Origin of the sequence: Sphingobacterium psychroaquaticum (genome assembly GCF_900177625.1) — a bacterium.
GTDB lineage: Bacteria > Bacteroidota > Bacteroidia > Sphingobacteriales > Sphingobacteriaceae > Sphingobacterium > Sphingobacterium psychroaquaticum.
In genome coordinates, this window is the sequence record NZ_FXAU01000005.1 from 1 (window position 1) to 115,343 (window position 115,343).

Genomic DNA, 115,343 nt, shown 5'->3' on the forward strand with positions numbered 1-115,343 from the left:
CGCCGCCGCGTCGCGCTTTGGCTTCTATATCTTGCCTTTTCAGGCTTGACCTATCTTGTTTGTGTTCCTTGTTTTCGGCTTACCGGAGTCGGTAAGTTTCGGTTGGGATACCCTTCCTATCGGTTGGGACTGCAAAGGTAGAAAAGCTTTTTGGATTACCAAAATAAAAATGATTTTTATTTTGACCTTCCCGCTTTCCAAAAATTCGGTAAAAACATGTTTAACTCACATGCTGACCTCGTTTTTGACCTCTATTTCAATCGTTCCTCCCTTGCGGAGTGGTGCAAAGGTAGAAAACTTTACCTATTCCTTCCAAGACTTTGTTGGGTCTTTTTTTGGGATGCAGCATAATACGCTGTAAACGTGGCGGATATTTTTGTAGTTAGTGGTTCGTAGATTATGGTTTGTAGAAAGTAGTTCGTAGAGTATGGTTCGTAGATCGTAGTTTATGATTGTAGAAAGGGGCATGGGGATATAGGGGGACGTTTATGGATAATAGTTTTAAAGGAAGAGAGAATTCAGAAAAGAGTAAGGACAAAAGGTTGAAGAAATATTAAAAGGATCCTAACAAGGGTTGTCGCGTTGTGCCTCCGCACTGTGACGACGCGGCACTCCTTGGCGTCTTTGCGAACCTGAGGCACGAAGCTGTGGCAATCTTATTCGTAGCAAGCCTAGTCTTTATGCATGATTAATAGATCTAGATATTTCTTATTGATATAGTACTTAGATCCCTCCTAGCGTCGGGATGACGATCACTTGTTATGCGCGCGTTACAAACCTGCTTATCACAGACTGCCTCATGGCAATGACACACCTCGCTAGTTCGAGCCTGCCTACCGGAGGAGCTTGTAGCTCGGCCTTTTGATTGGGACACGAGCTACAAGCTCGCGCCAGCGAATTCGAAAACTCACCCTACAATCTATAAAACGACCAATCCCTATCAACTACCAACTATAATCTCTCTTCTATAAACTACCAATCACAAATTAATCCCTATCAACTACCAACTCTAATCTCCCTCCCCTACCAACTACCAACCACGAACGGATCTCAATCAACGAACAACTATAAACCATCAACAACAAACTCTCCTCTATAAATTACCAATCACAAACTAATCCTTACCAACTACTATCTAAACGCATTCTATCAATGAACCATTCTCTACTCCTTTTTAGAATATCTAAGATGAAATAAAGAAAAAAAGTTAAAAAAATTTTGATATTACGAAAAGCTTCGTAGATTTGAATACGAAAACATTCGTAGATGAATATGAAACCAACAGATAGTGAAATGGAAATCCTACAGGTTCTTTGGAAAAAGGGGCAGTGTAGTGTTAGAGAAGTATATGAGTGCCTGGATAGCAAAGCCGTTGGTTATACCACGATTTTAAAGCTTATGCAGATAATGCTAGACAAAAAAATGGTGGACCGGGATACTAGCGCCAAAACACATATATATAAAGCGCTTATAAACGAAGAACAAACGCAGCATAATTTTTTGGACAAAATGATCGACACCGTATATAATGGATCAACATCTAGATTAGTGATGCAAGCATTAGGAAATAATCGAACAAGCAAAGAGGAGCTAAATGCAATCAAACAGTATTTAGAGAACCTTGAAAATTCGTAAGCTATGGAACAGCTCTTAAACAATTTCACGACGGCCATCGGGTGGTCAATCTTACACTCGCTCTGGCAGGGGGCGGCACTTTATACGATCTTACGTATAACCTTCATGATGACCCCTAACCTATCCGCACGACACAAGTATAATGCTTCATTTCTTGGTCAGGTTATTCTTTTAGGGTTGTTCATAAGCACCTTTTTGTACTACATCAATATCCCGGCCTTATTCATGAAAAAGGAGGATTTAGAAACCTACATCGCTCTTGCTCCATACCTTACAGATAGCCAAAATGTCCGACACACTTTTGAGATCTTGTTTCCTTGGTTTACCTCTTTGTATATAATCGGACTGTTGATCCAGTTAGTTGTTTTTTCGAACGGCTATTCCAGGATGACCTATCTTCGTCGTAAAGGTTTATCGGACACGCCTATCGCTTGGACCATCGCCTTTGAAAAAATCAAAAGTTCGCTTTCTATCCAGAAAGATGTTGGTTTATTTCTCTCTACTAAAATATCTGTTCCACTCACGATCGGGCATTTTAAGCCTATTGTCCTTTTTCCTTTTGCGTTAGCAAATCAAATGGACCTACAACAAGTAGAAGCAATTTTATTACACGAACTGGCACATATTAAAAGAAATGACTACTTATACAACCTGGTAAATGTCGTTATCGAAACCCTTTTGTTTTTCAACCCCTTCGTATGGTTGTTAACGAAACATATACAAACAGAGCGTGAACATGCTTGTGATGATGTTGTTGTTACACACATCTCCTCTCCTATCACGTATGCGCAAGCACTTTTTTCGCTAGAAACGTTAAAAGAACCAATTGCTGCCTCTTATGCTATGGCGGCAACGGGTAAACAGCAACAACATTTATTACACCGTATTAAACGCATTACAAAAATGGAAAAGAAATATACCAATATTAGACAACATCTCGTTGCTCTAGGACTCAGCACCTTAGCTTTCACAACAATCGCTTGGATTGCCCCGGAGAAAAATCCACATACGGATTTATTGAAAGAATGTTGCAATGATAGTACTACCGTAAAAGCGAATGATACTATTCTGTCCGCAGATACCACGACAAATACAACTCGTACGGAGGTTTTCGTGCAAGACACAACTAAAGAAAAAATCAGAAAAAACGACAGCCTTCATATTATCTCGCCCGAACTAGCGGAACGTCTAAATAAACTGACCGATAGCCAGGCACAGAAAATCGAAGCCTACTATAACTCACCCGAGTGGAAAGCAAAAATAACCAAGATAGAAGAAAAAGCACGTGACGCCGAGGCTCGGGGAAGAGAAATTGAAGCGTACTACAACTCTCCGGAATGGAAAGCGAAAATAGCTAAAATAGAAGAAAAAGCACGTGATGCCGAAGCTCGGGGAAAAGAAATTGAAGCATACTACAATTCTCCGGAATGGAAAGCGAAAATAGCCAAAATAGAAGAAAACGCAACGCGTCACGCTGAAGCGGCAGCTAAACACATTTCATTCTACTACAGCAGTCCGGAATGGAAAAGCAAAGTTACCAAGATAGAAGAAAATGCGGTGCGCCAAGCCGAAGCAGCCGCAAAAAAAATAGAAATTTACTATAATTCTCCGGAATGGGAGGCGAAAATAAATGACATTACTGCAAAGAGTATTACAATCGCTACAGATGTGCTAGAATCTTTGGATCTTAAGAACTTTAACATCAATATGGACGGCCTTCCTGTTCCTCCAAAAAAGAAAGATCGCACCAACGAAAAATAACATTAACTAAGATAAAAACAGCATTCAGTAATTCCATGCTATATGCCTGTTTAATTAGAGGGTATCAATACTGATACTCTCTTTTTTTTGTAATATTGTAATGTAGCAACTATACATATGGATATAATCTACTCGATCGACTTATTGGGAACTATGGTATTTGCCATATCTGGAGCGATGGCTGCCAACCGAAAGGGTATTGATGTATTTGGGGCAACTTTCACGGGCTTTGTCACGGCCATTGGGGGTGGTTCCCTACGCGATGTCTTTTTAAACCTACGGCCGATTTGGGTCGATGATGGAAATTATCTTATTGCTATTCTAATTGGTGTTTTTATATCTATTGTTGCGAACAAAAGACTCGATCGTTTAGCACGAACGCTCACATTCTTTGATGCCATCGGTATCGGCTTTTTTTGTATCGTGGGTGTTCAAAAATCCTTATTACACGACAGTTCGGTTCCTGCCGCAGTGATTTTGGGCATGTTCTCTTCTGTAATGGGCGGTGTAATTCGGGACACCTTAATGAATGAGACACCGTTAATATTTCGTAAGGAAATTTATGCTACCGCCTGTCTCTCTGGCGCGATCTTATATGTAGCGTTAGGGTCACTGAATGTAGACCCTGGTGTAAACACATTCCTTTCCGCTTCTGTAATATTTATCATCCGTATACTCGCGGTAAAATATAAGTTTTCACTGCCGGTTGTTGGTGGTTAACAAAAAAGGGAAGTAATCTACTTACCTCCCTTTTTTCTGATTTGGAAACCTCATCTTATATCCCACCCGAACCATTCCTTTAGATATAGAGTCGAGCTTTCCCTTTAGCATAGCTTTCTTCAAAGGACCAAGTTTATCCGTAAACAACTTTCCATCAATATGATCGTATTCGTGTTGTACAATACGCGCGGCCAATCCTGACAAAGATATTTCTTGTTCTTCAAAATTCTCATCCAGATAGTTGATTACGACATTCGATGGGCGCATCACTTCTTCTGAGATATCAGGTATACTCAAACATCCTTCACTGAATCCCCATTTCTCGCCACTTTCTTCTACGATGATCGGATTAATAAACACCTTCTTAAAATCCTTTAATGTAGCATCTCCTTCACCATCCTCATCATCCTCTGCAAAGGGAGAACCATCGATAACAAACAAACGAATCGACAAACCAATCTGCGGTGCAGCTAAACCAACACCATGGGCGCCATACATCGTTTCAAACATATCATCAATCAATTGCTTTAAATTCGGATAATCCTCTTCTATCTCTTCTGCTTTCTTTCTTAAAACAGGATCTCCATACGCTACAATAGGTAACTTCATACGCTTACAATATTATTAAGTATTCTTTCATTTAGACTCTATTAAACAAGAAAAGTTAATCCTTTCTACGTCCTAAATGATGAATTTCCGTGCAAAGGTATTAATAAAAATTTATACCTATTTAGAATGTACTAACTTTGTGGTGGATGGATGAACAAAATCATAACACAGCATTTTCGCAACAACTCGCTCTGCTTCTCGATACGATATTCGTGACACATCAAACCCTGGCGTTTACCATTTTAACCTCAGAAGATTTAGATGTTAGTATCGTGATCTACAGTCCTGCTGCAAAAAATCGTTTAAAAACAGTAACGAGTGCTCGGGTTATCCACCTTGATGAGGAGTATTTAAGGAAAAACGAAGAAAAAGTCCTTCAGCGTATCGCCTCGCTGTACAGTAAGGGACAAACTATTTATGCCCGAGAAACTGTTATTGCCCGGGTGGATAAGCGCATAAGTATGCAGTTTTTAGAAGAGCACCATCTTAACACTGCCTTTCCTGGAAAATATAGATACGGTCTTTTTTACCGCGGAGATCTCGTTTCCCTTGCTGTTTTTAGTGGTGGCCGTAAAATGAAGGATAAACCGACTAACTACCGTTCTTTTGAGCTTATCCGGTTTTGTCACAAATCGGGACTTCGTGTGGTTGGTGGGTTATCGCGATTAATTCGTGCCTTTGCAAAAGATTTTACGCCTGGAGATATTATGACCTATGTGGACAACGACTGGTCCCAAGACTCCAGTTTAAAGACCATCGGCTTTCTTCCTACAGGAACTCTTCCTCCACAGGCATTACACTTTCAGAATATACCCCAGCAAACCGCCACATCTACTTTGCCCATAAAAGGAGAATACAGTAAATACAATAGTGGTAGTACCAAGCTGGTATTAACATTATGAAAATCGGGAACGGTTCCGTATATTTAACCATCAAAAAAAAACCTTAAACTTAACAGATTAACATGAAGCGAAAATTAAGGATGGGCATGGTCGGTGGAGGCAAGGATGCCTTTATTGGTGCCGTACATCGTATTGCTGCCTTTATGGATGGCAAAATAGAATTAGTTTGTGGGGCTTTCAGTATCGATCCCCAAATATCAAAAGAATCGGGCGAAGAACTTTTTGTAGACCCAAGTCGTGTTTACGAATCGTATGGACAAATGATTGAAAAAGAGTCGCAACTTCCAGAAGGAGAGCGTATGGATTTTTTGACCATCGTAACACCTAATTTTTTACATTTTGCTCCTGCAAAAATGGCTTTAGAAAACGGCTTTGACGTTGTCATTGAAAAGCCGATGACGGTAAGCCTTGATGAAGCAAAGGAGCTAAAAGAAATCGTTGAGAAGACTGGACGTACACTGTGCTTGACACACACTTACTCGGGCTATCCGATGATCAAGCAGGCGAAAGCTATGATTAAAGCCGGTCATTTCGGTAAAATCAGAAAAATTGTCGTGGAATATCCGCAAGGGTGGTTAAGTCGTTTATCAGAACGTGAAGGCAATGCTGGAGCAGCATGGCGTGCCGACCCGAAAAAATCAGGATTGTCGTTGGTTATGGGTGATATTGGTACACATGCGGCACACCTAGCAGAATATGTATCGGGACTACGAATTACGGAACTATGTGCTGACCTAACTACTTTTGTCGAGGGACGTCAACTAGATGACGACGGTTCTGTTTTACTTCGTTTTGAGCAAGGTGCTAAAGGGGTGTTAATGGCCTCACAGATTTCCGCCGGAGAGGAAAATGCAGTTCGCATCCGCATCTATGGTGAAGAGGGAGGATTGGAGTGGGCCAATGAAGATCCGAACAATTTGATCATCAAAATGCTCGACCAACCGCGCCAGATATACCGTACTGGAAATGCATATGCTGCACCATTTACATTAAGCTCATTTGCGACGCACAATACACGAGTTCCTGCAGGACATCCTGAAGGTTTACTTGAATCATTTGCCAATATCTATCGCAATTTCGCAGCAACGGTAAGCGCTAAAAAAGAAGGTCGTGTACCTACGCCAGAGCAACTAGACTTCCCTTCTGTCGATGATGGTGTCCGCGGTATGGCATTTGTTCAAAATGTAGTACAGAGTAATGAAAGCAATGAAAAATGGACTAAATTTGTGTTGTGATAACAACGTCAAATAACATATTACCAAATCGGGCGGAGGTTGATCTTCCGCCCGATTTGTTATTAACAATATTGGGGCCTACAGCATCCGGCAAAACAAAACTAGCCGTTGCCCTTGCCGAACATCTCGCCGGGGAGATCATCAGTGTAGACTCTAGGCAAGTGTATAAACAAATGGATATTGGTACGGGTAAGGATCTCCGCGAGTACGGATCCATTCCCTATCACCTTATCGATATCTTAAACCCTGGTGAAAAATACAATGTTTGGCAATTTACGACCGATTTTGAAGGGGCATACACCGACATCATCTCTCGAAAGAAGCAAGTGATTGCCTGTGGTGGCACCGGAATGTATTTTCATGCTCTTTTTCAATCACAACCTTATATTGATGTTCCGATAGATCTTGTTTTACGTGAAACGCTACTAAAACAATCGAAAGAAGAGCTTATAGATTTGCTTCATAACTTTACTATTCCTTCTGATTATACAATTGACAAAAGCTCGCACAAAAGACTAATTCGTGCTATAGAAATTCTTTCCTGGTTGCATCAAAAGCCGGAACCTCTGCAAAAGAGCACAACGCCTCCCTATCCATACCTCGTTTTTGGACTGAATCCAGCATTAGAAAAACGAAGAGAAAATATCTCGATTCGGCTTTCACAGCGCATAGAACAAGGCCTCCTTGATGAAATAGAATCGCTCCTTGAACAAGGCGTCACGCATACAGATCTACAATATTATGGATTAGAGTATAAATACGGTTCATTATTCCTTGCTGGTGAAATCGACGAGATTTATTTTAAAACGAAATTAGAAACAGAAATACATCGTTATGCTAAGAGGCAAATGACATTCTTCCGAAAGATGGAAAAAGATGGTGTCCATATCCATTGGCTGGACAGTATCGACACGAGTGATCAAGTCGCTGAAATTCTTCAACACATAAAATCAAAAAAGGGATAGCCGTCGCTATCCCTTTTCAATTTTATAACTTAATTTCTTCCTCTTTGCTATTAAAGAATCGAAATTGTGTGAGGTAATACGAGGAGACAGTTTTAATCTTAATCCATTTCCCATATTTGAAAAACCATTTAAGTCTTCTCGAGATCAATCCCGACTTAATGTAAGCCGCGATATATGGATGTACACAAAGCGTTACATCTTTTTCATTTTGCTCTTGAAGAATAAAGCTCAAATTGTTTTCAATATCATCTAGCAAAACAATGCTGGATCGTATTTCGCCAGTTCCTTCACATGCGGGACATTTTTCACTTGTCACCACACTCATCTCTGGTCTTACGCGTTGTCTGGTTATCTGTACCAATCCAAATTTACTTGGTGGCAATATGGTATGTTTTGCGCGATCATTCGCCATACATTCCTTTAGATAACCATAAAGCTCTTTCCGATTGGCCGGTTTGTGCATATCGATAAAATCGATTACAACAATACCTCCCATATCACGCAGGCGCAATTGCCTTGCGATTTCTTTTGCTGCTTCTTTGTTTACCAGAAGCGCATTTTCCTCTTGGTTTTCTTTACTAGCAATTCGGTTTCCGCTGTTCACATCCACTACATGGAGTGCTTCGGTATGCTCAATCACAAGATAAGCACCACCTTGCAAATTCACCGTCTTGCCGAAAGACGCCTTAATTTGTTTTTCAATGCCGAAGTGATCAAAAATAGGCTCTTTGTGTTTATAGAGCTTTACAATTTTTTCCAAATCGGGAGAAATTTCCTGTACGTAAGATTTTACTTCTTCATACAAGGCATTATCATTGACATGTATATGCGTGAACTCGTCCGTCAAAATATCGCGTAAAATGGTAGAAGCTCTATCCATTTCGCCCAATACTTTTTGAGGCGGTTCAGCAGTCCTAAGGCGTTTGGTAAACAGTTCCCATTTCGAGATTAAGTCTAGCAAGTCTTTTTGTAATTCTTCGACTCCCTTTCCTTCGGATACCGTACGTATAATCACACCAAAGTTTGCAGGTTTAATACTTTCTACAATCTTCTTGAGGCGTGTACGTTCAGCATTGCCTTTAATTCTCTTGGATATGGAAACCGTACTTGAAAACGGCACCAATACAACAAATCTACCTGCAATAGACAAATCCGAACTTAATCGGGGTCCTTTGGTAGAAATGGGCTCTTTGGCAATTTGTACCGGTAAAAGCAAATTACGGCTTAAGATGTCCGAAATTTTTCCTGCTTTATCAATGTCCTTTTCAAGCTTTAAACTACTGAGCAGCATCTCCTGATAGCTGCCATTCTTTACTATTCGCGTGAGCTTGAGTAATGACTGAACCTGAGGTCCTAAATCCAAATAATGTAAGAACGCATCTTTTTCGTATCCAACGTCTACGAAAGCGGCATTCAGGCCTGGCATAATCTTTTTGATTCTACCCAGATAAATATCACCTACGGCAAAATTATTATCGGCCTGTTCCCTGTTCAGCTCAACAAGCTGTTTGTCCTGTAGTAAAGCAATAGTCACTCCTTTTTCGGGAGTTGAATCGATAATTAGTTCCTTTACCAACAGCTACACATTTAAGATTTGTAAAGCAATTACAAACCTGATACAACATAAAAACTCGTTAATGAAAAAATACAATCTATGATTCTACCGTAGTAAAACCATAGATTGTATGTAGTCTTTAGTGGCTAAAGCCTAAAAGACAAACAAGCTTATTTCTTCTTGTGTCTATTTTTTCTTAAACGTTTTTTACGCTTGTGCGTAGCCATTTTATGTCTTTTTCTTTTTTTTCCGCTTGGCATAGCTTTAATGTTTTTAAATGATTATAAAAAATAAGTTAATTACTTGCTTAGTTCTTCTACACGTCTGTCGATGAACTGTGAAAGCGTCGGGTCAGATGCCAATTCCTTACTTTTCTGAAAAGCAGCAATTGCTTCATTCTTTAACCCCATGTTTTCGTATCCTGTCGCTAAATAAAAATATGATTCAGCATCAGGCTTCAATTCGACAACTGTTTTAAAACGGTCAACAGCTTTATCGAATTGACGAGACTGTAAAGAAAACAATCCCAGTGTTTTGTTTGCCTGAATATTTTTAGGGTCCTTTGCTACAACTTCTCTCAAGATCGCGATTCCCGACATCGGGTTGTTTGTTCCTGTTACCATTGCTGCCCCTAAACCTGTCTTTGCATCCAAGTTGTTTTCGTCTAGCGCTGTAGCCTTTTCATACGATTGAATAGCCAATCGATTCAATTCCTTTGCCATCGCTGTATCCTGCAAATTTGTGTATGCAGAGCGAAAGGCGTCGCCAGACTTCAACCAATATTCAAATTTAGGAGAAATTTTTGCCATTTCCTCATAAATAAATCCCTGAGGAGCATATTTAGCTAAATCATCCCATTTTTGGGCTAATTGCCCTAACAAAGAAATCTTTTCCTCACCATCCGCCTTAGCAACCTTTTCTTCTAAAGCATTGATCTCCTGCGTCAAACCGGCATCTACGCCTTGTTTGGAAACATCAGAAACGCTCTTAAAGTTATAGGTAGACGAAGCTTCCGCGGTTGCTGAAGTCGCGCTTTCTTTATTTTCATTTACCAAGCCTTTGATAGGCCGTGCCAATAATACACCCATAAGAGCCACCACTAACACTACAACGACAATTTGCTTGGTATTTAACATAGTTTTTTAGTTTTATTTGTTCCCTTGTTTTACTTTCTCAACAAAAACTTTTGCTGGTTTGAAGCTTGGTACAAAGTGCGCCGGGATAATTATAGCTGTGTTTTTTGAAATGTTACGAGCTGTTTTCTCTGCTCTTTTCTTAACCACGAAGCTACCAAAACCTCTAACGTACACATTCTCGCCGCTAATCATTGCATTTTTTACAACTTTGAAAAATGCCTCAACTGTTTCTTGAACATCTACCTTCTCTAAGCCTGTTTTGTTAGAGATCTCCGCAATAATTTCTGCTTTAGTCATATCTATTTTTACTGTAATTATTTATTTCTCAACCCTTAACGCATGTGTTGTTTGGGGATGCAAAAGTATCTTTTTTTTATGATGTTTAAAAATTTATTTATGTTTTTTTACCAAAGATGACCAAAGCGAAACTTTTCTGTATCAACATCTTATCCAAGAATAACCAAATGTGTGCTTATGACACTCGCTCGATGTAATTAACTAGATAACTAATTCTCAACATTTTACTAGACGGATAACAAGGCGGTCTTCAGCACATTCATATCATTTTCCGTGTGATGTGCAGCCACTACAATTCGATTCAGCGGTTGATCCGTGGGTAATGGATATGGGAAACTTGAGATCAAAATTTCCTTTGCCAACAGCTTCTCAAATGCCCCTAGCTTGTTTACGGTAAACACAGGAAAACGATCAATATGGTTAATGCCTTCACCCACGTTCTCTTGCATATATGTAACGTTCTTTTGCATCTTTTCGACCTGTGCTTTATATATAGCTTCACCATAAACCAAGGCGTACATTGCTGCTGGGCTCGCCGGCGATGCTCCCATAAAAAACGGAGATTGCTTAAAAAATGAAGCCATCTCCTTCGATGAAAGCAAAATTCCAGCATCTGTTCCCATTCCCTTCGCTAAGGACGCCACCACAATCAATTCTACCGGCATATTTTCTTGTATATCTCGTATATCAACAAAACAACGATTCGCCTCTCGCACGCCGATTCCATGTGAATCATCTAATAAAAGGTATACCTTATTTCTGGAGTCTATTTCCCGAAAAGCAGAAAAATCATATTGTGTTGGCCGCAAATTATCCATGCTATTCGCTATGACAACAAAACTATTCGCTGAAGAACGATTGATATAAGATACCGTATCCTGCGCCCAGTCCTCAAAAGTCTTCTCCTCTGTCGTCGTTGCGCCATTCAACCATAAAGCGGGATGCGTTCCTGGTGCATAAATCATTTCACCTTTAGCCTGCAATTGCCGAACAGCTAGTTGAGCGGCGAGATACCCACTCGATAGTAACGTTGCCTCTTCGAAACCAAATCGTGCAGCCATATTAGCTTCCGCTTCCGCATAAATACCTAATTGTATATTATTACTGCGTGAGGTACCGTTATTCAAACCATACCGATCAATCCCTTCCTTATATATATCAATATAATTGGGTTCTACCAACAAGCTTAAATAAGCTGTTCCCCCAAAAAACAAATATGGCCGATCATTATGGTGTATAAACCGTCCTGTGGGTTGATTCAGCTGTTGTAACGGATTCATGATTTTCATAGCTAAACCCCAAATCTAGCTGAAATAATGGTTTTTACAAAAAAGGGAATTCTTTTCGAGCAATTACTGATATAACCCTTTTTTATCAATAAACTCGATAACCTTGTCCGGCGTAAAGAAATGAATATTTTTTCCTTCTTTAACCGATTGACGAATAAAGGTGGATGACAGCTCCATTAATGGCGTTTCTGTCATAATAATCGATGGATGCTCTTTTAGTATGCCACCATCGTATCCTGGTCTCGGATACACATATATCGGATAATCTCGCAAGATGACTTCGTAATTTTTCCATTTGGGAAGCCCCGCAAGATTATCTTCTCCCATAATAAGAGAAAATGATTTATTCGGGTATTTTTCCGCTAGGTGTATCAGCGTATCGATCGTATACGAAGGTTGAGGTAAGGAAAATTCAATATTGGAGCTGCGCAGCGATTCACTTTCATGAATCGCTAAATTAACCATCTCCAATCGGTCATACATATTGCCCAAGCTCTTTTTCTCCTTAAATGGATTTTGAGGAGATACCACAAACCACACCTCGTCCAATGTTGTATAATTGGCCATGTAGTTTGCAATAATAAGATGACCAATATGTATTGGGTTAAAGGACCCAAAAAAAAGACCGACTTTATTTGCCATTATTTTTCTAAAAATGTCAAAACCATTTCCTCTGCTTCAGCACAGGCCACTTCTAGTTCAAAATTATTGAGGACTACATCAAACTTATCCGCGTAGCTGAGTTCTAGTTCAGCTTTTGCAAAGCGTTCCTGCAGCTTCTCTTCGGAATCTGTACCTCGACCTCGTAAGCGTTCTTTCAACACGTCAAATGATGGTGGATTAACGAAAATCGCCAACGCCTCTTCTGGGAATTTAGACTTCAAGCGTAACCCGCCTACCACATCGATATCAAAGATAACCGATTTGCCCATTGCCCAAATGCGTTCTACCTCTTTACGCAAAGTACCATAGAATGTTCCCGCGTAAACCTCCTCAAACTCAATAAACTCTTGTTTTGCAATCTTGTGTAAGAAATCTTCCTTCGACACAAAATAATAATCCTTTCCATCAACCTCGCCTGTCCGTGGTTCCCGGGTGCTCGCCGAAATAGAAAAGGCCAATTTATCACTGTGCTTTTCTAACAAGCGTTTAACAATAGTCGTTTTTCCTGCGCCAGATGGGGCAGAGAATATAATTAGTTTACCACCCATTAGCTATAAAACGTTTAACAGTTGTTCTTTGATTTTCTCGAGCTCCTCTTTCATCCGTACAACAATCTGTTGTATTCCGGCATCATTCGCTTTTGAACCCAACGTATTAATTTCACGCCCCATCTCCTGCGAGATAAAACCTAATTTCTTTCCGTTAGAATCTGAAGCGCTCAATGCTTTGATAAAATAATTACAATGACTGCGTAAGCGAACTTTTTCTTCCGTTACATCTAGCTTATCAATATAATAGATAATCTCCTGTTCGAATCGATTCATATCCACATTTTCTTTTCCTACAGCTTCATCCAAATAGTGAGATAGTCTTTCACGAATCAACGGTATCCGACTTCCTTCCACACTCTCCACCTCAGTAAGATAAGTCATAATCATATTTACACGACCTTCGACATCGTTTTTTAAGATGTCGCCTTCATCTTCTCTAAACTTATTGAACTTCGCAATTGCAGCATAGAAGGCATCCATTAAAACACGTCCTTCTTCCTCATCCACGGTATCATCTTTTGCTGTTACCACTTCAGGCATATCTAATGCCAAGGCAAATAAAGAAGCATCCGTATCCCCCAATTGTGTTGCTATTTCCTGTAATTGTTTATAATATTTACCAAGAAGTTCCGCATTGATTGTGGAGGCCTTAGCAGTCTGATCAGCATACTCAACCGTAACCATCATATTCACTTTGCCTCGTTCAATCAGCTTACCAGCCTCCGAACGTAGCGCCAATTCTTTATCCGACACAGCTTTGGGAAGCCGTAAACTAAGTTCGAGAAATTTAGAGTTCAGGGATTTTAATTCAACGGTATATTTTACTTTCCCATTTTCCTGAGAACCAATACCATACCCTGTCATTGATTTTATCATATGCAAAGGTAGAAAATTTACAAAAGTAAAACTCGAAATTTAATAAAAACCTTTCATAAAGTGTCTTACCAGTCGTGTTTAGCAATAATTACACATAAATAGCTTTTATAAGGATTGCCTTTTTCCAGCTGTACAAAACCAATTCCAATATCATACAGCGAGCCGTTCCACTTATCCATACCCAATACATGCTTACGATGCATAAAACCAGGCGAGCCTTTACCAATAATAAATGCTTTAATTCCATCTACTGCCGAAGCATGATTTGCCGCTATAGATTCAAAATTATTCGTTGAAATTTTCTTTAACCAATCACCATTTAATGTATATCCGTATTTATTTATATAATAGTTAGGACCAATTCCCTCTGGTGTTACATGGTCAAAATACCCTCTATTAGCCATATCATAGGCCCGAAATTCTGCTGTTTCCGCCAATTGTTCGTTCCAGTTCAATTTCAGTTTGGAAACCTGTTTAGTGTCAAAGCGAACACCCAAACTTTTCATAAATTTAGCCGGGTTCTCCCGAACGCTTTTTAAATATTCAAAGGCAGCCTGTGCTTCGGCCTTATTTACATGAATACCCTTACGTTGCGCCACGCATGTAAGGGGAAGAATAAAAAAAAGAAAAATATAGAGCGGTCGTATCATCATGCTTTAAAAATGGACGTCATGTAAAGATTTTGCATATTTTTCAATAACACAAATTGAACCAAAAAAGAAAAAGGAGAAACCTTTTATCATGGGTTTCTCCTCTAATTTTATATAACACGCTATCGTTTAAAATCTAAGCGTTTTCTTTTTTACTTTTTAGCTTTTCCTTTACGACCTCGAAAACAATCGGCAAAACGGAAATAACGATAATCAATAGGACGACTTTAGAGAAATTGTCTCTTATTAAAGGAATATTTCCCAAGAAATACCCTGCGAATGTAATACCTACGACCCAAAGGAAAGCTCCCACGACATTATAGGTTAAAAAAGTGCCGTAATGCATTTTACCTATTCCACCTACAAAAGGAGCTAACGTTCTTACAATCGGCACAAAACGCGCAATAACAATTGTTTTACTCCCATATTTCTCATAAAAAGCGTGTGTCTTTTCGATCTGCTCCGGTTTAACCACCTGCTTACCAAAAATTTTGAATCGGGTTATCCCCATTCCAAATCGTTTTCCGATAGAATAGTTGAGTGAGTCTCCCGTAATTGCAGCTATAAGCAATAGAAAAACCATTAACCATATATTCAAATCATTCGGTTGCGCCGCAAGCATCCCTGCAGCAAAAAGCAATGAATCACCCGGTAAGAAAGGCATAACCACCACACCTGTTTCTACGAAAATGATCAGAAAAAGAATAAGGTATGTCCACGTCTGATAGTTATTTACTATTTCTACCAAATGCTTATCAATATGCAAAACAAAATCAATAAGGCTATATATCCACTCCAAAACGCGGGCTCTTAAATATTATTTAACATAACAGGCATCACCAACATCAAAACATCCTCGTTTTCTTCCTTAATTGCCGGAATTAAAAGGCCTGCTCTATTTGGTGTACTCATTTCAATCACAACCTCCGAAGAATCTAAATTATTCAGCATCTCTACCAAAAACTTAGCGTTAAATCCAATCTCCATATCCTGACCTTCAAACTGACAACTCAACCGTTCGTGTGCTTCGTTAGAGAAGTCCAGATCTTCCGCCGAAATATGTAATTCACTTCCAGAAATCTTCAACCGCACTTGGTGTGTTGTTTTGTTTGCGAAGATTACCACGCGACGAAGTGTATTTAAAAAAAGAAGTCTATCAACCGTCAATTTATTCGGGTTAACTTGCGGAATAACGGCTTCATAATCGGGATAACGCTCATCGATCAAACGACAGATTAAATGAATATTTCCAAACTTGAAAAAAGCATTTGTGTTGTTGTACTCGATGGAAACGCTGCTATCATCTGATGGCAAGGACGACTTCAACAAGTTAAGCGCTTTTTTAGGTAGGATCAAAGACGTTGGTTTATCCGATCCAATATCCGTTCTGCGGTATCTTACCAATTTATGGGCATCGGTTGCTACAAACGTAACCGACTGTTCTGCCAACTGAACCAATACACCTGACATCGCTGGTCTTAGCTCGTCGTTACTAACGGCAAAAATCGTCTTATTGATTGCTTCCGATAATACAGATGTGCCTATACTAACGGTCGACCCATTATCTACCACCGGTATCTTCGGGAAATCGTCTGCATTTTCGCCACTTAATTTGTATTTACCATCTCCGGCACTAATTTCTATTGCTAAGGTTTTGGTATCAACCGAGAAAGCAACGGGTTGATCAGGAAGAGTTTTTAGTGTCTCGATTAAAATTTTCGAAGGCATGGCCACTCGTCCTTCTTCTTTCGCTTCAATTTGTAAGGAGGTTACCATACTCGTCTGAAGGTCTGTTGCCGAGATGGTCAACAAATTATCTTTGATCTCGAATAAGAAATTCTCTAGAATCGGGAGTACAGTACTGCTGCTTGAAGCGCCGCTAATTGCCTGTAATTGTTTTAATAAAATTGACGTGGATACAATAAATCTCATTTCCTGAATTTTATAGATTTTTATATGCAATATTACAGAAAAGAATCTACATTTTATAAACTGGAGGGCTGTTAATTCTTATCACAACTCAATTAATTCGTATGTTTGTACAAATTAACTATGCACTTTAAAGAAATAATAGGCCATCAACAGGTCAAGGATCATCTTCTACAAACCGTTCAGGATAACCGCGTAAGCCATGCACAGCTTTTCTTGGGTCCGGAGGGGTCGGGAAGCCTCGCCCTTGCCTTAGCCTATGCGCAATATATCAACTGTGAGAATCCTTCGCCAACAGACAGTTGCGGACAGTGTAGCGCTTGCTTAAAGTACCAAAAACTTATCCATCCGGATCTTCATTTTTCTTATCCTTTCTTTGCTAGTGGCGAGAAAGATGTGGCAACAGTTTATGTTGAAGAATGGCGTAAAGCATTTCTGGAAAACCCCTATCTAGGCCTTACAAACTGGCGAAACCAATTAGACGCCGGTAATAAACAAGCAAATATAAATATCGCTGAAGCGCATGACATCATCAAAAAACTAAGCCTCAAATCTTTCGAGGCGGAATACAAAGTTTTGATTATGTGGCTTCCCGAATATCTTGATGTACAAGGAAACGCTTTACTAAAGCTTATCGAAGAACCACCAGCCAAAACACTTTTTTTATTAGTGGCGGAAAATCAGGATAAAATACTCAATACCATTATATCGCGCACACAATTGGTTAAGATCTTTAAACTGGGGCATCAGGATGTCAAAAGCTTCCTCATCGCAGATAAAGGCCTTTCCGAAGAGCGTGCACATGAAATTGCCTTCATCGCAGACGGCAATATTCAAACGGCTATAGATTTACTTGAAGAAGACACGAATCCATACTTCAATTTATTGATTAATTGGCTCCGTTTCGTTGTTACAGATGCGGGCTTACAACTGATTAAAACCAGTGAAGAAGACCTCTCAAAATTAGGCCGTGAAAATCAAAAAAATTTCCTAATTTATGCCATCAATATGTTGCGCCAAATTGTGCTCTTACAACAAGGGCTTCACGATTTGGTCCTCATACAGGGACAAGAATTAGACTTTGTCAAGAAGTTTAGTGACAATTTTCAGCTGGAGCAGCTGGAGGCAGCCATCGAACTCTTGGAAAAGACACATTATAAAGTAGAACGCAACGCTAATCCTAAAATATTATTTTTAGATTTATCTTTGCAATTAGTATTAATATTTAAGTACAAAACGATCCCGCAAGGGACTCAATATATATAACGAAAAAAATATGGGATGTGGCAGTTGCTCGTCCGGAGGAGGTTGTGGTAGCAATACCGTAGGAACAACACCTGCAGGATGCCAGAATAATGGCTCATGCATGACCAGCGGATGTAATAAATTAGATGTATACGATTGGCTTTCCGATATGGATTTGCCTTCAAATTATAAACCATTCAACATTGTAGAGATTCGCTTCAAAGGCTCTCGTAAAGATTTTTATATCAATACAGACAACCTATACTTGGAGATGGGCGAAATGGTGGCTGTTGAACCTTCTACAGGAGGGTATGACATTGGCCACGTATCGCTTACCGGAGAGTTGGTTCGCTTACAACTGAAGAAAAATAATGTAGACCCGGAGAGTGTTCTCAAGAAAGTTTATCGCAAAGCAAGCGAGTCTGATGTTGTCAAATTTAATGCAGCAAAAGATTTAGAATGGGAAACGATGCACCGTGCCAGGAATTTGGCTTTGGAGCTCGGTTTATCCATGAAGATATCGGATGTCGATTATCAAGGTGATAAAACAAAGGCGACTTTCTACTATACTGCTGAAGGGCGTGTAGATTTTCGGGAGTTGATCAAACGGATGGCCGAAGCATTCCGGATTCGTATTGAAATGCGACAGATCGGGATGCGCCAAGAAGCGAGCCGCTTGGGCGGTATTGGTTCATGCGGGCGCGAACTTTGTTGTTCCACGTGGCTGACCGACTTTAAGACGGTTTCTACTTCCGCTGCACGTTATCAAAACTTATCGCTCAATACACTTAAATTAGCTGGACAATGTGGTAAGCTCAAATGTTGTCTCAACTTCGAGTTGGATAGCTATATGGATGCATTGAAAAATATACCAAACAATGTGGATCGTATCGAGACCGAGAGCGGTGTCGCGTATCTACAGAAAACGGATATTTTCAAAAAAATCATGTGGTATTCGTTTCCTGGTGCCGAAAATTGGATTCCTTTGGAAGTAACGACAGTTAAGGAATATTCCGAGATGAATAGAAACGGCAAAAAGCCGGCCCAGCTGTTCACGACCATCGAGATCGAAGAAGTACAAAAGCCTATTTCACACGATTACGAAAATGTGGTAGGACAGGATTCTTTGACCCGCCTAGACGATAAAAACAAGAAGAAGAAACGTAAGAAATCGACAAAAGGACGTAAGGATACTCCTGCCGGAGCAACTGAAAATAAAAAACCGGCACCGGTAAAAGCAGAAACAACTAAGAGCGAAAAAGCTCCTGTAAATACGGGTGGTGCTCCTGTTGCGAAAAATACAGAAGAAAAACAAAACGGCGAAAACAAACCGAAAAAACGCTTCAATCGCAATAAGAATAAAAATAAAGGAAAATCTACGGACAATAATGGTCCCAAAAGTTAGGACATAAAACAAAGCAATTTCCGTATGAGAAAGATCGTATTTACAGCATTTTCTTTTCTTCTACTTTTCGCTACCGCGTGTGAGCAGCAGAACTTTTATGAAGTAAATAAACCCATTCTTAACCGTTCGTGGGCATACAATAGTATGCCCACCTTCGATGTTAAGATTGATGACAACAAAGCCCATTATGATGTTTACATCCATGTGCGTCATACGGGCGATTATAATTACTCCAACCTATTCTTTCTTCTCCATGAGAAAGGTCCAAAAGTACAGGATACCGCCTATCGGTATGAAGTAAAATTTGCGGAACTTGATGGCCGTTGGATGGGTAAGAATGCAGGAAGCCTATATAGTAACGAAGTCTTGGTCAAAAAAGATTTTACCTTCCCGGATACCGGTCTATACCATTTTTCCGTGGAACAGAACATGCGGGAAAATCCATTAAAACATATTGCTGACATAGGTATTAAGCTTATTAAAAAGCCCTAATGCTTATGAAGATCCTACGCTGGTTCTTACTCCCTATTACCCTCTTATATACCGTAATCATTTGGTTCAGAAATCGCTTATATGACTATGGTATACTCAAAAGTACAAGCTACAATCTTCCAGTAATCGTTATTGGCAACCTTGCCGTTGGAGGTACAGGAAAAAGCCCCATGACAGAATATGTTCTTCGTCTCGTAAAGGACAAATATCGTGTTGCTGTCCTCAGTCGCGGCTATGGCCGTCGGACCAAAGGTTTTTACTATGTCGAATCTACATCTGATGCGCGTGATGTTGGGGATGAACCGTTACAAATTAAACGTAAGTTTCCAGATAATACCGTTGCTGTCTCAGAAAATCGATGTATAGGTGTTGAAAAACTAAAGGATAAACATGATGCCATACTTTTAGACGATGCCTTCCAACATCGTAAATTAACCCCAAGCTTCTCCATTCTTCTTTTCGATTATCAATCGCTGCAGGAACCTATTTTAAGCCTTCCTACAGGTAATTTCAGGGATCTCTTACAGGAAAGTCGACGAGCAGACGTTATCGTCGTCACAAAAAGCCCAGAGGTCATACATAGTGAGGAAAGATTTGCTATCGAAACCCGTTTCTTAAAATATACAAAAGCACCTGTTTTTTTCTCACGGATAGCTTATCAATCCATCATCGACAAAAACCAGCAGTTCTTTGATACAAGTCTATTACAAGATACGGCTGTTCTCCTATTAACCGGAATAGCCAACCCTATACCTTTATATGCGTATCTGAAACCACGTTGTCTACAAATGGAGCATATCTCCTTTCCAGATCACCACGCCTTTACGGATACGGATATTAATCGTGTTGTTCGTACTTTTAATAACATCCTGAATTCGAAGAAAATCATATTGACAACAGAGAAAGATATGCAACGACTACCACAGTCCTTCGTCCTCGCATATCCTATTTATTATATCCCCATTACACAAGAAATTGCTTTTAACCAAAGCGATGTATTTAATACGCTTATCCTCCGATCTTTCGTAACAGACTGAAGTGTTAATTAGTATAAATTGATGTTAATATACACTAAATAACACAATGACTATGAAATACTTACGTTTATATAACATAGATTTGTATAAACATAAATAGTATTGATTATGAGAAATTTCAAAATCTTAGCTACGATCTTATTCCTAGGGATTAGCATCAGCTATGCGCAACAAAGACCTGCTGGAGGAATGCGTGATATAACGCCTGCCACGCGCGCCAAGAACACCGTAGAAAGGTTACACAAAGAATTAAACCTGAGTCAGAGCCAGCAAGACTCTATCTACAATTACACATTACGACAAGCCGAACAACAAAAAAATCGATTTGATCGTTCTAAAGAAAATAAAGATCGCGAAGCAATGCGAAAAGAAATGCAGGCTTATCGTGCAGAACATGAAGCGAAAATCAAATCGTTTCTTACTAACGAACAGAAAGAAAAGTATGATAAGCTAGAGAAACCAGGGGAACGTCGTCGTCCAGAAGCTCGCCAGTAAGATCTTTATTGAGCTTATAAAAAAGTAAACACGCTATAGGGAGGTCCTGTCTAACACACAGGACCTCCCTTTCTTGTATCAAGTCTCTTCTAATTGTATCAATAGGCTAAAAAACAGAATAAATAAACAATACAATATTAACAACCTTAAAATCAGTTATTTAACAATAAAAACAAACAGATTTATAGAAAATCATTCTGTTAAGGAATGTTAAAATGTAACATACTTGATACAATAAAAACAATAAACTGATCTATTTCAGAGTTATTAGTGTAAAGAATTTATTACAAAAAGGTTTAACATTTAAAATTCAAAGTCATGAAAAAATTATTTTTAACAGGAATCAGTTTATTATTTGCCGCTACTTTAACATTTGCACAAGAAGTAAAACCTGAAGAAAAAGCAAAACAGGAAACCGTTACGTTGACTGAAAAATTAACATTGACCGAAGATCAACAAAAAACCGTGTTTGATTTGGTACTCCAAGGCGAAACAGCAAAAGCAACATTACGTGCTGATGCAACCCTTTCTCCTGAAGCTTGTGTAGAAGCTTTAACTAAAGTACAAGCTAATGTAGATACACAAGTAGCAGAGAAGCTTTCTGACGAACAAAGAGAGATCTTTGCAAAGATTGTATCTGAAAGACCAAAAGAAGAGGCTCCAGCAGCTCCAGCACAAACTGAAGAACAGGAACAACAACAAGAAGAATCTTCTACATTGTAAATTTGATAAAAATATCATCTACCCGTAGGAACATTTAGTAAGTAAAATCGGCGGAATCAGCATTTGATTCCGCCTTTTTTATGCCTTAGGTTTTCTATGTTAATTCAACCCGGCCTGCGGTAGGCAAGCTTGAAGCTCGTACCTTTTACCTTCCTACGAAAGGACACGAGCCAAAGGCTCGCGCCAGCAAGGAAATCAAGAGGGGCCTCCACGTTAGTTCGAGCTTCAAGCTCGGACTTATCACTATTTACTATCTAAGAGCACACGAGCCGAAGGCTCGCGCGAGCAGGAAGGCAACAGGCAACTAGTGTGACTTTGTTCAAAAGGAAACGAAGAAGATCCTGAATAGCAATAAAAAAGAGCGAAATCAATATGATTTCGCTCTTTACACATTCAAAAATTTAAGCAACAGCTGTTGCTTAAGAAGTCTTAAGTTTCTTTTGTATATCCTGTACGTAGGTTTTAAATTTTTTATCTGTCTCTATTAAGTCTTCTACTGTTTGACACGCATAGATAACTGTGGAGTGATCCCTTCCGCCAAAGAAGTTCCCAATAGATTTTAAAGACGATTTCGTGTGGTTCTTTGCAAGATACATGGATATCTGACGTGCTTGAACGATTTCTCTTTTGCGCACCTTAGATTTAACCATCTCGACAGGAACTTCAAAATATTCACAAACCAATTTCTGTATATATTCCATCGATATCTCTTTGTGTGTATTTTTCACAAAGTTCTTCAGCATGGACTTAGCCAGGTTCAAATCAATATCCTTCTTGTTCAAGGTCGATTGTGCCAATAAAGACACCATTGCCCCCTCTAATTCACGAACGCTATTGTCGATTTGTGTCGCCACATACTCCACCACATTTTCGGGTAGTTCAATACCATCAGAATACATCTTCTTTTTAAGGATAGCCATTCTTGTTTCCAAATCTGGTGCTTGGATATCTGCCGATAAGCCCCATTTAAAACGACTAAGAAGGCGTTCTTCCAATCCTGATAAATCTTTAGGCGCTTTATCCGATGTTAAGATAATTTGTTTTCCAGACTGATGCAGGTGGTTAAAAATATGGAAAAAGATATCCTGTGTCTTTTCTTTTCCAGCGAAGTTGTGCACGTCGTCCATTATGATCACATCCATCGCTTGATAGAAGTTCACAAAATCATTAATGGTGTTGTTCTTCAAAGAATCTACAAACTGCTGACAGAATTTCTCACAAGAAACATAGATCACCAACTTATCCGATAGATTCTTTTTAATTTCATTACCTATTGCCTGCGCAAGGTGTGTCTTTCCCAATCCTACATCACCATAAATCATCAACGGGTTGAACGATGTCCCTCCGGGCTTATTTGCTACAGCAAAACCTGCAGATCGCGCTAACCTGTTACATTCTCCTTCAATAAAGTTTTCAAATGTATAATGATGGTTCAACTGTGGATCTACTTGCAACTTCTTCAACCCAGGAATCACAAATGGATTCTTGATATTTTTATTTAATGCTACAGGTACAGGGATCGACTGTTTTTTTCCTTCTGCACCATTTCCGTTAGATGGAATATTAGTAGTATATGGTGTATTTGCTGATGATTTATCGACAATGATATTATACTCTAAACGCCCTTGTTCACCTAAAAATTTCTTTATCGTTTTACGTAATATTCCAACATAATGTTCTTCAAGCCATTCGTAAAAGAAAACTGAAGGTACCTGAATAGTTAAAACGCTTCCATTAAGACCGACTGCTTTTACTGGCTCAAACCAGGTCTTGAAACTCTGCGCCGGTATATTGTCTTTGATTATCTGCAGACAGCTATTCCAAACACTTGTACACGTTTTTTCCATTCCTAAATTGTTAATAACTTGAAAACCAATATTCGACAAAAAAATTGTTTATAACTTTCTCTCAAGACGAAGATGACAAAAAATTCCGAGTTAAAAAACTAAAAAAACAAAAAAAACAAACAATACTATAAGTCAATTACTTAAGTGATTTTTTCGCTTTTTTTAGTCTCTAAAATTGCTTATTTTATATTTTTTCAACATCCCTGTTTTTACAGGTTTTACAAAGCCTTGTTTTACTCGTTTCGGTCTTATCGGCGTATTGGTGTGGAAAACTATTCTTTATTTCTTGCTTATAAATATACAGATAAAAAACAAAAAAGGGAAGGTTATTTAAACCTTCCCTTAATTTTTTTTCGTCAATAGTTTTTTAAGAGACCATTGAATCCGTTTTTATACCTTGCGTTAATCGCTTTACTTGTAATACAACAGATTCAGCATCATAACCACAAGCTTTCCATAGCTCTTTTTGTTCACCATGCTCTATAACTTCATCCGGAATTCCTAAACGAATTACTTGCCCATTATATCCGTGATCTGACATAAATTCGAGAACAGCAGATCCAACACCTCCGACAATACAACCATCCTCTATGGTCACGACCTTGCTGAACTTCCGAAAGACCTCATGTAACATTTCTTCATCCAAAGGTTTCACAAAACGTAGGTCATAATGTGCAGGATAAATTCCCTCTTCGTTCAATACTTTTATCGCTTTGGTCGCTTCGTTTCCAATTGTTCCAAAACTTAATATGGCAACCTCTTCCCCATCGTTTAATTTACGCCCTTTACCAATGGCTATTTCTTGAAACGGTCGCTTCCAATCAACCATTACACCATTTCCGCGTGGGTATCGTATCGAGAATGGTCCTTGATCTGGAAGCTGAGAGGTATACATTAAATTCCGTAATTCTTCTTCGTTCATTGGTGCAGCAACAATCATATTCGGTACACAACGCATGTAAGCAATATCATAAGCTCCATGATGCGTCGGGCCATCGGCTCCCACTAATCCTGCTCGATCTAAACAGAAAACCACATTTAATTTCTGCAGCGCAACATCATGAATAACCTGATCATAGGCCCGTTGCATAAATGTGGAATAAATCGTACAAAAAGGAACCATTCCTTGCGAGGCTAGCCCCGCACTAAACGTTACAGCATGCTGCTCAGCAATACCAACATCAAAAGATCTGTCAGGCATCGCCTTCATCATAATATTCATTGAAGATCCCGATGGCATCGCTGGGGTAATCCCCATAATCTTATCGTTAGCTTCAGCCAATTCCACCAACGTATGTCCAAAAACATCCTGATATTTGGGTGGCTGTGGTTTATCAACAGGAGATTTTTTTATTTCGCCCGTTATTTTATCAAACAAACCTGGTGCATGCCATGTTGTTTGATCCTTCTCCGCCAAAGCATAGCCTTTACCTTTAACAGTTACCACATGTAACAATTTCGGTCCAGGAATATGTTTCAAATCCTCTATGGTACGCGTCAGTTTATTTACATCATGCCCGTCAACTGGGCCAAAGTATCTAAAGTTTAAAGATTCAAAAAGGTTTGCGTTCTTCAGTAATGTTCCTTTTATGCTTTGTTCCAGCTTTTTGGCCCAACCATAGGCATCCGGTCCATTTTTTGAAATCTTTGCCAAGACAGCAATCAGTTCATCTCTGAATTTGTTATAGCTCTTTGATGTGGTTATGCTGGTTAAATATTCCTTCATCGCTCCTACATTAGGATCAATGGACATACAGTTATCATTCAAGATAACGAGTAAGTTGGATTTTTCTATTCCCGCATGATTTAATGCTTCAAAAGCCATTCCTCCGGTCAAGGCGCCGTCGCCAATGATCGCAACATGTTGGCGATCGCTTTCACCTTTATAGGCCGAAGCAACAGCCATCCCGAGTGCAGCAGAGATGGAGGTCGAAGAGTGACCTACTCCAAATGTATCGTATGGACTCTCACTTCGTTTTGGAAAACCAGAAATACCACCATAAATACGATTGGTATGAAAAAGCTCTCTTCTTCCCGTTAATATTTTATGTCCATAAGCCTGATGTCCAACATCAAAAACAATTTGATCGTAAGGTGTATTTAACGCATAATGTAATGCAACTGTTAATTCTACCACACCTAAACTGGCTGCAAAATGTCCTCCGTTGACCGAGACGATATCAATTATAAATTGTCTAAGCTCGGTGCATACTTCTTCCAGCTGCTTTGCATTTAAATTTCGCAAATCGGATGGATAGTTTATCTGTTGTAATAGCGGACCTGCCTCTACTTGCATATTTTTATTATCTATAAATAAGTTACAAATTAACGACTTATTCGTTAAACTACAGAACAATATAGGTAAATAATAGTTTAACTACTACCCTAAACCTTGTAAAACTCACTGCTTTAAACTGAAAGTTCGGGTACAATTGTTTATTTTTGGATTGAATATGCAAACAACAGCTTACGAAATTAAACTGGAGCAGTTTGAAGGTCCATTCGACCTGTTGCTCTTTTTTATCGAAAGGGATGAATTAAACATCCATGATATTCCTATTTCGAAGATTACAGATGAGTTTCTGGATTATATACAGAAAATGCAGTCTTTAAATATCGAGCTGGCAAGTGAATTCATTTTTGTTGCTTCCACGTTAATGCGTATCAAGGCCAAAATGCTTCTTCCACGGCCCGACCTGGATGATCCTGAAAATGAAATTGATCTAAAAAAGGAACTTACCCAGAAACTTATTTTATACAAGCAGTTTAAGGAAATCTGTGAAGAGATGCGCGTGCTTGAAGAAAATAGAAATAGACTTCATTCACGTGGAAATATAGAAGCAGATAATAAGATAGCTAGAAAAAAAGACCGTACAGATGAAGAATTAGCTTCCTTTGATTTGTATAAACTTATGATGATGTATGAAAAGATGATGTTCAACTTTACGCATCGGATTAAAGAGGTTACACATACCGTCATCAAATATCCCTATACGATTGAACAACAAAAAAGAGCAATCGCTGACCTTATTGAGCTAAACAAAAAATTAGACTTTCATCAGATTGCTAAAAACTCAGAAAATAAGGTGCAATTTGTCTATAATTTTCTGGCTATTCTGGAAATGTTACAGCAACGTCTCTTAGAGATCGAAATTGGTATTGGCTACAACAGCTTCAGCATCGAAAAAAGAGCTTAATATTACTTTTCAATATCCCGTAGTGCAGCAAGCTTTTCCAAAAGGTAGTTATACCTTTTATCTGGTGTGATCATTGGCAATTCCTTTGCTGCGGATAACCCAGCAACCAGGGCCTTCGTCTCTACCGTATTGAATCGATCCACAAAAGTAAGAAAATCAACATCTTCTAAATTACGATCAACCAGTCCATATTCTTTGGCTTTTTCTCGATCAAAGTAATCCGTATTCAAACAAAGCTGAAGCATCATTTTTTCCGGCATAACTTTTAATAATCCTGCCATCACCTGAAAAGGAAATAAGCCAATGCTTAATTCCGGTAATCGAAACCGCACCTTTTCTGCAGCAAATACATAGGTACAATTTGCAATCAGTAAAAAGGCACCAGCAATAACATCTCCTTCCAAAATAGCGACCGAAGGCTTATTCAATTGCTCCATAACTTCACCCAAAGAGATTTCTTTATTTACAATATGAGGATTCTGAATATCCAGACTTGGATCATTAAATGTCTTTAAATCCATTCCTGCACAAAAGACTGGCCCTTCAGCATTTATTAAAACTAACTTTACACGATCATCATAATTTGCAGACACTAAAGCATGACGTATCTCATTCACCATCGTTGGAGTAAATGCATTTCGTTTCTCTGGTCGTGCAAGTGTTAACGTAAATACAAAATTGGTAATATCTGTTTTTATATAATTATAGGTCATTTATTTCTGTATTAATTCCTGAAAACCTTGCATAAGATGCTGTACTTCACCTTCTTTTACCTGTTTAAATCTACGTAACAATATTTCTGTTGGAATGTTTCCTACCAAATCATCTTGTGCAAAGGGACATCCACCGTATCCCATCATTGCTCCCTCAAAAATACGACAGCCTGCCCGATGCGCCGCGTCCACTTTTAGGGATGCATCTTCGACCCTACTGTGTAAGTGCAAACTTAATTCAACATCCGGAAAACGGTGACGCGTGGCTGTAAAAATATCATGTACTACACCTGGCGTAGCTTCAGCCGTGGTATCCGCCAAAGAGAACTTATAAATACCTAATTCACCTAGTTTTTCCATCCATTCCAAAACAAGATCGGCATGCCAAGCATCTTTATATGGATTTCCAAAAGCCATAGATATATACACCATCAATTCTTGTTTACCCGCTTGTGCCATAACATCTTTTGCCTTCTCCACAGACTGATATGCTTCTTCAATCGATTGATTGGCGTTTCGCTTCTGGAAGGTTTCCGAAATAGAAAATGGATACCCTAAATAATCTATATTTTGATAGGGCGCTGCTCGAACGGCACCTTTCACATTCGCTATAATAGCAATCAATTTACTTTCTTTTTTATCTATACTATCAACTAAAATAGCCGTATCCTCCATTTGGGGTACTGCTTTAGGAGAAACAAAACTACCAAAATCAATAAAGTCAATCAGCCGACTGTTCGCCAACTGATTGATATATGCTACTTTTCGTTCCGTTGGAATAAATTTGTCTATTCCCTGAATCGCATCTCGCGGACAATCTACAATCTGTATATGTTCTTTTTTAGACATCTTTCTTAATCTCCCTGGCTATTACCATCTTTTGTATTGCACTTGTTCCTTCTCCTATTGTACAAAGTTTAGCGTCGCGGAAGAATTTTTCCGCTGGAAAATCTTTTGTAAAACCATATCCACCATGAATCTGTACACTTTCGTTGGATACTTCTACAGCCACTTCCGAAGCATAAAGTTTTGCCATAGCGCCTTCTTTAGTGACCTTAAGTCCTTCATTTTTCAGCTGACCGGCTTGTCTTACTAATAACTCCGAAGCCTCTATTTTTGTTGCCATATCCGCTAATTTAAAACCAACATCCTGAAAATTAAATATTGGTTGACCAAATTGTTCCCGTTCGTTAGCATAACGTAACGCACATTCATAAGCACCTCTTGCGATACCCAACGACAAAGCTGCAATAGAAATACGTCCGCCATCTAACAGTTTCAAAGCTTGCACAAAACCATCTCCTTCCTCTCCGATAACCTGATCCTTGTGGACGCGGCAGTTATCAAAAAACAAACTCGCCGTCTCTGAAGCACGCATGCCCAACTTATCGATTTTCTGTCCAGCAGAAAATCCGGGTGTTCCCTTCTCCATAATAAAGGCTGTAACATTTCTCTTATGCCCTTTCTCGCCTGTACGAACCATTACAACAGCTACATCACCACTAATGGCATGTGTGATAAATGTCTTAGAGCCATTAATAATATAATAATCTCCATCTTTCACAGCAGTCGTTGCCAAACCACCGGCATCTGATCCTGAACCGGTTTCCGTTAATCCCCAAGCCCCTATCCATTCAGCGGTTGCTAATTTAGGCAAGTACCTTCTTTTCTGTTCTTCATTTGCAAAGGATAAGATATGATTTGTGCACAAGGAATTATGTGCCGCAACCGATAAACCAATAGATCCACACACTTTCGAAATCTCATCAAGTATCGTTATATACTCTTGATATCCGAGTCCGGATCCATTATATGCTTCGGGAACAAGAATTCCCATAAAGCCCTGCTGTCCCATTTTTTTAAAGAGTTCGACGGGAAAGAATTGCTTCTCATCCCAGTCCATAATATGTGGTTTGATAAAATCTTTGGCAAATTGGCGAGCACTTTCTCGAACCAAAGCTAATTGCTCATTTTCGTATGTATGTAACATAATATTTTGTAAGTTTACACTGGATTTGTGAAAAATATAAAAAACAATTGATAATTTAAAATTTTTATAATTTCATAACATTCTACCATTTATAAATTACAATAATTAAAACCACGTAAGTATGCAAGATTTACTGGACCTTCTAAAGCAAAAAACCGAGAAGCTTCAATTGGGAGGTGGATTATCGAAAATTGAGAAACATAAAGAGAAAGGCAAGCTCACTGCTTGGGAACGAATCACCTATTTATTGGACGACAACCAGCCCTATGTGGAAATAGGCAAGTTTGCTGCCGATGGTATGTATGTCGAACATGGAGGCTGCCCTAATGCTGGTGTAGTTGTGGTTTTAGGTTATGTTAGCGGTCGCTTATGTGTGGTCGTTTCCAACGATGCTACAGTAAAAGCAGGTGCTTGGTTTCCGATGACGGGCAAAAAAAATCTTCGTGCTCAAGAAATCGCTATGGAAAACCATATTCCTATTATCTACTTGGTCGATTCCGCTGGCGTATACCTACCGATGCAAGATGAAATTTTCCCGGACAAAGAACACTTTGGTCGCATTTTTAGAAATAATGCCAAATTATCTTCGATGGGCATTCCACAGATATCCGCCATCATGGGTTCTTGCGTAGCAGGAGGAGCTTATTTGCCCATCATGTCGGATTATGCTTTAATTGTTGAAGGAACAGGGTCTGTCTTTTTAGCGGGTTCCTATTTAGTTCGTTCCTCCATAGGCGAGGTTATTGATAATGAAACACTTGGTGGTGCTACTACACATTGTGAAATTTCGGGCGTAACAGATAACAAATACCCCGATGATAACAGCTGTCTGGACGCTATTCGTAATATAGTTGATAAATTTGGACACCATGAGCATGCCCATTTTTCACGTAAAACGCCAATTGCCCCAGCATACAAACCGAAAGCACTATATGATATTTTACCGCTCGATCGATTAAAATCGTATGATATGCGGGAGTTGCTAAAGACTATTGTCGATGCCGATTCGATGGAAGAATATAAAAAGGATTATGGAAAAACGATCCTTTGTACGCTAGCGCGTATTGATGGCTGGGCGGTCGGTATTGTAGCCAACCAACGGGAAGTCGTTAAGGCTAAAAAGCCAGGAAATACAACAGAGATGCAAATGGGCGGTGTGATATATTCTGACTCAGCCGATAAAGCTGCTCGATTTATTATGAACTGTAATCAGCAAAAAATACCTTTAATATTTTTTCAGGATGTAACAGGATTTATGGTCGGTTCGCGCTCTGAGCAAGGCGGTATTATTAAGGACGGTGCCAAAATGGTGAATGCTATGGCTAATTCAGTCGTTCCTAAATTCACCTTTATCGTAGGTAACAGCTATGGTGCCGGAAACTATGCGATGTGTGGAAAGGCATACGATCCACGTTTAATTTATGCTTGGCCGACGGCAAGCATGGCTGTTATGAGTGGTGCTGCTGCTGGTAAAACGCTGCTCCAAATACAAGAAGCAACCCTAAAAGGAAAAGGCACTACTTTATCGGATGAAGATAAAAAGGAACTACTTGCTAAAATAGAAGCACAATATAATGAACAACTGAGTCCCTATTATGCCGCAGCACGATTATGGGTCGATGGTGTTATCGACCCAGCTGAAACGCGAAACATCATTTCTATGGGTATAGAAGCAGCAAATCATAACCCCACTATTGAAAAATACAATGTAGGGGTTATTCAAACTTAATCGTTGATTTTCTGCTATAAAGAGCGTTTACCAATAGTAAAACCGTAGCCGACACTTATCGTGAGATTGCGACCAATACCCGCACTTTCATAGCGTCTATTAACTGTTGGCTGTTCGTCTATTGTCGTTGACAATTCACCATATGATTTCTCTAAAGGCTGCTGTAAAGTAGCGTTTAGAGAAATAAAACTTTTCCGGCTCACAAAATAGTGACTGCTGATTCCTACATTCAGTAAACTACCCGACGCGCGCTGTGTGTATATATTTCGCTGCTTTGAACCATCTTCGAGTGTTTTACTCTTATCAGAATCGCGATCCATAAGGAACAATCCATAACCAAATCCTACTCGTGGATGAATATCCCAACGTTTTGTTTCTATACGATACAATAATCCCGCATCCACAGTATAAGCCGGAACAAAGCCTCCATAAAATACGCGCAGTAATATTTCACCAACTGGTATAGCGTCATAAAATGCGGAACTTTTCTCATCCAAATAATCAAGTTTAAGACCAGCATACCAACCTATTTTATTGGAAAATAGGTGATTTATTCTAATGGAAGAAGATAGTGCTATATCTTGTCGTGTTCCCATTAGTTCTCGATCCGGATGATTTTTAGAACCTGATAGATCGGCACTCGCGCCAACCGAAAAAATCTCTACTTTAACATAATTTCTCTTGTGGCTTTCTACACGTGAAACACTATCCTGCGCTTGTACCGATAGATTTAATCCACTCATCATCAAGGCACTTAGTCCACTATAAAAAAATATTTTTCTCTTTTTTAAGAATTTTAGGTGTTTTGGATTCATTTATTTATAAAACATTAGTTTTCAAATATATAAAAACTAATGTTTTTCGGGTAATTGGGAACATATATGTTACCAAAACATACCTATCCCTTACCTATCCTTAGCGAGTTCAGCATAGGCCATCAGGCATTCCGGATTACGCATAATATCTTTTGAAACTGCGTTTTCTATCGATGCACCGGAAAATATCTTCTTAATTGGTATCTCTAATTTCTTACCACTTAAGGTATACGGAATATCATCGACTTCATAAAATGTATCCGGCACGTGGCGCGGACTATAAGCTGTCCGTAATCCCTGCTTAATTTGTTGTGTGGTTTCCTCCAGAAGACCATTGGGTACTAATTGTAAGAAAATAATCATGGTGCTGTTTCCATGTTCATCTTCGATACTGATCACTAAACTATCTACTACAGAGTCTAAAGCATTAACAACATTATAAATTTCCGCGGTTCCAATACGAACTCCACCTCTATTTAGTGTAGCATCTGATCGTCCAAACATTTGTATGCCACCGTGCTCATTGATTTTTATCCAATCACCATGGCTCCACAGACCATTTTGCTGTTCAAAATAACTGGATCTATACTTTGTATTTTCCGGATCATTCCAAAATTTCAAAGGCATCGAGGGCATGGGTTGTTTTATAACCAACTCTCCTACCTCATTTATTACCTCGTTCCATTGATCATTAACAGCTACAATATCAGAGCCCAATGTACGACATTGGATCTCTCCAGCATAAACTGGAAGATATGCACATCCCGATAAAAAGGCACTGCATACATCCGTTCCTCCACTCAATGATATAATATGTACATCTGGAAATTTATATTGTAAATTTTCGAATGTTGCAATAGGAAGAGGGGATCCCGTAGAACCAATTACTTTTGGATAATAATCTTTAATTTCTAAATCATGTATCGCAGAGAAATATGCGGCGCCTGCTCCTAAATGATGAACCTCCGATCGCCGAACAAAAGACCAAAACGAGGTATGTTCTTTGTGTTGTATTGCCCCATTAAAAATACATAAAGTTGCGCCACATAATAAGCTTGACAAGGCATAATTCCACATCATCCAGCCTGTGGTTGTATACCATAAATAGTTTTCGCCAGGCAAAACATTCTGGTGCAAGGCCAATGCCTTATAGTGTTCTAGGAGATTTCCACCTGTACGATGTGTGATAGCTTTGGGTTTTCCAGTCGTCCCTGACGAGTATAAAATCCAAATTGGAAAATCAAATTCTACGCGTTCAAATCCTAAATCATGTGCCTGGTATCCACTTAAAAAGGAACGCCACAGTTCATTATCCACCTGTACAACAGTGGATAAAGAAGGAATATTTGCTTTTAGAAAATCTAAAGTATCCGTCTTTATGAATTTCCTACCATTATATTGATATGCCGTTTCGACAAATAAAACTTTTGGTGTTATTTGCTGAAAACGTTCGAGGATACTCGCATCTCCGAAATCAGGCGAACAGCAGGACCAAATAGCCCCCAACGAATTAACGGCTAAAAATATAGCGGTACTATCGATCGTATTATTAAGGACCGCGGCAACACGATCTCCCTTTTGCACGCCTCTATCACGCAGATACTGTTGCATTATAGAAACTTTATCCCGCAATTCCTTCCATGTTACCTCCTTATATTCAACCTCTTCATCGGCATAGCGTAAAGCAATATCGGAATCTAATTTATTCTTAAAAATATGTTCGGCATAGCTCAAAGAGATCCCTGAAAACCAGCGCGCATCGACAAAATCAAGGGCTTGATTATCCCACTCTAACACGGTATTATATGTGCCCGAATAAGATAAATCAAAATACATCAAAGCAGCTTCCCAAAATTTATCAATCTGTTGGACGGACCAGTCGTGCAATGCTGAATAATTTAAAAAAGACCGATTATTATGCAGCTCGACATGTTGCTGAAAACTATATAATGCCGAAGATTTACTATACTGTTCTGAAGGTTCCCAAATAGGTTTTCTCATCTCACTTACAATTGGTTAACAAGCTTTAAAGATAAGAAAAAAGTCCGTGACATACACGGACTTTTAGGGATATTAGGTATTCTAAAATCTATTTTTCTTTACTAAAAGCATTCCATCCTTGTGCTTTTATAGGATGTACATTACCTGATTTTGAAATCATTTCACAGCCCGCATTTTGTTCGGTTATGTAACCTATAATTGTGATATCCAATTGGTTCTTTACCTTATCATATTGATCTTGCGGAATAGTAAAGAGCAGCTCGTAATCCTCACCACCGTTCAATGCACAAACCGTAGGATCCAAACCAAACTCTCGTGCAGTTTCATAGGTCATGGGATCGATCGGAATTTTTTCCTCATACAATTTACACCCAACTCCTGAGGCTTTACAGATATGTAAAATCTCTGATGCTAAGCCATCCGAAACGTCAATCATTGCGTTTGGTTTAATGTCATATGCTTCAAAAAGTTCAACGATATCTTTACGCGCATCCGGTTTCAATTGGCGTTCAACAATATAGTCCTTACCTTCTAGATCGGGTTGAATATTAGGGTTTTCCAGAAAAATCTGTTTCTCACGCTCCAATAATTGTAAGCCTACATAGGCGCCACCAAGATCCCCACTAACACAGAGTAAATCACCTTCTTGAGCCGCAGAACGATAGGCAATTTTTGCTTCTTCCGCATAGCCGATACTCGTAACAGAAATCACCAATCCTTGTGCCGAAGCCGATGTATCTCCACCGATTAAATCGACTCCATACTTCTTGCATGCGATGAGTGCTCCTTCGTAAATTTCTTCCACCGCCTCCAACGGAAACTTAGAAGACAATCCAATGGAAAAAGTAATCTGCGATGCTTTTCCATTCATGGCATAAATATCACTCAGGTTAACCTGAACAGCTTTATAACCAAGATGTTTCAAAGGAACATAACGCAGATCAAAGTGTATACCTTCAAGAAGTAAATCGGTTGATACAAGCATTTTCTGACCTGAAAAGTCCAAAACAGCGGCATCATCACCAATACCTTTTATGGTGGAAGGCTGTGTCAATTCAACAGCTTTTGTTAAATATTCAATCAAGCCAAATTCACCCAATTGCTCAATATCCGTTCTATCTATATTATCAAACATTTTTATTTATTTATACGTGCAATTAGCTATAGTCCAAACCGTTCTGATATTTCTAACATTCTTTCAATCGGCAATCTTGCACGTTCTATAACTGCTGGATCCAAATCAACTTCCGGTAATCCGTAGTACAAACAGTTGTATAATTTCTCGAGCGTATTTAATTTCATGTGTGGACAATCGTTACATGCACATACATTGTTTGGCGGAGCAGGAATAAACAATTTATTCGGGCTAGCTTTTTGCATTTGGTGCAAAATTCCAGATTCTGTTGCGACAATAAACTGTTGTGCAGGATTCTCGATCGTATATTTTAGCATTCCCGATGTCGAACCGATATAATCCGCTGTAGCCAGGATATGTTCCTCACATTCGGGGTGTGCAATAAATTTAGCTTCCGGAAACTGCTTCCTTAAATCGGCTATTTTATCTTGCGAAAAAATTTCATGCACCATACAGGCACCATTCCACAATACTAGATCTCGACCTGTTTTTTTGCGCACATAATCGCCCAGGTTACGATCTGGTCCGAAAATAATCTTTTGATCCTTCGGTAAGCTTTCCACAATTTGAACGGCATTACTAGACGTACAAACAATATCCGATAGAGCTTTCAGTTCTGCCGTACAATTCACATACGTAATGACCAGGTGATCAGGGTATTGCTCTTTGAACTTAGCAAAAAGATGAGGCGGACAACTATCTGATAATGAGCACCCTGCTTTTAAATCAGGTAGCAAAACCTTTTTCTTTGGCGATAATATTTTTGCTGTTTCGGCCATAAAATGCACTCCAGCGAAAACAATAACATCAGCGTCCGTTTTAGCTGCTTGCTGCGATAAACCTAGACTATCTCCTATATAATCTGCAATATCCTGTATTTCAGCATCTTGGTAATAGTGCGCTAGGATAACGGCATTTTTTTCTTTCTTAAGTCGTTGAATTTCAGCGACTATATCTAAACTTGGATCAATCGGTTCGTCAATAAATCCTTTAGATTCTAAATCTGTTTCAAATTGTGTGTTCATTATCATTCTCCCAAATGGTCCATGTATGTTACTCATCAACAATACAAAAGTAAAGAAAGAAATTGAGACGAAATCCACATTCCTTTTTTTCAATAATTAATAATGTTTTTTAAAGAAATAGAACTTGTTGTTTATTAGTCTGTGGAAAATGGGGAAAACAGCGAGAAAAATAAATTGGATTTGTAGTTATACTGAGGTTTTCCACAATTTATAAACAGTTTTAAACAAACTAAAGCTTGAAAATCAAGGTTCTAATTTTTTATGCTTTTTAGTTTCCATATTTTTTTGTGAATTCTTTGTTGTTCATAATTTGTTAATATTCTCTTCATATTTTCCTTATTTATCCCCGAGCATTGTGTGTATAATGTGTGAATTGTGGAAAGTATTAAAGTTTTCATTTTTAGTTCACGGTTTATATACATGTTATCCACATATTTTGTTAATTTGTTCTATAGTTATTCAGTTTTTACACGATTTCTTTACAATGAAGGCAAATAAGAAGGTAGATTTTTTGATTATTGGCTCCGGCATTGCTGGTTTAAGTTTTGCTTTAAAGGCTGCGGAGTTAGGTAAAGTGCTGATTGTCACGAAGTCGAATGAAGATGAATCAAATACGAAATATGCACAAGGTGGCGTAGCAGCTGTTGTGGATAAGTCTGATAGCTTTGACAAGCATATTGCTGATACTGAGGTTGCTGGGGATGGTTTGTGTCATCGTGAAATTGTGGAAAACGTTGTTAGGGAAGCTCCTGAGCGTATAAAGGAGCTTATTGAGTATGGTACTAACTTTGATAAAGTAGATGCTGACCATTATGATTTGGCACGTGAAGGCGGACACTCGAATCACCGTATTTTACATTATAAAGATATTACTGGGTATGAGATAGAACGTGCTTTACTGGAAAAAGTTCACGAACACCCTAATATTGAGATTCTTACGCATTGTTTTGCTATAGATTTGATTACGCAACACCATCAAGGTGTACATGTGGATAAAAGTTCGGAAGATATTCGCTGTTTTGGTATCTATGCTTTGAACACAAAGACGGCCGCTGTCGAGATCTTTTTAAGTAAGGTAACCTTGATGGCGTCTGGTGGTGCGGGTCACGTATATGCAAGTACAACGAATCCTACGATAGCGACAGGCGATGGTATTGCTATGGTTTATCGCGCTAAAGGGAAAATTAGGAACATGGAATTTATGCAGTTTCATCCGACCTCTTTATATAACCCTAAAGATTCCCCTGCTTTTTTAATTTCGGAGGCTGTACGTGGTTTTGGTGGAATTTTGCGTCGAGTAAGTGGCGAAGCTTTTATGGAAGAGTATGACGAGCGGGGGTCTTTGGCTCCGCGTGATATTGTAGCTCGGGCAATTGATAACGAAATGAAAAAATCGGGTATTGATTTTGTATACCTGGACATAACGCATCGTAATAAGGCTGATATCTTAGCGCATTTCCCTAACATCTATGAGAAGTGTTTATCCATTGGTTTGGATATGACGAAAGATTTTATTCCGGTTACTCCTGCTGCGCATTATTTATGTGGAGGTATTTTGGTAGATGAGGTGGGACGAACGAGTATAAATAACCTTTATGCCTGTGGTGAATGTTCATCAACGGGTTTGCACGGAGCTAATCGGTTGGCTTCCAACTCTTTACTAGAGGCGGTTGTTTATGCACATCGTATTTTTGAAGATGCGAAGGCAATTTTTCCGTCTATTCCTTTTGCAAGTGATATTCCAAATTGGGATGAGTCGAAGGTAAAGTTACTTAATGAAGAGATTTTAGTAACGCATAACCTACGTGAAACACAGAAATTGATGAGTGATTATGTCGGTATTGTTCGTTCAGATTTCCGATTAGATCGTGCGATGCGTCGATTGGGCTTTTTGTATGAGGAAACGGAAGAATTTTATAGAAATACTAAGTTGTCGGTCAAACTATGTGAACTTCGCAATGTTATTCAGGTAGCCTATCTGATTGTTAAATCAGCGACGCAACGGAAAGAAAGTCGTGGATTACATTTTACGACCGATTATCCGGAAAAATCTGTAACACCTATTGATACTATCGTTTAAGATGCCGTTAATTTTACCTGTTTTAGATAAGTCGCCTCAAATTGCAGATAATGTGTTTGTTGCCGAAAATGCCACTATTGTGGGAGATGTTTTCATAGGTTCACATTGTTCAGTATGGTTCAATGCGGTAATTAGAGGGGATGTCAATTATATACGTATTGGTAATTACAGCAATATTCAAGATGGTGTTGTTATACATTGTACGTATGAGAAGAATGGTACAGACATTGGTAATTATGTCAATATAGGGCATAAGGCTATTGTTCACGGCTGTGTGGTCCATGACTATGTGTTAATTGGTATGGGAGCTATTGTAATGGATAGAGCAGTAGTAGAATCCAATGTTATTATTGGTGCCGGTGCTGTTGTACTAGAAGATACTGTATGTGAGTCGGGTTATCTCTATGCTGGGATCCCAGCGAAGAAGATCAAACCTCTGACAGCAGATCAATTAGCTCTGTTACAGAAATTACCGCACAATTATGTGCATTATAGCAGTTGGTTTCAAGAAAGGTAATAGTATTTTTTTTGAGAAATGTGAAACGTCATTGCGTACCTGAGAAACGCTGGTGCGGTGATCTTCCTAAGTTGAATTAACAAAGACTGCCACGTCGCTACGCTTCTCGCAGTGACGTGGCAGTCTTTTAATCATCGTCCTTTTTTTATTTATACAATTCTATGGTTTCATTTTGATCCCAATTTGCACGTATAGTGAAGGTTTTGCCAAGATACCATATATTTTCTGCTTGGGTTAGCGTAAATACATTTCCTGGATCCCAACGACCATTTCTGTTCGCATCATAAATAACACGCAAACTATATTTACCACCTGGAAAATCTTTGTAGGAGAAGGTATTTTGTCCCTTTTCCAGTATTTTTCTATCAAAAACTTTTTCTTTCTGCTCGTCAATTAGCTCCACTATGTACTGCATGGTGGAATCTATATTGGTGATGGTAAAATTTACATTTCCATAATTGTCCGATTCATCAAGTGTAAACATCGTTTTATGCTCTTTGTTGTAGTCGTCAAATGGACTAACTATTGCCTTCTCTTTAAGCACAAGTTCATAGTTCCTTTTAGGCTTCCAATTAAAGCGTATATGATACAATTCCCTATTCGTAGTATCTTGTTCTAACTGAAAGTTTCTACGCGACACAGAGTCTTCTAAGAGCTCTATTTTGGACTTATCTACAGACGCTATTGGACTAGAACTTGTCAAAATGATATGCTTGATCTTATCTACCTTATTACTGATATTTAGTATAGGTTTTAGTTCTCTGTCATATTTTACATTCTTATTTGTTCGAATAAGAACAGTATCTATAACCTTCCCCATTTCAGATATTTCTATTTTCATTGAATCTAATTCGACTTTATCGATATAGATTTTTGCAGTATCATTATTCAGGTTGAATTTTTCAATTTTAGAATTATCAAGATCTGCTGGAAATAGAATTTTAGTAGCAGGCTTGTTTAGGTATTGATTGAATGTTAGGAGTACATATCCTGTGTTTTCAATCTTTTTTTCCAAGGTACGAAACTGTTGAGGAACACCTTTTGTAAGCTCTAATTGAATGCCACTCGTGTTTTTATTTAAGACGATACTATCCTTTAAGAAACCTATCCATTCATCGTTTCCGTTAAAAATACGGTCATTGTTTTGTTCTTTCAAGGCATAGATCCGGTAGGTATTTTCACGGAGGTTATTAAATTTGAAATTGCCCGCTGTATCTACATTGGCGAAGATATTTGCTTTTTTCTTACCAAAGATAGAATCTTGACTGGTAGGTATTAGGAGTACCTTTATATTCTCATCCTTTTTTTGATCAAAGCCTTTCGTAAAACCATTTTTAACCGAACCACTAAGCGAGAGCGAATCTAATTCATTGCCCGTCGCAAACACATAATTGTAATGAACGACAGGATTGCCCTCATTATAATCCACTAGACCTTTACCGAAATTAATGGTGTAAGTTGTATTTTCTTCCAGGCTATCGGGAAGTGTAATAATTAGATCTTTCTTCTTTACGCGAAAGATGGGTTGAACATCGACATCAGGACTTATACTGAATTCTTTAAATTGATTGTTTAGTTTAATGTATTCGTCGAATGTGAGTACAATTCTTCGTTCTTTAAAATTTCGTGAGAAATTCGCAGGTAATTCATTTAACAGTTTCGGTGGTAACGAATCTTTTGGTCCACCTGTTGGACGTTGAATATTTGCACAACGTATGAGTGTACTTGTAAAGAGCACCATAAAGCCAAAAAGAACTATATTCTTTAAATTTCGCATTTTAAAGCGATTTGAGATAGTTTTATCTATTTTGGAATCGTGTATCATAAATTTTAAAATATAGCCTTAGAACGCTTTAAAATAAGTTTTGTTTAATTATTTTAATTAATTGATAATCAATTAATTAACTCATATATACCATTAGTACACTAATATCAGACGGCGAAACCCCTGAAATTCGAGATGCCTGCCCTAACGTACGAGGTTTTACTTTTAATAATTTTTCGCGTGCTTCAATAGAAAGGGAAGTTAGTAATTTGTAATCGAAATCAGGATTGATTTCTTTATCTTCCATTTTCTTCATTTTGTTCACGATCTCCATTTCCTTTTCAAAGTAGCTATCGTATTTTACTTTTATCTCCGCTTGTTCGATTGTCTCTTCGTCGTGGTTTTGGAGCAATTCTTGAAAGTCATTTGAAGCACGACCTATGTCATTAATTGTTACTTGAGGTCTACTTAAAAGTGTGAACAATTTTGTTTTCTGCGGAATTGCGCTTGAACCTACCTCTTCGAGTATTGGGTTCATATCCGCTGGTGCTACGCTTGTAGCGCGCATGTAGCTAACCAACTTGTCAGAGTCTTCTATTTTCTTGTTGACTTTTGCTAGTCGCGCATCATCCACTAAACCGAGTTTATGCGCAATTGGTGTCAACCGAATATCTGCATTATCCTGACGTAATAGTAAACGGTGCTCTGCGCGTGATGTAAACATTCGGTATGGTTCTTCCGTTCCTTTGGTTACTAGATCATCGATAAGGACGCCAATGTAGGATTCAGATCTTTTTAAGATTAGCTCATGTTGATCATGTATACGTTGATGTGCATTGACACCTGCGACGAATCCTTGTGCAGCGGCTTCTTCATATCCTGTTGTACCGTTTATCTGACCAGCAAAAAAGAGATTTTTAACCCGCAATGTTTCTAAGGTGAGGTCTAACTGCATTGGCGGAAAATAGTCGTATTCGATGGCATATCCTGGTCTGTACATTTTTGCCTTTTCAAAACCTGGTATTAATTGCAATGCTTTTAATTGTACATCCTCTGGAAGTGATGTCGAAAAACCATTCACATATATTTCCACCGTTTTGAAACCCTCTGGTTCAACAAATATCTGGTGACGATCGCGCTCAGCGAATCTATTTATTTTATCCTCTATAGAAGGACAGTATCGTGGTCCAAGACCTTTGATTCTGCCGGTGAACATTGGTGATTTATCGAAACCTGTGCGAAGAATTTCGTGTACTTTCTCGTTGGTGTATGTGATCCAGCAACAACGTTGTTCTGTTGGTATCTCCACATCGGTATAGGAAAAACGTCCTCTTTTCTCGTCGCCCCATTGTTCTTCCATGAGCGCGTAGTTTAACGAACGGCCATCGATACGCGGTGGAGTTCCTGTTTTCATGCGACCTGATTCGAAACCTAATGAAACTAATTGTTCCGTTAGACCCGTCGCGGCCTTCTCCCCTGTTCGTCCTCCACCGAAGCGTTTTTCACCAATATGTATAGTTCCGTTTAAGAACGTTCCATTAGTAAGTACGACAGCATCGGCATCAATACGTATACCCAGGGAAGTTACGACACCTTTAGCTTGACCATTTTCAACGATTACTTCTTTGACCGTATCTTGCCACATATCGACATTCGATAATGACTCTAATGTTAAACGCCATTCTTCGGCGAAGCGCATACGGTCATTTTGTGTTCTTGGACTCCACATAGCTGGTCCTTTAGATTGGTTGAGCATACGGAATTGTATCGTTGATTTATCTGCAATGATACCTGTGTATCCACCCATAGCATCGATTTCCCGAACGATCTGTCCTTTGGCTACTCCCCCTATTGCGGGGTTACAGCTCATCTGCGCAATAACACCCATATTCATTGTAATCAGCAATACGGATGATCCCATATTTGCTGCAGCGGCAGCGGCTTCACAGCCCGCATGTCCTGCTCCTACTACAATTACATTATATTTATTAAACATTGTTTTTTATTAATGTTCCACGTGAAACTGTTGCTCTTTAATTCTATTTGTTTCACGTGGAACGTTTTGTTTTTAGATATTTTCTGCTAGTTCCATCCATCGTTCTGATTTTTGGTCTAGTGTGATTTTTATGTCTTCGATCTCCTTGGCGATGGTCATTATCTCGGTGTGGTCGCTCAGTGTGTTTAGTTTGTTTGCTTTTGTTTCCAGTGTTTCTTCGAGCTGTTGGATTTCGTTTTCTAAGGCCTCATACTCGATCTGTTCTTTATAGCTTAATGTTTTTTTAGTAGTAACGCTAACTGGAGCTGGGGTATTAATCGTGTTCGTTTTTTCTTGCTCCTTTTTTTCTTTTAGGGCGTTCTCTTGTTCCGATTTGTAATCGGCATAGTTTCCGTTGTATATTCGGATGTTGCCCTCTCCTTCAAAAATGAAAAGCTGATCTGTTAACTTGTCAATTAAGTAACGGTCGTGGGAAACCATAACTAATACACCAGGATAGTTTTCTAAAAACTCTTCCAGTACATTTAATGTGTCGATATCTAAATCGTTGGACGGCTCATCGAGAATTAAGAAATTTGGACTACCCATTAAGACACGCATAAGTTGTAAACGTTTCTTTTCTCCCCCACTCAATTTGCTAACCATAGCATATTGTTTTTCGGGTGGAAACAGGAATAGTGTTAACAACTGCGATGCTGTGATTACATCTTTGTTTGCCATCTCGATATATTCGGCAACATTTTTTACGACATCAATAACACGATCTTCTTCTTTGAACTCGAGACCGCCCTGTTTGTAGTAACCGAATTTTGTGGTCTCCCCTATTTCGATGGTTCCACTATCTGGTTGTATTGAGTTTGTAATTAGATTTAAGAAGGTAGATTTTCCGGTACCATTCTTTCCTGCTAAACCAATGCGATCACCTTTCTTGAATGTGTAACTGAAGTTGGTGATTAAGGTGTTTGATCCAAATGATTTTGATATATTTTCTATTTCGATAATTTTAGAACCTTGACGGCTTACTTTTACCGATAGTTGAACTTGTTCTTTCTTTTGTGGTCCTTTCGCTTTGTCTTCTAAATCGTAGTATGCTTCGATCCTTGATTTGGATTTTGTTCCACGCGCTTGCGGCTGACGGCGCATCCATTCCAATTCCCTACGGAGTAAATTGCGCGCTTTGTCTGCCATCGCAACATCGATGGTTTCACGTTCTGCTTTCTTCTCCAAGAAATAGGTGTAATTTCCTTTGTAGGTATATACATTTCCTTTATCGAGTTCGCGAATTTCATTACAGATGTTATCTAAGAAGTACCTATCGTGGGTAACAAGTAACACCGTTTTGTTGCCGGTCGTTAATAGCTTCTCTAACCATTCAATTGTTTCAATATCCAAATGGTTGGTTGGCTCATCTAGAATATATACATCTGGTTCGTCTATTAAAAGCTTAGCTAGAGATAGACGCTTCTTTTGTCCTCCCGAAAGACTATGGATGTCTTGTGTGAAATCCGAAATTTGTAAGCGGTTCAAGATGGTTTTAATGTTGTGCTCGTATTCCCATGCTTCCAATGCAGTTAGCTTATCCATAAGGTCGGCTAGTTTATCCTGATCAACCACATCGTTATTCAATAAAAGTTCGTATTCTTTTATGACTTGCTGTTGTTCATTGTCTGCGCTGTAGATAAAATCGTTCACTGTTTTCATCCCTGTGAAGTCAGGTTCTTGTGCCAAAACGCCGATACGAATACCTTTTTCTTTGACTACTTTTCCGTCTGTTGGTACAACAATTCCGGCTAAGATTTTCAATAAGGTAGATTTACCTGTTCCATTAATACCCACTAAAGCTACACGATCTCCTTTTTGGAGTGCGAAATGTAGATTTTTAAATAACCACCTGTCGTTGTAGGAATGGCTTACTTGTTCCGTTGCTAAAATACTCAATTTTTAATGTATTTATTATCAGTGTTTTATGTTTTTTTTGTAGACTTTCTTGTTTTTATTTACAAAGCAACCTGCATACAAGTCTTTCTTTTGCAAGCTATTAGGATGTCTGTCGCGTGTTTTTTCTGTGAATTGTTCTACATCAAAGGGCACCTGAATCAATATAGAATACAAGATTATATATCTATTCATTTGTTCTTAAAATCACATTTGGCTGAGCCATACTATCCCAAGTACAAAAATAAATAAATATTACAGGAATTGAGCGTTTTGCGCACGAATGAGGTGAGAAATTACAGAGGGATTAAATAAGCAGCCTTCGAAGCCTGTTGTTTACCTCCTAGTTTTGTTTAATTGAGCTTAAAAGATGCTATGAGATTGAAGCGAGGGATATCGACTAAAAATATGTTTCCATCCACTTCCCGCATCATTTCGTAGTAACCTTCCATATAGCCCATTTCGCTTTTTAAGTTACACCCAGAAACATATCTATGTAATTCGCCTGGTCCTAGTACCGGTTGCTCTCCAACGACCCCTTCCCCATCAACTTGTTTGAAATCACCGATAGAATCGAAGATATCCCAGTGTCGACCGAGTAACTGAATCGTGTTATCGCTCAAGTTTTCAATCGTTATTTGATAGGAAAACATATAGTGAAGTTTTTCCGGATTGGAATATTCGGGTTGATAAATAACGTCAACGGATACCTTCACGCCTGCTGTGATCTGTGTAGTCATTTGATTGCTATGTTATTAATCTCAATCAAACATAAATAATTTTGTGATGATTTGCAAGGGAACTTTTTGTGGAATTGTTTTACATGCTTTGTTGGTTCATATTTTTAGTAGCTTTGGCTATGTCATCAGGAGTGTTATATCTAATACCTGTACCTTTAGCAGAAAGGGCAGAAAAGTCATCATATACCTTGATTCATGCTGATCTGATAAACAGCATCGATACGTATATTGTCGAGAACGAGAAAGTTGCGCGTCGGTTTTTAAAAGAGGCCGGATTAAAAACGCCACAACAGCAGCTTACTATTCATGATTATGGTAAGCATGTTCGAGAAAAAGTCGACTACGCTGTGTTTTTTGCTTCCATACAGGAAGGGAAGGATCTTGGTTTAATGTCAGATGCCGGTTGTCCTGGTGTGGCAGATCCTGGGGCAGAAATTGTTGCAGAAGCACATCGTCGTGGTATTCGTGTTGTTCCCCTAGTGGGGCCAAGTTCTATTTTATTAGCCTTGATGGCATCGGGTTTTAATGGGCAGAAGTTTGCTTTTCAGGGGTATCTTCCGATCGATAAAGGAGAGCGTGGTCGTAAAATTAAGGAGCTTGAACTTCAATCTTTCAAGGAGCGGCAAACACAGATTTTTATCGAAACACCTTTCCGGAATCAAGCACTTTATGACGAGCTATTGCGGACATGTAAAGACCAGACTAAGCTGTGTGTTGCCTGTAATATCACCGGGGAAGATGAGTTTATTTTGACGTTTCCTATTTCACAGTGGAAAAAAAGAAAGGTAGATTTACATAAGAAGCCCACTATTTTTTTGATTTACAGTAACTAAAACAACATGCTCGAATATTTGCAAAAAGGAGTAACAGAAGAATTTGTGCAATACATGGTTGTTGCCGGTATCCTTCGGATTATTATATGGTTGTTTTTTGGCTATACGATTTATAGTACATTAAAGCTTGTAAAAAGGGAAAACCAATGTATTTTACCGAGTCAAGCTTGGTTTGTAGCTCTTCCTTTCTTTAATATTTATTGGAATTTTGAGGTTGTGAGACGGTTATCGGACTCTTTGAACAATGAGTTTTACGATCGTCAGATTGAAGTGGAAGAAAATCCGACGCGTCGCTCAGGTATGCTTTTTGCCTGGACCTTTTTGTTGTCGAATATTCCTTTACCTCCCTTTATCCTAGTTACGATCGGACTGTTACATTTGGTTTATTTTGTGACCTATTGGGTTAAGATTGCCCAGCACCGAAGTTTACTTAAGCTTCATATTGGGCACTACGGATTAGATTATAAAATTGAAGATAAACAAACGCATGAAAATTAGCACCTTGACACAATATTTGGAGCAGCTTGCTCCTCTTTCCTATCAGGAAAGCTATGATAATTCAGGTTTGATTGTGGGCAACCCACAGGATGAAATCCATAAGGCATTAATCGCATTAGACTGTACGGAAGATGTGGTGGATGAGGCGATCCAAAAAGGATGCGATATCATTATTTCCCACCATCCTATTGTGTTTAAAGGGTTGAAGAAATTCAATGGCAAGAATTATGTGGAGCGTGTTGTTATTAAGGCGATCAAGCATAATATCGCTTTGTATGCTATCCACACCAATTTGGATAATGTTTTAGGCGGCGTAAACAGTAAAATTGCGGAAAAACTAGCGCTGGAAAATGTGGCTATTTTAAGTCCGAAGAGTCATCTTTTAAAGCAATTAACCGTGTATGTTCCGCGTACCCACGTGGAGGCCGTTCGGGATGCCTTGTTTGAAGCAGGCGCGGGTGCCGTGGGCAACTATGATCAATGCAGTTATAATACGATTGGTTACGGTACTTTTCGCGGACAAGAGGGCGCTAACCCGACAATTGGTGAGGTGGGTGTACAAGAGCGCGTAGAGGAAACAAAAATAGAGGTTGTCTTTCCGGCGATGAAAGAGCGTGCTATTTTGGTTGCGATGTATGCGGCGCATCCGTATGAGGAAGTTGCACATACTATCCTGACGCTAGAAAATTCGCTACATACCGTCGGTTCAGGGGTGATTGGCAATCTTCCTGCCGGAATGGATGAAATGGAGCTTCTCGCCTATTTGAAAGACAAGCTTAAACTATCCGTGATTCGACATACTAAGCTGTTGGATAAAGCCGTTCATCGGATTGCTATCTGTGGTGGTGCTGGTGGTTTCCTTTTGTCTGAAGCAAAGCGTTCAGGGGCTGATGTGTTTGTTACGGCAGATTATAAGTACCATGAATTTTTTGATGCGGAGGATGACTTGCTGATTGCTGACATTGGACATTTTGAAAGTGAACAATTTACACAAGAATTATTATTAGATATAATACGGAAAAAATTTGTTAACTTTGCTGTCTTATTGACAGAAATAGACACAAATCCTATAAAATACTATAGTTAAATGGAACAAACCGTCGAACAAAAGTTAAAAGCATTATGGGCGCTACAATCCATACATACTAAGATAGATAAAATTCGTCAGGTACGTGGCGAGTTGCCTATTGAGGTTGCTGATCTGGAAGACGAGATTGCGGGCCTTGATACGCGTATCGAAAAAATCAGAACTGATCTAGATGATTTAGAAGATTCTATCGTAAAGCGTAAAAACATGATCAAAGATGCACAATCTGCGATCAAGAAGTACGAGGGGCAATTGAATGAAGTAAAGAACAACCGTGAATACGATGCTATTTCTAAAGAAATCGAAATTCAAGGGTTGGAAATCCAAGTCTGTGAGAAACGTATTCGTGAGGCTGAGTTCGAAATTAAAAATAGAACTGAAGCATACGACAACACACAGAAAAACCTTGAATTTAGCCAAGGTGAGTTGGATGTTAAGAAAAAGGAATTAGAAACCATCACTGGAGAAACAGAGAAAGAAGAAAATGCTTTGTTGGATAAAGCAGCTGGTGCAGAAAAGAAGATTGAAGAGCGATTGTTAAAAGTATATAGCAAGCTTCGTGGATCTTTCAGAAACGGTTTAGCTGTTGTTTCTATTGAGCGTGATAGCTGTTCAGGTTGCTACAATAAGATTCCACCTCAGTTACAGTCTGAGATCCGTCAACGCAAAAAAATTATTATCTGCGAACACTGTGGTCGCGTAATTGTTGATGAAGGTATCGTTTTCGAAGAAGAAAACGGATAATTACGGATTCTAAAGAAGATATAGAAAGCGTTCCAGTTCTGGAGCGCTTTTTTATTTTGTATGATTTGTGCAACATCTCTGATATAAGTATGTGAAAACGAAGGAAACCCTTATTTTTGGGTGATTATCAGTTATTGATCTTACATGAACAAATCTTTTTCACGCATTTTAAAGACAATTGTCTTTTCAGGGGCGCTATTATCTGCAGCCCAAGCCCAACAAGAAACATTGCTACTACGCAGCCCTACAATCAGCGATAAGCATATCTCCTTTGTATATGGTGGGGATGTATGGATTGCCGACAAAAACGGTACGAATCCTCGTCGCTTAACAACAAATCCGGGAGTGGAGTTAAATCCAATCTTTTCTCCGGATGGACAGAGTATTGCTTTTACTGGAAATTATGATGGTAATACCGATGTGTATGTGGTTTCTATTTATGGAGGTGCACCTAAACGTGTAACGTTCCATCCTGCAGCGGATGTGGTACGCGGCTGGTTGAATAATAATGAAGTTTACTTCACGACGACACGTGAGTTTACGTATTCGTTAGGCTCAAGACTTTATAAAACATCTCTGAATGGGGAGTTTGCGGCACCGTTGATGATGCCTGAGGCTTATCAAGGAAGCCCATCCGCCGACGGTCGTTATTGGGCCTATATTAAGAATACAGATCCTACCGAGCGTGATCGTGTTGCTTTCAAACGCTATAGAGGAGGTGGTATGCCTTCCATATGGATTTTTGATACCCAAACGAAAAACACAGAAATTGTACCGGGATCTAATAGCAACGATGTGAAACCCGTATGGTTGGGAAGTAAGGTTTACTTTTTGTCTGATCGGGATAAAATTGTAAATATTTTTGCATACGATACTAAAACACAAAAGGTTGAAAAGATAACTGATTATAAAGATTACGATGTTAGAACATTAAGTGGTCGCAATAATGAATTAACGTTTGAGTACCAAGGTCGCGTACATATTCTAAACACAGATAATAAGAAGGTGAATACCTTGGCTATTTCTGTTCATACGGATGCGATGTATAAGCGTCCGCATTATGCAAATATGACGGAGTCTATCCGCGCCTATAACATCTCTCCTACCGGTCAGCGAGCTTTGTTTGAAGGAAGAGGTGAGATTTTCAGTGTACCGAAAGAAAAAGGTGACGCACGAAATATCTCCAATTCACCAGGTTCGCACGAACGTTATCCTAGTTGGTCTCCAAATGGCAAGTGGATTTCTTATATTTCAGATAAGAACGGAAAGTTTGAGCTTGTTTTGCGCGATCAAGAGGCGAAGGATGCTCCGGTATACATTTCGTTGGGCGAGACCGCTTATTACTTCCAACCAACGTGGTCTCCAGATAGCAAAAAGCTATTTTATAACGATGCTCATTTAAACTTGTATTATGTCGACATCGACAGTAAGAAAGTAACGTTGGTAGACAATGATCGTTTGAGCTCAATGACGGGGCGCACATCGAATCATTTCCAACCAGCCTGGTCTTATGATTCCAACTGGATTGCATACGTTAAAAGCTTGAATAACGGTGTTAGAACGTTGTTTATGTACAATGTAGACACCAAACAAAGCACCCAAGTTACAGATGGCATGAGTGCGGTAAATCAGCCTACATTTAGTAGAGATGGAAAGTACTTATTCTTTAGTGCAAGCACAAATACAGGTTTGACAAACTCTGGATTGCATATGTCGGCTTACGAGAAGAATGTAAGCTATAGCGCATATGCTTTTATTCTTTCCAAGGATACGCCATCGATTTTCAAGAACGAAAGTGATGAAGAGAAAGTTGTAGAGGAAAAAGTAGAGGGTAAGAAAGAGGAACCTAAAAAGGCGGATGATAAGAAAGATGATAAAAAAGAGGAAGGGAAAGTAAAAGATAAGAAACCTGCGGGCATTAAGGTTGATTTGGACGATATCAGCAATCGTATTGTTGCTCTTCCTATTCTACCAGGCTATTTTAAGCTTAGCGGCGCTACAGAAGGGATGTTAACGTACATGCGTGGCCGCTCTATCAGTGTTTATGATTTAAACAAGCTGGAAGATAAAGTTATCGTAGAGATGGCTAATGGTTTTGAAATCAGTGCGGATGGAAAGAAAATGATCTATAATGCTGGCCGAGACTTTTTCATCGTTAATGCTGGACAAAAGCCTGCGCCAGGAAACGGTAAAATCGAGTTTAAGGATATCAAGCAACTGGTTGATCCAGCAGCAGAATGGAATCAGGTTTTCAATGAAGTTTGGGCGATGCAGAAAGAGTTCTTTTATGTAGAGAATATGCACGGTGCAGATTGGAAAGCTATCAAGGCGAAATATGAAAAATTCTTGCCTTATGTGAGTCATCGCTCGGACCTAGGCTACCTATTGAATGAGATGATGGGAGAAATGGTTGTTGGTCATAATTACATTTATCCGGGAGATCAACCCTCTACACCATCAGTGAATACGGGGTCTTTGGGTGCTGATTTTAGTGTGGAGGCGAATGGATATAGCATCAACAAACTCTTTACGCGTTTAGATTGGAATCCTTCTTTCAAGGCACCTCTTTCCGAGCCCGGCTTGAACATTAAAGAAGGTGATTATATCGTTGCTGTGAATGGCGTTCCATTGACGAAAGACGTGAACTTGTACCAATTGCTGGAAAACACTGTTGGAAAGCAGGTTAGCTTAAAGATCAATGGCACAGCTTCATTGAATGGTGCGCGCGATGTTATTGTGCGTCCTGTTTCATTTAGCGATGAGGTTGAATTGCGTCGTATGGCATGGGTAGAGAATAACAGGAAGCGTACGGATGAATTGAGTAATGGACAAATTGCGTATGTCTACATGCCGAATACTGGGCAAGAGGGGTATACCTATTTCAATCGTTATTACTTTTCACAAATGGACAAAAAGGCCTTGTTAATGGATGAACGGAATAATGGTGGTGGTTCTGTTGCGGATTACGTGATTGATCTTTTATCTCGCGATTTGATCGCGGGCTGGAAGGTGCGTGATGGCAAAAGTTTTACGACACCAGGAAATGGTATTTATGGTCCGAAAGCGATGATTATCAATGAAAATGCAGGATCAGGTGGAGATATGATGCCATATATGTTCCGTTTCAAAGGTTTGGGTAAGTTAGTTGGTAGAACGACGATGGGTATCTTGGTTGGTATCTCTGGTTATCCGCCGCTATTGGATGGTGGTAGCATCACCTCTCCAAACTTTGGTGTTTTTGATTTAGATAGCAAATATATTATCGAAAATGAAGGTGTTGCTCCAGATGTATTTGTGGAACAAACACCAAAAGACCTATTGGAAGGTAGAGATCCGCAATTGGAGAGAACAATTCAAATCCTTATGCAGGAAATGAAGACATATCCATACAAGAATCTGAAAGATCCAAAAGACCCTAATCGGGTTAAATAATATAACGCTTAGCTTGCCTCCTTACGGCAAGCCTTTTATAGAGGTGTCTAAAGAGCTTTTTAGACACCTCTATTTTTATGTACGAGACCGACCTTTTGTATATACGTGGTAATTTATCTATGTTTAACCCATGAATATGGTAAATCCTACGAAAAGCAATCCCTGGAAAGACTTTCTTTTTCTCTTACTGTTAGTTTTTGTTTGCAGTATTGTCACACAAGTTCCTGCGGTAATAGTGGGTCTTTTTATAAGTGGTGACATTGAATCGGTATTGAAAAGCGGTGATTTGATGAGCGGAAACCCCGCGATGACCTACCTTTTGCTCGCCAGCAGCAGTATCGGGACCTTTCTCCTTCCGGCTTACTTCTTTCAGCGTATGCGTCGAGAAACAACGATCTTTCCGATGGAGCACCGGACAAACTGGTTATTCTACGTTTTAGCGATCGCCTTCATGCTGTCCTTTAGTCCACTGATGACGGCCATAGGTGCTTGGAACGAAGGAATGAAGCTCCCACAATCTTTGCAGACGATCGAAAGTTGGATGCGCATGCAGGAGGATAGTATGGCGGCATTAACGGAAAGTGTTGTTATGGTTAATTCATGGCCAATGCTATTTACAAATATATTGGTGATGGCCATTATCCCCGGGATTGCGGAAGAGTTGTTCTTTCGGGGTGCCTTGCAGCGGATTTTTGAAGATCTTTTGAAAAACAAGTATGCAGCTATATGGGTGGTCGCTGTTATTTTTAGCGCGATACATGTACAGTTTTATGGTTTCTTTCCGCGATTGCTATTAGGTGTTTTCTTTGGTTATATGTTGGTTTGGACCCAGAATATCTGGGTTCCTGTGCTGGCGCACATTGTTAATAATGCTATAGTAACGGTTGTTGCCTTCCAATACACACGGGAAGGGAAAAGCTATAGCGACCTGATGGAGGCCGAAAATTATCCATTTATTGCGTATATTGGCAGCTTAATTTTAAGTGTAGGGATTGCGTATTTGTATTATCGTTACACTGAAAAAAAACGAAATTATGGAAAAGAATTGGGTTAAGGTCGAAAGTTATATAGATGTCTTTGCAAGTGAGTTTGCTAAGCAATTGCTGGAGCAGAATGGTATAGATGCTGTCCTCTTGAACAAACAAGATTCGTCTTTGAAATTTGGTAAAATAGAGCTTCTTGTTCAAGAGGAAAATGTGGCACTTGCCAAGCAGTTGATTGCCGAGAACCAAGAGAAAGGAACGGATGAAAACTAGGGCCATAACGGGTTTTTTCTTTATTTTGGTTCTTGTTGGAGCTGTTTTATTAGGGCCTTATTCTTTTGTTCCTTTCTTTTCGCTGATTGGTTTATTAAGCGTTTGGGAGTTTTATCGTATTGTTGCCAGAAGTGATGTACAGCCTATGCGAATCCTGGGGGTTGGTTTTGCATTCATTATCTTGGCTGTGGTTGCTACCTATGTTTTAGGTATTGCTCCGGCGCGTGTTTTGTTGGTCAGCATTGTCCCTTTCTTTTCGGTATACATACTTGCGCTGTTCCGGAAGACCGTGAATCCGATAAACGACATCAGCTATACCCTGATGGGGGTTATTTATGCGGGAGTTCCTTTTGCTTTTTTTATTGCCTTAGGCTTCCTTAACGGCACGTTTAACCCGTATATTCCCCTGGGCTTTCTGATTTTACTTTGGACAAACGATACTGGCGCTTATTTATCTGGACGCAGTTTCGGCCGGACCAAGCTTTTTGAACGTATTTCACCCAATAAAACATGGGAAGGTTTCGTTGGCGGCGTTGTATTAGCGGCTGTTGTGGGCTTGAATCTAGCGCAGTATTTTGATGGATTAACGCGCTGGCAATGGGTTGTTATGGCCCTTATTATTGGTGTTTTTGGTACGCTGGGTGATCTCGTAGAGTCCATGTTAAAGAGAAATGTTGGTGTAAAGGATTCGGGAAGCATTCTACCGGGACATGGCGGTTTCCTGGATCGTTTTGATGGATTACTTGTTGCGGCCCCCTTGGTTTATTTGTTTTTAAAAGTATACGGACAATGCATATAGCGAAAGAAACCATGTCGTTCTTGCGTGAGCTGCGTGAGAACAACAATCGTGAGTGGTTTATTGCGAATAAAAACGCGTATGATAAAGCGCAAGCCAATGTAAAAGATTTTATAACGGCGCTTATCGGGGAGTTGACGACCTTTGATCCGCATATAAATAATGAAATTAAGGCTTCTAAATGCCTTTTTAGGATCTATCGGGATATTCGCTTTTCCAAAGATAAAACACCGTATAAGACCTGGTTTGCGGCAGGAATTTCGGTGGATGGCCGTAAATTGGATGGTCCGGAATACTATCTACATATAGGTCCGGAGAACAACTTTATCGCGGCTGGATATTGGCGACCTGAAAAACAACATTTAGAGGCGATTCGACAAGAAATAGATTACAACAGCGCAGAGCTGGTAAAGGTTCTTGCCGAAGGCGACTTTACTATAGCAGATTTATCGGTCGAAGATAAATTAAAACGTCCACCAGCCGGTTACACGGAGGACGATCCCAATATTGAGGTTTTAAAGTTGAAAAGCTTTATTATTCACCGTTCACTATCCGATGCGGAAGTAACGGCGCCGAATGCGTTGCAAAATATGGTTGATATTACGAAACGGATTTATCCGTTTAAGCAGTTTATCCACCAGGCATTGGATCAATAAGGGAAGCTAATTTTGCCCATACAGGCCGCAGGAGAGTCTTTTATTCCCTTTAGGTTGTCTGGGCTGCCGGCTACGGATTCGTTCGCTAAGAGCGCAAATAAACAAGCTTCTTTGGCGTCTGGGTCTATGCCCAGGTCCATAAATGAACTTACTTTTGTTTCCGGGAATCCTTTTTTGATATTTTCGACCAATAGTGGGTTGTGAAGACCTCCCCCACTGATATATATTGCCACATTGGTCAATCCAGCTGTGGCTTTTTTTATGCCATCCACGATTGCTTGTGCCGCAAATTGATTTAAGGTAGCCATCACATCATGTGGAGCAATCCCTGTTGTCTTGGATCGCTGTTGTGCTGCGGCTAAATATTGTAAGTTGAAGAGCTCTGGTCCGGTCGTTTTAGGGAAATCTTCGCTTAAAAAAACTTCTTCAAACAGTGCGGCAAGTAATTCGCCGTGTACTGTTCCTTGCTTGGCCAATATGGCATCTTTATCCATTTCCTCTTGAAAGGTTTGATGCATGTACTGATTCATCATGGTGTTACCGGGGCCAAGATCGGTGGCATAAGCTTCTAAGAGCGATTCTGCGTTTGGCAAGAAGGTGAAGTTCGATATGCCGCCAATATTTAATAGAATCCTATTCTCGATGTCGTCCGTGAACAGCAAGAAGTCTCCGTATGCCGCCAGCGGAGCACCTTCTCCACCTGCGGCGATTTGTTTTTGACGGAAGTCAGAAAGTGTTATGATGCCTGTTTTCACGGCAATATGGTCTCCATCTCCGATTTGCAACGTACTATTTGGGTAGTTTTTGTCCTTCGTAAGACGCTGTGGAGCATGATAAACCGTTTGTCCGTGACTCGCGATCAGGTCGATATCCGCCGCTTTGATGCCCCATGTCGTTAATGCTGTGTTGATAAGATCACCGTGAAAGGTACCGATCAAAGCATTTAAGCCTGAAAACGTTTGCTGGTCGATTTCGCGCTTCGCAAATATGGTACGGACCTGTTCTTGAAAAGGACGCTCGTAGGGTAAGGTGATAAAGCGTTCTAGCGTTGTTTGCGTGTATATACCAGCGCCTTGAACACGACAGAGTGCAATATCGAGTCCGTCCAAAGATGTTCCCGACATCAGTCCAATAATATAACGAGTTTCCTTGTTTGCAATTTCGTAAAGTTTGGCTATCTGTGCGTTCATTTTACTAAAATAAGGCTAATATCATACGATTGCTTGAAAAGTTTAATTTTTTGTTAATGTCAAAGGATAATGATATTTTTGGGCAAAGAAAAATTATATGAATTTTCCAGCAGAATTAAAATACACTAAAGATCACGAATGGGTTCGTGTAGAGGGTGATGAGGCCGTTATCGGTATCACGGATTTCGCACAACGCGAATTAGGCGATATTGTATTCGTTGACATCAACACTGTCGGTGAAGAAGTAGCAGCCAATGAAGTATTTGGTACGGTTGAAGCGGTAAAAACTGTTTCTGACTTATTTATGCCAGTTACATCTACAGTTTTGGCGGTTAATGATGCAATTGATGCATCTCCAGAATTGGTGAACTCGGATCCTTACGGTGACGGATGGGTTATTCGTGTTAAATTAGCGAATGTTGCAGACGTCGATGCTTTGTTATCTGCAGATCAATACAAAGAAGAAGTTAACGCATAAGTGCGTAAAAGTATAAAAAAAGGGAGATTCTATACGAGTCTCCCTTTTTTTGTGTCTTAAAGCCTAAGGTTAGTCTACCTGTAAGGTAATATCACTTTGAATCTTAGCACCTTGTACCTCAATTAATGTTTTTACCACACCGCTTTTGGTAAAATGTGTTTTCTTGTCTAGTGTATAAGTGGAGGTAATAGATCCCGCAGACTCTCCGTTTTGATCGTATAATTTACCTACCACATCGATGACGTAACCGTCGGCAGTTTCTTCGCGAAAGGTGGATGTCGTTTCCGTCTTAGAGAGGATTGGATTCTCTTCGATCTCTACGACATTGGTCCAGCTTTCTCCTGGTGCTACCGGTTTTTCAGGTAAAGAAGTCGTAATATTCGAAAAAGAAGCGCGGTCTAAACCTTCAGCCAGGTTCTCTGGTATTTGTACATCCAATGTCTTTCCCTTTTCTGATATTAACATGGTAATCTTTTGCCCTATAATCTTAGAAAACTGCTCACTCAGCATTTTTGCCATCTCGTCGGTTGGGTCTTCCTGTGAATTATAGCTCATCGTCATCATTCCGGCATCGATATCTACCTTAACAGATTTCGTAACATTCTCGATTGTGAAGTCGTTGTTTTCTTTTTTTATGGTGTTCATTAACATTTTCATGTTCATGTCCATGATGACACTTTGGGGACCATCAATATCGGTTTTCATCATCATATTGATCGTCATAGGTTTGCCAATCTCCGGATTCAGCTTAAAGTCGACAGCTTTTTGGGCAAAGGTCAATAAGCCGAGACAAACAGCTACCCCTGTCAGAACGTATCTTTTCATATTTTTATCGTTATCCCGTGAATATATAAAAAAATGAAATAATTAAAAGCAAAAAGGTCTCCAATACACGTATTGGAGACCTTTTTTTAAATATGGGGTAATTTCTTATTTTTTCAAGTAAGAAACCTCTTTGACAGCTTTAACAACTTTCCCGATACTTGGTAGAGATGCTTCTACTAATGTAGGCGCATAACCCAAAGGGACGTCCGCAGATGTTACACGGATAACTGGTGCATCCAAGTAATCAAACGCATTTTTCTGTACATGGAAAGCAATTTCAGAAGAAATAGAAGCCAAAGGCCACGCTTCTTCTACGACAACAAGTCTGTTCGTTTTCTTAACAGAAGTTAAAATTGCATCGTAATCGATTGGACGAACAGAACGTAAGTCAATTAGTTCAACGTTGATACCTTCTTTTGTAAGTTCTTCAATTGCAGGAAGAACGACACGAGGAATCATTTTACCAAAAGATACAATCGTTACATCCGTACCTTCTTTAACCAAGTTTGCTTTTCCGATAGGTAGGTAATACTCTTCTTCAGGAACAGGGCCTTTATCGCCATACATCACCTCAGACTCCATAAAGATAACTGGATCTGGATCGATGATCGCTGATTTCAATAATCCTTTTGCGTCGTAAGGGTTTGAAGGCACAACAACTTTTAAACCGGGCGTATTTGCATACCAGTTTTCGAAGTTTTGGGAGTGTTGAGCCGCTAATTGTCCCGCATTACCTGTTGGTCCACGGAAAACAATAGGGCAAGAGAATTGACCACCGCTCATTTGGTGTAGTTTGGCCGCCGCATTGATTACCTGATCGATTGCAACCAATGAGAAGTTGAATGTCATAAATTCAATAATCGGTTTAAGACCATTCATTGCCGCACCAACGCCGATACCTGCAAAACCAAGCTCAGCAATAGGCGTATCAATAATACGTTTTGCACCAAATTCATCAAGCATACCTTGACTTACTTTGTATGCACCATTGTATTCAGCGACTTCCTCGCCCATTAAAAATATTGTTTCATCTTTACGCATTTCTTCGTTCATTGCTTCACGAAGTGCTTCTCTGAATTGTATTTCTCTCATCAGTTGAAAAATTGTGTCTTTTTAAAGAATACGGCAAAACTACTATAATTTATTGATATTTCGTAGTGTCTGTCTGTCAAAAGTGCGCTATAATTGTCATTATTTAATAAGAAAAATGTGACAATGAATAACCGAATTAGCGGATATTAATAACGATTTCTTTTATAAAAGTGTTCAGGTTGGAGACTGCGGAGCCAATTTGCCAGGCGGCTCTGTTTCTTGGTTCAATGTAATTTGAAACGGCACGAAATTGCAGGACAGGTATTCCCTCGTTGTTTGAAACATAGAAAACGGCAACACCTTCCATGGACTCAACAACATTTCCTGTCGGGTAATCCGATTGAAGTTGTTGGATACTCTCTCTTCGACCATGTACCTTATTAACGGTAATACCTTCTGCAGCTGGGACAGAGGGCAAGGTTAAGTTTTTACGCGGTAATACCTGTGGGTAAACAGATGTTCCGAAGCCAAGGGTTTCGATAGAAATAAAGGCGTCATTGTCCTCTGCCCCAAATTGAAATATTTTATCGTTTTGTATCTGATAGACCGTGCCTAATGTTGCTTTTGGGTCTAAAATGCCGCCAATCCCAACATTGATAACAAGATCATATTCTTTCTTCTGAAGGTGTTTGGTTAACGCAAAAGTCGTGGCTAACATCCCCACGCCTGTTATGAGATAGTCGATCTCATACGCTTCGAAAAGAGGGATGGATGCAGTAATTTCTGGTTGTGTTGCTGCTACAAACAGTACTTTCATGGTGTTACGTTGGATTGTCGTGGTGAAGGTACTAAATTATACTTTTTAACAGTATCTTTGTTGCATGATTTACATCACTAGACGTGAAAGATTTAGCGCGGCTCACCGCCTCTTTCGTGAAGAATGGTCGCAAGAGCAGAATGAACAAGTGTTTGGCAATTGTTCCAACCCAAACTGGCATGGGCATAATTACGAGCTTTTTGTTACGGTCAAGGGAGACGTTAATCCGGAGACGGGTTTTGTGATCGACTTGAAGGTGATGAAACGTATTATCTTGGAACATGTAGTCGATAAACTAGATCATAAAAACGTCAATCTTGACGTCGATTTTATGGCGGGCAAAAAGGCATCTACCGAGGTAATTGCTATTGCCATATTTGATGTTTTGAAACCATGGTTTGCAAAAGAAAATGTAGTACTTCACTGCGTTAAATTACATGAAACAGAAAACAATTATGTCGAGTATTTCGGCTAATAAAGCATTATAAATAAAACTAAAAATGAGTAATCTAACACCTTTCGACGACGAAGAGCAGAACGGTTATATCAAGATCGATCAATATAACTCGAAACAAGTTGAACATATTGCAGGCCATTATCCTGATATATTGCGGGCCATTGGAGAAGATCCTACCCGTGAGGGCTTGATTAAGACACCAGAGCGCGTAGCAAAGGCTTTGCAATATCTAACACATGGTTACGATGTAAACGCAGCAGAACTGCTTCGTAGTGCTATGTTTGAAGAAGATTACAGCCAAATGGTTGTGGTAAAAGACATCGAAGTATACTCCATGTGTGAGCACCATATGCTTCCATTCTTTGGGAAGGCACATATTGCTTATATCCCGAATGGACATATCGTCGGGTTAAGTAAGATCCCACGGGTGGTGGATGCGTTTGCTCGCCGTTTACAAGTACAAGAGCGTTTAACCAATGAGATTCGTGACTGCATTCAAGAGACGTTGAAACCTGCGGGTGTAGCTGTTGTTATTGAGTGTAAGCACATGTGTATGGCGATGCGTGGTGTGCAGAAGCAAAATTCGGTAACCACCACATCCGCTTTTACGGGCGCATTTCAGAATGATGTTACACGATCTGAGTTTTTACGCTTGATTACAGCATCGTTACATTAAGCTTTTTTTACGCTAAAAAACGCTATGTATTGACCAATACATAGCGTTTTTTATTGTTTATTGATAGGCTTCCATTCATTAATTTATGTTAAAATTCTTTCCTTTTTAGGATTGCTTCGTTACTTTTGTTCTTATGCTTGAAAATGAAGATGCGTTACATGCTTATTTAGAAAAGACTTGTGACCCGGAGAATGAGCTTTTAAAGCGCATAAAAAGAGAGACTTATCTAAAAGAGACAATGCCTCATATGTTATCCGGACATTTTCAAGGAAGAGTTCTTTCTATGTTGTCAAAGCTGGTACGTCCGAAACGTATTTTAGAAATCGGAACGTTCACAGGTTACGCAACATTATGTTTGGCAGAAGGGTTGGAAAAGGGCGGTTTACTGTACACCATTGATATCAATGAGGAACAAGAGGAGCGCGTACAAGGGTATTTCGATTCTTCTATTTATGGTGATCAGATTGATTATCGTATAGGAGATGCCGCAGATATTATCACGCAGATAGATGGAGGTTTTGATCTCGTGTTTATTGATGCCGATAAAAAGCGAAATCTATTCTATTTCGAAGCGCTTGTAGATCGTGTTCCTTCAGGAGGATTAATTTTGATTGATAATGTGTTGTGGAAAGGGAAAGTCTTGGATGAGAACCCCGATAGTCAAACAAAAAAGATAGTAGAGCTAAATGAAACATTGGCGAGAGATGAAAGAGTTGAGAAGCTCATTTTGCCAATTAGAGACGGGCTTTTTGTGTTACGCAAAAAGTAATTGTTGAACTAAAAGTAATATTATGCAAAAAACAGGTATTGGTAAATACATTCTTGTATTACTAATGTTTGTGTTCACTGTCAAGATGACAATTGCACAAAAATTTTCACCCAGCAGCTACATCGCTGAATACAAAGAGATGGCGCAGCAACTTATGACAGAAACAGGTGTTCCCGCATCTGTAATTTTAGCAGTAGCTATTCACGAAAGTGCTTACGGAAACAGTCGCATAGCAAAACACCTCAACAATCATTTTGGCGTTAAAGGAAGAAACAGTAGTAGAGCTATTCGTTCTGCATACAAAGGTTATTCTTCGGTTAGGGACTCCTATTTAGACTTTATTGATTTGTTGCAGCGCAGAAAGTCTACGAGTAGTCTTTTTGACGACCATTCGCAGGAAGATTATAAAAGTTGGGTACGCGGTATTGCACGCTCAGGGTATTCTACGACACGGGATTGGTCTTCTAAGGTATTGGCGACGATCAATCGTTATGATTTAGATGAGTATGATCGCGTTGAAACATTGGGAGAGACATCTGCCTTAGCCCAAACAAATGGTGCACCCAAAGAGGATATTCTCTTGGCGGAGATGAATAAGAACGCCACAGCCAATACATTTGATGTTTTGAATGTACTTGTGGTAAAGAAAGGGGATGATACTTTGACGGCATTGGTGAAGAAGTATAACTCGTCGACCGAGGTATTGAAAAAAAGAAGTAAATTAGCTTCTACAAAGTTATCGGTAGGCCAAAAACTATTGCTATAAGTAAAAAATGAAAAAAATATTCCTGTTGTTCCTGACGGTTTCAGTCTTTTTGGGCGCCTGTTCGTCGTCTAAAAAAGTTGTTTTAAAATCACCATCAGGCGGCAAAGGTGCTATAACAGGAAAGACGGGTTCTACGTCGTCAAAAGGACAAAGCGGGGGAACAACCCAGTCCGGTAAGTCGTATGTGGAGCGTTATAAAACGATCGCGATCGAAGAGATGAATACCTATGGTATTCCAGCGAGTATTAAGCTTGCTCAAGCTATCTTAGAATCTGGGAGCGGAAATAGTTACCTCGCCCAGAATGCCAACAATCATTTTGGAATTAAATGTGGAGGGGTGTGGAACGGTAAATCTGTAACACGTCCTGACGATAATATAAACGACTGTTTTCGCGTGTATGATAATGCGGAGCAGTCGTTTAAAGATCATAGCCAATTCTTGCTCAGGAAGCGCTATGAGCGACTTTTTCTGTTGAATAAGAACGACTATAAAGGATGGGCTCGCGGATTAAAGGAAGCCGGCTATGCAACAAATCCAAGGTATCCTGAACTGCTCATCGATTTAATAGAGCGCTATGAGCTCTATCAGTATGACCGCGGAGAGAAGTCGTATGTCACGAAAGAGAAACGAGAAGAAAAGGTGGAATTACTTATTGCGCAAAAGGCTGTCGATGAACCGAAGGTAAATACGGAAGAAATCAAAAGTGCAGTGGCGATGGTTATCCATGAGGTAAAGAGCAGCGATACCTTATATGCGCTCAGTAAGAGATATAATGTTTCGGTCGATCAGATTAAAGCCTTAAACGGATTGTCTTCAGATAGCATTTCTGTGGGTCAGCTACTTGTTATCTCCAAGTAGTCAATTGTATAAAATTTGTTAAAAACACAAAAGTTATTATTCTTTCGTTTAGTTTTACAATTGTGAAAATTATACGGAATATCATACTGTGTCTTTTCTTGTATAGCTGTCCTGTTTTAGTTTTTGGGCAAGCTTTCACTGTGCAGGGAATTGTGTTTGACAAAGACAGTAATCAACGCGTGGGTAAGGTCTTTGTGAAAAATGAATCCACACGAGAGAACATCTTTAATAATGCACGAGGTGAATTTGAAATTAGCGTTAGTGTCGGTGATAAGATTGTTGCAGAAAAGGAAGGATTTTATGGTGACACGATCCTGTACACCGGGCAAAAGATCTTGCTTATTTATGTAGCGCGAAAAAGCATCTATATACCCGAAGTGCGTGTTGTGGCTCGGCGTTCTCCTGAGGAGATCTTAAAGCAGAGAAGAGAAGATTTTAGTAAGGCATACAAGCTTTCGGATCCGGGGAGTGTTTTTAGTGTTGGGCCCACCGGGGCGGGCGTGAGTATCAATGCTATTTATAGTTTATTTAGTAAAGAGGTAAAGCAGGCGAAACGGTTGACAAAGGTTATTCAACAAGAGTACGAACAGAATGTGATCGACTCTAAATTTACCCCCGATCTGGTTTCCAATTTAACGGGACTTTCGGGAGAGCAGCTGAATAATTTCATGATTAATTATCGTCCGACCTATTATTTTGTCCTAGCTGCCGGCCCGTATGATCTGACGTCTTATATCCAGAGCAAGTATGAAATGTTTAAATTAAATCCTAACTTGCGGCTTTTACCGAAATTACCCGATTTAGATTTAGAAGTTAATAATTAAGTAGACATGTTTAACAAAGTAAAGTTACTTCTTGTCCTGTTTGCCGCTAGTGGCTCAAGCATCGTTTCAGCACAGGTTGATTTAAAAGATCTCCGTGCAAAGCCCGACACCAGCATTGTAAACAGCAAAGATTCGCCAATGTCCAAGTTGAATAAATTGCACGTTCCTATTCCGAAATTAGACATGACAGTTGACTATTGGAAACACTGGACAAAATTTGGACTGAATGCGAACCAGGCTTCTTTTAGTGATAACTGGAGTGCAGGGGGAGTAAACTCGGTAGCATTGGGCGGACTGGCTTGGCATAAATCGGAATACAATAAGAATAATTTTCAGTTTGTGACGGAACTTGATTTGAAATATGGTAAGATCAAGAATAAGGATCAGCTGGCAAAAAAGAATAATGACCGAATTTTTTGGGATAATAAGTTAGCCTATAAACTCTCTAAAACATGGGCTTTATATGTTTCCTTGACCTTTGAATCACAATTTGATCTCGGATACACGTACGATAAGGATAGCGATGGGAAAGAGCGGATTAAGGAGTATTGGTCTAGTTTTATGGGACCAGGATACTTTACGGAGTCTTTCGGTTTGGAGTATAAGCCGGATAATACCTTCTCTTTGCGTTTGGGTACAGGTACTGCCCGTCAGACATTGGTGTTGGATAGCCGGGTTAAACCCTTGACAATCGCTGAGTATGCTGAAAAATATCCTGAAAATAAACCGATCACAAAAGATCAAGAGAAATTTGGACTAAAACCAGGACAGTCTTTCCGGAATGACCTCGCTTTTCAGTTGACGGCGAACCTTGATAGAAACTTGGCAAAGAATTTGAACTTAAAAGCAAGGTACAATATGTTTGCCGATTATAAGGAGCTAACAGATCCAGATCATCGTTTGGATGCAACCTTAACGGCAAAGATAACGAGCTTAATCAATGTGTCCTTGTCGGGCATTATGGTGTACAACTCGGGTGAAGCATCCAAAATACAACATAGCCAGGCGTTGGCGATGGGCTTAATGTATACTTTGCCACGATAAATAATGTAGATGAGAGGAATTATCGGTTTATGTTTAGTGAGTGTGTTTGTTAGTTGTGCAACCAAAAAAAAGGTAACGCCGCAACCCACGAAAGCCCCCATTATTGTAGTCGATAGTGCCAAAATAAAAGCGGAAACGGTTCAAGTTCCGCAAATACAGAATCAAGATCCTGAAGAGACGAGCCTTCCTGTAATTTTAACAACGGAAGATCGTGTTCGCCTGATGATGCGTGAGGGAATAAATAAGCAGGCAGATTGGACCGAAGCGATGCATTATGACCTTCGGAAACCGAATTATGTCATTATTCATCACACGGCACAGACCAGTATAGCGCAAACCATTCGTACATTTCAGGTGCCCCATGCAAAAGTATCTTCCCACTATGTTATTGGTCGCGATGGGCAAGTGGTGCAGATGCTGAATGATTATCTGCGTGCCTGGCATGCCGGACGATCTAAATGGGGGAATATTACCGATATCAACTCGATGTCGATTGGTATTGAGCTAGATAACAGTGGTAAGGAGCCTTTTTCAGAAGCACAGATCAGTGCTCTGTTGACTCTCTTGGACACACTGAAGACCAAATATCAGATTCCTTTTACCAACTTTATTGGGCACGCTGATATTGCTCCTACTCGGAAAGATGACCCCAGTGTTTTTTTTCCATGGAAGCGACTTGCACAAAATGGCTTTGGCGTGTGGTACGATGAGTCAAACCTAGAAATGGTTCCAGAGAACTTTAATTATGTAGATGCGCTTCGTATCATTGGTTATGATGTAACGAACCTCAAGGCGGCTATTACTGCATTTAAGCGTAAATTTATTGTCGTGGATGTTTCGGACACGATGACAGCGTATGATAGGCGGATTCTATATAATGTATACCGACGCTATTTTTAGGTTAAGTAGTGAGCGTGTAAAGAGGTTGTTAGGAAGGACTCAAGCACTTTTTGTTTTATACGGCCACTTTCCTGCGTTCTAATAGATACCCAAAGAGAATCACACAGATACAACCGACAAGGTTTAACCAGAGGTAGGCCAATACATCTGCTTTCCATATGGAGAAGACGACAATTTCTGATAGTATCGCGGCCCAAAACACAGCCTTTCCTCCTATTTTCTTAAAATAGAAAGCAACCAGAAAGATGCCTAGAATGGTACCGTAGAAGAGCGATCCCAATATATTTACCGCCTCCAAAAGGTTTCCTAGTTTACTGGCAAAGAGAGCAACAACTAACGCTGTTATGCCCCAAAAAAGCGTAAACAGACGAGAAGCTATCAGGTACGTTCTGTCGGTTCCCGTTTTATTAATGAATCGTTTATAGATATCGATTACAGAGGTAGATGATAAGGAATTGATCGCACTTGCTGTTGCGCCCATAGAGGCTAAGAAAATTACGGCGATTAGGAGCCCAATAAAGCCTTTAGGGAACGTGCTGGTGACAAACGACAGAAAGACATAGTTATTGTCATTAAGCTCTACATCGGGGTTGTTCTTTTTCATAAGCGCCTCCAAATCTTTGCGGAGCTTCTGTCCTTCTATATTTTTCTGTTGTAAAGCTTCGCGTTTTACTTGAACGGCGGATTGGTCATCCTTTTTTAGTGCAACGGTTAAATCTTCTACAATGGCTGTTTTATGGGCACTTAATAGCTCATGTTGCGCCATAATACGGTTGTACTCCCCACGGTGTGCGCTGTTTTGTATTTTTTCTACCTCCACATTGTTGAAAAACAAAGGTGGTGTATGAAATTGATAATAGGCAAAAACGAGTACGCCGATAAGCAAGATACAGAACTGCATCGGAACCTTTAGCAGGCCATTCATCAGTAAGCCCATTCGTGACTCTCGTATGGATGCGCCAGTAAGGTACCGACCAACTTGACTTTGATCTGTTCCAAAATAAGAGAGCTGCAAGAAGAAACCACCGATTAGTCCAGTCCATACCGTATACTGGTTGTTGAGGTCAAAGCTGAGGTCAATGGCATTTGTTTTGCCCGATTTTCCTGCGATGTGTAAAGCATCTTTGAAACCAACATGTTCTGGAAGGAGCTCAATCACCATAAAACCTGCCGCAAATAAAGCCGTAAAAATAATTCCCATTTGTAATATCTGGGTGTATGATACTGCTTTAGTGCCGCCCCATACGGTATATAAGATGACCACACTGCCAATTATTAACGTGGTATAAGTAACATCTAGGTGCAGGATGCTGGACAGAATGATAGAGGGTGCAAAGATGGTGATACCGGTGGATATACCGCGCTGAATTAAAAAGAGAATGGCGGTAAGAACACGGGTTTTACAGTCAAATCGTTGTTCTAGGAATTCATAAGCGGTGTATACTTTAAGGCGATGGAAGATCGGAACAAAAGTAATACAGAGGACAATCATGGCTAAGGGTAGCCCAAAATAAAACTGTACAAAGCTCATTCCCGAAGAGTAGGCTAAACCAGGGGCTGAAAGGAAGGTAATGGCGCTCGCTTGGGTTGCCATAACGGAGAGGCCGACATTGTACCAAGGAAGCTCTCTGTCGCCAACGATAAATCCGTCGATATTTTTAATGCCACGACTTCTATACATGCCGTATACGACAATAAGTAGGAGCGTAAAAAAGAGTACTATCCAGTCAATAGTACTCATGCAAAATATCTAGTAAACCAGTACATGTATAAAATACAGACAACTAACCATGCGAACACAAGGATATAGAACTGGTTCCAGTTTTTAACAAAAGGAGGTAATCCCTTATCTGTCATGCGATTTGTGTGGAAGAAAAACGCTAACAAAGAAAATAGCGAATACTAAACCAACAATGATACCCGTAATGAAACCTAAAAATGTTCCACACGTAACAATTGAGATCAATCCACCAAAGATTGTTCCTAACAAAAGGATGATTCCTTTAGCATTTACAGTCTCGTTTTTTTCTACTTGATTTTCCATTATAAATATTCGTTATTGTTCTTTTGCTAACAAATTTACAAATAATCTATTAGCTCCGGCAACTCCGGCAGGCAATTGTCTGAAAAAAGATAAGGAAGTATAGACAAATTTGCCTTTTCCTTGGCGTTCTATCAGTAGTGACCCGCTATGTGGCGCTTCGTTACTGTCGTTCATCGATAGTGGTGTGCGATAGCGGGGTGCTATCTTTTCAGCGAAGTACAGCCCGCGCTCTTGTATCCAGTGATCAAAATCCTTTTTTGTAATCTTGTTAGGGAAGTTTAAAGCAGGGTCTTTTGGGTCATTAAATCGTACTTCTGCATCTTCTTCCGTGACACGTGCGCGCGAAATCGTAAACCCTCGTGATGCAAAATCTGCTTCGGCAAGGTTTGAGTTTACGTTGTACTGTATTAGAGTCACCCCACCATTTTTTACGTATTCGTCGATTATGGGCATTTTTTGCGCTATATTTTTGTCGATATTCATGACTCGGACGCCCAATACAATAGCATCATATTTTGAAAGCAAGGTCGGAGTGATATCAGGCGTTTTAATGAGGTCTACCTGTATACCTAGTTCGCGTAAAGCTTCTGGAACGCGGTCTCCTGCCCCCATAATGTATCCTACTGTTTTTACAGGGTTAATGATGTCAATCGGTTGTAAACGAATCATGCCCTCTGGAAACCATGTTTGGGTTGGAATATGTGTATAAGCAATTTCGTGGACGGCCTTCAAAGGTTTGCCATCTATTGAAAAAGATAAGAGTGAGGGTTCTGGTTGCAAGGAGGTGTTGGTCAAATCAAATTCCTGTGTAAGCGTTGGTTGATCTGCTTTAAAGTTTAATTTGATTTGTGCTGGAGAGATGGTCCACCCTGCTCCTTCAATTTGCGGTTCTATGGTTTTTTGACTATCTAGGGTTGCTTGATTCAAAAAGGTAACTGTTATTTTCTTGCGTTCTCCTTTTTGGGCAAGTAGAACAGGTTGATCCAAGCCGACAGCAATTGCAGGTCTTACCTGAACATACTCATGCACGTCGCCACGTACCGGGTCGAGGTATTTATATTGCAGTGGCTCAACAAGTGGAATTTCAATTCCGCCAATCTCTAGCAGGATATTTACAGCCGGCAAATCAGGGTTCATTGGAAAGCCGAAATTAGCGGGAAGAACCTCAAATTTCCCCAGTGTGTGCGGTTTGGCTAACCAATAGGGCTGTGTATAGGTTTGTTGTGCCAGTTGTCCGTTGAACTTAGTTACACTATTTCCGACAAGCGTCTGCTGTATATTTTCGCCGTTGATATAGGAGATGCAAGCTTGTGTGTTGGGGTTACGAACAATAATTTCCGCTCTAAAAGGAATACTTTCCCCTTGTGTGTAATATGGTTTTTCGACGAGGGCTTCGACTTTCATTCCTGCACAAGCAAGCAATAGGCTTTCTACTTCTTTGGTTTTTCTTTCTTTCCAATAGGTGTTGTCCAGTTTTTGGATCAGGTGCCATATTTGCGCGAGTTGGGGTATTGCCCCCGCAGGATTGGTCGGATTATATGTCTCTACCAACCTGTCGATTGCCTGTTGAACAGGTCGGCCACCAGGTATACGTGTCCAGCTGATATCTATTTGATCAAATAGATCTTGTTTGGCTATAGCGCCAGCGACATGTTCAAACGATTCAATAGTTTGTCCGTTCGTTGCTGCCGACCCAAACCCTTGGCTCTTATGCTGAGAGCGGCTTAAGGCCGATAATTCGCCGTAAGAATGGCCTAATAGTGGATTAAACTGACCAATATCAATTTTTAGCTGATTAGGGCTGTCTCCCTGCATACGCATAAAGTTTGCGGTATTCCAAATTAGACGCTTAGCTTGCCAAGGCTGTAACTCTACTAGTTGCTCTGGAAATGCATTTGGATCAGCCGCTGCATCGAAGGCTTTACGTGCTAACATGGCCGAAGCTTGGTGGTGCCCATGGCCGCCACGTTCATCGGGTGGAAAGCGTGTAATGATAACATCGGGTTGAAGTTTACGGATAATCCAAACCGCCTCACGTAATACTTCGTGCTCATTCCAAAAGCGAAAAGTTTCGGCATGCGTCTTGGAGAAACCAAAATCATAGGCCGATGTAAAGTATTGTTCGCCACGATCGATTTTTCGTGCTTGCAGCAGTTCTTGTGTCCGTATAAGTCCCAGCTCTACCCCCTGTTCGGTTCCGATGAGGTTTTGTCCACCATCTCCCCGAGTTAGCGAGAGGTAGGCTGTGCGTACTTTCCGCTCGGAAGCGAGGTAAGCAATCAATTTTGTATTCTCATCATCAGGGTGGGCCGCAAAGTACAGCACAGAACCCAAGGTGTTGAGTTTTTCCATTTGCAGTTGTATGTCGGCGGCATGCATCGGTCGGTTGGTCTGGGCCAAAGATTGCATGATCATTAGACCATAAAAGCACAAGCTGAAATATCGTTTTTTCATCCGTAAATAAATGTTTATAAGCGTTCATCTTCCTGCCTCAGACTTTACGTTCGGCAGTGGCGGTTCCTGAAGATAAACTTACATAAAAAAATAGGCAACAGCTATTTTGTAAAAGCTGTGAAACAATAAGGGGAATCAAAAAACTTTGATTCCCCTTACCAACAATTAAAAATCTTTGTCTAAAACTTCACATACAACCCCTTGAATTTGTGAAAACATGAAGTGATACTCGCTGATAGTTTTAAAAATAGTAACCTTTAGTACTAGTAAAAATAGCGTTAATAAGTTTTAAAAGTTACGATATTGAAAAAAAACTTTTCCACACTCCCTGAGTTTTAAACAGCAGGGTTATAATGGAAAAGTTTTAATGTGCGTTTATCGTCGCGAGAACGCTGAATATTACTGGTCTATCGATCCTAGTACCCTTTTCATAAAGTCATTTAAAGCTTCTTTTTTTGGGGTACCTTCTTTTATTAGTTTGTCCACCTCCACGGCCCCATACAGGTTCGATATAAGTTCACCGATAACATCGAGCTCTTCATCTTTTAATGCGGGTGATTCCGTTAATGCTTCTAATGTTTCAATCGTTTCATGGACAAAATCTACATCATTCTGTTCAATGAAATCAAGCAGGTGTTTAATTACTGGTAGCTTCATTTAATAAGTCGATTAAACCGTCAATTTTATTTGTTTGTACCTGGTTCACAAATTTTCCGTCTTTGAAAGCGGCAAAAGTAGGCAGGTTGTTTACATTCGCCAACTGGCGTGATTCTGGAAATTTCTCTGCGTCCACAATCACAAAGTAGACATTTTCATTTTCTGTCGCCATTTTTTTGAATTTTGGCTTCATAATTCGGCAGTTACCACACCATGATGCGGCATACTGTACCATCACTGTTTTATTGCTGTCAATAACCTCTTGTAGGCTATCAGTCTCTAATTCATGTAACATAAGATTATTTTTCTTTAAAGTGGAACGTACTACTCGCCCCGGAAATGGGCGGATTTCTACAGGCTGTTTGCCTTTTCTCGGAGCTTGTTTAAGTAGGTTGTTACGTGTTTCTAGCGAACACGTAACAACCTCTTTGTGTATTAGAAATTAGTTTGCAGATAGGTATGTAGCAACACCTTCGCGGGTAGCATTCATCGCATCTTTACCTTCTTCCCAGTTAGCAGGACATACTTCACCGTGTGTTTGAACATGTGAGTAAGCATCTACTAAACGGATATATTCTTTTACGTTACGTCCAAGTGGCATATCGTTTACTGACTCGTGGAATACTTTTCCTGTCTCGTCAATTAAGTAAGTCGCACGGTAAGATACCGCTGATCCTTCAACCAAAGTACCGTATTCCGGGTGCTCAACTTCTGTCATTTCTAAAATACCTAACACGCTAGATAGGTTACGGTTTGTATCTGCAATAATTGGGTACTCAACACCTTCGATACCACCATTATCTTTCGCTGTATTTAACCAAGCAAAGTGTACTTCTGCGGAGTCACAAGATGCACCCACAACGATTGTGTTACGTTTTGCAAATTCTGCAGCTGCTTCTTGAAATGCGTGTAATTCTGTAGGGCAAACGAAAGTAAAATCTTTAGGGTACCAGAAAAGTAAAACTTTCTTGCCTTCGCTTTTTGCTTTTTCAAAAATGTTAAGCTTGAAGTTGTCACCTAAATAATCAATAGCATCAACTGTAATGTTTGGAAAATTTTTACCTGTAAAACTCATAATATTATATATTTTTTCTTTTCTTGTGTGTTACAAATTTACGACTTTTATTAGTCGAAAGCCAATCGAAAGGCTCTATGAGTTATTGTTAAAATCTATTACGTGATTAATGTGACTATCGATAATGATTATATAAAAAAAAGAACAAAAAGTTTACATTTGTAATGCTTTCGAAAAGAGTAACGTAGCTTTTGGCCGCGTAGTTCAACGGATACCTGCCTGCCGGCAGGCAGGGAATAGATGTTGACAATGTATTTGAAAAATGGCCCCGTAGTTCAACGGATAGAATAGATGTTTCCTAAACATTTGATAGCAGTTCGATTCTGCTCGGGGCTACAATACTCAAAAACAGTTGTTTAATAAATAATCAATCCCAACACTGCTGCTCCCGAAAGAATCAGCAGCGGATGCAGCTTATATTTAACAGAAAGAACCAGCGCTCCCGCAAAGAGAATGACGCTAACATAATCTATAAAAGATTCTTCAGAGACTAAAGATAATGCAGCAAGGGCAATCAACGATACACTTAGCGGACGTATGCCCAGCATAGCGTGCGAAAAAAACCTGTTCGATCGGAATTTGATAAAGAAATAAGAAATCACCGAAATCATAATAAAGGACGGCAAACACAGTGCAATAGTCGTCATCAAAGCTCCAAGGATACAGACCAATTGCGGGTATCCCAAATTTGCTAAGGCATTGTATCCGGCATAGGTTGACGTATTAATGCCAATTGGACCCGGCGTCATTTGCGAAATAGCGATAAGATCCGTAAATTCTTGGTTGGTCATCCATCCATTACGCGTCACAACCTCTTCCTGTATCATAGAAAGCATAGCATAACCACCCCCAAATCCAAACGTCCCAATTTTGATAAAAGTCCAAAAAAGCTTAATAAAGATCATGATTTCAATTTTTGATTATTTTTTTAGTTCGAAGTAGGCGATTCCTCCGAGGCATCCGGCAATAACAATCCATATTGGTGAAACGCCAAAAAAACACATAAGTATGAGTGCAGCTGCCGGTAAAAGCAACTCTTTCGGCCCCATTTTATTGACCTTAATCGCCATATAACATGGCGCTGCGACCAAGGCAACGACAACAGGGCGCAATGCTTTGAAAGCTTTGATTACATATATATTGTCCTGAAATCGGGAGAGAAACATAGCGATGAAAACGATAATTGCAAAAGGAGCGATAATTGTTCCTAGTGCTGCGACTATTCCTCCTCTGATGCCGCCGATCTTGTATCCCACTAAGGCTGCAATATTGGTTGCGAAAACACCAGGAAGTGATTCCGTGATCGCTAGTAATTCGTAAAACTCATGATGTGTTAGCCAGGCTCTAGATACGATATCTTTTTCAATCAGCGGAATAACAGCATAGCCGCCACCAATAGTAAAAAGGCCTATTTTTGTAAAAAGAAAGAAAAGTTTGAATAGCATTAAAGATGTAGTTTTTGAGCTGTTTTGAGTATTTAAAAATACGGAAAATCAGCTTGTTTAGGCAACAAATAAAGTAACGATTATACCGTCAAAACGATGTTTTTACCCGTAGAAATGCCCCCCTATCGGATGTCTGGAATTAGGTGGTTGATGATGTTTATTTTTCAAAAGCGCTCCGTGTGAACCGCTTCATACAGAGATGTCGTTGGTGGGAGAATCGCTGGGAACGAATCGGTGTCCGGAAGATGTAAATTATTTGAAATGAAATGGTTAAAGACTGTGATTAAACGTATCTTTGTTTAGGCCGATTTTCCTGGTGTTTGCTTAATGCTAGGTGCGGGTGTAAAGGATCAAAGAAGATGAAGTCTGCCATAAAGATTATCAGTAATTACGAATACAAGAAATTATTCTTGCCCGATGTTAGCGATCATACGTTGTTCAACGAGAGTAAGATACAGGTATATAGGATCGAAAACTACCTGCGCAGTATTCTGATGCCCGTAGTTCCTTACCGGACGACCTTTAACTTCTTAATCTTTGTGACCAAGGGGTCACTTACGCAGCATTTAGAAAGTGGGTCTTATACCCTGACCGCGCAACAAGCCATCAATATTAAACAGGGAAATATCACCGCCACCTTATCGCTTTCCGATGATATTGAGGGATTCTTTGTGGTGTATGAGAATGAAATTGTTACAGATATTGCTTTAGGGATAAACGATATCAAGTTTTTCAACTCCAACCCTTTTATAACATTGAAACCGCACGTTGCAGAGTGGGTCAAACGCATTTTGCTGTTGTTGGAAGATGAGCTTTATACAGAAGGGAAGCAGATGGATATCTGTGTGTCGTTATTGCAGAGTGCTTTGCTTAAGATTATACGTACAGATATCGAGACACGTGCACCCATGAGCCGACAGCTGGATATTGCTTTTCGCTTCCGTGAATTGGTACAGCGATTTCATATCGATCATAAAAATGTACTCTTTTACGCAAATCTCCTCCATATTTCGGAGAACTACCTCAATAAATGTGTAAAGGAGGCGACAAATAAACCACCGAAGCAATGGATCAATGAGATTAGTATCCTGCATAGTCAGATTCTACTACAGGATGCTACCCGCGATATTGCAGGCATAGCCTTTGAATTGAAATATCAGTCGCCGTCCTATTTTACACGTCTGTTTAAAAAGATCACAGGCTATTCTCCTAGTGACTACAGGAAACATAAATTTTTAAGCTAGGTTCGCCTATGGTTTATCATGAAATGGTAAATCCCAGACCAGGTCCATTGCCAGGTAATGTATGCCTGCTTTTGCCTGATGGTTGCCGCGAATTAAATTGTTCACATAACCGACATCCATAGAAAGGTCGCTGCGCGGTATTTTGAATTGATAGTATATACCTAGTCGTGTCTCTTTATAAGCATATGGTGTCCATTGCTTCTCTGCTTCGTTCATCGCACTTGTCGCGAGTAAACCTTCCGCGCTCAAAGCCAAAGACTGTTTATTTTTTGATGAGAGGGTATATACAAGCTGACTTTTAATACGCGTGCGCAACTGGAAATTTTCTTCTGCTTTGCCAAAATCCGAGGTGAAAAATTTGCGAAACTCTTGTCGTACGGTATTGGTCCATTTCCAACGGCCTGCGGGTATGATATAGGCGTATCGACCGTAAGCTCGAAACTCCTGCTCTACCCCCTCTCCATCATAGGGAGCGCTGCTCGCGTAAGCATTCTGTCTCCGGTAACTCAAAGCATAACTGTATTGTTGATGCTTCGTAAATCGATGATAGTACTCGTGATTGAGAACAAGGATTGCTTGGTTGGAGAAGGGATTATTTGCTTCCGGCGTGCTTTTACGACCTAACCCAATATAGGTCATGTGTTGCTTTGTGCCGAGAGAGTCGAGTTTTTTGCGTACACCAAAAGCCGCCCAAAATGCAGTCTTGGCTTTACCAAGACCCGGTGGACTTATTTGTGCATTGGTGATGTTCCATGTACCGATAAGCACCATGAATACAAGCCCAACCTTACGTGATATAGATTTTAAATACATAGTAAAAATTAAATTTGTTCACCGCGGAGTATGTTCCATTTGTTAACAACCCAACGGTCTACCCATTTTATTGGACCAAGCATCCACATGGCGACGACGAATGGAAAGGTTAATGTTGTCCAGCCTCCGTGCAGCATAAAACGATCTACATAGGTTGCGATCACGACAGTAACGAGAACATATAAACCGTCGCGTATACGTTGTCCACTCATTGCAATGCCGCATAGCACAGCGTTAAAGCTGAAAGTGCCATTATTGATGAGGCTTTGCGATTCGTTGCCATAATGCGAAAGGTAGATACTGACAATAACGGCTGCAAAGCCATATAAAGCGGCGATTGGTTCGCTGATAAATACCCCGAGGAAAAAAATAAATCCAGCAGTAACACTACCTTGAAAGATAACTTGGCCGAAGGCATGTCCTTCGATTAGGAAGTCATCCATCTGTTTGATATCAACAAAATGCTCGGGAACGGTGCGCATGGCCAGTTCTGGAATACTTAGAACATAAAGTGATATCCATGTTACTGCAATAAAAGGAAATGTGTAAACCGGAAACTTCTTCTGTAGGGCAACGGCCATTAGCATCGCGGATAAAACAGAACCCAAGATAATCGTGACCCAGACCCAGGTGTTTTCTTCGAAATAGAAGACTAATGCAATACCAAACAGGCTGGCATTAAAACCGAATAAGCCATTATTGATATCTTCTTGTTTACATCGCATCAGGTAGGCTGTCGCTATTCCGGTTAAATTGGATAATACGGCCGCTAGCCCCATTAGTGGAGAATCATAAAAGATTGCCCCAATAAATAACAGTCCTGTCCAAGCATTCCCCTGTAGCATAATTTGTCCAAAACCTCTAAAAAAGGCCTTTGTAAAGGCCAGGACTTTATTTTTCATTGTAAAGTTTTTTAATTGTCAGCATCTATTGCAAGAACAGTGCGTCCCATAACTGATTTTGTATATCTTTAAATAAGTCGAACATTGGCTCTGCGCCATGTCCCAGTACGCGTACCATAAAACCTTTTTCTTGCAGTTCGCTGATACCAAAGGCAAGGTCTTCGCGATCACCATATTGTTGGTGAAATTTATCTATCCAAGACAGCACATCTACCCCGGCACTATTTAAATAAAACAGTGTTCCTTGATGTGTGTATCCTTCCAAAATACCCAGACCTTGGATCGGCATCTTATCTGGCTGTAACAATACATTATCTTTCAAGACTAATTTACCTTCGATAAAACATTCTGTTAGGCTTTGAAAGTGATGGTACTGAAAGGATTCTCCAGACATCTTGCGGCCGCAGGTTACAATATCGCTAAGCAACACATGATTGTTCTTCTGTAAATGGATGATATTATGGCTGCGAAAACTGGATGCATTTTGTGGAACTACAGGATGAGGAACAAAAGAAAAGGTTGCGTCTTGTCCTAGGTTGACACGCATGGTTTGCGCAGAGTCACCTTTCATGTGAAACAAACGTTGATATGCTTGCGTTTGTAGCTGAAGTTTGGAACCCTGTGCAATGTCGACCTCTATGTTATGCGTATCGCCATCCAGCAAGCCCGGCGATGAACTCATGATCATCAGGTAGGCCGCTTTATCCTTTTTGTATTGTCCAACAGGTACAATTCGAAAGGGAGGTGTCAGAAAGGCATCCTTTAGAAAGGAATTTCCAGCACGGTGGGCGACTTTAATATTTAACTCGCAAACCATGGCTATCGCAGTAGGTTTGGTTCGTCCACGTCTTGAAGCAGAGCATACTTCTTAATCCAACCCACAATTTCTTCCAACCCTTCCCCTGTTCTCAGGTTTGAAAACAAAAAAGGAGCTCCTTTGCGCATCATTCGGGCATCATGTTCCATTACCTCTAAGCTAGCACCGACATATGGAGCCAAGTCTTTTTTATTGATTAATAGAAGGTCTGATCGGGTGATTGCAGGACCACCTTTTCTTGGCATTTTTTCACCCTCTGCCACATCAATAACAAAGATTGTAATGTCAGCGAGATCAGGGCTATAGGTTGATGATAGGTTGTCTCCTCCGCTTTCGATTAAAATGAGCTCAAGGTTTGGAAAGCGTTCAGCAAGTTCTTCAACCGCTTCGAGATTCATACTGGCATCTTCACGAATAGCTGTGTGTGGGCACCCTCCTGTTTCGACGCCAATAATGCGTTCACGCGGAAGTAAACTATTTTTTGCCATAAACTCCGCATCTTCCTTCGTGTAAACATCATTGGTAATAACAGCGAGATCCAATTCATTTAAGAGTCTTCTGCTGAGACGTTCCAAGAGCGCTGTTTTTCCAGAACCAACAGGCCCCCCGACTCCTATTTTAACGTATTTTCTATTTTCCATTTTTTTGATTTTAAATTGGACAACCAAAAAGGTTAGCCCTGTTTTTTTAACTGTCTTGAGATTGCTGCGCTGTTCCTTCTCGCCATGATGTTTTTAGGTCATCATTCTTGCCGAGATAAAGGATACGCCCCTCTTACGAAATATAAATCCGCGTATAAAGACGTTCATGTTGCATGCAGCGAATATCAAAACCGACATTACATAAACCCACCAGGTGCCGCTCTACCAGTAACGTTTCGGCACACAGTGTTTCGAGGTCATCATGTAGGGCGAAGAGTATATCTTGACCGTCAAGCTGTCCCAATGGAACGAGTTTAACAGCATTGGTAACCATACCGATGGCAGCGTTGTAATAATAAGCATGCATTGCCTCGGCAAGTGGAATTTGTAGCAGACAAGCAAACATGCCATATATAACACAATAGTGACTGTCTACCTTCCTTTGCTTAGCAAGTGTGGCCCAAGCTTCTACCAGGCTATCTTTTTCATAGCGGGTGAATATTTTAAACAACCGTAATCCAAGCTTTTGGCTTGCTTGACGAATTTCCTTGGCACTTTTGAGCGCAGAACACTCCTGATCCAATGCTTGGAGCGAATCGATATCACGAACCATCGTTGCTTCATAGGCGAGCTTCATGATGGCGGCATCGTTATACTTCATGTTGTACCACAGGTTGTGTCGCACGTATTGGTCGGCACTTTCTTTGTCCTGTACTAAACGCATCTGTACATAGGTTTCTAATCCATTTGAGTGTGTATACGCACCAATAGGGAGTGTCGGGTCTGCGAGATGAAGTAGTTTGCCTAAAAATGATTTTTCCATTATTTAATCTTGAATCAGTAGCTTGATTTTTTTTGTTGACTGTTGTACGGTGCGGTGATGTATAGGATCTACATTTGCCGTAAATGGATGCAAGAGTTGCCGTTCAGCTATACTAGGTTGATAGCCTTGTGCTATTAACCATTGGTGCATAGGTTTTTCGTAGGGCAATAGAAGCTCCTCGCCGTTATGAAATAACGGGAGGTGCTTATTGCCAATTTCTGCACTGATGAAGGCCGCTTCTAAAACGTTTTGAGGACGAATGGAGAGCGATTCACAAGCGTCAATCCGAACAACGACAATTTTTTCATCATTCTCGAAAAGTATATCCCCATCGTGTAAAGCCTGCCCGTGACCAAGTAAGCGGATGGCAATCTCCGTGCCCTCTATGGAACGTAGGCGTTGTATACGCTTTGTGGCTTGATACCAAGCAATATGTAGGAAATCTATCTTCTTCGAAGAAGGATTTTTATGAATATTTTGCGTGATCGAAGTGACAATCATCTGTGCGGCATATATAATTAAAACAAGAAGTACAATTGACCCAATGCCACCTCATCTATAGGTTCGCATTTCAAGACTTTGCCATCAATACTTACTTCGTAGTTCTCTGGGTTAACGATAATTTCCGGCGTGGCATCATTATGTATCATATCTTTTTTCGATATGGTTCGACAGCCCGAGACAGGGAGGAGTGTTTTTTGTAAACCATATTCTTCTTTGATACCCTTTTCGATCGAAGCTTTAGAAACAAAATTGAAGCATGTTTCCGTTACCGCTTTACCATAGCCGGCAAACATGGTGCGTACGATGATTGGTTGGGGAGTTGGGATGGAAGCATTGGCATCTCCCATTTTGGAAGCAATAATCATCCCTCCTTTGATAATCATTTCTGGCTTGGCTCCAAATAAGGCTGGTTTCCAGATGACCATGTCCGCAATTTTTCCTGGTTCAATAGAGCCGATGTAATTTGATATTCCATGTGCAATAGCCGGATTAATGCTGTACTTTGCAACATAGCGTTTTGCTCTATAGTTATCATTTCCTTTTCCGGCATCTTCTTCAAGTGGTCCGAGTTGTTTCTTCATCTTGTCGGCGGTTTGCCAAGTGCGTGTAATCACCTCACCAACGCGCCCCATTGCTTGAGAGTCAGAACTCATGATACTAAAGACCCCTGCATCTTGAAGAATATCTTCGGCGGCAATTGTTTCCGGGCGAATACGAGAGTCTGCAAAAGCGACATCCTCTGGAATATCTTTACTTAAGTGATGACAGACCATGAGCATATCGAGATGTTCATCAATGGTATTCTTGGTGAAAGGACGTGTAGGGTTGGTTGATGCAGGAAGAACATTTGGATACATTGCTGATTTAATAATATCTGGTGCATGTCCGCCCCCGGCCCCTTCGGTGTGGAATGTATGGATAACTCGGCCGTTAATTGCTTGCATTGTGTCTTCCAAGAAGCCGGCCTCATTCAATGTATCGGTGTGAATGGCGACTTGCACATCATATTTGTCAGCGACAGATAGTGCACGGTCTATCGTTGCTGGCGTTGCACCCCAATCTTCGTGTATTTTTACGCCTAAGGCACCGGCCTCAATTTGTTCAATAATAGGTTGCTCATTGCCGACGTTTCCTTTTCCAAAGAAACCGAAGTTCATGGGGAAGGCTTCTACCGCTTGAAGCATGCGTTTCATGTTCCATTTTCCTGGTGTAACGGTTGTTGCATTGCTTCCGTCCGCAGGACCTGTTCCGCCTCCAATCATCGTTGTCACACCACTGTATAGGGCGGTCTCAATTTGTGTTGGACTGATATAATGGATATGTGTATCAATGCCGGCAGGTGTAACGATATATCCAGCTCCACCATGAACCTCTGTGGAGGCTCCAATAATCATGTTCGGTGTGATGTTATCCATGGTGTCTGGGTTCCCGGCCCGACCAATACCGACAATCTTGCCGTCTTTGATCCCAATATCTCCTTTTACAATACCCCAGTGATCCAGAATAATTGCCCCTGTTATTACCATGTCAAGGGTGCCTTCTTCGCGCAGGTGTTTGGATGATTGACACATCCCGTCGCGGATTGTTTTTCCGCCACCGAATTTCGCTTCATCCCCATAGCTGGCATAATCTTTTTCAACTTCAATAATTATTTCTGTATTTCCTAGACGAACTTTATCGCCCGTGGTTGGGCCAAATATGGCGGTATAGTTTACTCTACTTACGTTTAAGCTCATGATACTTTGTTTTTAAAGTGGTTTTTCTCCATGCGTTTTAACGCTTCTATCTTGGAGGCGTCTGTTTCGGTATCTCCATTCGCTAGGTCGTTGTGACCGTAAATTTTTCGTTCGCCTGCATATGGGACAAGCTCTATTTCTTTCGCTTCGCCGGGCTCAAAGCGAACGGCCGTGCTGGCAATAATGTTTAGTCGCTTTCCGAACGCCTGCGCACGGTCAAATTCCATCATTTTGTTTACTTCAAAAAAATGGTAATGTGAACCAACTTGGATGGGCCTGTCTCCGGTATTTACCACAGAAAGTTTGGTTATAGTCCTGCCTTCATTGCAGACAATGTCTTCTTCTCTTATAAAATATTCTCCTGGAATCATATTGATAGTATTTGTAATTATCTAACAGGGTTATGCACAGTTACGAGCTTTGTTCCATCCGGAAATGTTGCTTCAATCTGTATATCATGGATCATTTCTGGGACTCCAAGCATCACATCTTCCCGTGTAAGTAATGTGGCGCCATATTGCATAAGTTCAGCAACTGTCCGGCCATCACGAGCGGCTTCTAGCAGCTCACTGCTGATGTAGGCGATCGTTTCTGGGTAATTTAATTTTAGGCCTCTGGCCTTACGTTTTTTTGCAAGCTCACCGGCAAGGTGAAGTAGAAGTTTTTCTGTTTCTCTAGGCAATAAATGCATGATATATACTTTTTAATTAAAAACAAGTGAAAGAGATCTGGAAACGAAGCCATGTTGTATAGCTCAGGTCGCGTTTCCACGAGTGAGGTGTATCTCATTGATTTCCTACGGTTCCCATTCTTTGGAACGAACAAAGGAGATCTTTGATAAAAGAAACGATGAGAAATTTAACCTAACTCAGGAAGGGGATCTTTATGGAATGATAAAGAATGTATTTAGGTTGTAAGACAAGTTGAACAGATCCTTTTTGCGGATCGTCACGTAGTGGTTTCTCCGTTTGCAGAAGAAAGGCAAAGGATAAGAGAAATGTGATGCTTACAAATAGCATCTTTCCCCACTCTTCTTCAGTTGTCGGAAAATTCTGATCGTCAATAATACTGTTCATAAAGGAAGACAATGCATCGGTGAGGAGGTGGTCGGCGGCTGTGCTGATATGCGTTGTGCCAGGGACATCTACATGTGCTGCTGTTCGTACAAAAACCTCCTTTTGGTGGAGGGCAAACCCTAATGCTAGTATGCTTAGCATCCCGATTAGGATTAAAATGTACCGAACATTGGTCTTCATGATATTGACTTCTTATCTTATTTTGATAGCTCAAATTTACGAGCTATTTGGTGTGATCGAATAGCACAAATCTTGACTAGATTAGTCTTAATTCTTCTTAAATCAAGATTTGTGCGTTTTCTAAATGTGTTAAAAACGGTATCCCAAGGATAGCATTAGATGTCGAGGTGCTCCTGGGAAAGCCCGGGTATAATCGAAGGCGCCGACGTAATAATATTTATCAAAGACATTGTTGAGGTTGGCCGCGACTTTTAGTGCGCCTACGTGATAATAGAGTGCGGCATTTACCGTGGTATATTTAGGAAGAAAGCCCCAGGTGTCCAATCCCTGTGCATCTTTACTAATAGGATTGTCCATGCGACGACTGCCGACGTAGTAGACACCAGTTCCAAAGCCAAGTCCTTTTAAGGCATGTGCAGAGAACACGTATTTTACCCATGCTCCGCCCATGTTTTTGGGAGCATTGCCCAGAGGCATGCCGATCTCTGCGGGAATAGAAGATTCTTTGACATCGGTTACATTAAAGCTGTAGTTTCCCATTAGTTGTAACTCTTTTGTAATTTGTCCCCGTAGATCGAGCTCTATACCACGGGAAGTGACCCGGCCAGATTGACGATATATTGGAAAGCCGGTTTCACTCGTTTCGCCTGTTGATACCATCATATTTTCACGCTGAATATGGTATAGGGAAAGGTCCATTTGTAATTGATTTTGGAAGAACCCCGTTTTGAATCCAGTTTCAATCTGATAGCTTCGTTCCGCTGTAAAAGGTTTGTCGGCCCCGTAGTCTTGGTAGTTGGCCACATAATTTGATGCAACAGGGACGTAACCTTGTGCATAACTAGCGAAATAGTTAATTTGATCGTTCAGCGTGTAGGTTAAGCCAAGACGTGGTAGCCAGGCATTTTGTGTGCCGGAGTATGGTGTTTTTACGTCCGGGCTTGATGAATAGTAATGTTCGTGGCGAAGCCCGACGATGAGGTGCAATCTATCGATGGTCAACTGATCTTGAATATAGATTCCTGTACTTCGGTAAGGGCTTAGGAAAGGAAAGGATGCTTGCGGGCGCCAGATATACGAATTCACATCCCGCAAGGCATATGTTGGGTTTTCTAAGTCAAAAGTGAGCGGTACCGCTGTTCCGTTTACCATCATGCTACGAGCCTCCTTTTGCTGGTTATTGGGATCGCCTTTATACTGTGCGTGATCTACGCCAAGAACGATATGTTGGTTGACACGCCCCGTACGCAAATTGTAGTTCAGGTAAGCCACCATATTATCGGTATAATCTTTTAAGCTTTTTTCAAAAAAGCGCATGTTCATCACCGTGTTTTGTGGTGGATTGGCAAACGTGTTGAGTGTACGGTGTTCGTTAAGCTCCTCTTGATAAATAGCTTTGGCATAACTAACATTCAAGGTCAGGTGCGGACCAATTTCCTGTTTCAGACGCGCTGTAAGGGAGATATTTTTTGTACGGTAGAAATCCGATGGTTGGCTCAGTGTAAATGAACGAGATAAAGCATATAGATTATTGCTTTTGATGCCCATTCCACGATCCAGGTAACCGTTGAAATTATCGTATAGCAGATCTACATCCAGCTGTGTGCCTTTAGCAGGTTTAAAGGTAAATGAAGGTGCTATGGCAAAGGTTTTTCGTTGATTTACATCACGAAAAGTCTTGCTGTTTTCGTATCCAACATTAAAACGATATAATACTTTCTTCTCTGCATCAAGGGGACCTCCAATATCGAGGGTACTGCGCATGGTCTGGAAGCCTCCTATGGTGAAATTTACGGCACCATAATGCTCTTCTAACGGTTTTTTAGTAACCATATTGATTGTTCCCCCAGGCGTGATATCTCCAAAGAGGGATGCTCCTGGTCCTTTTAGAACTTCGATACTTTCTAGGTTTATGGTTAAAGGTGGCCGAAAATAGCTTGTTCCATAACCATAGCTGGAACGCAGCCCATTTACTAATCGTAGCCCATTTTCGTAACCACTTTTAAACCCACGGATGGTAAAGTCATCGTATGCTGACGCCTGGTTTACTCCAGCAAGGTCATGTACCATATCCGTAATTAGGAAGGCTTGTTTGTCTTCCATAAACTCCTTGCTAACAACGGATACCGATTGAGGAAGATCTTTGAGTTTTCCGGCAAATTTACCACCAAGTTCTACGCCATTTGTTAGGTACGAGTTGTTGCGCCTGCCAGTCACCAAGACCTCATCGAGCTGTTGATCGTTTTTTACAAGCGTAATAATAAGTCCGCTGGCTGTGTTCCACGTGACACGGTCTAGTGTCGTGGTACTTGGGTAATAACCAACGGCGGTGGCTTTTATCTGAGCCGGTAAATGCATTTCTTTTGAGAACTGGTATGTTCCCATATTGTTGCTCGTTGTTGCTAAATCTTGGTTATCAATGCGTAACGTGACACCGGCAATTGGTTTCCCATCTTCATTGACTGTTTTTCCGAATATTCGAACGGTTCCCTGGGCCTGTACGGTGACAGAAAAGAGAACACTGAGGAGCACTGTAAGTGCTGAAACGTTAAATTTATAGGTCATTTTATTGTTCTGTCGTTTGTAATAAAGAATTTGCGGAAGGGTTCTTTCTACTTATTTTATTGTCGTCTATTTGCAACACCTGTCGTTCCATATGGATGGTTGAGAAGCCCCCTTCTTCGCAGAAGTCAACCAAAGAAAAATCTTGTTTTAACCAAAACTCATAGGCCCCGGTAAGGAAAGGATGTGTATGTAAATAGAGCCGTTCAATGCTGCGTTCTCGTGCACAACGGAGCAACGCTTGGAAGAGCGTGGTGCCAAGACCGGAGCGTCGAACATCAGGTTCGATAAATAAGCGCGCTACTTCGACTGTGGGGCGTTGGTCGAGCGGGAGGTGTGGAAAGCGGAAGTCGTAAGCCATCATACCGATGACACCGACAAGTTTTCCGGATTTTGTTCTTGCCTGTAAAAAAGCCCCATAAGGGTGTGTTATATAGGTCTCCTCAAAAAAACGAAGATCATCAGGAATCTTATCGCTGTCCAACATGGGAAACAGTTTCTTTCGAAATGCAATGACGTACGACAATATTTCGTCTTTATGTCTTTCTTCTACGAGTGTTATGATATGTTGTTCCATGTTCATATTACTGCTGTTTTAGTTGCGGTACAAATAAGGGTTTGCCTTGGTTGTCCAATCCCATAAGGGGTAACTGATAGGTTTCTTCGAGTAGTTTTTTTACAGCAGAGCTGTCTAGGTCTTGCAAGCTAGACAGCTCTTGTCCGCGCATAACATAAAAGGCATCCCCAAACATAAAGGCTAAGTTCGGATCATGCATAACACATAAGATGGTTGTTCCTTCTCGTACAAGTTGTTGTAAGCACTCCAATACAGCGACCTGATAATGCAGATCAAGATGGTTTGTGGGCTCATCAAGCATAAGGATATCCGGTTTTTGTACGAGTACCCTACAAAGCAAGACGAGCTGTCTTTCCCCGCCGGAAAGATCGGTGTATGGTTTATTGCGGAGGTGCCATAATGCAAATCGCTTGAGGACTTCTGTGACCGTATCGTGGTCTTCGTCCCGTGGAGAAAAGCGCGAAAAAGAAGCACGTCCCGTCATGATTACATCATATACTTTAAAGGGAAATGTGGTTTGGTGAAATTGCGTCATAAAACCCAAGCGGGTGGTATCTTGTGCTCCGGTTTTAAGTTTCTTTCTTTCTACATTACCAATCAAAACCTCTCCTGTATATCGTTTTTCAAGTCCCGCAATAATATTGAACAATGTTGATTTGCCACTTCCGTTACGTCCCAGAATGATGGATAGTTTTCCAGCCGGAAAGGATGTTGTTACGCCTTTAAGCACCGTGTCTCTACCATAGGAGAAAGACAAGTTTTTTATGTTTACGTCCTTTATCATGCGTTCCAGTTTATCGCATTTCTACGCATTAAATAAATAAATATCGGAGCACCAATGAGCATGGTAAATACACCGACAGGGATTTCAAACGGCATTACTGTGCGGGAAAAATTGTCAATCAAAAGAAGGAAACTGCCACCAATACTGATGTTAGCCCATACGGCAATACTATTACTTGGTCCAAATATCATCCGGCTAATATGCGGCACGATTAACCCAAAGAGGCTGATGACACCGACAGCGGCGACTGCGGCTGCGGTTATCATCGTTGATACGCCAACAAGAAGAAGTTTCAATAATCTTGGATTCACACCTACTGCCAATGCTTCATGGTCTCCGAGTGCCAAGAGGTTGAGCTTCCATCGAAAGAAAACCAGTATGCTTAAACCGATCCCAATTGGGAGGAATGCTGTTTTTACTTTATCCCAGGAGGCTGTATGTAAGTTTCCCATAGTCCATTGCACGATGGCTTGGAGCTTATACGGATCGCTCAAGTATTGTAAGAGTGTTAAAAGAGCGGTAAATACGCCGGAAATGATCATTCCAGCTAAAACCATACTCACCAGTGAGCTTCGTACTTTGCTGTATGAGACCAGATAGGTGAGTACGACAGCGCAGACGCCAAAAAAGAAGGCAGATAAGTTAATCGATAGTACGGGGATTAACATCGCTAGTGCTGCCCCAAATGCAGCGCCGGAGGAGATTCCCAGTGTAAACGGATCTACAATAGGATTCCGAAAGATGGCTTGCAGCACCCCGCCTGAAGAGGCTAAGGCCGCACCTACGAGGAAAGTAAGTAGTACACGGGGTAGACGAACTTGCCATAAAATTGTTTCTACCATGTTCGGGCTTGTTTGTTCCTGAAAGAGATTCCGTATTCCGTTGTAGATGTGCATAGTCAATGCGGAGGGGCTCAGGCTCCCTGTCGAGCCTAATGCTAGCGAAGCAAGCATCAGGAGGATAGGAAAAAGAACTAGCAGGCTTATTTTTAAAGACGACTTCATTGGATTAGATTTTCTTTACCATAAAGTATTGTAAAAGCGTCGTTTAGATCCGCCTGAAGTTGTTGTGCGGTATATTCCGGGTAACACCAATGGCGGAGTTGTTTTGCAAAAAGCATAAACTTAACGGTGTGTGGGTCAAAATAAAAAGCAGGGCTCATCACAAACACTTGTTTGTTTTTTACGGCAGGTAGAGCGGCGAGCTCTTTCAGATTATAAACATCTGAAAGTTGAGAGTTCCACAGTAAAATAATATCTGGGTTCCATTTATACAATGATTCAGCGCTCACATTTGGTGCTTCCAGTTGGAGTGGGCATGCGTTTTCTGCGCCGGCAGAGGTGATCGAAAGGTCAATTAATGTTCCTCTCCCTGAGGTTGAAAAAACACGGCCTTTGGACCAGGCGTAATAGACCTTTTTAACCTTCGAGCCGGATGGAGCGATCATTTTTTTGGTTTCGGCATCTACATATTGAACAATCTCCTCTGCCCGTTCCTTTTTACCCAAGAGGGTTCCGAGACCGATCAGTTCTTGAAATATTTTCTCTTTATCTCCGCTTGATACCGTAAAGACGGTGATTCCTAAACCTTCCAATTGTTGAGCCGTTTCGCGATCTTGTTCGTAGAGCACGACTAAGTCTGGCATAAGTGCCACAATGGATTCGACATTGCTGGAACGGCCTCCGAAGGTTGGTGTGGAAATACTCCTGTCAGCGATACGAGCGTCCAGTTTGGAAAGAAAGGTATAGGTTTCTTCGTTTTGATAGATTTGTTGCGGTATACCGACTAAGCGGTCTGCCGCTTGCAACATGTATATCTCATCAACGGACGGTTCAAAAAGAACGACGACTCGTTTTGCAGGTTCCTGCAATCGGATATTTTGTCCACGACTGTCTTTCGCGGTAAACGCATTTTCAGCGTCTTCATGCGTTGGTGAAGAACATCCTGTCAGGAAGATAAGTGTCAGGATACCGATCGTTTGTATAAATTTAGTAATCTTCATTTTTGAGAAATCTTAGCCTGTATTTCCGAACCATTTTTTAAGGAGGAATCTATACTTGGATATTGTTTTAGATCCCTCCTATGGCCGGGGCAACGAGGCGTTTGTTACGAAGCTGTTTTCTTTCGCACTACATGTTCGGCAAAAAGCTGTTCCTCGCGCAGTGAAATACGATTGGAATACCGCGCTTGAAGTTGTTCGTACAATTGTCCATCATAGGGAACTAAAAACAAACCGTTCTGCTGTGTTGCATAAATGGGAAGATGCCGATTTCCGATGTAGTAACAAAAGTCTGCGGCATCTACTAGCCCCATTGATTGAAAGGCTATTGTGAGGCAAGGCTTGATATGGATCGTCGCCAGCAGTATTCCTTGAAAATAGAGTCCATCACCATGTTTCCATTCTTGTTTTTCAGGAAGTTCGACGCGTAATGTTTGTCCATTATTTGTGGCTCGAGTTAGCGTACGTTTATGCACTTCGAACCACTCCAGTTCAATAAAATCAGAGCAGAAGTTACCAATTAGCGCGGCAGATTGAATCGTGTCGATTTGTACTATTTGCTTCACGACACCGTTACTTTTCAGTTGTTTGATTTGCAGCCTCTTTTTTTGCTTGTACTTTGGCTTTTAACCAATCGCACCATGCATCCAGACCCTCTCCATTCAATGTGCTTATTGTCATGACTTCTAAGTTTGGATTAACCTCCCAAGCATCTTTGGAAACGGCATCAACAGAGAATGGTACATACGGAAGAAGATCTGCTTTGGATACCAACATCAGTTCACTGGTAAGAAACATCCGAGGGTATTTTTTCGGTTTATCATCGCCTTCTGTTGTAGCAAGTAGGGTTACACGATAATCTTCACCAAGATCGAATGCTGACGGACATAATAGGTTTCCTACATTTTCGATAAAGAGTAAGTCGGTACCTGTCAGATCGATATGGTCAAGCGCTTGTAGAATCATTTGTGCTTCGATATGGCACATGCCTCCTGTAACGATCTGTAAAGCATTGATTCCGACTTCACGCATGCGGACGGCGTCACGTTCTGTTTCTGGGTCTCCTACCAATATAGAGATGTTAAGATCTTTCGCTAGTCGCTTGCCGGTTTCTTGCATCAATGTCGTTTTTCCCGAACCGGGAGATGAACATACGTTGATCACACAAACATCTTTCAATCTCGTACGGATGGCTTGCGCTACATAATCATTTGCTTTCAGAAGATGTAGAGTTGTGTTGTCGCACTGTACCGAGCCCACTCGGTTTCCGGCGCTTTTTGGGTTTGCTGGGTTAACTGACATGTTGTTTAAAGATTACTTTTGAAATAAATAATTCATTGCCCTGCACAATTTGGGTGGAGGGCTGCCCGCAAGGGCATACAAAACGATGGTATTGAACATTGAAGTCTTTTTGACAGTGGTCGCAGTGTGCGATAATGTCGTTTACAATTACTTCTAGCTCCATATCCCTATATTGCCGATTATCAGCAATAAAGGCATCAAATGCGTTTTGTATCAGTACAGGTTGCACATTGGATAATAAACCTGCTGTTACCTGAATTTTTTGAATATCGTCGATCTTGGTGGCATAATGAGCCGACAAGGTGTCGAAAATATCCTTCACTATACTAAGTTCATGCATAGTATAAATACGTAAATATTAAGTGTTTGATTCTGTTCTGGAACGGCCTTTATGACTGTTCCAATACGACTGTGAGAAGGTCTAAATGGCCCTTTATTGCCCTTTCGAGCGACGTAAAAGACTTCTTTTACGCGTTCGCTTTGATACGAAAGAACATATATGGCATGGTGAACCGAGTAATACTTTGATGTACGTTCATCAAAGAATGGTTCTCTTTAGACCGTGTCTACGGATGGGATTTTTAATTGAAGGAATAACAAGTAGCGCGCAAGAGGAAAGACAGGCGGGCTTGCCATAGCATATCGCTCACGAGCAACAAACAAGGAAGAACCATGGAGTGTTTTCCAAGAAAGCGAATGGAGGAGTTTATGTATGGTATAGTCTTGACTTTTAGTTAGTTCGCCGTCATTATCCCAAATAGGGCTTATCCAGCTTGCTTCGGCATGTTCAAAGCGGCGTGTCGTTTCTGCGTACTGTTGTTTGGCAACGGTAAGGTCATCTGTTAATACATGTAATTGACTAGCACATTTCCGTACTGATATCTTTGCGGCCGCTTTATTTGTGGGCGCTAAAAATAAGAAGATTACGAATGTTAATAGTCTTAACATGAGTGTATTCATTAGCCAATAACCCTTTTTTCTAATAAAAGTGTTGACAAAAGTAAGTTGATTTTACGGGGAAAAACTAGCACAAATCTTGAATTTTGTTTCACGAAACAGGAACAATTGGTGATGCTGGTGTAGGTTTCGCTTATTATGAAAGTAGGATGACACAGTATAGACGTAAGTCGGTAAGTATTTTCACCGATTTGTTTCCCTTTTTCACCGAGAATATTCCCAAACTGGTCTAATTGGCGTTTCCTACTGCGTGCTGCTGCCCTACCTTTGAGTCATCAAATAAGAAATATAAACGAAAACATTAAACATATTAAAACCATGAAAAGAACAGTAACAACCATCGCAGCAGCATTCATTATGATCGCATCATTTAGCTCTTTCGCCGCAGAGAAAGCTAACCCGTTAAGAAATCTAGATTCAAAGAACATCGTGTTAAGCTACCTCGAAGCGACTACAGCAGGAAATGTAGTATTGAATAAACACCTCTTTGCAGAAGACTTTACATATAGTAATGTGGCCAATGGCGATAATTTTTCAAAGAAGCAGTACCGTGCCTTTTTGAAAGCGACTAAAGGGTTGAAATATGATTGTACAACAACTTATGAAATATTAGATGAAGCCGGACAAACGTGCATGGCAAAAGCAACTATGAAGTTTGACAATTTTACTCGTGTGGACTACATCACCTTGAGCAAAAGCCAAGAGGGTTGGCAGGTAAGTAAAGTATTAACGACGTACCCATAAAAGAATATTTTGTTTCAATATTAGAGCCTGCAGCAATGTAGGCTCTTTTTTTGTTGGCGCATTTCCAGACAAATAGTACGCTTCTTCCCGCTGTTGTGGTATGTAAAAACAAAGGGAGAATGCCATCTCGATTATCGGTAAAAAAATTCACCGATTTGTTTCCCTTTTTCACCGAGAATATCCCCAAACTGGTCTAATTGACGTTTCCTACACCGTGTTGTTGCCCTACCTTTGAGTTATCAAATAAGAAATATAAACGAAAACATTAAACATATTAAAACCATGAAAAGAACAGTAACAACCATCGCAGCAGCATTCATTATGATCGCATCATTTAGCTCTTTCGCCGCAGAGAAAGCTAATCCGTTGAAAAATTTGGATTCTAAAAACATCGTGTTAAGTTATGTGGCGGCAGCCACCTCTGGAAATACGACCTTGAATAAACACCTCTTTGCAGATGACTTTGCATACAGCAACACCGCGAATGGCGACAACTTTTCAAAGAAGCAGTATAGCGCTTTTTTAAAAGCAACTAAAGGATTAAAGTACGATTGTAAAACAAGCTATGAGATATTAGACGAAGCCGGACAAACGTGCATTGCGAAAACAACGATGAAATTTGACAACTTTACCCGTGTGGATTACATCACCTTGAGCAAAAGCCAGGATGGTTGGCAGGTAAGTAAGGTGTTAACGACCTACCCATAGAAACTGGGTATTTTGTTTCAATGTTAGAGCCCGCAGTAATGTGGGCTCTTTTTGTTGATGTATGACATACTATGGGTTTCGTCTCCCATAGTATGGAAGGCGCTGAAATCGGATAGATCCGTGCCCCGTTCGGAAAGACGTCGCATTTTATAGGATTTGTAACCCTTTAGTGTGTTGCCTTGTTACGACTTAAAAATGGATAACCGACTTGTCATAAAGAACATCAGTAGTCCAAAGAGTGCAAATACACCAAAGGAATAACGTAAGCTAAAGATTTCAGCAATGTACCCGATAAGTGGAGGGCCGATCAAGAAGCCTAAATAGCTGACACTTGAAACCATCGCTAATGCTATTCCTGAAGATACGGTTGGGTGCTTTCCTGCAATAGAATAGACCGTTGGTACGTTACAGGCTACGCCTAGCCCGACGAGCATAAAAGCAAGCACGCAGACCCAAAGGGAAGGAAAGGCTACGGAAAGCATCATGCCAATAAACATCAAGATGCCGCTCCCTTGTAATATACGTTGGCGACCATAGCGCGCGATAATAAAATCTCCTAAAAAGCGTCCTGTCGCCATCATCACCATAAAGGAAGCATAACCGAGGATAACTAAATTTTCTGGAGCCTGTACAATATCGTGGAAGTATACACCGCTCCAGTCGAACATTGCTCCTTCTGTCGCCATGCTGCAAAAACCGACTACGCCTAGACTAATTAGAATTTTGTCCATTTTTAATCCAAATGATTTTTTTTCTGCCTTCGCAGGTTTAGTGGCGATCAAGAATTTACTGTTCACCAGGATATTTATAATCAGCAAGGCGAAAATAAAGATAAAGTGAGGAAGGGTGCTGATTCCAAGATTCATGGTGGCCAGTCCGACGAGCGCTCCGGTGAATCCGGCAATACTCCACGCGCCATGGAAAGAAGACATAATGGATTTTCCAAAGAGCTCTTCGGTCAATACTCCTTGTGTGTTCACCGCAATATTACACATGTTCCCGGTAATGCCAAACAGTAATAGAATAGCACCTAACTGCCAAGCATTAGTTGCAAAAGGGATGCTACAAAGGACAATACCATATAAGATGGCAGCAATAGGCATCACTTTATGGCTACCATATTTACTGACGAGCTTTCCCGAAAGGGCCATGGTCATTAACTGTCCAATAGGCAACATCAATAGGATGGTTCCCAGCTGGGCTTCAGTAAGCCCTAGGGTTGTTTTTATCTGGGGGATGCGGCTTGCCCATGAGGCAAAGGCGATACCTTGACCGAAATAAAAGAGGGAAACGGCGATGCGCACTCTGTTTTTGGATGGCGCTACAGGCGGAGCGTCGTTTAGTGTTGTTGTCGACATGCTGGGGTATTTTCTGGTACAAAACTACGTGATTTTTTTAGGAATCTATAGTCGGCCGGTCGAGATTAATTGAACATTTAATTTAACGTTAACGTAAATTTCTATTAACTCCAAGATGCTATGTTTGCGGCAACATAATTTAAAGGATATGAAAAACTTATATTGGTCATTATTAGCCTGTCTCGTTACAGGAACAGCCGTTGGTCAGGAGGTCGCAAAAGGAACAATTTATGTGGATGAGAATGGGAATGGCCGTCGTGATAAAAAGGAGATCGGTTTAGCAGGCGTTAGTGTCAGTAATGGTCGCGATGTTGTGCAAACGGATAAAAATGGCCGATATGCACTGCAGGTAGAAAAGGACAATATTATTTTTGTCATTAAGCCTTCAGGTTATTCAATTCCCTTGGATGCAGACAATCAATCCAAGTTTTACTATATCCATAAACCGGAAGGCTCTCCTGCATTAAAGTATAAGGGGGTAGATGCGACGGGAAGTTTACCAAAGGAAATTGATTTTGCCGTTGTGCCAACCATGGAGTCAACTAAATTTGATGCTTTTGTTTTTGGAGACCCGCAGGCTTACACGGAAGAGGAGATGGCTTTCTTTAAAAAGGGTGTCGTGGATGAAGCGAAAAATAAAAAGGGGCCTTTGTTTGGCATTAGCTTAGGAGATCTTGTGGGGGATGATTTAACGTTACACCCGAGCTATAGAAAAACAATTGCACATATGGGGTTACCGTGGTACCATGTTATTGGAAATCATGATATGAATTTGGATGCCGTGCATGACTCTTTATCGGATGAAGGTTTTGAACGCGCTTTTGGTCCTGCAAATTATTCCTTTAATGTGGGGGATGCGCATTTTATTGTTTTAGATGATATTATCTATCCACATCCAACGAAGGGAAAGGGATATCAGGGCGGTTTTCGGAAAGATCAATTGGAGTTTGTGGCAAATGATTTGAAATTTGTTCCGACAAATAAACTGGTTGTTTTAGCGTTCCATATTCCCTTGAATCCTGATAACGACGAGTCTTTTCGTAATGAAGATAGACAAGTTTTGTTTGATCTCTTAGCGGCCTATCCCAATACGTTGTCATTATCGGCGCATACGCACTTCCAGCAGCAAAATTTTTATACCGCTGCACATGGTTGGAAAGGGACAACTCCACACCATGAGTTTAATGTGGGTACAACTTCGGGGGATTGGTATTCTGGATTACCTAATGGAGACGGCGTGCCGACTTCGATGATGCGTGATGGAACACCGAAGGGATATGCGATACTTTCTATTGATGGCAATCGTTACACATTTGACTATAAGGTGGTTGGCGAAGATGAAGCTTATACGATCGGCGTTTTCGGCCCGGCGGTTGTAAAAGCAAAATATGCCGGTCGTTATCATGTATACGCTAATTTTTTCTTGGGCTCTGCGGATGATAAGGTAACCTATAGGGTGAATAATGGTGCATGGAAGACAATGGAAAAGGTGGTTGGTGAAGATCCTAATTATGTTCAAGCTTTATTGGCATATGATGGTGCGAAGACATTACAGCCAGGTAGAAGGCCTAGCGATGCCTCTTCTTCGGCACATTTATGGAAGCTTAAACTACCAAAGTTGAAAGCCGGGAAACATATGATTGAAATTGAGGCGATTGATATGTTTGGTAGAAAGCATGAAACGAAGAAGGAGATTGAAGTTGTTGAATAGTGCGGTTTTGATATAAAAGAGGCTGAAAGGACTGTGAGAATAAGAAAAGCAAATAATTCTAAAAATTATTTGCTTTTCTTATGATGGTACGTACATTTGTTTATCAAAAAGACTTCGTAGCTCAGTTGGTAGAGCAACAGACTCTTAATCTGTGGGTCCTGAGTTCGAGCCTCAGCGGGGTCACATCTTGGGACAAATCTAAAAACGATAGATTTGTCCCATTTTTTTCACCCTGTAACTTGCTGTTATTCTGATAAATAAGAGCAATCGCAGAATTTAGTCTCGGAGTTCGATGTCGTGTTCCGTCAAATTCCAAAAAATCGGGAAACATCGAACTCACTATAAGCCTTTTTTCCTCAATATCGCCGTTTTCATACCGTCTATCAATGTTTGCAATCTTTTTTAAGGTGGAAGCTACTAAATCTTTGATTTCCGTTCCTACTACTGCCAAGTCGTTTAATCTTCTCTCCAAAACTTCAATCTTTCCTTTGGTCAATTTCTTTACTTCTTGAAAATCATCGTCTGCCATTTCTCCATCCGCATTCTTTAAAAGTGCATTTTGATAACGTTTGTTCAACGCATCAATCTCACCTATGATATTTGTGCGTTCGGTATTTTGGGCTTTGGTCTTGTTATTGAAGTCTTTAATAAAGGCTTCGATAAAAACATCGACCATACCCTCTTTTGGCGACATATACCGTAATTGTTTTAAGAAAGCCTCATTAGCAGGTTCAGCTTTAAACCTTGTTCCGCAAGCAGAACTACAATGATAGTAGTAATAATAATTGCCCATCTTTCCCTTGGAGGCACTTCCAGTCAGCATACGCTCACATTTAGGGCATTTGAGAAACCCTCTAAGTGGCAAATTGTCCATAGCCACGATTTTAGGCTTTACAATCTTCTTTCTCCCATCGAGAATATCCTGCACATCAGCAAAGGTCTTTTCGCTGATTAAAGGCTCGTGTTGTCCTTTGACAAAATATCCCTTTTCCTCTTTGTACGGAGGGATGAATATTTTGCCACAGTACAATGGGTTTCGCATGGCTACCCAAAAATTGTTCTTACTGAATCGACCCTTTCCATCTGCTTTCTCCCGAACCATTTTCCATATCTGTTCCGTATTGAAGTTATTGGAAACGATTTGTTCAAATGCCCATTTCAAAAGGGGGGCTTCAAAGTCATGCTGGGCAATGAATTTCTTTTTGCCCTCTGTTATCTTGTTGACATATCCCAATGGAGCAGTACCCATATACCGCCCCTCCTTTTTCGCCCTGCGCATTCCGTGAAAAACGTTCAATGCACGTCTGTCGTTTTCCACTTCCGGCGATGCGAGATAGAACGCAAGCATGATTTTGTTTTCGGGGATGGTAAGGTCTAAGGGCTGTTCTATTGCCATAGGCTCAACACCGAATGCCCTCAACTGGTTAATCATTTGATAGGCATCCCCTGCGTTTCTACTAAACCTATCCCATTTGGTGAATAGGATTATTGACCCTGATTTGTTGTTCTTTATCTTACGTAGGTTGGATAAATATTTCTGCCACTCTGGACGTTTGAAAGATTTTGCCGAATGGTCTTCTATGTACACATCCCTAATCTGAATGCCTTTTATTTCACAATATTTTCTTAGCCGTTCCTCTTGGTCACGTTGCGAATACCCTTTGTCCGCCTGCTCGTCTGTCGATACACGTACGTATAAATCTGCCTTTCTCATCACAACAGTTTTCCTTGTTCATTAGATTAAAGTTTGCCTCTTAGGTACTGTTTAACTGCAATGTGAGCTATCTGTTGAACGAACTTCAAAATGACTTTCGCTTCCTCTAAATCGACTTCCGTTCCTTTCTTTTTCAATATTTGCACAACTCTTTCGGGAGTTAAATCGTTCGTTTTTTCTTTCTCCATCTTTACTCATTTTGCTTATTAAACAGAGCGGTTTTAATCCGCTAAAAGCAAACTTATTGAGTATATAGAGTGGGTATTTGATTATGTCGTTTGGTTGAATTACTTGGCATAGTCTGCCTGTTTAGAACTATTTCCCAAATTCTATCCTCATTACTTCCACGTTTGGTTATACCTAAAAAACGAGTATGCCTGTTGTTCACGTTTCATGGAGCAAAGGTATGTCCGTGTTCTTAACGCAGGCAAAAGGTCAAGACAAGTTTGTAAAAAAATCTCCACCTATGGGTAGTATTTTTTTACAAAACCTTGTACCTGCTAAACACTAACCTTTGATGCTCCCGAAACGAAACACAGCATACTCCGGCTCTTTACACGAATAAAAAAAATGTCAGGCATGAGGATTATAAGCATTGGAAATAGTATTGAAACAAAACAATAGCACCACCTCTCATTGCCGAATAAATCAAAGAAAATAATTCAAAAATGTAAAGAAATGACACATCAAATAAACACATCGGAAGCAAGGGTATATGTCGGCACATACGGAAAATACAATGACGGTTCAATCTTCGGGGGATGGTTAACGCTCTCCGACTATGCGGGCAAAGACGAATTTTACGATGCTTGCAGGGAGCTACACGATGACGAGGAAGACCCCGAATTTATGTTCCAAGATTACGAGAATATCCCGAACGACTTAATAGGCGAATGTTGGATAAGCGACAACATATTTGAGGTTTTGGAGGCTTTGGAAGACATGGACGAAACCCGAAAAGAAGCATTCCAAATATGGTACAACAATGGACACCGTAAGCTATCCGAGGGGGATATAAGCGACCTAATAAGCGACTTTGACGATGACTATATAGGCGAATACAAGGACGAGGAAGATTTTGCCTATGAACAGGTAGAGCAAATGGGCTTGCCCGAATTTGCAAAAACGTACTTCGATTATGGGGCTTATGCCCGTGACCTGTTTTGTGGTGACTATTGGAGCGATGGCGGTCATGTATTTTATAATTCATAGATTTTCGGGAACGGTGCTCCGTTCCCATTTTTATTAAATCTGGTCGGGCAAAAAAGATAGATCCTCCCCTGGTCGGAACAGTCTTTTTTGCGGAAAGCGGAACTACCCCGTTGTTAAATGCTTCCGCTCCATCGTTCCTTACCTGCATTTTCCAAATAGGTTGTATAGAGCATAGCCTACTTTCTTTCGTGAGCTGAGACGAAAAAGAAAGTAGCAAAGAAACCAGTTTATTATTATTGCCTCTTAATCATAGCATTCCATGAAAACATTAAATTTGCTATAACAAAATCTAACAAAAAATGCCAAGGATTAAAATTGACCATAAAATAGTTATTAACTATGATTTCACTTCGAGAGATAAATATTGGAGCGCATTATCAACGCATTTGATTGAGAAACATGGTAAAGGACATTATAAAGAACAGCAAAAAGTTGAAGAAATTTTATTAGATGGATTTCAATTCTTGTGTGATTGTTTTAAACAACTGATTTTGGCGGAAACCAAATTTACTTTTTTCCTATATATTCATTGGTTACACGAACAATCTATCGAAATTTATAAAAAGACTTTAGGTGGTTTTAAGATTGAATCCATAAGTGAAAGTGAATTTGCCATGTACCGTCGAGTTCTCAAATTAATTCTTGAACAAGGTTGTGATATAAATTTAGAATGGGGTGGAATGCCAAATGGAAATGAAGTTCTTGAAATGGATGAAAAAATTCAAGAACTTATTTATTTGGGAACTTGGATTTATGGGTTCGCAGATTACATTGCATTTCAGAAAATGGTTGAAGAATGTCATCAAATCTCTTTTGATGATGAAGATTTACTTGTAATTGATTGGCAATACCACTATGGGAAAACTTATCATCAACTTTTCCCTATGCTTGTTGAAGATTACAAAAACGGAACCTTTGACGAGAATTCGGTATTTGAATTACGTGATAAGGTTGAAGAGTGTTTCGGCATAAAATACGATTTTGCAGGAGGAATTATTTTTGAAATTCAGAAGCATCATAATCCACAAACACCAAATCTACAAACGATTGAACCAACAGTACTACCAATAAATCTTGTTCAACAATATGGGATAAGTCAGGAAATAGCTGAACTATTTTATCATGGACTTTCAATTTCAAGAAACAACAAATTAACAATTGAAGAAGCTATCTTAAAACCCCATTCGACAAAAAGATTTATGTTCCGCCCAATCTTGATATACAACATCGGAGGGGAAGAGAGAGCTTTAGTTGGCAAAGAAAAATTTGTTGAAAGTATTTTTGTGTTGTCTACAAATGCTATTCACTGGAATGCTATGTATGAAGAATGGCTGAAATTGAAATGCATTCAATCATTTATTACTAAAAAGGGAAATGACCACGATAAAATTCTTGAAGATAAAATAGAAGAAATCGTAAAGGACAAAGGTTTTTTTTATTGTCGGAATATTAAATCATTTAAGCAACCAAATGCTGATAATATTCGGATTGACAATCAACTCGCAGGAGAAATTGATTTAATCGTCATCAATACAGAACTCAAAAAAATTTTTGTTGCAGATGCAAAATATAACAGGGCACGATATGACGCCGTTGGTTACCGTATGGATAACACAAACTTTATTAAGTCCTACGAACCACAATTAAAGAAAAAGATTGATTGGATATCTACCAATAAAAATATACTTCAAGAACATTTAAAAATTGTATTTAACAAACGAGATATTGATATACAAAACTTTGATATTGAGGGGTTATTCATAATTAATACACCGACATTTTACATGTTCAATGGTAGGTATAAAGCCATTACTTTGAAGCAGTTTGCAGATTTTATCGAGGGGAAATACGAATACCCAGATTTGTATATCATTGAAGAGGATAGACAAATGGTAGTTAAACATCCATATTTTAAAAAACCTTCTCAGTTACCTTAATTGCCGGTCAAATTACACTTCCCGTAGCCATTGACCACTCCGTCAATGGCTTTTTTCATATCATTACCAATCAGCACGTATTTTGAGAAGCCAATCTCCCAGAGTTTCTTGATAATTTTCTGATTATCCATATCGCTGTGAGCAATCAATTTCAAGGTAGGGTAATGACTTTTTAATTCCCGTAATTGCTTCATGATGCCTTTATCGAAAAAATCGAGGTCAATGATGCAAATATCCGGTAGCTTAATTAATGAAGATAGCTGATTTTTCCCGTCTGAAACATTATTGGAACGAAAGACAATGTCTACCCCCGAAGAAACGAGGTCGTCATGTATTAAATCCATAACAGGGCTTTTATCATTGATAAACGCAGTGGAAATTCGGTTTATGTTATTAGTCTCCATAGGAACGTTGTTTTATTTTTATGGAGTTCCTGCAAAAAAGAAAGCGCAGGCAACTACACTTACCGACATTGAGGCACTGGTATACCCGACAACGAATAAGCGAGCGCCCACGCCTTTTGACGTGAGCGTTCCTACTTATCTGTCCCGTTGTCTTAAAAATTACCAGTTTTCAATGTGGGACTTAAAGCAAAAACACTTTAAGATTTTTATTTTTTCTAAAAGCAAAGATAATAAAGTTAAAAATGCGAGGCAATATAGTCCTAAAGAAAAACGACTTTATTAGGGATGAATGAAGCCATTTTTAACCTATTAATTTATATCTTCTCTACATAATTAGCCTTCATCTTTCCTAATCCTCATCGATAATTACATCTTCAAAATCTCCCTCAACTATTTTATTGGCTTTCAAGGGGTCTTCGACAAGTACATCATCATGCATAATTTCAAAATCAGGTTTAACGACAATTTTAAGTGTTCCATCATCTTTTAAATCTTTAGAAACCAATTTCCAATTCACTAATATCTCGTATTCTTTTGGAGCAGTCTTTATAAAAAAGTCGTCAGAGGAAAAACTGTCATCCCCTACTAAAATTGTTCGTTTTGGATTGACTTTACCAGACATATTGTCTCTCCAAAGAGTAACGTCAGAAATAAAAGGAGCTATAATTGAAAGTCTATTATGTTCTATATTGGTGTCTTTTAAATCAACCACTTCTCCCTCAAAATTAAAAAACAACTTAAACTCTTCAATTGGGTCAAGACCAATATTATGAACTTGAAAATATAATTTACAATAACTAAAATTGACTTTTGTAACGTATGATGGAGCAGAAAGAATTAGCGGTGTAGCGTATAAATTTTGCTGTTGTCGATAGAAAAAATTTAAAGGGTCTCCATAAGGTAATTCAGGTACAATTTTTTGTTTGTAATTCGTTATAGTCTTCTTGTACTTTGGATTTAGTACCAATTCCGTTAACCCATCTTGGAAAGTTATCTTAACATTTTTATTGCTTTTGAAGTTTTGGCTTTTCACATACCAATCATGGGTTTGTCTGTTCTCATCTATAAGGTCAACGATATCTTCCCAAGCAAAAATGTGGATTTCGAACAAACCTTTTGTTATATTCTCAAGATTTTTAGTCCTGATAAATTCTTCTATTCCTGCATCTTTAACCGCAGTGGTTGCGAAATAAAGTTTTTTAAGAGCTGGCTGAAACTTTTGTGCTTTTTCAATTTCCTCAATGATTTCAGCTTTCGTGAATTGTTTATGGGTATATTCATCTTTACCTTTACACTGTACTCCATAATATCTGTCTTCGCCGAACGGAATACCATATACGTCTACCCCTTGCTGTTCCTGACCAGTACGACCATTCTTTTTTGTTTCAGGACAGTTCCAAATTTCTCCCCACAATTTCTTACAAAGCGTTTCAAAATCCTGCCAATTTGCAGGTCTTCTTAGTGTTAATGGTGCTTCCATAAAATCAGTAAAGGTTATGCGATTATTTAATTCTACAATATTTAATTTTATATTTCGAGGCTATAATGGGTTTTGTATCCCGATATTTTGGGACGTCTTTTCTTTTGCCTTTTTCTGTCTTGAATAACTCCACAGGAAAAGCACACCAAATATAATTAAGACAATCGCTACCAACTTGCCGACACGTTCAGCATTTGTAACAATCACCGATTTTTCATAAGATGAAAAGCCCTGCGCTCCGGTCGGGCTACGTCTGTAAAACCTCCTGCGGTTAATCCAGTAACGAAGCCCCAACCCCGAAACCAGTGCCAATATGCCTAAAATCAATGATGCCCCCATAACGATAGCCTTTATAATTCAACACCTTAAATTTACGAAAAAGCATGAAATAACAGACTGTAAAAAACAACAAATCCTGCCACATCGGGCAGGATTTTCACGTCTTTAATCACGGCTGTTAAACTGGAAACTTATCTGTTTTTCGTTCCCGAAATTGTCCGAAATCCAAATGTCAAAAGACTGTGATACGGTCGATTGGGAAGTGTAATACAACCTAAACTGTGTCTGTGGCAACACGTACAGGTCATTGGGCATATACGGAGGTTCGCTGTAATACCGCAATGCTCCCTGTCCGTCAAACTGGAAATAGCGGATAAAGTATTTCGCATCGCTGAAATTGCCCGACCGTTGAACGGTAATCCGTATTTCAACGGTCTGCCCGTTTGTCACCTCTTTGGGTACAGGCATCACCTGTACCTCAAAAGGGTAATTCTGTTGTATGTCGAGTTCGTCTTTTTCGCATGAGGTAAGCACCACGGAGCAGGCCAACATCGCCAAGAGCATAAACGATGCCTGTAAATGAAGCCTGTATTTTCTGATTAATGTTTTCATTGCAAATCATTTTAAAAGTTAAACCTTAGTCCAATCCCTGCCGATGGACGAAACTGTTTCAAATCCGTACCCCAAAGCACTTTTGTCCGCCCTTGCAGGAGTAGGACAAAACGGTCGGACAGGTACGTTTCAAGCGTGAGCCGTCCACCCGTACCATAGACGAAATTGTCTTTGTCGAGGATGGTCGAGCCATCCGGTAGGACTGCCTCGCTCCGGTTGATGGTTTCGTAACCTGCCACGGCTGTAAGCCCTGCATTCAGCGTGATGGTCTTCCGTGTATCGCCCAATAGCTGAAGACTGTAACCCACCTCGCCCGTATAGGTTTCGAGCGGTATCTGTACATCCCTGTAACCGGAAAACTGATGGGCATATTCCGCACCCCATATCCAGTAATTGCCGTTCTTTCCGTTCACGGTAAGGGTCAAATTCAGATAGTAATTTTCGCTTACTTCTTTGGACAGCATACCTGCGTTTACTTCCAATCCCTTTTGTTTGGGGAGCATTCGCTGTGCCTTTACCGCCGTGATGCTCCATAGGACAAGCACCACGGCAAAAATGTATTTTATCATTGTTCTTTCGTTTTGGGTTAATTAATCTTTAGGTGCATATCGTTTATCAACTTAGCATTTACGAGGTCTGAATTTTCCACCTGCAATACCTGTTGTCTGCCACCGTTATTTTCCACGATTTCAATCACGAGTACCTTGTCATCCGTGATGGTAAACTGGTCGAGCAGGAACACGTTTTGGGCTGTCGTATTGCCCGTGATTTCACCGAGCGTTTTGTACGTCCGCAGTGGTTGCATTGCCTTTTCCTGTATCACGGTACGCTTTGCGACTTTTTTGTCCACCACCTTGAAATTCACAAAGTCAATATTGAACGGAACATTGCTTTTGTTGCGCAGTTCAGTATGGAAATAGAATTTTCCATGATGCACGTAGATACCTTTCAGCAGGAATTGTATGCCGTAGCTTTTCGACCCAATATGCTTTACAATCCGTTTGTTTTTCTTGTAAATTGTTTCCATGAGCAAGCCTGCCAGTGATGGCGAGTTGCCCCCCAATTCCTCAAACAGAACATCGTTGCCGTTTTCCCTGTCTGATGCCTTTTGCATGGTCAGCAAATCATAATTCAGTGTTGAGGGATAGGCATTGTAAAAGACGTTGAAATTGTAGAAACGTCCATCATCCGTAATGACCGAAAAATTGGTTTCCTCGTTAAAATCCCTTACGCTTGCCTTAATGCGCAAGACGTTTTCCGCATCTTCGGCTTTGCCTGCAATAAGGTATTCACTGCCCAAATCCACGTAGCGGATAGCGGACGGGAATATCAGATGCGAGGTTTTGCTGTACGTCACCTGCATTTCGTAAGGATCAACCTTGCCCATGCTCAATTTTGTGGTATTGGATGCAACTTGCTGTGCATTTGCACCTGTGATAAAGACCGTTAAACAGACCATTGCCATGAGGTTTTTAAATATTGCTTTCATTTTCTTTTTATTTAAGTGTTGAACATTAGTTTTTTGAAACAAGGAAAATTTGGTGACCGGCTTTGACGGTTACTTTGGGTGTCCTTACTTTCTTAGAGAAGTAACCCGACACACCCTGTACCACTCCACGGGAAAGGTCGCCTGCCATTTGTTGACCTGCCGAGCGTGTCATCATAATGGAAGTGCCGGAGGTTTGGCTCATGTTGGAGGCTATCTCGCTAAGGGCGTTCATTTCGGGCGAATATGGCACGTATAGCCCTTGCTGTCCGTCCACATCGTACACGATTATATCGACCGGAATAATATTGCCCTCATATTCGATGGACGTTACCTTTAACTGCAATCTGCCACCTTGAAACTTGGCATTTGCCGTTAGTACCGTTCCTGCCGGAATGGAGCGGACAGGCGTTTGTGCCGTTTCCAACAAGCGCAAACGTACACCACTTTCGCCCGTCACGACCTGTGTTTCCTGTACCACCGCTTTGATGCTGTTTTTGGGCTGTATGACCTGTTCCGAAACACCTGCCGTATAAAAGCCACGGTTTCGGGTTTCGTTCCAGTTTGCCAAAAAAGCACTGTCGGTCGGTTCACGGTACAATGCTGAAACTGTATTTTTCCTTACGGGAGTGAATGCGACAAAATGCTCCTTTTGTGAGGCACCCTTTGCCGAAACCATTGTGTCCGTACTGTTCGGCTGTGCAGGGGTTTGTGGCAGGTAACGGGAAGCCATTTCGTATGACTTTTCCATCAAAGCCAGTTGGTCGTCCATTGTTGTTACAGGCGGTACGTCTTTTTCTACCAACTGTTCTTTGAGTTCCTCAATCTGTCTGCGGAGTTCCTGCGTTTCGTAATCGCTGTCGTCGTAGAACGAGGTCAGCGTACTTTGCGCATTGCGGTAACTGTTCAGAGCAGGGTTGCTGTTGCTGCGTGTACCATCGCCGTAAGCGTAGCCGTCTTCGTAAACCTCATCCGGTTGCTCCGCTTCCGGATCGGCGGTACTGTCCTCGCTCCAATAGTCGGATAGTGACAGGAGCGCATTGCGCTTTTCCTGCATTTTCTGTTCGAGCAGTTCCTGTTCATAAGCCTTTTGCTTATCGGATTGAAGCCCTGCATCGCTTGCCTGCGGTACGGCATCGTTCAAACCAATATCCTCGACCGTTTTCTTATCGGAGGACGGTTTGAAGATGAGGTACATACAGCCGAGGAACACCACGCCCATAAGGGCAAAAATGATGGGCTTCTTTAGCTTTTCGGCTTTGTTCTGCGCTCCGTCTTGGGTCACATCCATTCCGTTTTTCGGGTCGTCATCTTCGACCAAAAAACTCACCTTTTTGTTTTTACTGTTTTTCATCGCTATAATTTGTTTTTAAATTGTGATGAAGCTTACATGAGTTGAGCGTGTGCCTTATCAAGGGCAACTCATGCAGGTTTCATGATTTTTATCTTTTAAGATTGTTTTAATACTGTCCTGCGGATATACCGAAGAATTGTTTTGCCTAATGGGGTTTTCGATATGCTCAATGGTCATGGTATTATCGGAATGCGCTACATCGTAGCACACTTCGAGCAATACGATGATGGACAGCAGTGCATAGCCTGCAAAGAGCAGTAGCGTATAGCGATGCTGTTTTCGGGCAGGCATCGCTCGCCACTGTCCATCGAGCTTGTCAAACCAATTACTGATTGCTGTTCTTAGATTTTTCATGCCTTAATCTATTTTAGAAACTGAACCGCTTTTGCTTGTGAACCGCCTTTTGCTCCGGTGCATCGCTCACCATTGCGATTGCCTCCTTTGCTTTGGGAGCGGTCACTACGGACAGGTCGGTCAGTTTCTCTTGTTTCAGTAATTGCCCAAACTGGTCTTTTCTTGCAACCTCCATTTTATTGAGGAAGAATTTGCCGTCTAGGTATTTCACCCACATACAGCATTCTACACGGGGTTTGTCATCGCCTGCCCATTGCAGGTAGCCTTTCAGCAACAAGTCCTGTTTAGCTATACCTTTGAGGTTGTCGGCGAGGTATTCGCTGATGCTGTCTTTCAATTTTCTGGCATACGCCCCCTGCGTTTGGAAATAGCCGTCATATCCTTTGGCGGTAAGGATTTTGGCAAACGTGTTCAAATCTGATATTGCTTCCATAATCTTGATTTTAGCGGTCTATGACTTCAACATCCCTGTTTTCCAACACGGCAAACTTTTCGATATTGAAACCTTGCGGATTGTTGTCAGACTTGACCGAGTTTAACAATAGGCATGAAGTGACCAAATTCCGTCTGGTCACATTGCTTGGACGGATGATAAACTGTTTGGCATACGTCCGTACCGCATAGGGATAGGTATCGAAGTTGCAGACCACGCTGTCCACTTCGATGCGCTGTTGCACGTTGCCCGAAATGATACGGTTATAATAGCCTTTTTCCGAAAGGTCTTTGTAGTAATCGAATGCCGATTTGTCGGCAAGATTAAAAGCCCTTTTCATGTTGCTTTCGATAGCGTTCTTATCCGGTGCGAGTGTAAAGAACAGTTCATGGAAACGCTTAACGTGTTCCCTTGCCTCAACAGGTCTGTTGATGCTCGCATCCTGTGACAGTGCCAACATCAAGGATTTGCCTTTGTCCAATACATATATTTTTTGGCGTTGTGCTTCCGCAAACTCATAGGCTTTCCATACGCTAAAGCCTACCACACTGGTACAGAGTACCGCAAATACGATAGCATACAGCCGTATTTGCCTAAAGCTGTTTTCTATGTTTCTTAGTGTTTTAAATTCCATTGCTTTCTGATTTTTATTTGTTCATTAACCTGCCACCGATATTGCCTGCCACAGCACCCGTTCCGGCTCCGGCGATGTTTCCGGTTTTCGATGCCGTCTGATTGACGTTGCGCATGAAGTTTCCTGCGCCTCCGGCTTGGATAACCCAACCTGCCACCGTTGGAACAGTGAAGTAACCCACTATGCCAATCAACATGAAAATGACATACACCGTGTTGGATGTGTCGGGGATGTACGTCGGGTCGGCAAGCATATCAATATCCCGTTCGATGATGAGGGTCTGTAACTTGGCGAGCATGGAGCTGAACATATCGGCAATGGGCAACCATAGGTACACGCTGATATATCGGGTCAGCCATTGCGTGAGTGTGGACTGAAAACCATCCCACACTGAAATCGCAAAGGCTATCGGCCCGAGTATAGACAGCACGATAAGGAAGAACGTCCGTATGGTATCTATGACCAGTGCCGAGGCTTGGAAAAGGACTTCCAGTAGTTCCCGAAACCAGTCACGGATGCTTTTCTTTAAATCGTACATTCCACGCTCCATGTACATACCCGATATGGCAACCAAATCAGACGGTGACCATCCCAATTCTTCGAGTTTCTTGTCAAATTCGGCATCGCTTACGAGGTAAGCGGTTTCGGGGTTGCGGAGCATCGCCTCCCTTTGCAACAGGTCTTTTTGTTCCTGTAACTTGTTCAAGTCAAGCACTTGGTTTTCGAGCATCGCATTTGTACCTTTTACTACCGGACTTAGCACCGCATTGATAGTTCCCAAGACGATGGTCGGGAAGAACATAATGCAAAGACCAATGGCGAACGGTCGCAAGAGCGGAAACACGTCTATCGGTTCGGCACGGCTCAAAGCCTGCCACACTTTCAGTGCTACGTAGAACAGTGCGCCTAATCCGGCGATGCCCTTAGCCACTGTCGCCATATCGGCAGACAGTGGGAGCATTTCATCGTAAAGCGAGCGCAGGAGTTCGTGAAGATTGTTCCATTCCATAGCTTACCAGTATTTTTGTTCAGAAGTTCCGTACAGTTCAAGCACCCTTTTGGTGTTGTTCTGTTTCTTAGCCCTCAAAATGCTTACGGAGATATTCTTATTGGTGAAATACCGGACAAGGCTGTGATAGTCTTTGACCTCTTTGTACACCTTGTCGATGATGTCCATACGTTCCTTGTCATTTAGGGAAAGCGAGGTCGAGGTAACAATCTGTTTCAATTCTTTGAGCAGTTCCGTACTTTCGTTCAAGAGCGTGGAATAACCGTTGGCGATTGCCGTCAGTTCCTGCGGACTGAAATTCGGGTCGTTCATCATTTTGCCAAAATTGTTTACATACATTTCGGACACATCACCCACGAGCAAAACCGTCTGTTGCACCTTACGGGCATCTTTCACAAGGTTGTTTACGGCTTTCAGTTTGTCGTAATATTCCTTGCCCTGTTCGTAAACTCGCTTTACCTCATTGAAATTTTTTACCACGTTGGAAACCGTGGAGGAAGTCTGTATGATTTCATTCGCACTGTTGATAATACCCGATGCAAGGTTTGCAGGGTCGGTTACCACAAATTGTGCCTTAGCGGACGGTGCAACGGCAAGCATAAATGCCGTACACACCAGTAACATTACTTTTTTCATTTTGATAATTTGTTTTTTAATGGCAATGAAGCTTGTACCGTTGCACGGTACAGGTTTCATTGTTCTGATTTTTTTAAATGATTAATAACTATTTGCGTTATCACGCCTTTGTTGGGCAATGCGCTTGATTGCCAGTTCCACATTGCCGTCCAGTTCGGAAGCCAGTTGCATGACTTCCATCTTTTCGGTTTCTTCGGTCGTATAGGCTAAGTATTCTTCGAGCGATACCTCTGTCGCATACACGGCGGAGTGCGTACCGCCAAGCCCAATCCACACCTCTTTGTAAAGTCTTGACGGGTCGTTGTTCTGATTGATGGAAAGGATTTGCGCCTTTTCCTTTTCCGTCAGTCCGAGCATCGCTTGGATGTCGTCAAACTTGTTCATGTACTTGCGTTGGTCTAAGAGGATTTTGCAGTCGGAATTGTTGATGATACTTTCCTTGACCACGGGTGATTGGATAATGTCGTCCACCTCCTGCGTGACCACGATTGCCTCACCAAAGAATTTCCGCACCGTCTTAAACAGGTATTTGATGTACTCCGCCATTCCCTCTTTGGCGATGGCTTTCCACGCTTCCTCAATGAGTATCATTTTACGCACACCTTTAAGCCTGCGCATCTTGTTGATGAAGACCTCCATAATGATGATGGTCACTATGGGAAAGAGGATTTTGTGGTCTTTTATCGCATCAATTTCAAAGACTATAAAGCGTTTGGAAAGCAGGTCGAGTTGCTTGTCCGAGTTGAGCAGGTAATCGTATTCACCGCCCCGATAGTAAGGCTCTAATACATTGAGGAAGCCTGCGAGGTCAAAGTCTTTTTCCCTTACCTGTTTTTCTTCGAGTACCCTTTTGTAATCACCCCGTACATACTCATAAAATCCGTTGAAAGAGGGATATTCATCGCTTTGCTTGATACGGTCGATGTAACCGCTCACGGCATTGGACAACGCCACTTCCTCCGAACGGGTCGGCGGTTCATCGTCACGCTTCCATAGCGTAAGGATGAGTGTTTTGATACTTTCCCTTTTTTCGATGTCGAATACTCCATCATCCGTAAAAAATGGATTGAATGCTATCGGGTTATCTTCGGTGTAGGTAAAGTACACACCGTCTTTGCCCTTGGTCTTACCTTTAATCAGTTCACACAATCCTTGATAGGAGTTACCCGTATCGACCAATAGTACATGAGAGCCTTGCTCATAATACTGCCTCACCATGTGATTGGTGAAGAATGATTTTCCACTTCCAGTTTGGAGGGTTGGCGGGCTACTCAATTAGAATAGCCCGCCAACCCCCAGATGGGCCTAACACGAAGCGATTTCGATTTGTTATAATGCCTCGCTTCATGGGCAAATCTGATATATCCAAATGGATGGGTTTTCCTGTCAGTCGGTCTGCCATCTTGATACCGAAAGGCGATGGCGAGCTTTGGTAATTGGTTTCCTCGGTGAAGAAACACAGCGCAGGTTCAATGAACGTGTAAAAACTTTCCTCTGCCGGAAAGTCACCTGCATTGCCTGCCATGCCTGCCCAATACAGTGTGGCAACATCCACGGTGTTGTGTCTCGGTTTGCACTCCATCAAAGCGAGCGCACTTCCCGTGTCGTTCTTTAGCTGTTTGAGTTCGTTCGGGTCATCCGACCACGCCATCACGTTGAAGTGCGCACGGATAGAGGACAGCCCGAAGCTGTGCGCTTCGTTCAGATACCTTTCTATCCATTCTTTGTTAATCTGATTGGCTCGGCTGTACCTTGCCAGTGAGTGCATATTGCGTGCGGACTTTTCAAACTTGCGCAGGTTCTCATCGCTGTTGTCCAAAAACAGGTACTGGTTATAGATATGGTTACAGCTAAGGAGCAGACCGACCGGAGAGGCAAAGGACAGCAGGCAATCGCTCCTGTCCGTGGACAATTTTTCATACCTCGAATTGGACGATACCGTACCCGGCAAATCGTCTGTATCGGACAGCGTGTGCAGGCACAGCCTTTTGTTTCCGATACGCATATCCTCACTGCCCAAAGCTATATCTTGCATGGGCGTTCCGGCTTCCCTTGACAGGGTAAGGTACTGTTCGAGCAATCCCTGTCTTTCGCCTGTTCCGATGATGTCATCCTCGGTCAAGCGTTCCAGTTTCACAAAACCGCTATCATTGATAATGCGCTCAAACTGTGCGACCGCTTCCATAAACCTGCGGATGGTTTCTTTATCCCTAATTTCTTTCGGGATAAGGACACCTTTGCAAAGCGAACTAAAGTTGCTCTGCATCCGCATCCTTTCCTTTGTCGTCTTGGTTAGGAACAGGTAACAGTAATGGTTTAAAAAAGGACGTTCGTTGAAATGCTGTTGATAGGATTTTGCAAGGAAACTCAATCCGTCCTGTGCAATATCCGGCGCATAATTTTCCTTGATGTACCAGTCCTGTTTGTGTACAATGGTGTAATCCGGCAGGGTCTTGATAGCCTTATGCCATGCGGAATGGATGGCATCGTACTCCGGCGATGCCACCGTGAATAACTCCGGCAGGTGTACCCGAAAGCAAGCCGTGATGTCCGCATCCTTTGATATGATGCAGTTGTGTTCCACCGCCAGTAATGGAAACTTGCTCTCCAACGTTGTGGCTTTTCCTGTATTTCTCATAAATGACTGGATTTAGAAGTGAATTTTAAATAGCGGTATACGGCTCTGCGACAGATGATGTATTTCGGATGCCTATTCTTTGCCCCGACTTTCATTAGTCCGTGTTCGCCGTATTTACCGTTCAATGCGAATGTTTGCCATACGATGAGCGATGCTCCGCCTGCCCCGACAAACATGCAGATGTAAGGGTTTACACCTGCCATGTACATAATCATGACGAGGATAAGCACACCGAGCAGACCACCTGCGAAGATGAACAGGTACTGTGCTTTCAGCCCTTTGAACTCGACCGTTCTGCCGATACCTTTATTGATATTGTAATTGCTCATAGTACGCCAGGTTAAAGGAAGAATGAGCGGAGAATGGTCGCTGCGACGATTAAGAAGATACAAGCCCCAAACCACGATGCCGCAGTCTTGCTTGTATCGGGGTCTCCGCTACTAAATTTATTGTACACCTTAACACCTCCGATTAACCCGACCACCGCCCCGATGGCATAAATCAACTGCGTTGCAGGGTCGAAGTAACTCGTTACCATCTGCGTAGCTTCTTGGATGCCTGCCGAGCCGTTGCCCTGTGCGAACACACCAAATGCCGACAGTAACGCAACGCCCGTCAGCAACACTTTTTTGCTTTGTTTTTCCATGATTTAACTGAATTAAATTGTTATTGCCTGCCCACGCCGTGTGGGCTTTCGCAACAAAAGTCTTAAGGAAATCGAAGCATTATGGAAAACTGGAAATCAGCGGAATTAATTGGCAGTATGTGGCTTTCCCATGCCATCTGTCAAAGAATAATTTATACACGCCTAAGTACTAAAACATCAGTATTTTTCATATTTTAGTAAGGTGCGGAATATTGCTTCTCGTTATTTTCCGCTGTAATCATATAAATCTAAACTGTATGTCAAACGAAATTGAACTAAAAGAGAAACAGCAACCTGAAACTTTGGAGAGTGAAGTGAAAAAATTTGCTGACGGTCTACCGTACTGGTATAAGTACCTTGCAGATAAACGATTTTCCGGTTTAGAGATAACTGACGAAATTGTATCAACAGCATATTCTTATTTGCTAGAAGAACTTGAATTAAAAGATAAAACGGATAAACCTGCTATAAATCTAAACCCAAGTTTACAACATATAGGAAAATATAAAAAAGACTTACTGTTGACTAAGATTGAAGATGTCGAGGGAGTAAATGCTCTTATTGAAGGGCAAAAAATTGACTTTGGAAATAACCTAACAATAATTTACGGCACAAATGGATCGGGTAAGTCTGGATATACAAGATTGCTTAAACAGGTATTCTATTCTAAATCACCTGAAGATATACTTAGAAACATCCACATAGCAGACGGGCATAAGCCAGTGAGCGCGAAATTCACATTTACGTCAAGTTCAGGGGAAAGTTCCTTTCTTTTTGCAGAAAAAGCTAATGCAGAGTTTAAACAATTTTCTGTTTTCGACGGTAAGAGTGTAATTAGGCATCTTGATCAACGTAATGAATTTGAATTTCGACCTGCGGGTTTAGGCTTCTTTGCTGACTTCAACAGTTATATTTCAAAGGTCGAGCAGAAAATGAGTTTTGATCTTGATTTAAAAAAGGCTGGACATACTGCCCAAGATCTAGGTGATCTTTTCGAGGGTGAATCTGAAATTAAAGAAATCGTCAAAGCAATAAATCCAAAGACCAAATTATCTGATCTACAAAAATTGACTCCTTTCACTGAAGAGGACAAAGTCCAGAAAGAAAAAATTGATAAAGCTTATGACGAACTTTTACTTGCGTCGAAAAATAAAGAAAGAGAAATAAAGCAACTTCAAACAAACAAAAAACTATTGGGAGAAAATAGATTAGCTTTAGACAAACTAAATCAATATTTTAACACCGATTACATAAAAAAGATTATAAACTCTATTCAAGATTATTTAGATAAGGAAGCAATTGCAAAATCAGAAGGAATAGAAAACTTCAAAACTGAGAAAGTTCTGCAGGTTGGCTCTAAAGAATGGAAAGACCTCATCTTATCCGCTGAAAATTTTGCAAAAAAGCAAACAGATGGACAAATGGAATATCCAAATTTAGGTGATAACTGTTTACTGTGTCATCAGCCATTATCTGAAGAAGCTGTTCAGCTAATATCAAATTATTGGGTCTTCATTAAAAGTGTTGCTGAAGAAAATGCAAATAAAGCATTAGAAACACTAAATAAGCTTGAAGTGGGATTATCTAAATTTAACTTTGACTTGCTCCCTGATGATAATACCCTTACGACTTGGCTCGATGAGAAATATCCAAAGGAATTAGAAGAGATAAAGCGTTTCCTTGAGTCGCAAAAGCTACTCTGTGAAGAAATTGTATCTAATGTAAAAAATAAGCACATCAAAGAATTTCACCCCGTCCAAATACCTCTTATACATCACCAAACTATTGAAGCTAGCATAGATGCTTCCATAGAGATTTTAGAGAAAGACGAACAGATAAAAGAGTTAGAACGTTTAGAAAAGAGTAAAACACTTCTTTCTCACAAGGAAAAATTTAACACCCACTTTTCAAAATTCCAGTCCTTTCTTGAAAACCAGCAATGGATATCTAAAGCGGGAAAAGCAAATTTTAGAAAATCCAAAACGGAGACTACCATTACGGAGAAAACTCTTTCCGACAAATATTTTAACCAACGATATATAGACGCTTTCAACGAAGAGTGTGAAAAATTAGATGGCAACTTCGGGATTGAAGTCAGTCATACAGGATCTGCAGGTAAGTCTTACCGACAACTTAAGCTTAAAGGCAATAATCCTCATGCAGTTCTTAGTGAAGGTGAACAAAAAGTTATTGCAATAGCGGATTTTCTTGCTGAAATGAAGTTGTCAGAAATAAATAGAGGAATTGTCTTTGACGATCCGGTTACATCATTGGATGAAACAAGAAAAAGTGAGATTGCCAAAAGGTTAGTCCAAGAGTGCATCGATAAACAGACGATTATATTCACTCATGATCTTGTTTTTGTTTCTTCCCTCATCGGTCATTGTGCTGACCTTACCGTTGAACATGTTTGCCATTGGATTGAAAACAGAAGTGGTAGTCCTGGTCAAATATGGCTAAATAACAGTCCATCTTATGAGAAGGAATATAGGAATGCTGAGCCTTCAAAAAAACATTACAACGAGGCTAAGAAAGAGGATTGCCCTCCTATGCAGAGAGAGTTTTTATTAAAAACTGGGTTTGCTTCGTTACGGACAAGTTACGAAGTTCTTGTTATAAACGATCTTTTCAAAAACGTAGTGCAAAGGTTTAATGAACGAGTTAGTATTGATTCGCTCAATTCAGTCTATTTTGATAGTGATCTTATTGAGGAACTTCAGGACAGTTTCGGTCAGTGCTGTCGATATATGGAAGGACACACACATAGTGACAAATATGCCTATAAAAAACCCGAACCCATTAATCTGAATGAAGAAATCCAACGTTTTGAGGCGATCCGTACTAAGATTAAAAAATACAAAAAGCCAACAACGTAAAAAACATCGGGGAGTTTGCCTACACAAACTCCCCGATGTCGAAATCCTCGAAACCACTTTTCCGCAAATCGGGGGAACTGAAATCCGTTCCGGCGGAGAGGCTCTTGTCCAACAACTCTGCAATCTTCCGTGAAGCCCCATCCATTGAGTTTTCGAGCAGGCTTAACAATTCCGTTCCCTGTAATCGCTGAACTATATCCACCGCTTTTTGTTGCAGGGCAGGTTCGAGCGTATCTTGCTCCAACCATGTCCCCACGGTCGTTAGTTCGTCAAAGGTAACCCCTGTGGCAAACTCATTGTCGCCGTCCTCAAACCCGTATTCATCCCATTGGTCTTCCTCATTTTCAAAATCGGACATACTCCCGAAGACTTCATCCGGTTCTCCCTCAATCTGCGGATTTTCCAATCCTAAACCTATCCCGTAGGTTTCTGCATCAAAATTATCAGCTATCCCGTCACGTTCGCCGGATTGGCTCTTTGTGGCACTCATGGGCAACGTGTGTCGCTCCACAGGCTTTGGAAGCCCCATAATATCCGGTAGGTCGGGTCTTTGCTTTTCCGGCTTTATCTCCCTGCGGACGGTCTTATTGATGACCACCTTATCTTTCAGCAAAAGGATAATAACGATGATAAGGCATATTACAATCAATGTTTCCATAGCTATAATATTGGCTTTTGGTTTCGGGCATGGATGGTATTTATTTCCTCGCCGAAATCCTCAAAGTGCTGTTTCAATACGCTGTGCAGATAATCTGTCAACGTGATTTCCCCGTCTCCGAGAATACAGACGATACGGGATAATTTCTTGTGGAAATCGGGGCAGATGTACACCGACTTGCCACACCTTGCGACAACTCCGGTCGGTCTTAGAAAAACCGTTTTATATCGGGCGATGCGCAGTACCTTTTTCGGTTGTTTTTGCTGTTGCTTGT

At 40.6% G+C, this 115,343-nt stretch carries 114 protein-coding genes, 2 tRNA genes and 2 pseudogenes (1 of these 118 running past the window's edge); 43 read left to right on the top strand and 75 right to left on the bottom strand.

Annotated features, from left to right (window positions below; genetic code table 11):
* Positions 1-1,272 precede the first annotated feature (1,272 nt).
* The 3 genes from B9Y69_RS12905 (at position 1,273) to B9Y69_RS12915 (ending at position 4,116) form a co-directional block, all read left to right on the top strand.
* The gene (locus B9Y69_RS12905; protein WP_317042143.1) at positions 1,273-1,635 is read left to right on the top strand and encodes a BlaI/MecI/CopY family transcriptional regulator; all 363 of its coding nucleotides are present in this window, start codon (positions 1,273-1,275) and stop codon (positions 1,633-1,635) included.
* A 3-nt stretch (positions 1,636-1,638) separates the two neighbouring features.
* Complete coding sequence (locus tag B9Y69_RS12910) at positions 1,639-3,396, top strand: M56 family metallopeptidase (RefSeq protein WP_085473398.1); 1,758 nt, start codon at positions 1,639-1,641, stop codon at positions 3,394-3,396.
* Positions 3,397-3,513: 117 nt separating this feature from the next.
* Positions 3,514-4,116, top strand: a complete 603-nt coding sequence (locus tag B9Y69_RS12915) for a trimeric intracellular cation channel family protein (protein ID WP_085473399.1) — start codon at positions 3,514-3,516, stop codon at positions 4,114-4,116.
* Positions 4,117-4,137: 21 nt separating this feature from the next.
* Here the strand turns inward: B9Y69_RS12915 and def are convergent, their stop codons facing one another.
* Complete coding sequence (gene def, locus B9Y69_RS12920; RefSeq protein ID WP_085473400.1) at positions 4,138-4,725, bottom strand: peptide deformylase; 588 nt, start codon at positions 4,723-4,725, stop codon at positions 4,138-4,140.
* Positions 4,726-4,871: 146 nt separating this feature from the next.
* On the opposite strand from def, the gene B9Y69_RS12925 reads away from it, so the two are divergent.
* The 3 genes from B9Y69_RS12925 (at position 4,872) to miaA (ending at position 7,827) form a co-directional block, all read left to right on the top strand.
* Entirely contained in the window at positions 4,872-5,627 is a 756-nt protein-coding gene (locus B9Y69_RS12925) for a hypothetical protein (RefSeq protein ID WP_085473401.1), read from the top strand.
* A gap of 62 nt (positions 5,628-5,689) precedes the next feature.
* Positions 5,690-6,862, top strand: coding sequence for a Gfo/Idh/MocA family protein (locus tag B9Y69_RS12930; RefSeq protein WP_085473402.1), 1,173 nt, complete (start codon positions 5,690-5,692; stop codon positions 6,860-6,862).
* Entirely contained in the window at positions 6,859-7,827 is a 969-nt protein-coding gene (gene miaA, locus B9Y69_RS12935; RefSeq protein WP_085473403.1) for a tRNA (adenosine(37)-N6)-dimethylallyltransferase MiaA, read from the top strand. Before B9Y69_RS12930 ends, miaA begins: the two co-directional genes overlap by 4 nt.
* A 22-nt stretch (positions 7,828-7,849) precedes the next feature.
* On the opposite strand, the gene B9Y69_RS12940 is transcribed toward miaA, so the two are convergent.
* The 10 genes from B9Y69_RS12940 to dnaN form a co-directional block, all read right to left on the bottom strand.
* Positions 7,850-9,403: an Rne/Rng family ribonuclease gene (locus B9Y69_RS12940; protein WP_085473404.1), complete on the bottom strand. Its 1,554-nt coding sequence runs from the start codon at positions 9,401-9,403 to the stop codon at positions 7,850-7,852.
* 278 nt (positions 9,404-9,681) lie between these two features.
* Positions 9,682-10,518 carry a tetratricopeptide repeat protein gene (locus tag B9Y69_RS12945; RefSeq protein WP_085473405.1) on the bottom strand — a complete coding sequence of 279 codons (837 nt, stop codon included), beginning with the start codon at positions 10,516-10,518 and terminating at the stop codon, positions 9,682-9,684.
* Between the two features lie 12 nt (positions 10,519-10,530).
* Positions 10,531-10,815, bottom strand: coding sequence for an HU family DNA-binding protein (locus B9Y69_RS12950; RefSeq protein WP_085473406.1), 285 nt, complete (start codon positions 10,813-10,815; stop codon positions 10,531-10,533).
* Between the two features lie 227 nt (positions 10,816-11,042).
* Positions 11,043-12,104 (bottom strand): aminotransferase class I/II-fold pyridoxal phosphate-dependent enzyme, encoded by a 1,062-nt coding sequence (locus B9Y69_RS12955; protein ID WP_234991237.1) that lies wholly within the window; start codon positions 12,102-12,104, stop codon positions 11,043-11,045.
* Between the two features lie 63 nt (positions 12,105-12,167).
* Positions 12,168-12,746, bottom strand: a complete 579-nt coding sequence (gene nadD, locus B9Y69_RS12960; protein ID WP_085473408.1) for a nicotinate (nicotinamide) nucleotide adenylyltransferase — start codon at positions 12,744-12,746, stop codon at positions 12,168-12,170.
* On the bottom strand, positions 12,746-13,315 hold the full coding sequence (gene gmk / locus B9Y69_RS12965; RefSeq protein WP_085473409.1) for a guanylate kinase: 570 nt from the start codon (positions 13,313-13,315) through the stop codon (positions 12,746-12,748). The genes nadD and gmk overlap by 1 nt, the downstream gene beginning before the upstream one ends.
* Before the next feature lie 3 nt (positions 13,316-13,318).
* Entirely contained in the window at positions 13,319-14,194 is an 876-nt protein-coding gene (locus B9Y69_RS12970) for a YicC/YloC family endoribonuclease (RefSeq protein WP_085473410.1), read from the bottom strand.
* Between the two features lie 65 nt (positions 14,195-14,259).
* Positions 14,260-14,847: a CAP domain-containing protein gene (locus B9Y69_RS12975; protein ID WP_085473411.1), complete on the bottom strand. Its 588-nt coding sequence runs from the start codon at positions 14,845-14,847 to the stop codon at positions 14,260-14,262.
* Positions 14,848-14,980: 133 nt separating this feature from the next.
* Positions 14,981-15,643 carry a DedA family protein gene (locus tag B9Y69_RS12980; protein WP_085473412.1) on the bottom strand — a complete coding sequence of 221 codons (663 nt, stop codon included), beginning with the start codon at positions 15,641-15,643 and terminating at the stop codon, positions 14,981-14,983.
* A gap of 11 nt (positions 15,644-15,654) precedes the next feature.
* Positions 15,655-16,776, bottom strand: a complete 1,122-nt coding sequence (gene dnaN / locus B9Y69_RS12985; RefSeq protein ID WP_085473413.1) for a DNA polymerase III subunit beta — start codon at positions 16,774-16,776, stop codon at positions 15,655-15,657.
* A gap of 120 nt (positions 16,777-16,896) precedes the next feature.
* Between dnaN and B9Y69_RS12990 the strand changes: the two genes are divergently transcribed.
* From B9Y69_RS12990 to B9Y69_RS13015, 6 genes are all read left to right on the top strand, one after another.
* Positions 16,897-18,039 carry a DNA polymerase III subunit gene (locus B9Y69_RS12990; protein ID WP_085473414.1) on the top strand — a complete coding sequence of 381 codons (1,143 nt, stop codon included), beginning with the start codon at positions 16,897-16,899 and terminating at the stop codon, positions 18,037-18,039.
* 10 nt (positions 18,040-18,049) lie between these two features.
* The gene (locus B9Y69_RS12995) at positions 18,050-19,423 is read left to right on the top strand and encodes a PSP1 domain-containing protein (protein WP_200811808.1); all 1,374 of its coding nucleotides are present in this window, start codon (positions 18,050-18,052) and stop codon (positions 19,421-19,423) included.
* 24 nt (positions 19,424-19,447) lie between these two features.
* Positions 19,448-19,915, top strand: coding sequence for a gliding motility lipoprotein GldH (locus B9Y69_RS13000; RefSeq protein WP_085473416.1), 468 nt, complete (start codon positions 19,448-19,450; stop codon positions 19,913-19,915).
* Between the two features lie 5 nt (positions 19,916-19,920).
* Entirely contained in the window at positions 19,921-20,952 is a 1,032-nt protein-coding gene (gene lpxK / locus B9Y69_RS13005; RefSeq protein WP_085473698.1) for a tetraacyldisaccharide 4'-kinase, read from the top strand.
* Positions 20,953-21,060: 108 nt separating this feature from the next.
* Positions 21,061-21,447 (top strand): hypothetical protein, encoded by a 387-nt coding sequence (locus tag B9Y69_RS13010; protein ID WP_085473417.1) that lies wholly within the window; start codon positions 21,061-21,063, stop codon positions 21,445-21,447.
* A 318-nt stretch (positions 21,448-21,765) separates the two neighbouring features.
* Positions 21,766-22,170, top strand: a complete 405-nt coding sequence (locus B9Y69_RS13015) for a hypothetical protein (protein WP_085473418.1) — start codon at positions 21,766-21,768, stop codon at positions 22,168-22,170.
* A 419-nt stretch (positions 22,171-22,589) separates the two neighbouring features.
* Here B9Y69_RS13015 and dnaA read toward each other — a convergent pair whose 3' ends face one another.
* Together dnaA and dxs are read right to left on the bottom strand one after the other, a co-directional pair.
* Entirely contained in the window at positions 22,590-24,017 is a 1,428-nt protein-coding gene (dnaA, locus tag B9Y69_RS13020; protein ID WP_085473419.1) for a chromosomal replication initiator protein DnaA, read from the bottom strand.
* 367 nt (positions 24,018-24,384) lie between these two features.
* The gene (gene dxs / locus B9Y69_RS13025) at positions 24,385-26,313 is read right to left on the bottom strand and encodes a 1-deoxy-D-xylulose-5-phosphate synthase (RefSeq protein ID WP_085473420.1); all 1,929 of its coding nucleotides are present in this window, start codon (positions 26,311-26,313) and stop codon (positions 24,385-24,387) included.
* A 157-nt stretch (positions 26,314-26,470) separates the two neighbouring features.
* Here dxs and B9Y69_RS13030 point away from each other — a divergent pair, with 157 nt between their 5' ends.
* Positions 26,471-27,214, top strand: coding sequence for a segregation and condensation protein A (locus B9Y69_RS13030; RefSeq protein ID WP_085473421.1), 744 nt, complete (start codon positions 26,471-26,473; stop codon positions 27,212-27,214).
* 2 nt (positions 27,215-27,216) lie between these two features.
* Here B9Y69_RS13030 and B9Y69_RS13035 read toward each other — a convergent pair whose 3' ends face one another.
* From B9Y69_RS13035 to B9Y69_RS13045, 3 genes are read right to left on the bottom strand one after another with little or no spacing between them, the layout of a single operon-like run.
* Positions 27,217-27,927: an enoyl-CoA hydratase/isomerase family protein gene (locus B9Y69_RS13035; protein WP_085473422.1), complete on the bottom strand. Its 711-nt coding sequence runs from the start codon at positions 27,925-27,927 to the stop codon at positions 27,217-27,219.
* Positions 27,928-28,776, bottom strand: a complete 849-nt coding sequence (locus tag B9Y69_RS13040; RefSeq protein WP_085473423.1) for a beta/alpha barrel domain-containing protein — start codon at positions 28,774-28,776, stop codon at positions 27,928-27,930.
* Complete coding sequence (locus B9Y69_RS13045) at positions 28,769-29,917, bottom strand: acyl-CoA dehydrogenase family protein (RefSeq protein WP_085473424.1); 1,149 nt, start codon at positions 29,915-29,917, stop codon at positions 28,769-28,771. The genes B9Y69_RS13040 and B9Y69_RS13045 overlap by 8 nt, the downstream gene beginning before the upstream one ends.
* A 121-nt stretch (positions 29,918-30,038) precedes the next feature.
* On the opposite strand from B9Y69_RS13045, the gene B9Y69_RS13050 reads away from it, so the two are divergent.
* Positions 30,039-31,646 (top strand): acyl-CoA carboxylase subunit beta, encoded by a 1,608-nt coding sequence (locus B9Y69_RS13050; protein ID WP_085473425.1) that lies wholly within the window; start codon positions 30,039-30,041, stop codon positions 31,644-31,646.
* Positions 31,647-31,660: 14 nt separating this feature from the next.
* Here B9Y69_RS13050 and B9Y69_RS13055 read toward each other — a convergent pair whose 3' ends face one another.
* From B9Y69_RS13055 to nadA, 4 genes are all read right to left on the bottom strand, one after another.
* On the bottom strand, positions 31,661-32,461 hold the full coding sequence (locus tag B9Y69_RS13055; protein ID WP_085473426.1) for a hypothetical protein: 801 nt from the start codon (positions 32,459-32,461) through the stop codon (positions 31,661-31,663).
* 90 nt (positions 32,462-32,551) lie between these two features.
* On the bottom strand, positions 32,552-34,462 hold the full coding sequence (locus tag B9Y69_RS13060) for an acetoacetate--CoA ligase (RefSeq protein WP_085473427.1): 1,911 nt from the start codon (positions 34,460-34,462) through the stop codon (positions 32,552-32,554).
* 88 nt (positions 34,463-34,550) lie between these two features.
* A complete protein-coding gene (thiL, locus tag B9Y69_RS13065; protein ID WP_085473428.1) occupies positions 34,551-35,597 on the bottom strand; it encodes a thiamine-phosphate kinase in 1,047 nt (348 codons plus the stop codon).
* A 26-nt stretch (positions 35,598-35,623) separates the two neighbouring features.
* The gene (gene nadA / locus B9Y69_RS13070) at positions 35,624-36,622 is read right to left on the bottom strand and encodes a quinolinate synthase NadA (RefSeq protein WP_085473429.1); all 999 of its coding nucleotides are present in this window, start codon (positions 36,620-36,622) and stop codon (positions 35,624-35,626) included.
* A gap of 484 nt (positions 36,623-37,106) precedes the next feature.
* On the opposite strand from nadA, the gene nadB reads away from it, so the two are divergent.
* Positions 37,107-38,702 carry an L-aspartate oxidase gene (gene nadB / locus B9Y69_RS13075; RefSeq protein ID WP_085473430.1) on the top strand — a complete coding sequence of 532 codons (1,596 nt, stop codon included), beginning with the start codon at positions 37,107-37,109 and terminating at the stop codon, positions 38,700-38,702.
* A gap of 1 nt (position 38,703) precedes the next feature.
* On the top strand, positions 38,704-39,219 hold the full coding sequence (locus B9Y69_RS13080) for a gamma carbonic anhydrase family protein (protein ID WP_085473431.1): 516 nt from the start codon (positions 38,704-38,706) through the stop codon (positions 39,217-39,219).
* Between the two features lie 145 nt (positions 39,220-39,364).
* On the opposite strand, the gene B9Y69_RS13085 is transcribed toward B9Y69_RS13080, so the two are convergent.
* From B9Y69_RS13085 to apaG, 4 genes are all read right to left on the bottom strand, one after another.
* Positions 39,365-40,996, bottom strand: a complete 1,632-nt coding sequence (locus B9Y69_RS13085; protein ID WP_234991239.1) for an Ig-like domain-containing domain — start codon at positions 40,994-40,996, stop codon at positions 39,365-39,367.
* Positions 40,997-41,120: 124 nt separating this feature from the next.
* Entirely contained in the window at positions 41,121-42,980 is a 1,860-nt protein-coding gene (gene mnmG, locus B9Y69_RS13090; RefSeq protein WP_085473433.1) for a tRNA uridine-5-carboxymethylaminomethyl(34) synthesis enzyme MnmG, read from the bottom strand.
* Positions 42,981-43,052: 72 nt separating this feature from the next.
* Positions 43,053-44,918 (bottom strand): ABC-F family ATP-binding cassette domain-containing protein, encoded by a 1,866-nt coding sequence (locus tag B9Y69_RS13095; protein WP_085473434.1) that lies wholly within the window; start codon positions 44,916-44,918, stop codon positions 43,053-43,055.
* Positions 44,919-45,268: 350 nt separating this feature from the next.
* A complete protein-coding gene (gene apaG / locus B9Y69_RS13100) occupies positions 45,269-45,655 on the bottom strand; it encodes a Co2+/Mg2+ efflux protein ApaG (protein ID WP_085473435.1) in 387 nt (128 codons plus the stop codon).
* A 119-nt stretch (positions 45,656-45,774) separates the two neighbouring features.
* Between apaG and B9Y69_RS13105 the strand changes: the two genes are divergently transcribed.
* From B9Y69_RS13105 to B9Y69_RS13145, 9 genes are all read left to right on the top strand, one after another.
* Positions 45,775-46,488 (top strand): SAM-dependent methyltransferase, encoded by a 714-nt coding sequence (locus B9Y69_RS13105; protein ID WP_085473436.1) that lies wholly within the window; start codon positions 45,775-45,777, stop codon positions 46,486-46,488.
* A 6-nt stretch (positions 46,489-46,494) separates the two neighbouring features.
* On the top strand, positions 46,495-46,986 hold the full coding sequence (locus B9Y69_RS13110; RefSeq protein WP_085473437.1) for a hypothetical protein: 492 nt from the start codon (positions 46,495-46,497) through the stop codon (positions 46,984-46,986).
* Entirely contained in the window at positions 46,976-48,073 is a 1,098-nt protein-coding gene (locus tag B9Y69_RS13115; protein ID WP_085473438.1) for a Nif3-like dinuclear metal center hexameric protein, read from the top strand. The genes B9Y69_RS13110 and B9Y69_RS13115 overlap by 11 nt, the downstream gene beginning before the upstream one ends.
* Positions 48,074-48,817 carry a zinc ribbon domain-containing protein gene (locus tag B9Y69_RS13120; protein ID WP_085473439.1) on the top strand — a complete coding sequence of 248 codons (744 nt, stop codon included), beginning with the start codon at positions 48,074-48,076 and terminating at the stop codon, positions 48,815-48,817.
* A 144-nt stretch (positions 48,818-48,961) separates the two neighbouring features.
* Positions 48,962-52,249, top strand: coding sequence for a S41 family peptidase (locus B9Y69_RS13125; protein WP_085473440.1), 3,288 nt, complete (start codon positions 48,962-48,964; stop codon positions 52,247-52,249).
* 136 nt (positions 52,250-52,385) lie between these two features.
* Positions 52,386-53,303, top strand: coding sequence for a CPBP family intramembrane glutamic endopeptidase (locus tag B9Y69_RS13130; RefSeq protein WP_159451848.1), 918 nt, complete (start codon positions 52,386-52,388; stop codon positions 53,301-53,303).
* A complete protein-coding gene (locus B9Y69_RS13135) occupies positions 53,284-53,505 on the top strand; it encodes a putative signal transducing protein (RefSeq protein WP_085473442.1) in 222 nt (73 codons plus the stop codon). Before B9Y69_RS13130 ends, B9Y69_RS13135 begins: the two co-directional genes overlap by 20 nt.
* The gene (locus B9Y69_RS13140; protein ID WP_085473443.1) at positions 53,495-54,304 is read left to right on the top strand and encodes a phosphatidate cytidylyltransferase; all 810 of its coding nucleotides are present in this window, start codon (positions 53,495-53,497) and stop codon (positions 54,302-54,304) included. The genes B9Y69_RS13135 and B9Y69_RS13140 overlap by 11 nt, the downstream gene beginning before the upstream one ends.
* Positions 54,295-54,957, top strand: coding sequence for a DUF2461 domain-containing protein (locus B9Y69_RS13145; RefSeq protein WP_085473444.1), 663 nt, complete (start codon positions 54,295-54,297; stop codon positions 54,955-54,957). Before B9Y69_RS13140 ends, B9Y69_RS13145 begins: the two co-directional genes overlap by 10 nt.
* On the opposite strand, the gene B9Y69_RS13150 is transcribed toward B9Y69_RS13145, so the two are convergent.
* Positions 54,951-56,147 carry an anhydro-N-acetylmuramic acid kinase gene (locus B9Y69_RS13150; protein WP_085473445.1) on the bottom strand — a complete coding sequence of 399 codons (1,197 nt, stop codon included), beginning with the start codon at positions 56,145-56,147 and terminating at the stop codon, positions 54,951-54,953. The genes B9Y69_RS13145 and B9Y69_RS13150 overlap by 7 nt on opposite strands.
* 97 nt (positions 56,148-56,244) lie before the next feature.
* On the opposite strand from B9Y69_RS13150, the gene gcvH reads away from it, so the two are divergent.
* Positions 56,245-56,625, top strand: coding sequence for a glycine cleavage system protein GcvH (gene gcvH / locus B9Y69_RS13155; RefSeq protein ID WP_085473446.1), 381 nt, complete (start codon positions 56,245-56,247; stop codon positions 56,623-56,625).
* A gap of 69 nt (positions 56,626-56,694) precedes the next feature.
* On the opposite strand, the gene B9Y69_RS13160 is transcribed toward gcvH, so the two are convergent.
* The 3 genes from B9Y69_RS13160 to mqnB all read right to left on the bottom strand — a co-directional run bounded on the left by B9Y69_RS13160 (position 56,695) and on the right by mqnB (position 59,299).
* On the bottom strand, positions 56,695-57,450 hold the full coding sequence (locus B9Y69_RS13160; RefSeq protein ID WP_085473447.1) for a DUF6263 family protein: 756 nt from the start codon (positions 57,448-57,450) through the stop codon (positions 56,695-56,697).
* 105 nt (positions 57,451-57,555) lie between these two features.
* On the bottom strand, positions 57,556-58,542 hold the full coding sequence (locus B9Y69_RS13165) for a pyruvate dehydrogenase complex E1 component subunit beta (RefSeq protein WP_085473448.1): 987 nt from the start codon (positions 58,540-58,542) through the stop codon (positions 57,556-57,558).
* Positions 58,543-58,678: 136 nt separating this feature from the next.
* Positions 58,679-59,299 carry a futalosine hydrolase gene (mqnB, locus tag B9Y69_RS13170; protein ID WP_085473449.1) on the bottom strand — a complete coding sequence of 207 codons (621 nt, stop codon included), beginning with the start codon at positions 59,297-59,299 and terminating at the stop codon, positions 58,679-58,681.
* Positions 59,300-59,363: 64 nt separating this feature from the next.
* Here mqnB and B9Y69_RS13175 point away from each other — a divergent pair, with 64 nt between their 5' ends.
* The 8 genes from B9Y69_RS13175 to B9Y69_RS13210 all read left to right on the top strand — a co-directional run bounded on the left by B9Y69_RS13175 (position 59,364) and on the right by B9Y69_RS13210 (position 65,594).
* The gene (locus tag B9Y69_RS13175) at positions 59,364-59,774 is read left to right on the top strand and encodes a 6-pyruvoyl trahydropterin synthase family protein (RefSeq protein WP_085473450.1); all 411 of its coding nucleotides are present in this window, start codon (positions 59,364-59,366) and stop codon (positions 59,772-59,774) included.
* A 25-nt stretch (positions 59,775-59,799) separates the two neighbouring features.
* Complete coding sequence (gene folE, locus B9Y69_RS13180; RefSeq protein ID WP_085473451.1) at positions 59,800-60,432, top strand: GTP cyclohydrolase I FolE; 633 nt, start codon at positions 59,800-59,802, stop codon at positions 60,430-60,432.
* A gap of 133 nt (positions 60,433-60,565) precedes the next feature.
* Positions 60,566-61,201, top strand: a complete 636-nt coding sequence (locus B9Y69_RS13185; RefSeq protein WP_085473452.1) for an O-methyltransferase — start codon at positions 60,566-60,568, stop codon at positions 61,199-61,201.
* Positions 61,202-61,223: 22 nt separating this feature from the next.
* On the top strand, positions 61,224-61,967 hold the full coding sequence (locus tag B9Y69_RS13190) for a glucosaminidase domain-containing protein (RefSeq protein ID WP_085473453.1): 744 nt from the start codon (positions 61,224-61,226) through the stop codon (positions 61,965-61,967).
* Between the two features lie 7 nt (positions 61,968-61,974).
* Positions 61,975-62,826: a glucosaminidase domain-containing protein gene (locus B9Y69_RS13195; protein WP_085473454.1), complete on the top strand. Its 852-nt coding sequence runs from the start codon at positions 61,975-61,977 to the stop codon at positions 62,824-62,826.
* A gap of 62 nt (positions 62,827-62,888) precedes the next feature.
* The gene (locus tag B9Y69_RS13200) at positions 62,889-63,650 is read left to right on the top strand and encodes a hypothetical protein (protein WP_144036577.1); all 762 of its coding nucleotides are present in this window, start codon (positions 62,889-62,891) and stop codon (positions 63,648-63,650) included.
* A gap of 6 nt (positions 63,651-63,656) precedes the next feature.
* On the top strand, positions 63,657-64,694 hold the full coding sequence (locus tag B9Y69_RS13205) for a DUF3078 domain-containing protein (protein WP_085473456.1): 1,038 nt from the start codon (positions 63,657-63,659) through the stop codon (positions 64,692-64,694).
* 9 nt (positions 64,695-64,703) lie between these two features.
* Positions 64,704-65,594 carry an N-acetylmuramoyl-L-alanine amidase gene (locus B9Y69_RS13210; protein ID WP_085473457.1) on the top strand — a complete coding sequence of 297 codons (891 nt, stop codon included), beginning with the start codon at positions 64,704-64,706 and terminating at the stop codon, positions 65,592-65,594.
* 55 nt (positions 65,595-65,649) lie between these two features.
* Here B9Y69_RS13210 and B9Y69_RS13215 read toward each other — a convergent pair whose 3' ends face one another.
* The 6 genes from B9Y69_RS13215 to B9Y69_RS13240 form a co-directional block, all read right to left on the bottom strand.
* Complete coding sequence (locus B9Y69_RS13215) at positions 65,650-67,335, bottom strand: sodium:solute symporter family protein (protein ID WP_085473458.1); 1,686 nt, start codon at positions 67,333-67,335, stop codon at positions 65,650-65,652.
* Between the two features lie 105 nt (positions 67,336-67,440).
* The gene (locus B9Y69_RS13220) at positions 67,441-67,638 is read right to left on the bottom strand and encodes a hypothetical protein (protein ID WP_085473459.1); all 198 of its coding nucleotides are present in this window, start codon (positions 67,636-67,638) and stop codon (positions 67,441-67,443) included.
* 12 nt (positions 67,639-67,650) lie between these two features.
* On the bottom strand, positions 67,651-70,092 hold the full coding sequence (locus tag B9Y69_RS13225; RefSeq protein WP_234991241.1) for a PIG-L family deacetylase: 2,442 nt from the start codon (positions 70,090-70,092) through the stop codon (positions 67,651-67,653).
* A gap of 399 nt (positions 70,093-70,491) precedes the next feature.
* Entirely contained in the window at positions 70,492-70,749 is a 258-nt protein-coding gene (locus B9Y69_RS13230) for a DUF6952 family protein (RefSeq protein ID WP_085473461.1), read from the bottom strand.
* Entirely contained in the window at positions 70,730-71,044 is a 315-nt protein-coding gene (locus B9Y69_RS13235; protein WP_085473462.1) for a thioredoxin family protein, read from the bottom strand. The genes B9Y69_RS13230 and B9Y69_RS13235 overlap by 20 nt, the downstream gene beginning before the upstream one ends.
* A 147-nt stretch (positions 71,045-71,191) precedes the next feature.
* Positions 71,192-71,824: a peroxiredoxin gene (locus tag B9Y69_RS13240; RefSeq protein WP_085473463.1), complete on the bottom strand. Its 633-nt coding sequence runs from the start codon at positions 71,822-71,824 to the stop codon at positions 71,192-71,194.
* Between the two features lie 264 nt (positions 71,825-72,088).
* Here B9Y69_RS13240 and B9Y69_RS13245 point away from each other — a divergent pair.
* Positions 72,089-72,160, top strand: a tRNA-Arg gene (locus tag B9Y69_RS13245).
* A gap of 20 nt (positions 72,161-72,180) precedes the next feature.
* Here the strand turns inward: B9Y69_RS13245 and B9Y69_RS13250 are convergent.
* Positions 72,181-72,729: a chromate transporter gene (locus B9Y69_RS13250; protein ID WP_085473464.1), complete on the bottom strand. Its 549-nt coding sequence runs from the start codon at positions 72,727-72,729 to the stop codon at positions 72,181-72,183.
* Between the two features lie 15 nt (positions 72,730-72,744).
* On the bottom strand, positions 72,745-73,269 hold the full coding sequence (locus B9Y69_RS13255) for a chromate transporter (RefSeq protein WP_085473465.1): 525 nt from the start codon (positions 73,267-73,269) through the stop codon (positions 72,745-72,747).
* A 359-nt stretch (positions 73,270-73,628) separates the two neighbouring features.
* Here B9Y69_RS13255 and B9Y69_RS13260 point away from each other — a divergent pair, with 359 nt between their 5' ends.
* Complete coding sequence (locus B9Y69_RS13260; protein WP_085473466.1) at positions 73,629-74,513, top strand: helix-turn-helix domain-containing protein; 885 nt, start codon at positions 73,629-73,631, stop codon at positions 74,511-74,513.
* Between the two features lie 6 nt (positions 74,514-74,519).
* Here B9Y69_RS13260 and B9Y69_RS13265 read toward each other — a convergent pair whose 3' ends face one another.
* The 19 genes from B9Y69_RS13265 to B9Y69_RS13355 all read right to left on the bottom strand — a co-directional run bounded on the left by B9Y69_RS13265 (position 74,520) and on the right by B9Y69_RS13355 (position 90,177).
* Complete coding sequence (locus tag B9Y69_RS13265) at positions 74,520-75,326, bottom strand: DUF2490 domain-containing protein (RefSeq protein WP_085473467.1); 807 nt, start codon at positions 75,324-75,326, stop codon at positions 74,520-74,522.
* 8 nt (positions 75,327-75,334) lie between these two features.
* Positions 75,335-76,228, bottom strand: coding sequence for an urea transporter (locus tag B9Y69_RS13270; protein ID WP_085473468.1), 894 nt, complete (start codon positions 76,226-76,228; stop codon positions 75,335-75,337).
* A 25-nt stretch (positions 76,229-76,253) separates the two neighbouring features.
* The gene (locus tag B9Y69_RS13275) at positions 76,254-77,045 is read right to left on the bottom strand and encodes an urease accessory protein UreD (protein WP_085473469.1); all 792 of its coding nucleotides are present in this window, start codon (positions 77,043-77,045) and stop codon (positions 76,254-76,256) included.
* Positions 77,046-77,047: 2 nt separating this feature from the next.
* Entirely contained in the window at positions 77,048-77,686 is a 639-nt protein-coding gene (gene ureG, locus B9Y69_RS13280) for an urease accessory protein UreG (RefSeq protein WP_085473470.1), read from the bottom strand.
* Between the two features lie 133 nt (positions 77,687-77,819).
* A complete protein-coding gene (locus tag B9Y69_RS13285; RefSeq protein WP_085473471.1) occupies positions 77,820-78,509 on the bottom strand; it encodes an urease accessory protein UreF in 690 nt (229 codons plus the stop codon).
* Between the two features lie 3 nt (positions 78,510-78,512).
* Positions 78,513-79,010, bottom strand: coding sequence for an urease accessory protein UreE (locus tag B9Y69_RS13290; protein ID WP_085473472.1), 498 nt, complete (start codon positions 79,008-79,010; stop codon positions 78,513-78,515).
* Positions 79,011-79,027: 17 nt separating this feature from the next.
* Positions 79,028-80,749, bottom strand: coding sequence for an urease subunit alpha (gene ureC, locus B9Y69_RS13295; RefSeq protein ID WP_085473473.1), 1,722 nt, complete (start codon positions 80,747-80,749; stop codon positions 79,028-79,030).
* A complete protein-coding gene (locus tag B9Y69_RS13300; protein ID WP_085473474.1) occupies positions 80,746-81,120 on the bottom strand; it encodes an urease subunit beta in 375 nt (124 codons plus the stop codon). The genes ureC and B9Y69_RS13300 overlap by 4 nt, the downstream gene beginning before the upstream one ends.
* 17 nt (positions 81,121-81,137) lie before the next feature.
* Complete coding sequence (gene ureA, locus B9Y69_RS13305; protein ID WP_085473475.1) at positions 81,138-81,440, bottom strand: urease subunit gamma; 303 nt, start codon at positions 81,438-81,440, stop codon at positions 81,138-81,140.
* A gap of 172 nt (positions 81,441-81,612) precedes the next feature.
* Positions 81,613-81,966 carry a hypothetical protein gene (locus tag B9Y69_RS13310; protein WP_144036578.1) on the bottom strand — a complete coding sequence of 118 codons (354 nt, stop codon included), beginning with the start codon at positions 81,964-81,966 and terminating at the stop codon, positions 81,613-81,615.
* A 168-nt stretch (positions 81,967-82,134) separates the two neighbouring features.
* Positions 82,135-84,570: a TonB-dependent receptor gene (locus tag B9Y69_RS13315; RefSeq protein WP_085473477.1), complete on the bottom strand. Its 2,436-nt coding sequence runs from the start codon at positions 84,568-84,570 to the stop codon at positions 82,135-82,137.
* A gap of 1 nt (position 84,571) precedes the next feature.
* Positions 84,572-85,150 (bottom strand): GNAT family N-acetyltransferase, encoded by a 579-nt coding sequence (locus B9Y69_RS13320; protein ID WP_085473478.1) that lies wholly within the window; start codon positions 85,148-85,150, stop codon positions 84,572-84,574.
* Between the two features lies 1 nt (position 85,151).
* The gene (locus B9Y69_RS13325) at positions 85,152-85,928 is read right to left on the bottom strand and encodes an ABC transporter ATP-binding protein (RefSeq protein WP_085473479.1); all 777 of its coding nucleotides are present in this window, start codon (positions 85,926-85,928) and stop codon (positions 85,152-85,154) included.
* On the bottom strand, positions 85,925-86,932 hold the full coding sequence (locus B9Y69_RS13330) for a FecCD family ABC transporter permease (RefSeq protein ID WP_085473480.1): 1,008 nt from the start codon (positions 86,930-86,932) through the stop codon (positions 85,925-85,927). The genes B9Y69_RS13325 and B9Y69_RS13330 overlap by 4 nt, the downstream gene beginning before the upstream one ends.
* Complete coding sequence (locus B9Y69_RS13335) at positions 86,929-87,930, bottom strand: ABC transporter substrate-binding protein (RefSeq protein WP_085473481.1); 1,002 nt, start codon at positions 87,928-87,930, stop codon at positions 86,929-86,931. The genes B9Y69_RS13330 and B9Y69_RS13335 overlap by 4 nt, the downstream gene beginning before the upstream one ends.
* A 104-nt stretch (positions 87,931-88,034) precedes the next feature.
* Positions 88,035-88,493 (bottom strand): urease accessory protein UreE, encoded by a 459-nt coding sequence (locus B9Y69_RS13340; protein ID WP_159451849.1) that lies wholly within the window; start codon positions 88,491-88,493, stop codon positions 88,035-88,037.
* Between the two features lie 7 nt (positions 88,494-88,500).
* Positions 88,501-89,229, bottom strand: a complete 729-nt coding sequence (hypB, locus tag B9Y69_RS13345) for a hydrogenase nickel incorporation protein HypB (RefSeq protein WP_085473483.1) — start codon at positions 89,227-89,229, stop codon at positions 88,501-88,503.
* Complete coding sequence (locus B9Y69_RS13350) at positions 89,219-89,569, bottom strand: hydrogenase maturation nickel metallochaperone HypA/HybF (RefSeq protein ID WP_085473484.1); 351 nt, start codon at positions 89,567-89,569, stop codon at positions 89,219-89,221. Before B9Y69_RS13350 ends, hypB begins: the two co-directional genes overlap by 11 nt.
* A 215-nt stretch (positions 89,570-89,784) precedes the next feature.
* Positions 89,785-90,177 carry a hypothetical protein gene (locus B9Y69_RS13355; RefSeq protein WP_144036579.1) on the bottom strand — a complete coding sequence of 131 codons (393 nt, stop codon included), beginning with the start codon at positions 90,175-90,177 and terminating at the stop codon, positions 89,785-89,787.
* Between the two features lie 327 nt (positions 90,178-90,504).
* Here B9Y69_RS13355 and B9Y69_RS13360 point away from each other — a divergent pair, with 327 nt between their 5' ends.
* Both B9Y69_RS13360 and B9Y69_RS13365 read left to right on the top strand, forming a co-directional pair.
* Positions 90,505-90,930: a nuclear transport factor 2 family protein gene (locus tag B9Y69_RS13360; RefSeq protein WP_085473486.1), complete on the top strand. Its 426-nt coding sequence runs from the start codon at positions 90,505-90,507 to the stop codon at positions 90,928-90,930.
* Between the two features lie 282 nt (positions 90,931-91,212).
* Entirely contained in the window at positions 91,213-91,638 is a 426-nt protein-coding gene (locus B9Y69_RS13365) for a nuclear transport factor 2 family protein (RefSeq protein ID WP_085473487.1), read from the top strand.
* A 182-nt stretch (positions 91,639-91,820) separates the two neighbouring features.
* On the opposite strand, the gene B9Y69_RS13370 is transcribed toward B9Y69_RS13365, so the two are convergent.
* Entirely contained in the window at positions 91,821-92,996 is a 1,176-nt protein-coding gene (locus tag B9Y69_RS13370; RefSeq protein ID WP_085473488.1) for an MFS transporter, read from the bottom strand.
* 148 nt (positions 92,997-93,144) lie between these two features.
* Here B9Y69_RS13370 and B9Y69_RS13375 point away from each other — a divergent pair, with 148 nt between their 5' ends.
* Positions 93,145-94,707, top strand: a complete 1,563-nt coding sequence (locus B9Y69_RS13375) for a calcineurin-like phosphoesterase C-terminal domain-containing protein (protein WP_085473489.1) — start codon at positions 93,145-93,147, stop codon at positions 94,705-94,707.
* A 110-nt stretch (positions 94,708-94,817) separates the two neighbouring features.
* Positions 94,818-94,890: transfer RNA gene (locus tag B9Y69_RS13380), tRNA-Lys, on the top strand.
* A gap of 529 nt (positions 94,891-95,419) precedes the next feature.
* Here B9Y69_RS13380 and B9Y69_RS19350 read toward each other — a convergent pair.
* Together B9Y69_RS19350 and B9Y69_RS19295 are read right to left on the bottom strand one after the other, a co-directional pair.
* Positions 95,420-96,421, bottom strand: a pseudogene (locus B9Y69_RS19350) (recombinase family protein); the annotation flags it as partial.
* 26 nt (positions 96,422-96,447) lie between these two features.
* Positions 96,448-96,609 carry a hypothetical protein gene (locus tag B9Y69_RS19295; protein ID WP_200811809.1) on the bottom strand — a complete coding sequence of 54 codons (162 nt, stop codon included), beginning with the start codon at positions 96,607-96,609 and terminating at the stop codon, positions 96,448-96,450.
* Between the two features lie 490 nt (positions 96,610-97,099).
* On the opposite strand from B9Y69_RS19295, the gene B9Y69_RS13390 reads away from it, so the two are divergent.
* Together B9Y69_RS13390 and B9Y69_RS13395 are read left to right on the top strand one after the other, a co-directional pair.
* Complete coding sequence (locus tag B9Y69_RS13390) at positions 97,100-97,633, top strand: antirestriction protein ArdA (protein ID WP_085473699.1); 534 nt, start codon at positions 97,100-97,102, stop codon at positions 97,631-97,633.
* A 299-nt stretch (positions 97,634-97,932) separates the two neighbouring features.
* Complete coding sequence (locus B9Y69_RS13395; RefSeq protein ID WP_085473490.1) at positions 97,933-99,570, top strand: hypothetical protein; 1,638 nt, start codon at positions 97,933-97,935, stop codon at positions 99,568-99,570.
* Here B9Y69_RS13395 and B9Y69_RS13400 read toward each other — a convergent pair.
* From B9Y69_RS13400 to B9Y69_RS13475, 15 genes and pseudogenes are all read right to left on the bottom strand, one after another.
* Entirely contained in the window at positions 99,567-99,914 is a 348-nt protein-coding gene (locus tag B9Y69_RS13400; protein WP_234991243.1) for a DNA-binding response regulator, read from the bottom strand. The genes B9Y69_RS13395 and B9Y69_RS13400 overlap by 4 nt on opposite strands.
* Positions 99,915-100,323: 409 nt before the next feature.
* The gene (locus tag B9Y69_RS13410) at positions 100,324-101,454 is read right to left on the bottom strand and encodes a hypothetical protein (protein WP_085473493.1); all 1,131 of its coding nucleotides are present in this window, start codon (positions 101,452-101,454) and stop codon (positions 100,324-100,326) included.
* A gap of 60 nt (positions 101,455-101,514) precedes the next feature.
* Positions 101,515-101,793: a molybdenum ABC transporter permease gene (locus B9Y69_RS13415; RefSeq protein WP_085473494.1), complete on the bottom strand. Its 279-nt coding sequence runs from the start codon at positions 101,791-101,793 to the stop codon at positions 101,515-101,517.
* 105 nt (positions 101,794-101,898) lie between these two features.
* On the bottom strand, positions 101,899-102,297 hold the full coding sequence (locus B9Y69_RS13420; protein WP_394365783.1) for a DUF3872 domain-containing protein: 399 nt from the start codon (positions 102,295-102,297) through the stop codon (positions 101,899-101,901).
* 59 nt (positions 102,298-102,356) lie between these two features.
* Positions 102,357-102,914: a conjugal transfer protein TraO gene (locus tag B9Y69_RS13425; protein ID WP_085473496.1), complete on the bottom strand. Its 558-nt coding sequence runs from the start codon at positions 102,912-102,914 to the stop codon at positions 102,357-102,359.
* Between the two features lie 17 nt (positions 102,915-102,931).
* Positions 102,932-103,834 carry a conjugative transposon protein TraN gene (gene traN, locus B9Y69_RS13430; protein WP_085473700.1) on the bottom strand — a complete coding sequence of 301 codons (903 nt, stop codon included), beginning with the start codon at positions 103,832-103,834 and terminating at the stop codon, positions 102,932-102,934.
* A 25-nt stretch (positions 103,835-103,859) separates the two neighbouring features.
* A complete protein-coding gene (gene traM / locus B9Y69_RS13435) occupies positions 103,860-105,185 on the bottom strand; it encodes a conjugative transposon protein TraM (protein ID WP_085473497.1) in 1,326 nt (441 codons plus the stop codon).
* Between the two features lie 57 nt (positions 105,186-105,242).
* Positions 105,243-105,539: a nitrogen regulatory IIA protein gene (locus tag B9Y69_RS13440; protein WP_085473498.1), complete on the bottom strand. Its 297-nt coding sequence runs from the start codon at positions 105,537-105,539 to the stop codon at positions 105,243-105,245.
* Between the two features lie 13 nt (positions 105,540-105,552).
* Positions 105,553-105,972, bottom strand: a complete 420-nt coding sequence (locus B9Y69_RS13445; RefSeq protein WP_085473499.1) for a hypothetical protein — start codon at positions 105,970-105,972, stop codon at positions 105,553-105,555.
* A 10-nt stretch (positions 105,973-105,982) separates the two neighbouring features.
* Entirely contained in the window at positions 105,983-106,606 is a 624-nt protein-coding gene (traK, locus tag B9Y69_RS13450) for a conjugative transposon protein TraK (protein WP_085473500.1), read from the bottom strand.
* A 13-nt stretch (positions 106,607-106,619) separates the two neighbouring features.
* Entirely contained in the window at positions 106,620-107,615 is a 996-nt protein-coding gene (gene traJ / locus B9Y69_RS13455) for a conjugative transposon protein TraJ (RefSeq protein WP_085473501.1), read from the bottom strand.
* 3 nt (positions 107,616-107,618) lie between these two features.
* Complete coding sequence (locus B9Y69_RS13460) at positions 107,619-108,251, bottom strand: DUF4141 domain-containing protein (protein WP_085473701.1); 633 nt, start codon at positions 108,249-108,251, stop codon at positions 107,619-107,621.
* 81 nt (positions 108,252-108,332) lie between these two features.
* Positions 108,333-110,889 (bottom strand): annotated as a pseudogene (locus B9Y69_RS13465) (TraG family conjugative transposon ATPase).
* A complete protein-coding gene (locus B9Y69_RS13470) occupies positions 110,886-111,218 on the bottom strand; it encodes a DUF4133 domain-containing protein (RefSeq protein WP_085473502.1) in 333 nt (110 codons plus the stop codon). Before B9Y69_RS13470 ends, B9Y69_RS13465 begins: the two are co-directional and overlap by 4 nt.
* Before the next feature lie 11 nt (positions 111,219-111,229).
* On the bottom strand, positions 111,230-111,535 hold the full coding sequence (locus tag B9Y69_RS13475; RefSeq protein ID WP_058699049.1) for a DUF4134 domain-containing protein: 306 nt from the start codon (positions 111,533-111,535) through the stop codon (positions 111,230-111,232).
* A 257-nt stretch (positions 111,536-111,792) separates the two neighbouring features.
* Between B9Y69_RS13475 and B9Y69_RS13480 the strand changes: the two genes are divergently transcribed.
* The gene (locus tag B9Y69_RS13480) at positions 111,793-114,411 is read left to right on the top strand and encodes an AAA family ATPase (RefSeq protein WP_144036580.1); all 2,619 of its coding nucleotides are present in this window, start codon (positions 111,793-111,795) and stop codon (positions 114,409-114,411) included.
* 19 nt (positions 114,412-114,430) lie between these two features.
* On the opposite strand, the gene B9Y69_RS13485 is transcribed toward B9Y69_RS13480, so the two are convergent.
* Together B9Y69_RS13485 and B9Y69_RS13490 are read right to left on the bottom strand one after the other, a co-directional pair.
* The gene (locus tag B9Y69_RS13485) at positions 114,431-115,069 is read right to left on the bottom strand and encodes a conjugal transfer protein TraD (protein ID WP_085473503.1); all 639 of its coding nucleotides are present in this window, start codon (positions 115,067-115,069) and stop codon (positions 114,431-114,433) included.
* A gap of 2 nt (positions 115,070-115,071) precedes the next feature.
* Positions 115,072-115,343, bottom strand: partial view of a DUF3408 domain-containing protein gene (locus B9Y69_RS13490; protein ID WP_085473504.1) — the 3' portion only. The gene runs 4 nt beyond the window's last position; only the last 272 of its 276 coding nucleotides appear in the window; the start codon falls outside the window, past its right edge; it ends in the stop codon at positions 115,072-115,074.

Bases quoted from the DNA above. Each gene is read 5' to 3' on its own strand.
- B9Y69_RS12905 (WP_317042143.1), top strand. From the start codon at position 1,273: ATGAAACCAACAGATAGTGAAATGGAAATCCTACAGGTTCTTTGGAAA.
- B9Y69_RS12910 (WP_085473398.1), top strand. From the start codon at position 1,639: ATGGAACAGCTCTTAAACAATTTCACGACGGCCATCGGGTGGTCAATC.
- B9Y69_RS12915 (WP_085473399.1), top strand. From the start codon at position 3,514: ATGGATATAATCTACTCGATCGACTTATTGGGAACTATGGTATTTGCC.
- def (WP_085473400.1), bottom strand. From the start codon at position 4,725: ATGAAGTTACCTATTGTAGCGTATGGAGATCCTGTTTTAAGAAAGAAA.
- B9Y69_RS12925 (WP_085473401.1), top strand. From the start codon at position 4,872: ATGGATGAACAAAATCATAACACAGCATTTTCGCAACAACTCGCTCTG.
- B9Y69_RS12930 (WP_085473402.1), top strand. From the start codon at position 5,690: ATGAAGCGAAAATTAAGGATGGGCATGGTCGGTGGAGGCAAGGATGCC.
- B9Y69_RS12945 (WP_085473405.1), bottom strand. From the start codon at position 10,518: ATGTTAAATACCAAGCAAATTGTCGTTGTAGTGTTAGTGGTGGCTCTT.
- B9Y69_RS12950 (WP_085473406.1), bottom strand. From the start codon at position 10,815: ATGACTAAAGCAGAAATTATTGCGGAGATCTCTAACAAAACAGGCTTA.
- B9Y69_RS12955 (WP_234991237.1), bottom strand. From the start codon at position 12,104: ATGAAAATCATGAATCCGTTACAACAGCTGAATCAACCCACAGGACGG.
- nadD (WP_085473408.1), bottom strand. From the start codon at position 12,746: ATGGCAAATAAAGTCGGTCTTTTTTTTGGGTCCTTTAACCCAATACAT.
- gmk (WP_085473409.1), bottom strand. From the start codon at position 13,315: ATGGGTGGTAAACTAATTATATTCTCTGCCCCATCTGGCGCAGGAAAA.
- B9Y69_RS12970 (WP_085473410.1), bottom strand. From the start codon at position 14,194: ATGATAAAATCAATGACAGGGTATGGTATTGGTTCTCAGGAAAATGGG.
- B9Y69_RS12975 (WP_085473411.1), bottom strand. From the start codon at position 14,847: ATGATGATACGACCGCTCTATATTTTTCTTTTTTTTATTCTTCCCCTT.
- dnaN (WP_085473413.1), bottom strand. From the start codon at position 16,776: ATGAGATTTATTGTATCCACGTCAATTTTATTAAAACAATTACAGGCA.
- B9Y69_RS12990 (WP_085473414.1), top strand. From the start codon at position 16,897: ATGCACTTTAAAGAAATAATAGGCCATCAACAGGTCAAGGATCATCTT.
- B9Y69_RS12995 (WP_200811808.1), top strand. From the start codon at position 18,050: ATGGGATGTGGCAGTTGCTCGTCCGGAGGAGGTTGTGGTAGCAATACC.
- B9Y69_RS13000 (WP_085473416.1), top strand. From the start codon at position 19,448: ATGAGAAAGATCGTATTTACAGCATTTTCTTTTCTTCTACTTTTCGCT.
- lpxK (WP_085473698.1), top strand. From the start codon at position 19,921: ATGAAGATCCTACGCTGGTTCTTACTCCCTATTACCCTCTTATATACC.
- B9Y69_RS13010 (WP_085473417.1), top strand. From the start codon at position 21,061: ATGAGAAATTTCAAAATCTTAGCTACGATCTTATTCCTAGGGATTAGC.
- B9Y69_RS13015 (WP_085473418.1), top strand. From the start codon at position 21,766: ATGAAAAAATTATTTTTAACAGGAATCAGTTTATTATTTGCCGCTACT.
- dnaA (WP_085473419.1), bottom strand. From the start codon at position 24,017: ATGGAAAAAACGTGTACAAGTGTTTGGAATAGCTGTCTGCAGATAATC.
- dxs (WP_085473420.1), bottom strand. From the start codon at position 26,313: ATGCAAGTAGAGGCAGGTCCGCTATTACAACAGATAAACTATCCATCC.
- B9Y69_RS13030 (WP_085473421.1), top strand. From the start codon at position 26,471: ATGCAAACAACAGCTTACGAAATTAAACTGGAGCAGTTTGAAGGTCCA.
- B9Y69_RS13035 (WP_085473422.1), bottom strand. From the start codon at position 27,927: ATGACCTATAATTATATAAAAACAGATATTACCAATTTTGTATTTACG.
- B9Y69_RS13040 (WP_085473423.1), bottom strand. From the start codon at position 28,776: ATGTCTAAAAAAGAACATATACAGATTGTAGATTGTCCGCGAGATGCG.
- B9Y69_RS13045 (WP_085473424.1), bottom strand. From the start codon at position 29,917: ATGTTACATACATACGAAAATGAGCAATTAGCTTTGGTTCGAGAAAGT.
- B9Y69_RS13050 (WP_085473425.1), top strand. From the start codon at position 30,039: ATGCAAGATTTACTGGACCTTCTAAAGCAAAAAACCGAGAAGCTTCAA.
- B9Y69_RS13055 (WP_085473426.1), bottom strand. From the start codon at position 32,461: ATGAATCCAAAACACCTAAAATTCTTAAAAAAGAGAAAAATATTTTTT.
- B9Y69_RS13060 (WP_085473427.1), bottom strand. From the start codon at position 34,462: ATGAGAAAACCTATTTGGGAACCTTCAGAACAGTATAGTAAATCTTCG.
- thiL (WP_085473428.1), bottom strand. From the start codon at position 35,597: ATGTTTGATAATATAGATAGAACGGATATTGAGCAATTGGGTGAATTT.
- nadA (WP_085473429.1), bottom strand. From the start codon at position 36,622: ATGAACACACAATTTGAAACAGATTTAGAATCTAAAGGATTTATTGAC.
- nadB (WP_085473430.1), top strand. From the start codon at position 37,107: ATGAAGGCAAATAAGAAGGTAGATTTTTTGATTATTGGCTCCGGCATT.
- B9Y69_RS13080 (WP_085473431.1), top strand. From the start codon at position 38,704: ATGCCGTTAATTTTACCTGTTTTAGATAAGTCGCCTCAAATTGCAGAT.
- B9Y69_RS13085 (WP_234991239.1), bottom strand. From the start codon at position 40,996: ATGCGAAATTTAAAGAATATAGTTCTTTTTGGCTTTATGGTGCTCTTT.
- mnmG (WP_085473433.1), bottom strand. From the start codon at position 42,980: ATGTTTAATAAATATAATGTAATTGTAGTAGGAGCAGGACATGCGGGC.
- apaG (WP_085473435.1), bottom strand. From the start codon at position 45,655: ATGACTACACAGATCACAGCAGGCGTGAAGGTATCCGTTGACGTTATT.
- B9Y69_RS13105 (WP_085473436.1), top strand. From the start codon at position 45,775: ATGTCATCAGGAGTGTTATATCTAATACCTGTACCTTTAGCAGAAAGG.
- B9Y69_RS13110 (WP_085473437.1), top strand. From the start codon at position 46,495: ATGCTCGAATATTTGCAAAAAGGAGTAACAGAAGAATTTGTGCAATAC.
- B9Y69_RS13115 (WP_085473438.1), top strand. From the start codon at position 46,976: ATGAAAATTAGCACCTTGACACAATATTTGGAGCAGCTTGCTCCTCTT.
- B9Y69_RS13120 (WP_085473439.1), top strand. From the start codon at position 48,074: ATGGAACAAACCGTCGAACAAAAGTTAAAAGCATTATGGGCGCTACAA.
- B9Y69_RS13125 (WP_085473440.1), top strand. From the start codon at position 48,962: ATGAACAAATCTTTTTCACGCATTTTAAAGACAATTGTCTTTTCAGGG.
- B9Y69_RS13130 (WP_159451848.1), top strand. From the start codon at position 52,386: ATGGTAAATCCTACGAAAAGCAATCCCTGGAAAGACTTTCTTTTTCTC.
- B9Y69_RS13135 (WP_085473442.1), top strand. From the start codon at position 53,284: ATGGAAAAGAATTGGGTTAAGGTCGAAAGTTATATAGATGTCTTTGCA.
- B9Y69_RS13140 (WP_085473443.1), top strand. From the start codon at position 53,495: ATGAAAACTAGGGCCATAACGGGTTTTTTCTTTATTTTGGTTCTTGTT.
- B9Y69_RS13145 (WP_085473444.1), top strand. From the start codon at position 54,295: ATGCATATAGCGAAAGAAACCATGTCGTTCTTGCGTGAGCTGCGTGAG.
- B9Y69_RS13150 (WP_085473445.1), bottom strand. From the start codon at position 56,147: ATGAACGCACAGATAGCCAAACTTTACGAAATTGCAAACAAGGAAACT.
- gcvH (WP_085473446.1), top strand. From the start codon at position 56,245: ATGAATTTTCCAGCAGAATTAAAATACACTAAAGATCACGAATGGGTT.
- B9Y69_RS13160 (WP_085473447.1), bottom strand. From the start codon at position 57,450: ATGAAAAGATACGTTCTGACAGGGGTAGCTGTTTGTCTCGGCTTATTG.
- B9Y69_RS13165 (WP_085473448.1), bottom strand. From the start codon at position 58,542: ATGAGAGAAATACAATTCAGAGAAGCACTTCGTGAAGCAATGAACGAA.
- mqnB (WP_085473449.1), bottom strand. From the start codon at position 59,299: ATGAAAGTACTGTTTGTAGCAGCAACACAACCAGAAATTACTGCATCC.
- B9Y69_RS13175 (WP_085473450.1), top strand. From the start codon at position 59,364: ATGATTTACATCACTAGACGTGAAAGATTTAGCGCGGCTCACCGCCTC.
- folE (WP_085473451.1), top strand. From the start codon at position 59,800: ATGAGTAATCTAACACCTTTCGACGACGAAGAGCAGAACGGTTATATC.
- B9Y69_RS13185 (WP_085473452.1), top strand. From the start codon at position 60,566: ATGCTTGAAAATGAAGATGCGTTACATGCTTATTTAGAAAAGACTTGT.
- B9Y69_RS13190 (WP_085473453.1), top strand. From the start codon at position 61,224: ATGCAAAAAACAGGTATTGGTAAATACATTCTTGTATTACTAATGTTT.
- B9Y69_RS13195 (WP_085473454.1), top strand. From the start codon at position 61,975: ATGAAAAAAATATTCCTGTTGTTCCTGACGGTTTCAGTCTTTTTGGGC.
- B9Y69_RS13205 (WP_085473456.1), top strand. From the start codon at position 63,657: ATGTTTAACAAAGTAAAGTTACTTCTTGTCCTGTTTGCCGCTAGTGGC.
- B9Y69_RS13210 (WP_085473457.1), top strand. From the start codon at position 64,704: ATGAGAGGAATTATCGGTTTATGTTTAGTGAGTGTGTTTGTTAGTTGT.
- B9Y69_RS13215 (WP_085473458.1), bottom strand. From the start codon at position 67,335: ATGAGTACTATTGACTGGATAGTACTCTTTTTTACGCTCCTACTTATT.
- B9Y69_RS13220 (WP_085473459.1), bottom strand. From the start codon at position 67,638: ATGGAAAATCAAGTAGAAAAAAACGAGACTGTAAATGCTAAAGGAATC.
- B9Y69_RS13225 (WP_234991241.1), bottom strand. From the start codon at position 70,092: ATGAAAAAACGATATTTCAGCTTGTGCTTTTATGGTCTAATGATCATG.
- B9Y69_RS13230 (WP_085473461.1), bottom strand. From the start codon at position 70,749: ATGAAGCTACCAGTAATTAAACACCTGCTTGATTTCATTGAACAGAAT.
- B9Y69_RS13235 (WP_085473462.1), bottom strand. From the start codon at position 71,044: ATGTTACATGAATTAGAGACTGATAGCCTACAAGAGGTTATTGACAGC.
- B9Y69_RS13240 (WP_085473463.1), bottom strand. From the start codon at position 71,824: ATGAGTTTTACAGGTAAAAATTTTCCAAACATTACAGTTGATGCTATT.
- B9Y69_RS13250 (WP_085473464.1), bottom strand. From the start codon at position 72,729: ATGATCTTTATTAAGCTTTTTTGGACTTTTATCAAAATTGGGACGTTT.
- B9Y69_RS13255 (WP_085473465.1), bottom strand. From the start codon at position 73,269: ATGCTATTCAAACTTTTCTTTCTTTTTACAAAAATAGGCCTTTTTACT.
- B9Y69_RS13260 (WP_085473466.1), top strand. From the start codon at position 73,629: ATGAAGTCTGCCATAAAGATTATCAGTAATTACGAATACAAGAAATTA.
- B9Y69_RS13265 (WP_085473467.1), bottom strand. From the start codon at position 75,326: ATGTATTTAAAATCTATATCACGTAAGGTTGGGCTTGTATTCATGGTG.
- B9Y69_RS13270 (WP_085473468.1), bottom strand. From the start codon at position 76,228: ATGAAAAATAAAGTCCTGGCCTTTACAAAGGCCTTTTTTAGAGGTTTT.
- B9Y69_RS13275 (WP_085473469.1), bottom strand. From the start codon at position 77,045: ATGGTTTGCGAGTTAAATATTAAAGTCGCCCACCGTGCTGGAAATTCC.
- ureG (WP_085473470.1), bottom strand. From the start codon at position 77,686: ATGGAAAATAGAAAATACGTTAAAATAGGAGTCGGGGGGCCTGTTGGT.
- B9Y69_RS13285 (WP_085473471.1), bottom strand. From the start codon at position 78,509: ATGGAAAAATCATTTTTAGGCAAACTACTTCATCTCGCAGACCCGACA.
- B9Y69_RS13290 (WP_085473472.1), bottom strand. From the start codon at position 79,010: ATGATTGTCACTTCGATCACGCAAAATATTCATAAAAATCCTTCTTCG.
- ureC (WP_085473473.1), bottom strand. From the start codon at position 80,749: ATGAGCTTAAACGTAAGTAGAGTAAACTATACCGCCATATTTGGCCCA.
- B9Y69_RS13300 (WP_085473474.1), bottom strand. From the start codon at position 81,120: ATGATTCCAGGAGAATATTTTATAAGAGAAGAAGACATTGTCTGCAAT.
- ureA (WP_085473475.1), bottom strand. From the start codon at position 81,440: ATGCATTTATTGCCTAGAGAAACAGAAAAACTTCTACTTCACCTTGCC.
- B9Y69_RS13310 (WP_144036578.1), bottom strand. From the start codon at position 81,966: ATGCTAAGCATACTAGCATTAGGGTTTGCCCTCCACCAAAAGGAGGTT.
- B9Y69_RS13315 (WP_085473477.1), bottom strand. From the start codon at position 84,570: ATGACCTATAAATTTAACGTTTCAGCACTTACAGTGCTCCTCAGTGTT.
- B9Y69_RS13320 (WP_085473478.1), bottom strand. From the start codon at position 85,150: ATGAACATGGAACAACATATCATAACACTCGTAGAAGAAAGACATAAA.
- B9Y69_RS13325 (WP_085473479.1), bottom strand. From the start codon at position 85,928: ATGATAAAGGACGTAAACATAAAAAACTTGTCTTTCTCCTATGGTAGA.
- B9Y69_RS13330 (WP_085473480.1), bottom strand. From the start codon at position 86,932: ATGAAGTCGTCTTTAAAAATAAGCCTGCTAGTTCTTTTTCCTATCCTC.
- B9Y69_RS13335 (WP_085473481.1), bottom strand. From the start codon at position 87,930: ATGAAGATTACTAAATTTATACAAACGATCGGTATCCTGACACTTATC.
- hypB (WP_085473483.1), bottom strand. From the start codon at position 89,229: ATGTCAGTTAACCCAGCAAACCCAAAAAGCGCCGGAAACCGAGTGGGC.
- B9Y69_RS13350 (WP_085473484.1), bottom strand. From the start codon at position 89,569: ATGCATGAACTTAGTATAGTGAAGGATATTTTCGACACCTTGTCGGCT.
- B9Y69_RS13355 (WP_144036579.1), bottom strand. From the start codon at position 90,177: ATGTTAAGACTATTAACATTCGTAATCTTCTTATTTTTAGCGCCCACA.
- B9Y69_RS13360 (WP_085473486.1), top strand. From the start codon at position 90,505: ATGAAAAGAACAGTAACAACCATCGCAGCAGCATTCATTATGATCGCA.
- B9Y69_RS13365 (WP_085473487.1), top strand. From the start codon at position 91,213: ATGAAAAGAACAGTAACAACCATCGCAGCAGCATTCATTATGATCGCA.
- B9Y69_RS13370 (WP_085473488.1), bottom strand. From the start codon at position 92,996: ATGTCGACAACAACACTAAACGACGCTCCGCCTGTAGCGCCATCCAAA.
- B9Y69_RS13375 (WP_085473489.1), top strand. From the start codon at position 93,145: ATGAAAAACTTATATTGGTCATTATTAGCCTGTCTCGTTACAGGAACA.
- B9Y69_RS19295 (WP_200811809.1), bottom strand. From the start codon at position 96,609: ATGGAGAAAGAAAAAACGAACGATTTAACTCCCGAAAGAGTTGTGCAA.
- B9Y69_RS13390 (WP_085473699.1), top strand. From the start codon at position 97,100: ATGACACATCAAATAAACACATCGGAAGCAAGGGTATATGTCGGCACA.
- B9Y69_RS13395 (WP_085473490.1), top strand. From the start codon at position 97,933: ATGCCAAGGATTAAAATTGACCATAAAATAGTTATTAACTATGATTTC.
- B9Y69_RS13400 (WP_234991243.1), bottom strand. From the start codon at position 99,914: ATGGATTTAATACATGACGACCTCGTTTCTTCGGGGGTAGACATTGTC.
- B9Y69_RS13410 (WP_085473493.1), bottom strand. From the start codon at position 101,454: ATGGAAGCACCATTAACACTAAGAAGACCTGCAAATTGGCAGGATTTT.
- B9Y69_RS13415 (WP_085473494.1), bottom strand. From the start codon at position 101,793: ATGGGGGCATCATTGATTTTAGGCATATTGGCACTGGTTTCGGGGTTG.
- B9Y69_RS13420 (WP_394365783.1), bottom strand. From the start codon at position 102,297: ATGCTCTTGGCGATGTTGGCCTGCTCCGTGGTGCTTACCTCATGCGAA.
- B9Y69_RS13425 (WP_085473496.1), bottom strand. From the start codon at position 102,914: ATGATAAAATACATTTTTGCCGTGGTGCTTGTCCTATGGAGCATCACG.
- traN (WP_085473700.1), bottom strand. From the start codon at position 103,834: ATGAAAGCAATATTTAAAAACCTCATGGCAATGGTCTGTTTAACGGTC.
- traM (WP_085473497.1), bottom strand. From the start codon at position 105,185: ATGAAAAACAGTAAAAACAAAAAGGTGAGTTTTTTGGTCGAAGATGAC.
- B9Y69_RS13440 (WP_085473498.1), bottom strand. From the start codon at position 105,539: ATGAAAAATCTAAGAACAGCAATCAGTAATTGGTTTGACAAGCTCGAT.
- B9Y69_RS13445 (WP_085473499.1), bottom strand. From the start codon at position 105,972: ATGGAAGCAATATCAGATTTGAACACGTTTGCCAAAATCCTTACCGCC.
- traK (WP_085473500.1), bottom strand. From the start codon at position 106,606: ATGGAATTTAAAACACTAAGAAACATAGAAAACAGCTTTAGGCAAATA.
- traJ (WP_085473501.1), bottom strand. From the start codon at position 107,615: ATGGAATGGAACAATCTTCACGAACTCCTGCGCTCGCTTTACGATGAA.
- B9Y69_RS13460 (WP_085473701.1), bottom strand. From the start codon at position 108,251: ATGAAAAAAGTAATGTTACTGGTGTGTACGGCATTTATGCTTGCCGTT.
- B9Y69_RS13470 (WP_085473502.1), bottom strand. From the start codon at position 111,218: ATGAGCAATTACAATATCAATAAAGGTATCGGCAGAACGGTCGAGTTC.
- B9Y69_RS13475 (WP_058699049.1), bottom strand. From the start codon at position 111,535: ATGGAAAAACAAAGCAAAAAAGTGTTGCTGACGGGCGTTGCGTTACTG.
- B9Y69_RS13480 (WP_144036580.1), top strand. From the start codon at position 111,793: ATGTCAAACGAAATTGAACTAAAAGAGAAACAGCAACCTGAAACTTTG.
- B9Y69_RS13485 (WP_085473503.1), bottom strand. From the start codon at position 115,069: ATGGAAACATTGATTGTAATATGCCTTATCATCGTTATTATCCTTTTG.